The following is a 111,833-nucleotide window of genomic DNA, read 5'->3' as shown; positions in this document are numbered from 1 at the left end:
CGGCATCGGCGTCTTTCTGCCGGTACTGCAGCCAGGTCGCCTGCGGCAGCACCGCGGCCACGCGCGCCAGCAGGCGGTCGGTCTCCGGTTCCTCCGGGGTGATCAGGTACAGACCGCGAGCGGTGCGGACGGACGGCGGCAGGGGTGTCATCGGCGAACTTCCGGTGCGCGGGCGGCGATGGGACAATGGCCGCTCCTCCAAGCCGGCATTATCCCGTGACCGACGCCACCACCACCATCTTCCGCACCTGGATGTGCGTGGTCTGCGGCTTCATCTACCACGAGGCCGACGGCCTGCCAGAAGAAGGCATCGCCCCGGGCACCCGCTGGGAAGACATTCCCGACGACTGGACTTGTCCCGACTGCGGCGTGAGCAAGGAGGATTTCGAAATGGTGGAGTTGGATTGAGCGATTTCCAGCAACTTCTGTAGGAGCGACGTGAGTCGCGACCGGGATACGCGAACGTGCGTGTCGCCATGACGCTGCAGGATGTTCGTGCATAGCAGGGTGTTAGCGATGAGGTACGCCTGCGATGGGATGGCAGGGTGCCACGTCTCGCGGTCGCGACTTACGTCGCTCCTACAAAAGCGCCTGCAAATCGCTCCGCGCTCAATGCATCCGCGACGTGCGCACCGCGTTGAGTTCGATCAGCTGCTCGCGCAGTTCCGCGGCGTCTTTCGCTTCCGGCGACAGGTGCAGGTAGCGGGCGAGGTCGCGTTGCGCGCCGGCGCGGTAATCCATCTTCAGATAGGCCTGGCCGCGGTCGCGCAGGGCGTCGGGCTGGTCGGGCGTGAGCTTGAGCACGCGGTCCGCGCAGCGTGCGGCGCGGTCCCACTCGTCGCGCTCGACGTACACACCGTGCAGGTTGCGCAGCGTGCGCACCAGGATCGCGCGGTGCGAGGCCGGGTTGAGGATGTGCAGCAGCGCGGCGTCGTCGGGGATGTCGCCGCCCAGGTGCGGCTTGGCGCGCTCGCGCAGTTCGTCCACGCCCAGCGGGCGGCCGCCGTTGAACGGGTCCATCACCAGCAGGCCGTCGTCGACCGGCAGGCGCACGAGGAAGTGGCCGGGAAATGACACGCCATCCAGCGGCACGCCCAACCGGCGCGCGACTTCCATCTGCACCATCGCCAGCGATACCGGGTTGCCCAGGCGGCGCTCGAACACCTCGTTGAGGTAGCTGTTGCGCGGGTCGTAATACTCGTCGTGGTTGCCGGTGTAGCCCAATTCGTCGAACAGGTGGCGGTTGATGGCGGCCATCTTCAGTGGCCACGGCTCGATCGTGGCGATCTCGTGGCGCAGGTGTTCGGCGTGGCTCTGGACCAGCGTGTCGTAGAGGTCGGCGTCCAGGTCCGGGTATTCATCGCGCGCGATCAGCAGCGCGGTTTCCAGCAGCGGCACCGTGTCATCGGGCTGGCTGGCCAACGCATTCCATTCCGGCAATGTCAGTCGATCCCCCATGCCGACAGACTGGGGCCAATCCGACCGCGAATCAAGCCTCAGCGGACGGGCGGAATGCCCTTGCCGAGGGTGAGCTCGGCGCCGTCCTGGAGCTTGAGGCGTTCGGCTTCGCCGGCGTTCAGTTCCAGCACGAAGCGCGCCGGCTGGTCGCTGGGGTAGGAGGGGCAGGCGTCGCCGGCGGAACACGGCGGCACGTTGCGCTGCTGGGTGACCAGCTTGCGGCCTGCGTCGAAGTACAGGATGTCCAGCGGGATGCGCGTGTTCTTCATCCAGTAGGCCTGCGGCTCCTCGGCCTCATGGATGAAGAGCATGCCCGTGCCGTCGGCCAGGGTGTCGCGGAACATCAGGCCGCGCGCGCGCTCGGTGTCGTCGTCGGCGATCTCGACGGTGTACCGCTTGCCGCCGATCTCCACCCATTCGCCGCCGCTGGCGCAGCCGCTGAGCAGGAGGGCGGAAACGAGCAGGGCGGGGGACATGCGGCGCATGGCGGCTTCCGACGATCGGGGCCGCCAGTCTACCGGTTCGCACCGCACCGGTGCGTCAGTCGGCGGGCGCCTCGGCCGGCGGCTGCACGCGCACCCAGCTGGCGATGCGGTCCGCGACCCGCACGTTGTCGCGGTAGTACGCGGCGTTGTCGGCCAGCGCATGCCAGCGCTGCTGGTCGCGGCACAGCGTGTGCAGCTGGGTGACGAAGCGCTGCATCAGCGCGCCGTCCGGCATCGCCCCGTGGGCCTGCGCGCCGTGCATCAGGTCGAGCAACAGCAGCAGCCCGTCCTGGCAGTGCTCAGCCTGCATGCGCGCGCCCACGTACAGCAGGTCCAGCTGCGCCGGCGTGAGCAGCGTGATGCCAGGGTCGGCGAGGCTCTGGCCGGGCCCGCCCTGCAAGGCCTGCAGGGCCTGGTCGAGTGCACTCGGCGCATCGTCGACGCCGTGGATGATTGCCTCGGCCGATGCGGCGTCGGCGTCGGGCAGTTCTTCATGTGAGTCGGACATCGTGCGTTCCTTGCGTGGCCGGTGACGGCGACGATGCTGACGAAGGTCGTCGGGCGCGCCGTTCGTCGCCGAATATATGAACACAAAATGTTCGCGTCAATTAACTTTGATAGTGATTCGCGCCCTCGCCACTGCGCGTAAGTTTTCGACATGGCCGACGAACGAGAAAAATTCGCGCAACGCCTTGTGCACGCGATGCAGCAGGCGGGCTATGAGCCACGCCCGATTGTCCTGTTCCATCTTTTCAACGCGAAATACCGCGGTTCTTCTGTCACCTTCCAGACAGTGTCACGCTGGCTCCGCGGACGCGCGCTGCCGGAGCAGGACAAGCTGCAGGTGATGGCCGATCTGCTCGGCGTGGAACCGCATGCGCTGCGGTTCGGCGTGTCGCCGCGCTCGCGCGTGGCGGAGGCGCGTCCGCCATGGCCGGCGGGCGCCGGCAGTCGTGAACGGCAGGTGGTGGAGGCCTTCCTCCAGCTGCCGCCGAAAAAACGCGAGCTGGTGGGCGAACTGGTGAAGGCCTTGTCGGAGAGCGCGTAAGCGCCGCGGATCAGCGCAGCACGATCGGCGGTTCGCCGCCGACGATGACGATGTCCGCCGGACGACGGGCGAACAAGCCGACGCTGACCACGCCGGGAATCTGGTTGATTTCGCGCTCCATCGCCACCGGATCGGTGATCGACAGATTGTGGATGTCCAGGATCAGGTTGCCGTTGTCGGTCACGGTGCCGTCGCGCCAGACCGGCTGGCCGCCGGTGAGCGCCAGGATCTCGCGTGCGACCAGGCTGCGCGCCATCGGGATGACTTCCACCGGCAACGGGAACTTGCCCAGCACCGGCACCTGCTTGCTCGGGTCGACGATGCAGACGAACTGCTTGCTGGCCTCCGCGATGATCTTCTCGCGCGTCAGAGCGGCGCCGCCGCCCTTGATGAGGCGCTTGTGCGGGTCGCACTCGTCGGCGCCGTCCACGTACAGCGACAGCGTGCCGGTGTGGTTGAGGTCCAACACCTCGATGCCGTGCTGCTTCAGTCGTGCGGTGCTCTGTTCCGAGCTGGAGACTGCGCCCTTGATGCGGTCCTTGATGCGCCCGAGCGCATCGATGAAGAAGGCAACGGTGGAGCCGGTGCCCACACCGACGATCATGCCGTCCTCGACGAACTCGATGGCCTTTTCGCCGGCCAGGCGCTTTGCTTCGCTCATGGGGAGTGCAGTATCAGGAGGGAAAAGGGGGTCATTCCAGCGCCAGCAGGAACTTCCACTGTGCGGCGGTGACCGGCAGCACCGACAGGCGGTTGCCGCGCTGGGTCAGCGCGAAGCCGTCGCCGAGATCGTCGGCATGCTGCTTGATCTCGTCCAGGGTAATCGTGCGCTTGAGCTTGCGCTCGAACTTCACGTCCACCAGCGACCATCGCGGATCTTCACGCGTGCTCTTCGGGTCGTAGTAGTCGGACTTGGGGTTGAACTGGGTGTCGTCCGGGTACGCCGCGCTCGCCACGGTGGCGGTGCCGACGATGCCCGGCTCCTTGCAGTTGGAGTGATAGAACAGCACGCCGTCGCCGACCTGCATGCTGCGCATGAAGTTGCGCGCCTGGTAGTTGCGCACGCCGTTCCACGGTTCCGTGCCGACCTTCTTCAGATCGTCGATCGAGAAGGTGTCCGGCTCGGATTTCATCAGCCAGTAGCGCTTGCGTGCGGTCATTGCGGGCGTTCCGGCAAAGCGGGGGAAGGGGTCAGGGTGGTGCGCTCGGTGCAGATCGCGTCCAGCGGCACATCCCAGGCCTGGGCCGCGACCGACGCAACGCGCTGTACTTCGAAGCCGACGCCGACCAGCCACGGCGGCGCCGGCTGCTGCAGGCGCGCGGCCAGCGTGCGGTCGTACCAGCCCCCCCCCATGCCGAGGCGATGGCCAGCGTCGTCGAAGCCCACCAGTGGCACGGCGATCAAGGCCATCTCGCTGGCGCGCAGGCCACTGCGCGGATCGATATCGGGCTCCGGGATGCCATAGCGGTTGGTCACCAGTTCGTCGCCGGGACGCCAGGGAGCGAAACGCAGGGTTTCGTCGTCGGCCAGCACCGGCAGGCAATAGACCAGACTCTTCGGCAGCCGCAGCTGCCAGCTGTGCAGGCCGATCTCGCCGTCCATCGCCCAATACCCGCCCACGTAGCCGCGCTCGGGCGCGAAGGGCAGGGCCAACAGGCGCGTCGCCAGCGCATCGGCCCCGGCGATGCGTTCAGCGGCGGGGATCGCCTTGCGGCGCGTGCGCAGGTCGCGGCGCAGCGCATCGCGCTGTGCCGTCATGGTCGCGGGAACGAGGGGTTGGGCATGCGGGAATTTTACGGCATGCGCCCCGGCGCTGCCGGGGTGGGACCGCGGGAGCGGCGTCAGTCACGGCCCTGGGCGTTGGGTCCCCGGTGCAATCGGCTTCGTTTCGAAGTCATCCCGCTCAAGGGCGGGTGCAACTGGACCGGCCGGGTCGCGGCTGATGCCGCTGCCGCGGGAAAAATACGTCCTCCGCCATCAACGATGCTCACGAAACGACCTTGAACCCGGGGTTCAAGTGGGAAGGCTGGGGAACCATCGGGCTTTCCGCTGCGAGGCAGACCTGCACTCCCGGTACCGTCGCCATCCCGTGGTCGTCATTAAGGGACAAGGCGAATGTTTGCGTGCGCTGTCGAGGACAGCAGAGGACGCGAAGCCAGTATAGCGGCTTGAAAAAACTTGCCTAGCCCGTTCGTCGGCGGATTCAGTGCGCAGTCGGTGTGGTGCGCAGCGCGTTACGACGAACCGAGCGCTGCGTCGAGCTTGCGGTGCAGGTCCTGGAGCGTGCGTTCCACGTCGCGGTTGCGCGCGTGCTGCTCGTCACGCAGCTGCTGCAATTCGTGTGCCAGATTCAACGCGGCCAGCACGGCCACGCGATCCACCGCCGCCATACGGTTGCTGCCGCGCACCTCGCGCATGCGGCTGTCGAGCAGCTTCGCGGCCGCCATCAGGCCGGAGCGTTCGTCGGGCGAGACGCCGACGGTGTACTCGCGGTCGAGGATATGGACGCTGACGGGCTCGGTGGCGCTCACGTGTGCTGCTCCAGGGATTTCAGGCGGCTGATCATCGCTTCGACCCGCGAACGCGCCTGTTCGTTCTTGGCCAGCAGTTGCGAGCGTTCGCCGACCAGCTGTTCCTGCTGCTGGCGCAGGCTGCGGTTCTCGTCGGACAGCCGCTGGCAGCGATCCGCCAGGTCCTGGATGCGCGTGCTGAGCGCGCGTAGCTGGTCGAGCAGGTCGGCGTTGTCCATGGCGGCCACGATAGGCATGCGCTCGGCGGGCGGTCAAGCGATCAGGGTTGTGGGAGCGACGTCAGTCGCGATCCGGAGCCCGGTGTCGCGGCTCACGTCGCTCCCACGCGGGAATCAGGACGCGACGCGGATGCCCGAGCCCGGGTAATACTCGCGGATGAACCGCAGGCACTGGTCGGGGCTCAGCGCCTGCGCGACCCAGTGGCCCTGCACCTCGTCGCAGCCGTGGCTGCGCAGGAACTCGTACTGGTCCCAGGTCTCCACGCCTTCGGCGACCACCTTCAGCGCCAGCGACTGGCCCATGGTGATGATGGTGCTGGTGATGGCTTCGTCGTCGCTGTCGTGGGTCAGGTCGCCGATGAATTCGCGATCGATCTTCAGTGTCGTCAGCGGCAGGCGCTTGAGGTAAGCCAGCGACGAGTAGCCGGTGCCGAAGTCGTCGATCGCCAGCGAGATGCCGAGGCGACGGCACGCGCGCAGCGTGTCCGCGTTCTGCTCGGGGTTGGCCATGATGACGCTTTCGGTGAGCTCCAGTTCCAGCCGGCTGGCCGGGATGCCGGTCTCTTCCAGCGTGCGCGCGACCACGGCTTGCAGGTCGCCGCGCTGGAGCTGGGTGGCCGAGACGTTCACCGCCACCGACAGTTCCTCCAGGCCGGCGTCGTGCCAGCTGCGCAGCGTCAGGCAGGCTTCGCGCAGCGCCCAGGCGCCGAGCTCCAGGATCATCCCGGACTCTTCGGCCAGCGGGATGAACTGCGCCGGCGAGACCATGCCGAACTCGCGACTGTCCCAGCGCAGCAGGGCCTCGGCGCCGGTAATGCGCTGGCGCGAGATGGACAGGCGCGGCTGGAACACCAGCGACAGCTCGTTGCGGTCGATCGCCCGGCGCAGCGCGCTGGCGAGGATGGCGCGATGGCGGTTCTTCTCGTCCATCGATTCCGAATACACCTGGTAGGTGTGCCGACCCATCGCCTTGGCCTGGTACATCGCGGTGTCGGCGTGCTTCAGCAGTTCGGTCGGTACCTGCGCATGTTCGGGGTACAGGCTGATGCCGATGGAGGGCGACACCGCCAGCTCCAGCCGCTCGCCGAAGTTCAATGGCGCGCGGAAGGCCTGGATGATCCGCTGCGCCACGTCCTCGGCGTCGGGCATGCCATTGATGTCTTCCAGCACCACCGTGAACTCGTCGCCGCTCAGCCGCGCGACGGTGTGCTGGGTACCCACGGTCTGCTGTACGCGCGCGGCGGCGGCGCGCAGGATGCGGTCGCCGGTGGCGTGGCCCAGCGAATCGTTGATGTCCTTGAAGCGATCCAGGTCGATGAACAACACCGCCACGTGGCCATGCTCGCGGCGCGCACGCACGATGGCGCGCGACAGCCGCTCGGACAGCAGCGAACGGTTGGGCAGGCTGGTCAGCGTGTCGTAGTTGGCCAGGTAGCGCAGCTCCTGCTCGGCGCGCTTCTGCTCGGTGATGTCGGTGAGCACCTGCACGTACAACGGCCGCTCGCCGCTCACGTCGGGTACCACGTTGGTCTCGATGCGGCAGAGGATCTCTTCGCCGTCCTTGCGTACCTTCCAGACCTCGCCGGACCAGCGCCCGGTCAGGCGCAGTTCGCGGTGCATGCGCTCGAAGAACGCGTCCTCGTGCTGGTCGCTGTCCAGCATGGTCATCGGCTGGCCGATGATCTCGTCCTCCGCATAGCCGGTGATGCGGGTGAAGGCGGGGTTGATGGTGATGAACTGATGGGCCCAATCCAGCACCGCGACGGCCTCGTTCATGCTGCGCATGACCTCGCCGGCGATGCGGTGTTCGTACTCGGCGTTGCGGCTGGCGGTGATGTCGCGCGCGGTGCCGGCGATGCGGACTGGCTGGCCGTCCGCGTCGCGTTCCACCACGCGGCCGCGCGCGCGGACCCATACCCAGGTGCCGTTGCCGAGCATGTCCATGCGGTGCTCGGACGTGAAGATCGGGGCCTTGCCCTGCAGATGCAGGCGCAGGCGCTCCATCACCAGTGGAAGGTCTTCTTCGTGGATCGTCGGCACTTCGCCCTGGCGGGTCAGCACCGTGATGTCGGCGGTCTGCACCGCCGTTTCGTCCGCCCGCATGCGGTACAGCCTGCGCTGCACCAGGTCGTAGTCCCAGAACTGTTCGCCGGAGGCCCACAGGGCCAGCTTCAGGCGTTCGTCGCGGTTGCGCAGTATCTCGCTGCGCGAGGGCTCCGGCTGTACCTGGCGCGCCGCAAACCACGCCTGCCACCAGCGCCGCGTGCCGATCACCACCACGCCCACCAGCACCGCCGCCGCCAACACCATGACGAAAGGCCGGGCCGACAGCGGGGACGCCGTTGCGAGGACTGCAGCGACAGGAAGAGGCAGCATGGGGGTGGACGGACGTCCGGGCCAAGGCGATACCGGAGTGTAGGCATGCGTACACATGCACAACAAGCCGGGATGCGGCTTTTCGTTGGTACAATCGAGGCGTTGTCCGAAACCTGCAGCGGATTGCGTTCTTCTATGCCCGACCTCCCCGATATCGCCGCTGTCGACGCGGCCTCCCGCCAGTTGGGACTGGCGACGGACGCCTCGGAACTGCACGGCGCGCTGTGCGGGTGGCTCGCCGGTGGCGGCGCTGCCGACGGCACCTGGCTGGCCCGCGCGCTGGCCGACGACAGCCTGCCGGCACCCGCAGCCGGCAGCGCACTGGACCAGATGCGCGAAGCCGCGGTCGTCCAGCTCGAGGACCGTGGATTCTCCTTCGAACTTCTGCTGCCCGCGGCCGACCGCTCGCTGGATGAGCGCGCCGAAGCGCTGTTCGGCTGGTGCCGCGGCTTCCTGGGCGCGTTCGGCCTCGCTGCCGGCGCGACCCCGCCGTTGTCGGAGGAAGGCCAGGAAGCGCTGCAGGATCTGGCGCGCCTGGCCAAGGCGTCGGCCGAAAGTAGTGAGGACGAGGAGGACGAGGACGCACTCGCCGAACTGGAAGAGTTCGTCCGCGTTGCCGCCCTGTTGTTGCATGGCGATTGCGTGCTCGGGCCCCGGCATCGCCGGAGCCTGAACTGATGAAGGCGGTGACCGGCATCGCCGCGGCGGAGTTCGCCCGCCGGCGCCGGCAACTGATGCGGATGGCCGGCAACGACGCCATCCTCGTACTGCCGGCCGCCCCGGAGCGCACCCGCAGCCACGACACCCACTATCCGTACCGGCAGGATTCCGATTTCTGGTACCTGTGCGGTTTCCCCGAACCCGAGGCGGTGCTGGTGCTGGTGCCGGGACGCAGGCATGGCGAGGCGATCCTGTTCTGTCGCGAACGCGATCCGGAGCGCGAAGGCTGGGACGGGCCGCGTGCGGGCCAGGAAGGCGCGGTGAACGACTTCGGGATGGACGATGCCTATCCCATCGACGATCTCGACGAGATCCTGCCCGGGCTGCTCGAGGGCCGCTCGCGGGTCTACTACCACTTCGGCCGTGATGCCGATTTCGACCTCAAGCTGATCGGCTGGGTGCGCCACGTGCGCGCGCAGGTACGTCAGGGCGCGCAGCCACCGCACGAGTTCCTCGAGTTGGGCCACCTGCTGCACGAGCTGCGCCTGTTCAAGTCGAAGGACGAGATCAAGCTGATGCAGCGCGCCGCCGACATCAGCGTGCAGGCGCACCGGGCCGCGATGCGCGCCGCGCGCCCCGGCATCCGCGAGTACGAACTGCAAGCGGACCTGGAGCGGGTGTTCCGCGCGAACGACGCCTGGCCGGCTTACAACAGCATCGTCGGCGCCGGCCACAATGCCTGCGTGCTGCACTACCGTGCCAACACCGCGCAGGCGCGCGACGGCGACCTGGTTCTGATCGATGCCGGGGCCGAGTATCGTGGCTATGCGTCGGACATCACGCGCACGTTCCCGGTCAATGGCCGCTTCACGCCGGCGCAGCGTGCGCTGCATGACCTCGTCGGCCAGGCACAGCGCGCCGCGCTGGACTGCGCGCGCGTGGGTGTGCCGTACGAGGCCGGCCACGTGGCCGCGGTCGAAACGCTGACCGAAGGCTTGCTCACGCTGGGCCTGCTGAAGGGCAAGCTGGAAAAACACCTCGCCGAAGGCAGCTATCGCCGCTTCTACCGCCACAAGACCGGCCATTGGCTGGGCCTGGACGTGCACGACGTGGGCGATTACCGCATCGACGGCGAATCGCGCCTGTTGGAACCGGGCATGGTGTTCACCATCGAACCCGGCCTGTACGTCTCCCACGACGACACCACGGTGGATGCGAAGTGGCGCGGCATCGGCATCCGCACTGAGGACGACGTGCTGGTGACCGCCGACGGCCCGGTCGTGCTGACCGATGCGCTGGCGCGCAGCGCCGACGAGATCGAGGCCGCGATGGCCGCCTGAGCGGCTGTCAACCTGATGCCCGGTGGCACGTTGCCGGGAGACCCCGAGCGAGGAGAGGGCGCATGGCGAAAGGAACGGGTCGGCACCGGATCGTACGTCGGCACGCGTACGCGTTGATGCTGGCGCTCGCGGCGACGGTCGCGCACGCCGCCGAGCGCGACGCCGATATCGCGCAAGATCCCCTGGCGGCGCTGCAGCATGGACTGCGACCGAATGTGTTGCCTGTCGATGCGCCGCTGCCGCGATGGTCGCTGGACGCACGCATGCGCCATCACCTCGTCCCTGGCGTCGCGATCGCCATCGTCCGCGATGGTCGCGTCGTGGCCGCGCGCGGTTACGGCGTGCGCAGCGCAGAGGCGAGCGCGCCTGTGGATGCCGACACGGTGTTTTCGGTGGGTTCGATCAGCAAGGTGGTCGCCGCGGCGGCCACGCTGCGCCTGGTCGATGCAGGGCGTGTGTCGCTGGACCGCGATGTCGCCATGGATCTGAAGCGGTGGCAGGTGCCCGATGTCCCCGAGCGCAATGGCGCGATCACCCCGCGCATGCTGATGTCGCACACCTCCGGACTGGGCGTGCACGGCTTCGCCGACTACCTGCCGGATGAGAGAGTGCCGACGCTGACGCAGGTGCTGCAGGGCGTGCCCCCTGCGAAGAACGCGCCGGTAACGCGCCGCTTCGTCCCCGGAGAACGCAACGATTACTCCGGCGGTGCGGTCACGGTCGAGCAGATGCTGCTGGAGGATCTCACCGGCGAACCGTTCGCGCGCATCGCGGAAGCCGAGGTCTTCGATCCGCTGCGGATGGCACGCAGCACGTACGCCAGCCCGCTGCCGGCCGCCTACGGCAACGTCGCGCATGCGCACGATGAGGCAGGCACGCCCACGGCGCTCCCGCGCGGCTACGAAACCTTCCCAGAATCCGCTGCCTCGGGTCTATGGACCAGCGCGAACGACCTGGGCACGTTTGTCGCCGCGATCATCCGCAGCTATCAGGGCCGCGAGGATTTCCTGCGCCGCGGCACCGCCGTGGAGATGCTCACGCCGGTGGCGCGCAGCTGGTTCGGCCTGGGGCCGCGGCTGGATGGCGAAGGCGCTTCCCGCACGTTCCATCACGGCGGGGCCAACGACAGCTACCGCGCCTGGATCGAAGGCTATCCGGAAACCGGCGACGGTTTCGTCATCCTCACCAACGGCGCCAACGGCGACGCCCTCGCACGCGAGATCCGCAATGCGCTGACCGACGCGCTCGGCCACGGCGACAACGCGTTGCTGCGCTCGCTGGCGCATCCCGCCTCGCCTGCCGCGGATCTTGCCGGACGCTATCGACTGGATGCACGGGTACCGATGGAGATCCGCGGCGCAGTCGCCGACCTGCTGGAAGACGACACCTTCGAGATGCAGATCACCGATGGCCAGCTGGCATGGCGTCTGCCGGAAGCCGCGTCGGCCTCCACGCTGCATGCCCTCGCACCGAATCGGTACGCCTCGGCCTCGGGCAGCCTGCGCTTCCAGTTTCACCGCGGCCCGGAGGGTCGCGTGCAGGCGGTCAGCGTGCTGCATCCGGCGTCGGACTCGCGCGCTCTGTATCGGCGGGAGTGAGGTGCATGCGGTCCCGGATGCGATTCGCGCAGCACGATGTCGCGCGTGAGGGATAAACCCACCTCGCTCAATCGACGCCTGTCCGCACATCAGCGATCCACAGCTGCCGCCAACGCGTGGTCTTCTGCTCCGGCGCCAAGGTCTGCGGCGACGCGGTCACGACGGGCGCGAAGGCCTCCCGCGCATGCAGGCAGCGGACATTCACGGCCGCGTACGTGCGATCCTCTTCCTGGAAAACCACGGCCACCAATACACCGCAGTCGCCGCACAGCAGGAACTGCGCCGCCAGTGAGCCCTGCCGGTAGCGGCGCAGCCGATCCGGGCGACGCGTGTGCAGCGTCAGGCGTCCGGCGGCGTCCGAGACCCAGGCCGCGCCATGTGCACGGCAAAAGCTGCAATCGCAGGCCCGTGGCGCCGTGTCCGCGGGGCTCAGAGACGTGGAGAAAGTCAGGCCGATCGCGCCGCAATGGCAGCCGCCTTCCAGCGTGAGGTGCGTCGCCATCATGGTGCGGGGTCAGCCGTCGCGGGAACGCCAGGCCGCGGGCGTCTCATTGGTTACGTCCTCGGCGCGGGCGCGTGCGGCCTCCAGCGGCCGGATTTCCATTTCCAGGCCGAAGGCCAGGCAGGGGTTCTGCGCGGCGATGCGTGCGGCGTCATCCAGCGAATCGGCCACGATGAACCAGTAACCACCCACCAGTTCCTTCGCCTCGGCGAACGGGCCGTCGGTGATGCCGTCGCGGGTGACGCGCTTGCCCCGCGCTTCCAACCGGCTGCCGGGTTTCAGCGTGCCCTCGGCCAAGCCGCGTTCGTACCATGCGTAGAAGCGGTCGATGGCGTCCTGGACGTCCTGCGGCGATGCGTTCTCGTCCCATTGGCCGCGGGAAATCAACAGGTAGTCGGATGTCGTCATGTTGTCCTCTTCTACTGCCCCGCGGGCGGTTCCCACAGTTCGACCTTGTTCCCTTCCGGGTCCAGCACCCAGCCGAACTTGCCCTGCTCCGATACCTGCGGATCGCCGACGACGTTGCAGCCCTCCTCGCGCAATGCCGCGAGCAGCGCGTCCAGGTCGTCCACGCGGAAATTGATCATGAAGCTCGCGGTGCTGGGCGCCATGTAAGTGGTGTCCTGCTTGAACGGGCTCCAGATCGTCATGCCGGCAGGACTGCCTTCGCCGCCCCACGGGAAGATCGCGCCGCCCCAGTCCGAGGTGTCCACGCCGAGGTGGTCGCGGTACCACGCGCTGAGCGCCTTCGGGTCCACCGATTTGAAGAAGATTCCGCCGATGCCGGTGACGCGTTTCATGGTGGATTCCTCCGTGTCGTGAGCAAGCGCCGAGGTGGCCGAAGCTCAGCCGATTTCCGCAAACGCCGGACGCGTCAGATTATCGGCGTCGCCTTCGGTGCACCGCACTTCGTCCTCGATGCGGATACCGCCGTAAGGGCGGAATGCGTCGACGCGCGTCCAGTCGATGCTGGCGGCGTGGCCGTTCTTCTTCACCTCGTCCAGCAGCAGGTCGATGAAGTACAGGCCGGGCTCGATGGTGACGACCATGCCCGGCTCCAGCACGCGGGTCATGCGCAGGTAGGGGTGGCCGGCGGGTCGCTCGATGCGGCCACCGCGGTCGCTGGCGGCGAAGCCGGCCACGTCGTGCACCTGCAGGCCGATAGGATGGCCCAGGCCGTGCGGGAAGAACGCCGCGCTGACGCCGGTGGCGACCGCCGCCTCGGGCGAGACGGTGATGACGCCGAAGTCCTTCAGGATGCCCATCAGGGTCAGGTGCGCATCCACGTGCAACTGCTTGTAGTCCACGCCGCTGCGCACGCCGGCGCACATCGCCTGCTGCGCGGCATCGACGGCGTCGATCATCGCCTGGAACTCGCTGGCGGTGTCGTAGGCGTAAGTGCGGGTGATGTCGCTGGCGTAGCCGTGGAAGCTGGCGCCGGCGTCGATCAGGAAGCTGCGCAGCGGTGCCGGCGCGACGCGCTGCAACTCGGTGTAGTGCAGCACGGCCGCGTGCTCGTTGAGGCCGATGATGTTGCCATAGGGAAGATCGTTGGCGTCCTGGCCGACGGCGGTGCAGTACGCCATGTGGATGCCGAATTCGCTCTCGCCCGCGCGGAACGCCGCCTCGGCCGCGCGATGGCCGCGCACGGCCAGGCGCTGCGCCTGGCGCATCAGGGCGATTTCGTACGGCGTCTTGTAGGAGCGCTGGTATTCCAGGTACTGGATGACCGCTTCGGGATTGTTCGGCACATAGCCGCCGAGCGCACTCTGTGGTTCGCCGAGGATGGCGCTGTTCGCGGCCGGCGGCAGCAGGGCGAGTGCTTCATCGGGCGTGCGGATGATGTGGATGTCGAAGTGGTCCACCCACCAGCCGCTGGGCGCACCCGGCACCACGTGCCAGTAATCGAACGGCTGATAGAAGATCACCTTCGGTCGCTTGCCCGGCGTGTACACCAGCCAGCTGTAAGGAACGCGCGTCAGCGGCAGCCACGCCTTGAACTGCGGATTGACCGCGTACGGATAGTCGCGGTCGTCGAACACCTGCCAGTGCTGCGTGCCGCTGGGCACGACCAGGTGATCGAAGCCGCCCCGCGCCAGCGCTTCGTCGGCGCGGCGCGTCATCATCGCCAGATGGTCGGCGTACAGCGGGACGAGGCGGGCCGCGAGATCGGCGGGGGCGTTCATGGCGGAGGCTCTTGCGGAAGAACCTCCATTTTGCCGCATCCGGCCCGCGCAGGCCGGTGTGCAGGCCTTACTCGGCTTCGGGCCCGGCGTTTACCCACTGGCGCAGCCGCTCCAGCGGCTCGCGGTCGATGGTCAGGAAGCGCAGGCCGGCAAAGGCCTGGCCGGGCGTATTGGCCGGCGCGGACCACAACAGGTGCGCGCCGACGTCGATCGGCGTGTCCTGTCCGCGGTCGTCGCGCAGGTGGAAACGCAGCTGGTAGAGCGCGTCGTCGGTCAGCGGCTCGGTGGCCACCAGCAGCATGCCCGATTCGGACAGGTTGCCCAGGCGGCCGATGACCTGCTCGGTCATCAGGTCGAACACGGCCACCGGCTTCGGTACGTTGCGCCGGCGGGCGCGGCGGAATTCGCGCATCATGCGGCGCCTCCTGCGGGTTCGGCTTCGCCGCGGCGCCCGGTGAGGCTGCGCAGCGCATGGAGCGTGGCGTTCCAGGCCCGGTCGATCAGGCGTCCGCGGTCCTCGGTCACCACCTGCGCCTGGCCCTTGGCCATCAGCAGGGCCAGCGTGTCCAGCGAATGCTCGCCGACGCGCTGGCCGCGCTGGTTGACGAACAGCGCGTTGCCGGTGACCGGGCTGAACCACGACAGTCGCTGCCGCTGCACGTCGCCCTGCTGGTTGCGGGTGAACTCGAACCAGGTACCGAACGGGAGCGTGCGCAGGTAGTCGTAGCACTCCTGTTCCTGTGGCGTCCGTGGCTGGACGGGCTTTTTCTTGACCTCGTTCTGGCCGCCCAGGCGCGCGCGCGCCTTGAGTCGTGCGGTCAGCTCGGTGCGTGACGTCGTCTCGTCTTCCTCGACGCTGGAGAGGCGGCGCGCGATCGCGGCCGCCTCGTCTTCGTGATAGCCCACCTGGATCAGCGACTTCTCCACCTTGCCGGCCAGCTCGGGATTGGCGCCCTGTGCGGTGGTCGTGGCAGCGACGATCTCCAGCGTGGTCTGAAGTTGCTCAGCCCACTCCCCGGAAGACTCGCCGTTGCGCAGCTGGGTGAGCGTGAGCACGTCCGCCCAGGCTTGGCTGAGCAAGGCCTGCACGAACTTCTGCGGCTTGGCGTCGGCCATGGCCGACTCGATCGTCTCGGCGGCGCGCTGCTTGGCGACTTCCAGCCGGTCCTTGCCGCGCGCGGCTTCGATCTGACGACGCTCCGCCAACTCCGCCTTGCGCACCGCGGCCTGAAGGTGCTGCTGCACGTCACGGTGGGCGTCTTCGAAGACGGCTTCATCGCCTTCGTACTTGTCCACCACCTTCTCGACGGCCTGGTGCAGTTTCTGCACCAGTTGCGGGTCCACGTCGTCTTCGCCCAGCCACGTGGCCCCGGATTCGGCCACCGTGTTGAGCAGGTCGCGCGCGGGATGCTGCGCGCGCAGGAAGAAGTTGCGGTCGCGCAGGGCGGCCTGCACGACCGGCACCTGCAGTCGCACCAGCATGTCGGCGGCGGGTGCATCGTGTTGCACCTCGCGCTCGATCTCGTTGTAGAGCAGGTCCAGCAGTTCGAACGTGTCCGAGTCGGCGCTGGCGAGTGTGGCGTTCGGCCCGTGCTGCGCACGCGCGGCGGCCAGCATGGCGCGCTGCAGGTCCTGCACGGTGCGTCGCGGCTGGTCGGGCGCGCGGTCCGGCAACGGCGCGGCCTGCAGGCGCTGCAGCGTGCTCAGCACGTCGGGCGTGGGCAGCAGGCGGGGGGTCGCCGCCTGCGCGCTGCCGCCGGCAGCGCCGCCGTGGCCAGCCGCCGCGTGCGTGCCACCCGTACCGCCGGCGCTGGCCGTGCTCCCCGTTCCCGGTGCCGTGCCCGACTGTCCTTGGGCCAGGCTTCCCGGGCCACCCGAAGCGCCCGTCCCTCCTGCCAAGGCCTGGGCATCGGCCTGCAGGCCGCCTCGGCGGATGGCCAGCAATTTCTGCAGGACTTCGAAGGAACCCGCGGTGTCGTGGGATGTCGTGCTTCCGCCACCGTCGGCAGACGCGGCGTCGCGAGGTGGGAGCGGGGGCGGCGTGCTGCCGCTGCCCGTGGCGGGTACGTTGCTGCCGATCAGCGCGCCGGCGACCGCCTGCAACTGCTCGGGTGTGAGCGTGGCCCAGTGCGAGGCGGTGCCCTGGCCGTTCCAGCCGGTCATCGGCCGCGCCGCGCCGTCGCCTTCATCGCGCGGATGCCTCACGGCGTCCTGCGCGCGCACGCGCCGCGGCGTGTAGACCAGCCCGGGCAGGATGCCTTCGCGCGACAGGAACTGGTTCACCGTGCCGGCCCACTCGCTGTAGTTCAGCATCACCTTCTGGTCGAAGGTGCGGTACAGCACGAGTTGCGCATCCAACGACAGCTCCAGGCAGGCGGCTGCTTCCTTCAGCACGTGGCAGAGGCGGTTCGGACCGAGCGGCAACGTTTCCGCGTCGTAGGCCGGCTGCCCCGCCAGGACGCCGAAGCGCTGGCCCAGCATCAGGATCTGCGCGTTGCCGCGCTGCTCGTGCCGGCGCGCGACTTCGCGCAGCACGATCTCCTGGTCCATCGCCGCATCCTCGACCAGGGTGAGGGTCTGGTAGTCCAGCCGCGCCGCCGCGGGCGCATCGCCGGCCGCGCGCGGTACACGGATCGAAGCCAACTCGGCCTCAAGGCCGAACATGTAATGCGGCGCCAGTTCGGTGCGGTGCTTCTGCAGCGCGCGCAGGTCGACGAAGACCTGCGCCTGCAGGTGGTTGCTGCGCGCCTGGTCGGCGTGCTTGAAAAGCTGTTGTTCGAACTCCACCAGCATCGCGTTGATCGCCGTGATGAAGTCGGTGGAGACGTGGTCGAACAGGTTCTGCAGCACGCGCCGCACGCGCGGAGGCAGCGCGGCCGACGCGATCGTGGTCGGCGTGGCAGCGGGCGAAGGCGGTCGTGGCGCGGTCATCGGTGCGGCGGGCTCCCCTGTGGCGCCATCATTATCACACCCCGTACAGCCTGCCCACCCGTCCATCGCCGGGCAGGTCTGGGACTCACGCGTCGAGGAAGAGTTCGATCACGTCGTTGGTGAAGCGCCGGCCCAGCGCGGTCGGATGGACGTGGGTATCGGACAGGCTCACCCAGCCTTGCCGCATTGCCTGTGCCAGGGCATCGGCGATGGTCGCGCGGCCCAACCCGGTGGTGGCCTCGAACTCGGTCAGCGCGAAGCCTTCCTGCAGCCGCAGCGCGTTGAGCATGAATTCGAAAGGCCGGCGCTCGGGCGTGATGTCGTCGTCTCCGCCGATGGCTGCCGGGGTACCTGCGGCCGTGAGGTAGGCGGTGGGGTGCTTGATCTTCCAGCGGCGCAGGATCTGCTGCGTCGCGCCCACGGTGATCTTGGCGTGGGCGCCGGCACCGATCCCGATGTAATCCCCGTAACGCCAGTAATTGAGGTTGTGCGCGCACCGGCGGCCGGCCCGCGCGTAGGCACTTACTTCGTAGTGCTGGTAACCGGCGTCGGCCAGCAGAGCCTGGCAGTGCTCCTGCATGTCCCAGGCGTGATCGTCGTCGGGCATGCCTTGGGGCGGTTTGGCGAAGAAGACCGTGTTCGGTTCCAGCGTGAGTTGATAGTGCGAGATGTGCGCCGGTTGCAGGGCGAAGGCGCGCTGCAGGTCGTACTCGGCCATGGCCAGGGTCTGGCCGGGCAGGGCGTACATCAGGTCGAGGTTGAGGTTGTCCAGGCCGGCGTCCTGCGCCAGCTTCACCGCATGCTCGGCCTCACGGCTGTCGTGGATGCGGCCCAGCTTCTCCAGGCTCGCGTCGTCGAAGCTCTGGATGCCGAAGCTGATCCGGTTCACGCCGGCGGCACGGTAGTGCTCGAAGCGCCCGTGTTCGGCGGTACCCGGGTTGGTCTCCAAGGTCACTTCCAGCCCCGGCGCGAAGCGCAGCCGGCTGCTCGCGCCCTGCAGGAAGCGGTCGATCGATTCCGGCGGGAACAGGCTGGGCGTGCCGCCGCCGAAGAACACGCTATGCACCGTGCGGCCCCAGACCAGCGGCAGGTCGTGGTCGAGGTCGCGCAGCAGCGCGTCGATGTAGTCCCCGAACGGCAACTCGCCCTTGCCCTGGTGCGAATTGAAATCGCAGTACGGGCATTTGCGCACGCACCACGGCATGTGCACGTAGAGCGCCAGGGGCGGCGGAATCAGCATGGATCAGGCCAGCGCCAGCAACCGCTGCTTCAGCGATGCCAACGCCTTGCCGCGGTGGCTGATGCCGTTCTTCTCGTCCAGCGGCATCTCCGCAGCGGACTCGCCGCGCTGCGGGTCGAAGAACACCGGGTCGTAGCCATGCCCGCCGGTGCCGCGGCGCTCGTGCAGGATGCGGCCGCGCCATTCGCCTTCGACGATCAGCGGCTGCGGATCGTGCGCGTGTCGCAGCAGGACCAGCACACAATAGAAATGCGCGCCGCGCTGGTCGCCGGGGACGTCGCGCAGCGCGTCCAGTAGTTTGTCGATGTTGCGCTGCGCGTCGCCGTGGCCGCCGGCGTACCGCGCCGAGTACAGGCCGGGTGCGCCGTTGAGCGCATCCACGCAGATGCCGGAGTCGTCGGCCAACGCGGGCAGGCCCGTCTGCAGGCTGGCGTGGCGCGCCTTGATCAACGCGTTCTCGACGAAGGTGGTGCCGGTTTCGTCGGCGTCCTCCACGCCCAGGTCGGACTGGGCGACCAGTTCGATCCCGGTATCGGCCAGCAGGCCGCGCAGTTCTTCCAGCTTGCCCGCATTGGAGGAGGCGAGGACGAGTTTCATGCGGTCATCATCCCTTCGGCTGCAGCAGGTCCCAGCGATTGCCGTAGGCATCGCGGAACACGACGACGGTGGCGTAGGACTCCTCTCGCGGCGTTTCCACGAATTCGACGCCGGCGGCCGACATCCGCGCATGGTCGCGCCAGAAGTCGTCCGTCTGCAGGAAGAACCCCACGCGTCCGCCGGTCTGGTCGCCGATGCGAGCACGCTGTTCGTCGGTACTGGCCTGCGCCAGCAGCAGGCAGGTTTCCGTGCTGCCGGCCGGCGCAACGCGGACCCAGCGCTTGCCGCCGCCGAGGTCGGTATCCTCGCGCAACGCGAAACCCAGCGCACCGCAGTAATGCGCGATGGCGCGGTCGTAGTCGTCGACGACGACGGTGATCAGGCTGAGGGTCTGTGGCATCGGTCAACTCCGTCCAATCGGCTTGTTGTGGGAGCGACGTCAGTCGCGATGGTCCATCGGTAAAGCCTCATCGCGACTGACGTCGCTCCCACAAGGAAGATGTCAGCCTTCCAGGGCCGCGCGCTGAGCGGCGAACAGTTCGCCGATACCCTTTTCGCCCAGGGCGAGCAGCGCATCGAGTTCGTCGCGGCGGAAGGCGTGTCCCTCGGCCGTGCCCTGCAGCTCGATGAAGCCGCCGCCGTCGTTCATCACCAGGTTCATATCGGTGTCGCAGTCGCTGTCCTCGGCGTAGTCCAGGTCCAGCACGGGCACGCCACGGTAGATGCCCACCGACACCGCGGCGACCGCGCCATGGATGGCGTCGCGTTTGATCTCGTTGCGCGACTTCAGCCAGTTCACCGCGTCCACCAGGGCCACGTAGGCGCCGGTGATGGCCGCCGTGCGGGTGCCGCCGTCGGCCTGCAGCACGTCGCAATCCAGCGTGATGGTGCGTTCACCCAGCGCCCCGCGGTCCACGCAGGCGCGCAGGGTGCGGCCGATCAGGCGCTGGATCTCCAGGGTGCGCCCGCCCTGCTTGCCGCGTGCGGCCTCGCGGTCGCTGCGGGTGTGGGTCGACCGCGGCAGCATGCCGTACTCGGCGGTCACCCAGCCTTCGCCCTTGCCGCGCAGGAAGCCCGGTACCTTGTTGTCGACGCTGGCGGTGCACAGCACCCGGGTGTGGCCGAAGCTGACCAGCACGGAGCCTTCCGCATGCCGGGTGTAGTTGCGCAGGATGCTGACATCGCGCATCTGGTCGGGCTGGCGGCCGCTGGGGCGGGAGAAGGACATGGAGGCATCCGCGAAGAGGGGGGCGAAGTTTACCAGTCCGCCACCGCCTGGCCGGGACGCCGGCGCCCGGGCTGCTAAGATGCGCCGCTCATTGATCCGATGGGCTCCCGCATGATCCGCAGCATGACCGCGTTCGCCACCGCCGAACGCGCCACCGAGGGCGGCACGCTCACGGCCGAACTGCGCGCGGTCAACCACCGCTTCCTGGAATTGGGCGTGCGCCTGCCGGACGAACTGCGCGTGCTGGAGCCGGCGCTGCGCGAGCGCGTCGCCGCCCGTGTCTCCCGCGGCAAGCTCGACCTCACCCTGCGCCTGCGCGCGCCCGAGGGCAACGGCGCCCTGCAACTGAACCCGCGCGTGGTCGCGCAGCTGTCGGAGCTTGCGCTGGACCTGTCCTCGCGCCTGCCGAACCTGCGCACGGAGCTGACCGATCTGCTGCAGTTCCCCGGTGTGCTGCAGAGCAAGGGCGTGGACATGGACGCGCTGCAGGCCGAGGCGCTGGCGCTGCTGGACGGCGTGCTGGACCAGTTCATCGCCGCACGCGAACGCGAGGGCGGCAAGCTGGTGGCGGCGATCCTGGAACGCGTGGACGGCATCGCGGCGCTGGCCAGCGAGACGCGCACGCTGATCCCGCAGATCCGGGCCGGCCAGCGGCAGAAGCTGGAGACGCGCATGGCTGACCTGGCGCAGACCATGGAGCAGGGCCGGCTGGAGCAGGAACTGGTGCTGTGGCTGCAGAAGCTCGACGTGGACGAGGAACTGGATCGCCTCGACAGTCACGTGAAGGAGATCCGTCGCGTGTTCACCCAGAAGGACCCGGTGGGTCGCCGGCTGGACTTCCTGCTGCAGGAGTTCAACCGCGAGGCCAACACCCTGGGCTCCAAATCCGTGGACATCCGCACCACCAACATCGCGGTCGAGTTGAAGGTGCTCATCGACCAGATCCGCGAACAGGCGCAGAACATCGAATGAAGCGCGGAACCCTCTACATCGTTGCGGCGCCGTCCGGCGCGGGCAAGAGCAGCATCGTCAACGCGGTGCTGGCCCGCGACGACGAGATCGCGCTGTCCATCTCGTTCACGTCGCGCGGCGCGCGGCCGGGCGAACGCCATGCGCAGCACTACCACTTCATCAGCGCCGAGGCGTTCGAGGCGATGATCCGCGCCGGCGACTTCTTCGAGTACGCCCGCGTGCACGGCGACTGGAAGGGCACGGCCCGGCAGTCGGTGGAGCCGCAGCTGGCCGCAGGCAAGGACGTGCTGCTGGAGATCGACTGGCAGGGCGCGCGGCAGGTGCGCGAGAAAGTGCCGGACGCGGTCAGCGTGTTCATCCTGCCGCCATCGCGACAGGCGCTGGAGCAGCGCATGCGAGCCCGCGGCCAGGACAGCGAAGAAGTCATCCAGCGACGCCTGGCGGCCGCCCGCGAGGAGATGTCGCACTACGGCGAGTTCGACTACGTGATCGTCAACGACGTCTTCGACGAAGCCGTGGCGCAGATGCATGCGATCTTCACCGCGAGCCGGCTGCGCCGGGAGGCGCAGGATGTCCGCCACGCGGGCCTGATCGCCGCGCTGCTGGCCGACTGACCGGGCCATTATGTCCTGATTCCGGGGTTAACCGGTTGATTTTCAAGGAAAGGCTTGCAATGGCGGGCCCGGCTGCCTACAATCGCCGCCCCTTTCCGTATTCACTGCGCGACCCGACCGGTCGCCGGGAGCCCGCATGGCCCGCATCACCGTCGAAGATTGCCTGGAAGTCGTCAACAACCGTTTCGAGCTGGTCACCATGGCCGCCAAGCGCGCCCGCCAGCTGGCCAACGGCGTCGATGCGCAGATCGACAACACCGAAGCGCAGGACAAGCCCACCGTGCTGGCGCTGCGCGAGATCGCCGCGCGCAAGATCGACAATGAGTTGATCGACCGCGTCGAGAAGGCCGAGCGCGAGCGCGCCGAGCGCGAAGCGCTGGAGTGGGCCGCCGCCGAAGTGGTCGCCGACGACGACCTGTCCAAGGGCGACGACTGAGATCGACGCCGTCTGACGTTTCCATCGGAACGGACGATGACCCAAGGCCCGCGAAAGCGGGCCTTGTGCGTTTCCGGGCCGTGCCGCGCGTTGCCGATCCGACCGGTCTGGCATAGGCTGGCGACATGAATTCCGGCCGTAACGTGAAGGCACTCCGCACGCCCGCGCCGTCGCACGACGACGCGACGCCGGACTACGTGGCGCAGTTCGAAAGATCCGCGGCCTACCTGCCGAAAGACCAATTGCCGCTGCTGCGGCGCGCATGGGAAGTGGGCGCCGCCGCGCATGCGGGGCAGACCCGCAAGTCGGGCGAACCCTACATCACCCATCCGGTGGCCGTCGCCGGCGTGCTGGCCGAACTGGGCATGGATGCGGAAACGCTGATCGCGGCCATCCTGCACGACACCATCGAGGACACGCCGCTCACCCGCGAGGAGATCGCCGGCGAGTTCGGCGAGAGCGTCGCCGAACTGGTCGACGGCGTCACCAAGCTGGACAAGCTGAAGTTCCGCGATCGCCAGGAAGCGGCCGCCGAAAGCTTCCGCAAGATGCTGCTGGCGATGTCGCGCGACCTGCGCGTGATCATGATCAAGCTGGCCGACCGCCTGCACAACATGCGCACGCTGGGCGCGCAGAGCGCGGAGGCGCGTTCGCGCATCGCCCGCGAGACGCTGGAGATCTACGCGCCCATCGCCCAGCGCCTGGGCATGAACCTGGTGAAGTCCGAACTGCAGGACTTGGGCTTCCGCGCGTTGCACCCGTGGCGCCATGCGGTGATCGACAAACACATCCGCAGCCAGCCGGTGATGCGCCGCGAGTCGATGGCGCAGATCGAGGCCCACCTGTCGCAACGGTTGGCGAAGGAAGGCATCGAGCACCGCCTGGTCAGCCGGATCAAGACGCCGTGGAGCATCTACAACAAGATGCAGGGCGAAGGGAAAAGCTTCGACCAGGTGATGGACGTGTTCGGCTTCCGCGTCGTCGTCGACTCGGTCCCTTCGTGCTACCACGCCCTCGGCGCGGTCCACGCGCAGTACAAGCCGCTGGACGGGCGCTTCCGCGACTTCATCGCGATCCCCAAGGCCAACGGTTACCAGTCGCTGCACACCGTGCTGTTCGGCCCGTACGGCTCGCCGATCGAGGTGCAGATCCGCACGATCGAGATGGACCTGGTGGCCGAACGCGGCATCGCCGCGCACTGGACCTACAAGTACGGCACCGATTCGCCCAATAGCGCGCAGAACCGCGCGCATGCCTGGATCGTCGAGCTCATCGACAACCAGCGGGCCGCCGGTTCCTCGCTGGAATTTCTGGACAACGTGAAGGTCGACCTGTTCCCGGACGAGGTCTACCTGTTCACGCCGAAGGGCAAGATCCTCTCGCTGCCGCGCAACTCCACCGCGCTGGACTTCGCTTACGCCGTGCACACCGACGTGGGCAACCAGGCTGTGGCCTCGCGCGTGGACAAGAAGCTGGTGCCCCTGCGCACCAAGCTCAGCAGCGGCCAGAGCGTGGAGATCATCACCGCCAAGTCCGCCGCGCCGAAGCCGCAGTGGCTCGAGTTCGTGGTGACGAGCAAGGCGCGTACCGCGATCCGCCACCAGCTCAAGCAGCTGGAGCACGAGGACGCCGTGCAACTGGGCCACCGCATGCTCGACCGCGCGCTGGAGGACCTCGACAGCTCGCTGGAGCGGCTGCCGCAGCAACGTCTGGAAGCCTTCCTCACCGAACACAAATACCCGCGCCTGGAAGCCTTCCTGGCCGACGTGGCGCTGGGCAACTGGATGCCGTCGCAGGCGGCGCAGGCGCTCACCGCGTTCGCGGAACTGCGCGGCGGCGGCCACTCCAAGCATTCGCAGGAGAAGATCCTGATCACCGGCGGCGAGCGCGGCGTGGTCAGCTTCGCGCAGTGCTGCCAGCCCATTCCCGGCGATGAGATCATGGGCTACCACACCGCCGGCAAGGGCATCGTGGTGCACCGGCTGGATTGCCCCAACGTGGTCGAGTTCCGCAAGTCGCCCGACCGCTGGGTGCCGATCGCGTGGGACGCCAACGTCACTGGCGACTACGACGCGGCGTTGCTCATCGACGTGGAGAACCGTCCGGGCGTGCTCGCGCAAGTCGCTGCCGCCGTGGCCAAGAGCCAGTCCAACATCGAGCGCGTGGAATATCTGGAGCGCGACATCAACATGGCCGTGCTGCGCTTTTCCATCCAGGTCCGCGACCGCAACCATCTGGCGGAGGTGATGCGCCGGCTGCGCCGCCTCAACGTCGTGCACGGCGTGCGCCGACAATAGCTTTTCTGTAGAGCGGAGCTTGCTTCGCTGCTCTTCTTCCCCGGAGCGAAGGGCAGTCGAGCAAGCTCGACTCTACGGCGACCGGCACACCATTGATTCATCCCCTCGTCGAGGAACCCCGCATGTCCAAGCAGATCATCCACACCGACCGCGCGCCGGCGGCCATCGGTCCCTATTCGCAGGCCGTGCGCGCCGGCAACACCGTCTACTTCTCGGGCCAGATCCCGCTCGATCCGGCCACCGGCAACCTCGTCGACGGCGACATCGCCGTGCAGGCGCGTCGCGCGTTCGACAACCTCAAGGCCGTCGCCGAAGCCGCAGGCGGTTCGCTGGACCGGATCGTCCGCCTGGGCCTGTACCTGACCGACCTGTCGCAGTTCGGTGCCGTGAATGCGGTTATGCAGGAATACTTCGCCGCACCGTATCCCGCGCGCTCGACCATCGAGGTGTCGGGCCTGCCGAAGGGCGCCGCGTTCGAAGTCGACGCGGTGATGGTGCTGGAGTAAGTGCGTCTAGCCGACGGGGCCCGGCAACCGGGCCTCGCTCGGCGTGTGCCCGGTCCAGCGCTTGAAGGCGCGACGGAACTCACGCACGTCGGTGAAGCCGATCTGGCTGCCGACCGCCGCGATGGTCAGGTCCGGGTCCTGCAGCAACTCGAGCGCGCGCTCTGTGCGCACCCGGTCGTGCACCGCGCTGAAGCTCGTGCTCTCTTCGGCCAACTGACGGCGCAGCGTGCGTTCGCTCAGGTGCAGGGCCGCAGCGACATCGGTCATCTGCGGGTTCTCGCGCAGGCGCGGGCGCAGCTGGCGTTCGACGGCCGCCGTGGTCTCGCCGCGCAGCGACATTGCCGCGAGTTGTGCCTGGCACAGCGACAACGCCTGCCGCGAGGTGACCGGGTTGTAGCTGGCGAACGGCAATTCCAGCCAACGGCGATCCACGACCATCGCGTGCTGCGCCTGTTCGAAGCGGATCTCGCAGCCGAACAGGTCGCCATAGCGCGCGGCATAGCGTGGCGCGGGATAGCCGAGCTCCAGGCGCAGCGGGCGGAACTCCGGGCCGGCCAGTTCGCGCGCCAGCATCAGCGTGCTGGCAAACATCTCCTCGCAGAGGAAGGGCAGCAGGTCGGCCGCTTCTTCCGGGGCGGTGGCGACCACCGCGAGTGCGCCGTCGTCGCGATCCTGCAGGTCCAGGTCCATCAGCGGGCCGAGGTTGCGCTGGTACTCCAGCCCGATCTGCACGGCATCGCCGAAGGTGGGTGCGGTCTTCATCGCCAGGCCAAGCAGGCCGAAGTTGCCGCCATTCTGTTTTTCGCCCATGGCCAGGCCCACGCCATCGATGGGCAAGGTGGGCAGGGCGCGACGGATGATCTCGCTGGCCTGCCGGTAGGACACGCGGGCCTGCGGGTCGTGGATCTCCTGCACGTTGAGGCGCATGCCGGAAAACCAGCTTTCGGTATTCACGCCGAATTCGCCGGCCAGCAGCACCAGGCCGCACAGCATGTTGGTGGGCAGGTTGGCGACCGACAGGCGGTGGCCCAGTCCGGTTTTCCAGCGCATCGCAGCCTCTCCAGCTTGTCCGCTTTCCCCCCCTTAGTATGCCGCTCCCGCCCTCCGTGTCACACATGCTGGCGCACCAGACTGGCCGTCACTACGCGAGCGTATGGGAGGAAGACGCATGCAGCGCCACATTTCCTGGGTGATGGTCGGCGCGCTGGCGCTGGGAGCGACCGGTTGCCAGCCCAAGGCGCCCGAGACGGCCGCGGTGCCGGCTGCCGACGCCAGCTTCGCCACCACCCTGCAGGAGCGCCTGCTGGACGCCAAGCCCGGGGATGTCATCGAGATCCCGGCCGGCCGCCACCAGTTCGACCGCAGCCTGACCTTGCGTGCAAGCGGGGTGACGATCCGCGGGGCCGGCATGGACAAGAGCGTGCTGAGCTTCAAGGGGCAGAAGGCCGGCGCCGAGGGTCTGCTGGTCAATGGCGACGACTTCACCATCGAACACTTGACCATCGAGGATTCCAAGGGCGACGGCCTGAAGATCAGTGAGTCATCCAACATCACCGTGCGCGGCGTGAAGGTGCAGTGGACCGGTGGACCCAGCACGAAAAACGGCGCCTACGGCATTTATCCCGTGCTGACGAAGAACGTGCTGATCGAGGACACCGTCTCCATCGGCGCGTCGGACGCGGGCATCTACGTCGGCCAGTCCGACGGCGTGATCGTGCGTCGCAGTCGCGCCGAGCAGAACGTGGCCGGCATCGAAGTGGAGAACACCCTCAACGCGGACGTCTACGAGAACGTGGCCACCGGCAATACCGGCGGCATCCTCGTCTTCAACATGCCGGGACTGTCGCAGCAGGGCGGCAACATCCGCGTCTACAACAACAAGGTCATCGCCAACAACCACGAGAACTTCGGCGCCAAGGGCACGCCAGTGGCCAGCGTGCCGGCCGGGTCGGGCATCGTCATCAACTCCAACGACGACATCGAAGTCTTCGGGAACGAGATCCGCGACAACGCGACCGCGAACATCATCGTCTCCAGCGTGTACTCGACCGGCTACAAGGACAGCAGCGCGTCGCCGAACTTCGATCCGTACCCGGAACGCATCTACATACATGGCAACACGCTGTCCGGCGGTGGCGATTCGCCCGACGGCTTCGACCTGAAGGCATTGAAGGTGGCTACCTACGGCCTGCGCGGAAATTTCCCGGACGTGCTGTGGGACGGCTACTTCAACCAGGATCGCGTCGTCGACGGCAACAAGGTCGGCCCGCAGATCTGTCTTCGCGACGTCAGCGGCGTGGTCAACGCCGACGGCCCCGGCGGCTACAAGAACCCCAGCAAGGATGCGAAGGCCCACGACTGCGCGCTGCCCCCGCTGCCCGCGGTCGACCTGAAGCGTGGGTGAGGCATGCGGAAGCCGTACCGGCATGCCTTCCTGCTTGTGATCGCCCTGGTGGGCCTGGCGTTGGCGGCGTGCCGCCCGTCGGCCAACGTGCACTTTTTCGCCGAAGGCCAACCCAGGACGCTGGGCGAGTGGGGCGTGCTCCGGATTGAAGGCGGCAAGCTGCGCCTCAACGAGGGCGTGGTGCCTTACGACCTCAATACGCCGTTGTTCAGCGACTACGCGCACAAGTTGCGCACGGTGTGGATGCCCGAGGGCACGTCGGCGACGTACCAGCCGGAACGGAGTTTCGATTTCCCGGTGGGCACCATCCTCAGCAAGACCTTCTACTACCCGCTGCCCGCGGGCACGGCATGGGACGGCAAATCCGTCGCCCGCACGTCGCCGTCGCAGTCTTCGCTGGAAGGTGAAGCCCTGGACCTATCCAAGGTGCGCCTGATCGAGACGCGCTTGCTGGTGCATCGCGCGGATGGCTGGGTCGCATTGCCCTACGTGTGGAACGAAGCGCAGACCGAGGCCACGCTCAAGCGCACCGGCGAACTGGTGGCGCTGGACCTCGTCGACGGTGACGGTGCGCGCGAGACCGCCGACTACCAGGTGCCCGACCAGAACCAGTGCGGCGGCTGCCACATCACCGACAACAAGTCGCGCAAGTTGCTGCCCATCGGACCGAAAGCGCGCCACCTCAATCGCGATTTCGCCTATGCCCGCGGTCGCGAGAACCAGCTTGCCCATATGGCGCGCGTGGGCTATCTGACCGGCGTGCCGGCCGATGCGCCGCGACTGGCGGACGCGATGGATGTCGCCGCGCCGCTGGACGCGCGCGCCCGCGCCTACCTGGATGTCAATTGCGGCCACTGCCACAGCGCCACCGGTCCGGCGATCACGTCCGGGCTCTGGCTGGATGCGCACACGCAGGACCGCCTGAAACTGGGCTTCTGCAAGCAGCCGATCGCGGCGGGCAAGGGCACCGGCAATCGTTTGCACGACATCGAGCCGGGCAACGCCGCCGCTTCGATCTTCGAGTTCCGCATGGACAGCGACGACCCGGCGATCATGATGCCGGAGCTGGGTCGTTCGGTGGTGCACCGCGAGGGCGTGCAGCTGATCCGCGACTGGATCAACGCGCAGCCGGGGAGTTGCGACGTCGCGGCAGGGGAATCCGTGAACATGCTGCCGGCGCGGTGAGGCCGGCTTTCGCACAAACGCTTCTTGGGAGGGAGTGATGAACGTGACGCAACGAAATCTGGTGGTCGGGCTGCGGCGCGCGCTGTTCGGCGGCTGCGTGGTGCTGGGGACGGGCGGCACGGCATGGGCACAGTCGACCCCGCAAGGTGAGCAGGACGCCACCAACCTGGACACCATCGTCGTCACCGCGCAGAGCCGCCAGCAGGAACTGCAGGACGTGCCGATCGCGCTGCAGGTCGTGGACCAGCAACTGCTCGACGACGTGGCGGCGGACAACCTGGGCGACATCGACGCCTTCGTGCCCGGCCTCGTGGTCGACGCGGTGCAGCCCACCCAGCCGTCGTTCCGCCTGCGTGGCGTGGAGACCAGCGACTTCGGCATCGGCACCGATCCGGCGGTCGGCGTGTTCGTCGATGGCGTGTACGGCGGTCGCGGCGGCGGCGTGCTGCTGCCGTTCGTCGATGTCGAGCGGATCGAAGTGCTGAAGGGGCCGCAGGGCACGCTCTTCGGCCGCAACACGGCCGCCGGCGCGATCTCGCTGGTGACCCGTCGTCCGCAGGACGAGACCGAAGCGCGCCTGCGCCTGCGCTTGGGCAACTATGGCAAGCAGTACGCCGACGCCATGTGGAACATCCCCACCAGCGACAACTCGGCGCTGCGCTTCAATGCGCTGTTCAACCACAGCGACGGCTGGTTCCAGGACGGCGCCACCGGCAAGGACCTCGGCGGCGAGAATGTCTGGGCCACGCGTGCCGCATGGCAGGTGGGCCTGGGCGAGAACACGACGGCGCTGATCAGCTGGGACCACGAGAGCCTGGACCAGAACGGCCGCGTGACTACGGGAATCGTGCCGCTGCCGGCGTATCCGCAGCGGCCGCCGGTGCCGGTGGACCCGGACGATTACCTCGATCCGCGCGACATCCCGACCTACAGCGACGCGACCAACGCGGAGTGGCGCACCTTCGACGGCGTCACCCTGATCCTGGACCACGCTTTGAATTGGGGTCACCTGACCTCGACCACATCCTGGCGCCAGTACGACTCGTTGAACCAGACCGAGGAGGACGGCACCAACCGCGCCGACCTGTACATCGACTCGGTCAACACCGAGAGCAACGAGACCTTCTACCAGGAGTTCAAGTTCGCCGGCAGCAACGCGCGGCTGGACTGGGTCGCCGGCGCCAGCTTCTTCAAGGAAGACGCCGACCAGACCAGCGAGGTGAACACCAATACCGAGGCCGTGGACAACATCGTCCGCAACCTTGGCATCGCGCCCACGCCGGACGGTAGCCTGTTCGGCTTCACCTCGCTGCTGGCGCAGATGGCCGGCATTCCGGTCTCGCTGGTCGGCGACCGCTGGAACGAGCGCTTCACCAACACGCTGTCGACGACCGCCTACGCGGCCTTCGGCGATGTGATCTGGCGCGCCACCGACCAACTCAATGTCACCTTCGGCTTGCGCTACACCCGCGACGAGAAAGAGTTCACCTGGCTCAACACGCCGCGCAACGCGCCGGAGCTGGAAGCCAAGCTGGCCTTGCTGGAGTCGCTGGGCTTCTTCGATGCACTGGCGCAGATGGGCATTCCGATCACCCGCGAGACGCTGACGTTCGACATGGCGTTCATCGATCCGCCGGCGATGGTCAACAAGGGAGTGCTGGTGCGCGACAAGCGCAGCTGGAGCGACTTCAGCCCGCGCTTCGTCGTCGACTATCACGTCAACGACAAGACGATGGTGTTCGGTTCGCTGGCCAAGGGCTACAAGGCCGGCGGCTTCAACGCGCTGCAGATCGGCCCGGCGTTCGAAAACGAGGATGTGTGGAATGCGGAGGTCGGCATCAAGCAGTCGTTCGGCCGCTTCTCCTACAACGCGTCCCTGTTCCACTACCGCTATGACAACCGCCAGTCGATCCGCCTGATCGATCCGGATCCGAACAACCCGGTGGACATCCCGCGCTTCGTGTTCGATACCGGCGACCTGGAGGCCATGGGCATCGACTTCGACATGCGCTGGAAGGTGACCGATGCCTTCACCCTGGACGCCCAGGCCGAATGGATCGATTCCAAATACAAGGACTACGTGACGCCTGAAGGCGTGGACCTGGACGGTGAACCGACGGGCGAGCCGCGCTTCACCGCGTCGGTCGGCGCGGCCTACAGGATGAGCCTGGGCGACAGCGGCGACCTGCGCTTCTCCGCGCGTCATGCTTACCGCGGGCGCACGCGCTGCAATGCGGGCTCGGACCTGCAGGGCGACTGCGGCGTGAACGCGCTGCTGGACATCGGTGAGCCGCGCGAACGCACCGATGTGCGGGTCGGCTGGACATCGCCGCAGGGCACCTGGAGCTGGGCGGTCTACGGCAACAACGTCTTCGACAATCAGTATGTGAAGGGCCTGAACACCTATGGTCGCGGTCCGCTGGGCGTCGTGGGCGCGACCATCAGCGAGCCGCGCACCTACGGGATGGAAGTGGCCGTGAAGTTCTGATCCGCGCGGCAACGCGTTGGACGTGGGCCCCGGCATCGTGAGATGCCGGGGTTTTTGTTTGCCGCCGATCCCGGCATTCTTGTGCGATGCCCGTGCGTCGCAATGTCCCCGTCGTCGATCTCTCCGCCGAACCCTTGAGCCGCCTGCCCGGCGTCGGCCCGCGCGTGGCCGAGAAGCTCGCCGCGCGCGGCCTGGTGACGATGCAGGACCTATGGCTGCACCTGCCGTTGCGCTACGAAGACCGCACCACGCTGACCCCGATCCGGCTGCTGCAGCCGGGGGTGCCGGCGCAGGTGGAGGGGCGCGTGGAGGCGGTCGAGCGCGGCTTCCGTTACCGCCCCGTGCTGCGCGTCGCGGTCGGCGACGAAGGGCACGGGACGCTGGTCCTGCGGTTCTTCCATTTTCGTGCGGCCCAGGTGGCCCAGTTCACCGTGGGCACGCGGATCCGCTGCTACGGCACGCCGAAACCCGGCCAGCATGGGCTGGAAATCATCCATCCCAGCTACCGCGTGCTGAGCGAGAGCGACGAGGCCGCGCTCGGCGAAGCGTTGGATCCGGTGTATCCCGCCGTCGAGGGCCTGGGGGCGGCGACGATACGCAAGCTCATCGGCCAGGCGCTGGAGCGGCTCCCCGACGCCGATGCGCTGGAGGTGCTGCCGGCGACGCTGCTGGAAGGGCTGGGCCTGCCCTCGTTGCGCGACGCCCTGCTGACCATGCATCGCCCGCCGCGCGATGCGGACGTGGCGGCGCTCGCGCTGGGCACGCATCCGGCCCAGCGCCGGCTGGCGATCGAAGAACTGCTCGCGCATCACCTGAGCCTTCGGCGCCAGCGGTTGGCATTGCAACGGCATCGTGCGCCGGCATTGAAGGGGAAGGGCGCGTTGGCCAAGGCGCTGGCCAAGGCGCTGCCGTTCGCGCTGACCGGCGCGCAGCAGCGCGTGTTCGCGCAGATACGCGAAGACGTCGCCCGGCCTTCGCCGATGCTGCGGCTGGTCCAGGGCGACGTCGGCAGCGGCAAGACCGTGGTGGCGGCGATGGCGGGCATGTTGGCCGTGGAAGCGGGCAAGCAGGTCGCGTTGGCGGCCCCTACGGAGCTTCTGGCCGAGCAGCACCTGGCCAACCTCAGGGCATGGCTTGAGCCGCTGGGCGTGCGCGTGGCGTGGCTGGCCGGCAAGGTGACCGGCAAGGCGCGCGCGCAGGTGCTGGCCGAGGTGGCGTCCGGCGAGGCGCAGGTCGTCGTGGGCACGCATGCGTTGATGCAGGAAGCGGTGGTCTTCCACGATCTCGGGCTGGCCATCGTCGACGAACAGCACCGCTTCGGCGTGCACCAGCGCCTCGCGCTGCGCGACAAGGGCGCCGGCCGCGACCGCGTGCCGCACCAGCTGGTGATGACGGCCACACCGATTCCGCGCACGCTGGCGATGGCGGCCTACGCCGACCTCGATGTCTCGGCCATCGACGAGCTGCCGCCGGGGCGCACGCCGGTGCAGACGGTCGCGCTCAGCGCGGAACGGCGCCCGGAACTGGTGGAGCGCATCCGCGCGGCCTGCGCCGAGGGGCGCCAGGCCTACTGGGTCTGCACGCTGATCGACGACAGCGACGATGTCGTCGCGCAGGCGGCGCAGACCACGTTCGAAGCCCTGTCCGCCTCGTTGCCAGAGCTGCGCGTCGCCCTCGTGCATGGGCGCATGAAGGCGGCCGACAAGCAGGCCACGATGCGCCGCTTCAAGCAGGGCGAGGCCGACCTGCTCGTGGCTACCACCGTCATCGAGGTCGGCGTCGACGTGCCCAACGCCTCGCTGATGATCATCGAGAACGCGGAACGGCTCGGCCTGGCGCAGCTGCACCAGTTGCGCGGGCGGGTGGGGCGCGGTGCGACGGCGTCTTCGTGCGTGCTGATGTACCAGCCCCCGCTGTCGATGATGGCCAAGCACCGGCTGGCGACCATGCGGCAGACCAACGACGGTTTCGTCATCGCCGAGAAGGACCTGGAACTGCGCGGTCCCGGCGAGTTGCTCGGCACACGGCAGACGGGCCTTGCGGCCTTCCGCGTGGCCGACCTCGCGCGCGATGCAGGCCTGCTGCCGCAGGTGCATGCCTTGGCGGAGCGCTTGCTGGCGGAAGATCCGGCCTCCGCGGATCGGGTGATCCATCGCTGGGTCGGTGGTGCGGCGCGCTACGCCTCGGCATGATGCGCCGCGCCTTCCGCTGGTCATCCATCGATGCGAGACTCGACCCCCGATAGAGGAAGCGAAGAACGATGACGGACAAGATTCCCCTGCTGATCGACACCGACCCCGGCGTCGACGACGCACTCGCCCTGCTGATGGCGTTCAACGACGCGCGCCACGAGATCGTTGGCCTCACCATCGCCGCCGGCAACGTGGGCCTGCAGCACACCGTGCGCAATGCGCTAAAGCTGTGCGAAGTCGCGGGCCGCGACGACATTCCCGTGTTCGCGGGCGCGCCGGCGCCGTTGCTGCATCCGTCGCCCGACGCCGGTTATGTGCATGGGCAGGATGGCTTCGGCGACGTCGGCTTCGTGCCGGCAGCCAAGCAGGCCGAGGCCGAACACGCCGCGCTGGCGATCCTGCGCCTGTCGCACGTGCATGCGGGGCGGCTGGTGTTGGTCGCTCTGGGCCCGCTGACCAACATCGCGCTGGCGCTGAAGCTGGACCCGACCCTGCCGCAGCGCGTGGCGCGCTTCGTCGTGATGGGCGGTGCGGTCACCTGCCACGGCAACATCACCCCGGCGGCGGAGTTCAACTTCTACTTCGACCCCGAGGCTGCGCACCTCACCCTGCAGGCGTTCGAACGCTACGACCTGGCCGACTGGGAAGCGACGATCGCGCATGGCCTGCCGCACGACCAGGTCGACGCCTGGCTGGCCGCCGACAGCGAACGGGCCCGGTTCTACGCCCGCATCTCCGAAAAGACGCGGCTGTGGTCGGCCGACCGCCGCGGCGACCACTGGTTCGCCGCCGATGCCCTGGCCATGGCCTTCGTGCTCGCGCCGGAGGGCGCGTTGGAGCTGGCCGAGCGCCCGCTGGCGATCGAACTCCAGGGCCAGCACGCCCGGGGCGCCTCGGTGGTCGACTGGCGCCGGGAGAGCGGCCGGCCGGACCAGGCCAAGATCCTGCTCCGCTACGACCAGGCCCGGTTCCAGGACCTGATCCGGGCCGCACTGGCGGCCGGTTGAGCGCCCGGTTGCGCCGGGTGGGAAGGGCGGGCTACAATGCCGCTCTTCCATTCCCGCTACACGGTGTGCCCGCCATGAAGGCCGACATCCATCCCGATTACCGCGAAGTCGTCTTCCACGACGTGACCTCCGATTTCAAGTTCCTGACGCGCTCCACGCTGGGCACCAAGGAAACGACGAAGTGGGAAGACGGCAACGAATACCCGCTGATCAAGGTCGAAATCTCCTCGGCCTCGCACCCGTTCTACACGGGCAAGCACAAGGTCATCGACACCAGCGGCCGCATCGACAAGTTCCAGAAGCGCTACGCGCGCTGATCGAACGTCGTCCGTCGTACCCGTCCGGCCGCGCCTCGTGCGCGGCCGTTCGCGTTTGTGCGGCGGGGCCGCGTGCCCGGAACAGTCGGTTGCGCCGGCGGCCTCATTCTTTGGTCTGACTTTGGTGCGCTATCGAGCGACGGCTCCAGAGTCGCTGTGCGATAATTCGGTCATCCAAGGTTCACTCCCTGGACTCCCGTCACGCGCCGTCCGGATCTCTGGCCGGCGTTACCCCACGAAGGAGCGCACACTGTGTCCGAACTTGACCAGGTCACGCTGAATGCCGGCGACAAATCCGTCGTCCTGCCCGTCCTCAAGCCCACGCTTGGCAACGACTGCGTCGACATTTCCAAGCTGACCAAGGAAACGGGTCTTTTCACCTACGACTCCGGTTTCACCGCCACCGCGAGCTGCAAGTCGGCCATCACCTACATCGATGGCGACAATGGCGTGCTGTTGTACCGCGGCTATCCCATCGAGCAGCTGGCCAAGCACTCCAGCTTCCTGGAAGTCTCGTACCTGCTGATGAACGGCGAACTGCCGACCCCGCAGGAGTTCGCCAAGTTCGAGCATGAAGTCACGCATCACACGATGATGCACGAGTCGCTGAAGAACTTCCTGCACGGCTTCCATTACGACGCGCACCCGATGGCCATGCTGGCCGGCACGGTCGCCTCGTTGTCGGCGTTCTACCACGACACGCTGGATCTGGAAGACCCCGAACAGCGCCGCCTGGCCGCCATCCGCCTGCTGGCGAAGATGCCGACCCTGGCCGCCGCTGCATACCGCTACTCGATCGGCTGGCCGATCCGCTACCCGCGCAACAACCTCGAGTACGTCGACCGTTTCCTGCACATGATGTTCGAAGTGCCGAGCGAGCCGCTGGAACTCAATCCGGTCGTCGCCAAGGCGCTGGACCTGCTGTTCATCCTGCACGCCGACCACGAGCAGAACGCCTCGACGTCGACGGTGCGCCTGGTCGGTTCGACCGGCGCGAACCCGTACGCTTCGGTCGCCGCGGGCATCACTGCGCTGTGGGGCCCGGCGCACGGCGGCGCCAACGAAGCCGTGCTGAAGATGCTGGAAGAGATCGGCACCCCGGACAAGGTCGAGACTGCCGTGGCCAAGGCCAAGGACAAGGAGTCGGGTTTCCGCCTGATGGGCTTCGGCCACCGCGTCTACAAGAACTTCGACCCGCGCGCCAAGATCATCCGAGAGATGACGCACAAGGTGCTGGGCGAACTGGGCGTGGACGATCCGCTGCTGGAAGTGGCGATGAAGCTGGAAGAGGCCGCGCTGAAGGACGAGTACTTCATCCAGCGCAAGCTCTACCCGAACGTCGACTTCTACAGCGGCATCATCTACAAGGCGCTGAAGATCCCGACCGAAATGTTCACCGTCATGTTCGCCATCGGCCGCACCGCGGGCTGGGTGTCGCACTGGCTGGAACAGCAGGTCGATCCGGAAGCGAAGATCGGCCGTCCGCGCCAGATCTACACGGGTTACGCGCCGCGCGACTACGCGCCGAACGACAAGCGCTGATTGCGCCCCGCGTTCGACAGAAGGCCCCGCAAGGGGCCTTCTGCGTTTGTGCCATCACGCATCCTGGACGATCGCGACGCGGGTCGAGAGTGCGTGCAGCGCGAAGCCGTGGAGGGTCGCGTCCACCGTCGTGGCGCAGTCGGCCAGCACGCTGACCTCATAGCGGGCCGCATCGGGAGACACCGCGGTGAACGCCACGCAGTTCTGCGTCATCATCCCGGCGATCCGCAAGCGGGTGACGCCGGCCTCTTCCAGCAGGCCGCCCAGCGTCGTCCGATGGAAGCTGTCGGCGAACTGCTTCACCACCACAGGCGCCTCGGGCGCGGCGGCCAGGATGCGCGGGTGGATCGCGACGCCGTCGCTGCCGGCCTGGAAGAAGCCTTCGGCGGATGCGGATACGTGCTGGACCAACACGACATGCTCGCCGCGTGTCCGCGCGCGTGAGATGGCGGCCACCGTGGCATCCAAGACCTGTTCCGTGTTCCAGAGCGGATACGCGCCGCCGGGAAAGTAGTCGTTCTGTACGTCGATGATGATCAGGGCGGTGCTCATGATTTACCTTGGTGGGACGGGATGCGGGCATGCTAGGCACGCCTGCGGTCGCGGTGAATTGCAGTCCGCAAGAATCCGTACCGTTCTGCTTGAGGATTGGAAGACATGCCCCTGGACAAGATGAGCCGCAGCATCCTCGCGCATCTGGAACGCGACGCCCGCGCGTCCTGGCAGGCGCTCGGTCGCCAGGTGCACCTGACCGGGCAGGCGGTGGCGACCCGCGTGCAGCAGATGGTCGACGACGGCACCATCCGCCGCTTCTCCGTCGTGCGCGGCGACCTCCGGCGCTACTTCATCACCGTGTTCATGGACACGCCGCGATTCGAAGCGTTCGAAGCCTTTCTTCAGGCCCGCGAGGACGTCGAGAGCGCAAGCAAGATCGCGGGCGAAGGCTGCTACCACGTCGTCCTCGCCTGCGAGGAAGAGGCGGCGCTGGACGCCTTCACCCAGGCGTTGCTGGCGTACGGCCGCTATAAGGTGGCCAGCGAGATGCGCCGCGTGAAGGACTGAGCGACCGCCGAAGGCTGCCTTCGACCGACTGCAGCAACGCCTTGCGACTGTTGCCGGTGTCCTGCAGGCCCGCGTCGGCACGCGCGCCGAACGAGTACTTGGTCGCAAGTACGAGCGCGTCGCGCTCGCTGACCATGAATTCGCCAGCCATCTCTTCGGATTGCCCGAACTGGTCCTGGTCGGCGGTATCGATGAAATTGCCACGCGCCTCACGGTAGCCCGCATAGATGCGATGCGCCTCGTCCCGGTCGGAACCCTAGCCCCATCCTTTGCCGAAGTTGCCCGTGCCCAATGCCAGCGCTGCCACGCGCAGGCCCGGTGTTGCCGCAGACGCGACAGCGCATGCGTGCTCTCCCGGCGGAGCGTCTCAAGGCGCGGCGCGTCGGGATCGCAAGCGTCAGTGGGTGCGTGCGGCCGATAGGGTCTTGCATGGGGGTGCGTTGCGCCCGGCGTGACGCGCGCGGCGCAGGACCTCAGCGCGGGAAGTCGGATTCGTAGCCGGCGATTTCCTCGTCCGCCAGCAGCTGGCGCAGCTGCACGGCCGAGGCGCGCCGCATCGGCTTCTCGTCCACCGAGGACAGCGGCGCCTGGCGCAGGGCGTCATGCGGCAGCACGGTGACATCGAAGCTGAGGTCTTCGGCGCTGAACACCCAGACCGGCACGTCGGCCACGCGCTCGCGGTCCATGCGCAGGCGGCGCGTACGGGCTTCGGCCGGAACGCGATGATCTTCGAGGAAGCGGGTGACCGCATCCGGATCGTCGCTGTGGACGTGCAAGTGCACCGGCGAGTTGCCGTCGGCCGTGCCGTCCAGCACCGCGCCGACCAGGCGCGGCGAGAACGCGGCGAGGAATTCCATGGCTCGCTGCGCGGCCTCGCGCCGGCGCCGCAGGCCCTCGGCATGCGCCTCGCCGACGAACAAGCGTTGATAGGTGCGCAGCGCGTCTTCGATCTCGCGATTCCGCGGGAGCGACGCGTCATCATGGATGCCGAGCCGGCTGGCGGCCTTGAGCTTGGCCTGGTGGAAGTCACGGATGCCGCCTTCCGCCATCAGGCGGGCGGCCTCATGCGCCAGTCGCTGGCGGCGCTCGCGGGTGCGGGTTTCGGCGTGCTGACGGGCGTGGTGCATGGCAGGCCTCCGCGTCGAAACTGGACCCGACTGTACACCATGACCCTCGAATGTCCATGACGGCATCGTGGTGCCGTCATGGCGCCTTCACGTGCGGCAGGATCAGAAGATGTCGAACGCCTCTTCATCCGGCACGGCGTCTTCGGGGCCGTACAGGTCGTAGTCCTGGATGCGCTCCATGTCCTCGACCTTCACCCACTCGGTGACGCCGTTGAGCGTGGCCTGGACCATGCCGTCCGGCGGATCGTTGGATGCGATCGGCTTGTCCTTCAACGCCACCCGCATGTAGTCGATCCAGATCGGCAGCGCGGCCTTGCCGCCGTACTCGCGGTAGCCAAGCGACTGGAAGTTGTCGCGGCCCACCCACACCACCGTCGCATACTGCCCACCGAACCCTCCGAACCAGGCGTCCCGGTGATCGTTGGTGGAGCCGGTCTTGCCGCCCACGTCCTCGCGGCCCAGCACCTTCGCGGCGGTACCCGTGCCGCGCTGGACCACATCGCGCATCATCGACACCAATTGGTAGGCCGTGCGCTCGTCGATCGCGCGCGGAGCCACGACGGTGTTCGGATCGGCCGGCTTCTGCTCGACCTTCGGCGTCTCAGCCGCGGCAGGCGCCGTGGGCTTCGTGCCGGCCGAGGGTCCGAAGTTGAAGCCGTCCACGACCTGACTGGCGGGCGTGCTGCCGCCATGCGGGCCCTGGCCGCAACCGCGGCAAGCCACGGCGGCGTTCTCCTTGAACACCACGTTGCCCTCGCGGTCCTTCACTTCGTCGATGAACCACGGCGTCACCCGCGACCCGCCGTTGGCGAACACGGCATAGGCGCGCGCCATCGACAACGGCGTCAGCGACGCGGTGCCGAGCGACATGGAGAGGTTGGGCGGCAACTCGGCTTCCTCGAAGCCGAACTGGCTGATGTACGTGCGCGCGAACGGCACGCCGATCCCGTCCAGCAGGCGCACCGATACGAGGTTGCGCGACTGCACCAGCGCCTCGCGCAGGCGCATCGGGCCGCGGAAGCCGCCGCCGTCGTTCTGCGGGCGCCACATGTGGCCGCGGCGGTCGCGGAAGACGACGGGTGCGTCGAGCACGATCGACGCCGGGTTGAAGCCTTTTTCGAACGAGGCGGCGTACAGGAACGGCTTGAAGCTGGAGCCCGGCTGCCGCCTCGCCTGGGTGGCGCGGTTGAACTTGTTGCCGGCGAAGCTGTAACCGCCGACCAGCGCCCGCAGTGCGCCGTTGTTGGCATCCAGCGACACCAGCGCCGCCTGCGCGCGCGGAATCTGGTCGATGACATAGCTGCCCTCGTCCTTGCCCGCCTTGATACGGGTCAGGTCACCGCGCTTGAACAGCTTGGCCGGCGTGCGACCGGTCCATTTGCTGGCGGCCGCGGGGAGGGTGAGTTCCTTGCCGTCGGCCGTGACGACCGTGGCGCCGCCATCATCATGCGTGCGCGCGACGACGACCGGCAGCAGGCCATTCTGGGCGGGCACCCCGCGCAGGTGCGTGGCCAGCGCGGCCGCATCCGCATCGGCGGCCACGTCGAAATGGGACTCCACGCCATTCCAGCCATGGCGGTGGTCGTACATGCCCAGACCGTCGCGGACGGCTGCGTTGGCGGCGTCCTGCAGCGGCGCATCCAACGTAGTGGTGACGTGGTAGCCCTTGGTGAGGGCTTCGGGTCCGAAGCGCGCGATCATCTCCTGGCGCACCATTTCCGCCACGTACGGCGCGTAGACCTCGACCGGACGCTCATGCGGTTTGGCGTGCATCGGCTCGGCCTTGGCTGCCGCGGCTTCCGCCGCGGTGATATAGCCGTCCTCGCGCATCCGCTCCACGACGTACGCGCTGCGCTGCTGGTTGCGGCCGGGATTGCTGATGGGGTTGCCGCTGGACGGGAACTTCAGGGCGCTCACCAGGGTGGCGGCTTCGGCCAGGGTCAGCTGGTCCAGGGTCTTGCCGTAGTAGTACTCGGCGGCCGCGGCCACGCCGTAGGAACGGTTCCCGAAGAAGCTCTTGTTGAGGTACAGCTCGAGGATCTCGTCCTTGGTCAGCATCTTCTCGATGCGGATGGCCAGCATCATCTCCACCAGCTTGCGGGTATAGCTGTACTCGGAGCTGAGGAACCACTGCCGGGCGACCTGCTGGGTGATGGTGCTGCCGCCGGCCACGCGGCCTTCCTTGCGGCTGGCGATCTGCCACACCGCGCGGGCGATGCCGGTGGGGTCCACGCCGTTGTGCTCGTAGAACTTGCTGTCCTCGGCGGCGATGAAGGCCTGCTTGACCCGGGCCGGGACCTGATCGATCCGGACGGGATAGCGGCGGATCTCGCCGTACAGGCCCATCAGGCGGCCGTCGCTGGCGTAGATGTAGAGGGGCTCCTGCAGCTCAACGTTGCGCAGGGCCTGGACGTCCGGGACCTTGGCGGAGACCGTGTAATACAGCACCCCCAGGCCGATGACGCCGGCGAGGGCAAGTATCAGGAACGTGATGAGGGTCCAACGGAGAAGACGACGGAACCGGGACATCCAGTGCTTTCCGATTGCAGAATTCGTGGCGGCAGAGTATAGATGACCGCCGGGATCGCCACAGGCGATTCCAAGGGGAACAGGGACTTGGGGAACAACCCTCGTGAAACGTGACAAGCCGCACAGCCACGTCAACGGCGGTTGCCAAGCGTAAAAACTTGGTTATTAATGTGGGCGCGCGTCGTGCGCCTTGTGCCCGTCGGAAGGGGAAAGACCGTGGGGCTACTCCCAAAAAGCCAGTCGCCGCTGATCGGCGTCGACATCAGTTCGACTGCGGTGAAACTGCTGCAGCTCTCCCGCGTGGGCAACCGTTTCCGGGTTGAGCACTACGCCGTCGAGCCGCTGCCGCCCAATGCCGTGGTCGAGAAGAACATCGTCGAGGTCGAGGCCGTCGGCGAGGCCATCCGCCGTGCGGTGAACCGTGCCGGCAGCAAGGCCAAGCACGCGGCCGCCGCCGTCGCCGGTTCGGCGGTGATCACCAAGATCATCCCGATGCCCGCCGACCTGGACGAGAGCGATCTCGAAGCCCAGGTCGAACTCGAGGCCGTCAACTACATTCCGTATCCGATCGAGGAAGTGAACATCGATTTCGAGGTGCTGGGCCCCATGCCCAACAACCCCGAGATGGTGCAGGTTCTTCTGGCGGCGTCGCGCTCGGAGAACGTCGAGCTGCGCCAGTCCGCGCTCGAACTGGGCGGGTTGACGGCCAAGATCATGGACGTGGAGGCCTTCGCGGTCGAGAACGCCTTCGCCCTGATGGCCAACGACCTGCCGGTTCCGCAGGACGGTGTGGTCGCGCTGGTCGACATCGGCGCCACGATGACCACGCTCAACGTACTTCGTCGCGGTCGCAGCCTCTACAGCCGCGAGCAGGTGTTCGGCGGCAAGCAGCTCACCGACGAAGTGATGCGCCGCTACGGCCTGACCTACGAGGAGGCGGGGCTGGCCAAGCGCCAGGGCGGCCTGCCCGAGAGCTACGAAGTGGAAGTGCTGGAGCCGTTCAAGGAAGCGACCGTCCAGCAGATCAGCCGCCTGCTGCAGTTCTTCTACGCGGGCAGCGAGTTCAACCGCGTCGACCAGATCGTCCTTGCCGGTGGCTGCGCCGCGCTCGCCGGCCTGCCGGAAATGGTCGAAGAGCAGTTGGGCGTGCCCACCGTGGTCGCCAATCCCTTGGCCCAGATGACCCTCGGCCCGCGCGTGCAGGCGCATGCGCTGGCCCAGGATGCTCCCGCGCTGATGATCGCCACCGGCCTGGCTTTGAGGAGCTTCGACTGATGGCAAGAATCAACCTACTCCCGTGGCGCGCCGAGCGCCGCGTACAGCGGCAGCGCGAGTTCTACGTGATGCTGGGCGCCGCCGCTGTCGCGGGCCTGCTGCTGTCGTTCCTGCTGTGGTTCCACTACGACCGGCAGGTGTCGGGCCAGACCGAGCGCAACGATTTCCTGAAGGCCGAGATCGCCAAGGTCCAGGCCCAGAACAAGGAAATCGAACGCCTGGACGAGCAGAAGCGCCGCTTGCTGGCGCGTAAGGAAGTCATCGAGAAGCTGCAGGCCAACCGCTCGCAGATGGTGCATCTGTTCGACTCTCTGGTGCGCACCATTCCGGACGGCGTCATGCTGGGCAACATCAAGCAGGATGGCGAAGTGCTGACGCTGGAAGGCCGCGCGCAATCCAACGCACGGGTCAGCGCCTACATGCGCAACCTCGAGACATCGGGCTGGATGACCAAGCCGGAGCTCTCGATCATCGAGTCCAAGCCCGAAGAGGTCAAAACGCTGACCAACACCGGGGCCAGTCGTGCGCTGCCCTACGTGTTCAAGCTGACGGTGCGCCTGGCGAATCCCACCGCCGAACAGGAGGCGGAGACGGCTGCGGCCGGTGCTGCGCCTGCCACGCCGGGAGCGGCGCCCGCCGCGCCGCTTGAAGGCCAGCCGGCCGCACCGGCGACGCCCGCGCCCGCGACGCCCGCACCCGCGACCCCGCCGCCCGCCGCGCCGGCCGGTAACACTCCCCCGGCCACCGGGAGCGCCTCATGAGCAAGAAGAACGGATCGCTCAAGAACCTCGACATCAACAACATCGGCGCTTGGCCGCAGAACGCCAAGATCGGCTTCTGCGTGATTCTCGCGCTGTTCATCCTGGCCTTCGCGTACTTCCTTTTCATCAAGGGCAAGACCGAGACGCTCGACGGGCTGGAACAGGAGGAAGTACGCCTGCGCCAGGATTTCGAGAAGGAACAGGCGAAGGCCGCGAACCTAGAGCCGCTCAAGCAGCAGCTTGCCCAGATGGAACAGGTGTTGCAGCAGATGCTGCGCCAGCTGCCCAGCAAGACGGAGATGCCCGACCTGATCATCGACATCTCGCAGACGGCGCTTTCCAGCGGTCTGGCCAACGAGCTGTTCCAGCCGGAACCGGAGACGCTGAAGGAGTTCTACGCCGAGAAGCCGATCCAGTTGCGCATGGTGGGGAACTACCACCAGTTCGGTGCGTTCGTCAGCGGCGTGGCCTCCCTGCCGCGCGTGGTGATCCTGACCATGCACGACATTTCGCTGCAGCCGAAGGCGGGCAAGGGTGGCGTCAACCGCGGCGCCCTCGAGCTCTCGGGTACGGTGAAGACGTACCGCTACCTGGACGAAACCGAAGTCGCCGAGCAGGAGGCCGCGGCTGCGGCCGCGCAGGGCGACGATGCGAAGAAAAAGCCGGCGCCGAAGAAAGAAGGGGGTGACGCGTGATGCTTCCGAGCACGCTTTTCGCGCGTAGCATGGCGATGCTGATTGGCGTGGCGTCACTGGCAGGATGCGCACGCGGCATTACCAGCACGCCGGGCGATGCGCCCAATCTGGAGAGCTGGGTGGCCGACGTGCGGGCCCGGCCCGCGCCGCCGCTAGATCCGTTGCCGGTTATGCAGCAGTTCGAGACCTTCGAATATGCCGCCCAGACGCTGCGGGATCCGTTCAGCGACGCCTGGAACAACGCGGAAGGGGGCGGACTCCGTCCCGATCCCAACCGCCGCAAGGAAACGTTGGAACAGTATCCGCTGGACAGCCTCGACATGGTCGGCACGATCGGCAAGGGCGCGGCTCTGGTGGCGCTGGTGATGGGGCCCGACAAGGTCACCTACCGGGTACGTCCGGGAAACTACCTGGGGCAAAGCGATGGCCGGGTCACCTCGGTCCGCGAAGATGGGTTGGAACTTGTCGAACTAGTGCCGGATGGCGCAGGCGGCTGGCTGGAACGGCCGGCGTCGATCGCGCTTGAAGATCAATGATTGGGGGATACACGATGACCGCTTCGAACGCCAACCGCCTGCGGCCGTCCCGGCGCCTGGCCACCCTCCGGGCCTGCTCTCTGGGACTGGCCATCGGCCTGCTGGCGGCCGCCAGTGCGGCAAGCGCCGCATCCCAGGGTGGGCAGTCTTCCGCTCCCGCGTCCGCTCAACCCGCGCAAGCCGTCTCGGTGTCCAACATCGACTTCCGCCGCGGCGAGGATGGGGCGGGCCGCCTGATCGTCAAGTTCGATGGTCAAGGCGCGGCGCCCGATCTGCGTAACCAGGGCGACAGTGTCGTAGTCGACATCGGCAATGCGTCGCTGCCTGCATCACTTCAGAAGCCGCTGAACGTCGTGGACTTCGCGACGCCGGTGCAGCGTGTCGAAGCGCAGGCCATGGCGGGTGGCGCCCAGTTCGTTCTGAGCACGCGCGGCGACTTCGAGTCCCTTGCGTACCAGTCGGGTAACGAATACGTCGTTGAGATCGTGCCGCGGGCCGGCCAGAAGGCGACGGGCAATGCGAACACGGCCGCCGGCACGAGTTCCGCCTCCATCGTGGCTGCCGCACAGAAGGTTGCCAGCGATGCGCGCCGTTACAGTGGCCGCCCCGTGACGTTCAACTTCCAGGATGTCCCGGTCCGCACCGTGCTCCAGCTGATCGCCGAGGAATCCAACCTCAACATCGTCGCGTCCGACACGGTGCAGGGGAACGTCACCCTCCGGCTGGTCAACGTGCCCTGGGACCAGGCGCTGGATATCGTCCTGCGCGCGAAGGGCCTGGACAAACGAAAGGAAGGTGCAGTGGTCTGGGTGGCTCCGCAGCCAGAACTGGCCAAGTTCGAACAGGACAAGGAAGACGCCCGCATCGCGATCGAGAACCGCGAGGATCTGCGGACGGACTACATCCAGATCAACTACCACAACGCCGCAGCGATCTTCAAAGCGCTGACCGAGGCCAAAGGCGTCGGCAACAGCGGCGGTGGCGGCAGTGGCGGCTCGAGCAGTCAGAACGACAACGGCTTCCTCTCGCCGCGGGGTCGTATCGTGGCGGATGAGCGCACCAATACGCTGATGATCAGCGACATCCCGAAGAAGATCGCACAGATGCGCGAGCTGATCGCGGTGATCGATCGTCCTGTGGATCAGGTACTTATCGAAGGTCGCATCGTGATCGCGACGGATACCTTTGCGCGTGACCTGGGTGCACGTTTTGGCATCAACGGGCGCCGCTCCGGCGATCGGACTCAGATCATCGGCGGCAACATTACCGACAATGTCAATGTCGGTAACGGCGATGACCGGGTTCTGCCTCGTGATATGAACGTGAATCTGCCTGCTAGTGGCTTCATCGACAATACGGCTGCGAGCATCGCGTACACCTTGCTTGGCCGTAACTTCGATTTGGACATCGAGCTTTCGGCGCTTCAGGAGGAAGGGCGCGGCGAGGTAATCTCTAATCCCCGCCTGGTGACTACCAATCAGCGCGAGGCCGTGATCAAGCAGGGTCGAGAAGTGGGTTACCTGACCGTCACCGGCAGCGGAACCGGCGTTGCGACGCCCACCGTGCAGTTCAAGGAAGCGTTGCTGGAGTTGAAGGTCACCCCGACCATCACCGACGACAATCGCGTCTTCCTGAATCTCAACGTGAAGAAGGATGAGGTCCTCCAATTCATCGATCTGGGCGATTTCGGTTCGGTCCCGGAACTGGCCCGTCGCGAGATCAACACCGCAGTGCTGATCGAAGATGGCCAGACTGTCGTCATCGGTGGCGTGTACGAGTTCAGCGACCGCGCCAGCGTGGCCAAGGTGCCCTTCCTGGGCGACATCCCCTTCCTGGGCAATCTGTTCAAGAAGAAGGGTCGCAGCAAGGAGAAGGCCGAATTGCTGATCTTCGTCACCCCGAAGGTCTTGCGGGTGGCGGAGCGCCGCTGACCGGACCCGCTGCGTCATGCGAGAAAAAGGGCCTGAGGGCCCTTTTTCTTTGTGCGCGCTGCCAGCTGAATCGGGACTTCGTATGCCATGGGTCCTGTGAACCTTCAGGGCGCGGTTGGGTCAAAATCGGCCTCCATACCGACTTCCGGCTCTCCCATGGATTCTTCGTCCGGCACGATCGACCACGGAACCGATACAGGGGTGTCGCTCCACGCCGCCTTCGCGCGCCTGCGCGAAGACCTCTCGCAGACCATCGTCGGCCAGGCCGCGCTCGTCGAGCGCCTGTTGATCGCCCTGCTCGCGGATGGCCACCTGCTCGTCGAGGGCGCACCGGGCCTGGCGAAGACGACCGCCATCCGCGCGCTGGCCTCGCGTCTCCAGGCGGAATTCGCGCGCGTCCAGTTCACGCCTGACCTGCTGCCCGCCGATCTCACCGGCACCGAGGTCTGGCGACCGCAGGAAGGGCGCTTCGAGTTCCAGGCAGGACCGGTGTTCCACCCGCTACTGCTGGCGGATGAGATCAACCGCGCGCCGGCCAAGGTGCAGTCTGCGCTGCTCGAGGCGATGGGCGAGCGGCAGGTGACCGTGGGCCGGCACACGTATCCGCTACCCGCGCTGTTCCTGGTGATGGCCACGCAGAACCCGATCGAGCAGGAGGGCACGTTCCCGCTGCCGGAAGCGCAGCTGGACCGTTTCTTGATGCACGTGAAGATCGGCTATCCCGAGGCGGCGGCGGAAGCCGACATCCTCAGGCTGGCCCGGGATCGTGCGCGCGACGAGATGCAGGCGGTACCCGCCGTCGTCGAACGCATGCCGCTAGAGGACGTGTTCCTAGCCCGCGCGCAGGTGCTGGACCTGCACTTCGCGCCCGCGTTGGAGCGCTATCTGATCGAACTCGTTCTCGCCTCGCGCAACGCCGCGCGATACGACTCGGCCCTGGCGCGACGCATCGCGTGGGGCGCCAGCCCCCGCGGCTCGATCGCGCTGGAGCGTTGCGCGCGCGCGCGCGCCTGGCTGGCAGGCCGTGATTACGTCACGCCGGACGATATCCGCGCGATCGCGCCGGACGTGCTGCGACACCGCGTGCTGCCGAGCTATGAGGCGACCGCCGAAGGCTGGGATGGCGATCGCTTGGTGAAGGCGCTGCTGGATGTGGTGCCCTTGCCCTGATCGCACGGCTGCGCATCCCGACCACATACGCATGAGCGACGGCATTCTCCCCACGCTGCAGGAACTGATCGCCCTGCGCGCCAGCGCGCAGCGGCGTCCGCCCGCACTGCGGGGACGGCACTCCGTCACCGGGCCGTCAGCATCGCCGTTGCGGGGGCGTGGCATGGAGTACGCGGAATCGCGCGAGTACGTGGCCGGAGACGACGTGCGCCACATCGACTGGCGATTGACCGCGCGTAGCGGCCGCACCCATACCAAGCTTTTCCAGGCCGAACGCGAACGGCTGACGCTGATCGTGGCCGACACGTCGCCGCTGCTGTACTTCGGCACGCGTACGCGCTTCAAGTCCGTCCAGGCGGCGCGTGCAGGCGCGGTTGCGGCGTGGCAGGCCGTCCGCGAGGGCGACCGGCTGGCGACCCTGCGCGGCAGCGCGACCGAAGCGCCGGTGCCGCCCGCATCAGGGACGCGCGGTGCGCTGCGCGTGCTGGATGCCCTGGTCCGCTGGTACGCAAAATCTCCCGTGGACGATCTCGGCCTCGCGTTCGCCCTCGATCATGCTGCGCGCTTGCTTCGCCCGGGCTCGCGCCTGCTGGTCCTGGCCGAACCCCACAGCATCGCGGACATCCCGGACACGCGCTGGACCGCCTTGGCCGCCCATCACGATGTCGTGGTGCTTCTGCTGACCGATCCGCTGGAGACGGATCCGCCCTCGCGCTCGCTGCCGTTCGCCACCGGCGATCGGCGGGTCGAGCTGGATCTCGCGAGCCAGGTGCAGCGCGATGCCTGGCGAAGCGAGTTCCAGGCGCCGCTTGAGCGCGCGCTTGATCGCCTGCCTTCGCGCGGCGTGCAGGTGCGCACGCTGTCCACCGAGGCCGCCAGCGATGCCTGGTTGGTGGCGCTCGGCCGCGCGCAACCGCAGGTAGCGTGATCATGGCACCCGACACGCTGGTTCTTCGCGATGTGCATGTGCCGCCGGCGCCCTCATGGTGGCCGCCCGCGCCGGGGTGGTGGCTGGTCGCGGCCGGCATCGTACTGGTGCTGCTCGGCCTCGGCGCGTGGCGGTGGCACCGGCATCGGCGCCGTCGGCGCTGGCAGCGGTGGTTCGACGCCGTGCCGCAGGGAAGGACGTCGGCCGAACAGGTCGCCGCCGCCTCGGAGCTGCTGCGCCGAGCCGCGCGGCGCGTGTCGCCTGCCGCTGACCGTCTTGAGGGCGAGGCGTGGTTGCGGTTCCTGGATGGCGAGCAGGGCCGCACCTTCAGTGCAGGCCCCGGCCGGGTGCTGCTCGACGGCGGCTACCGTCGCGACGTCGCACCGGCCGAGCTGGCGGCAGCGCTCGCGGTCGCGCGGGTGCGTTTCCTCGAACTGATGGCGGCGAAGCGATGAGCGTTTCGCTGCCGACGCTGCAACTGCTGCAGGACGGTTACGCCGGCTTTGCCTGGCCTTGGGCATGGCTGGTTTTTCCGCTGCCCTGGCTGGTGCGTTGGGCATTGCCGCCGCGGCGGGCGCAGTCGGATGCCCTCAAGGTGCCGTATGGCCGTGCCGTGCAGGCGATCGCCGCGCAGGGCGGGCGTGGGTTGCACGGACGCGGCGCGGCGTTGGCGTGGCTGGTGTGGTTCCTGTTGTGCGCGGCCATCGCGCGACCGCAGCAATTCGGCGACGCCGTGACGCCACCGGTGAGCGGACGCGACCTGATGCTCGCGGTCGACCTGTCGGGCAGCATGACCGAGCCCGACATGGAGCTGGGCGGCGCCGTCGTCGATCGCCTCACCGCGGCGAAAGCCGTGCTCGCTGATTTCCTCGACCGCCGCGACGGTGATCGCGTCGGCCTGCTGGTGTTCGGCCAGCGCGCTTATGCGATGACGCCGCTGACACGCGATTTGCAGACGGTGCGCGAACAGCTGCGCGACGCGGTGGCCGGCCTGGCCGGTCGGGAGACTGCGATCGGCGATGCCATCGCACTGGCCGTACGTCGCCTGCGCACGCGGGAGGACGGCCAGCGTGTCCTGATTTTGCTTACCGATGGCGTGAACTCCGCCGGCGTACTGACGCCGCAGAAAGCGGCGGAACTGGCGAAGGAGGAACGCATACGCATCCACACCATCGCCTTCGGAAGCGACGGTGGGATGAGCCTGTTCGGCATTCCCCTGCCGATGCCCGCCAGCTCGCCGGAAGATATCGACGAAGCGACGCTGCGCGATGTCGCCGCGCAGACCGGGGGACGGTTCTACCGTGCGCGCGACACGAACGAACTGGCCGGCATTTACGCCGAGCTCGACCGGTTGGAGCCGGTCCAGCAGGCGGGCAAGGCCGTACGTCCGCGCATCGAGCGCTACTACTGGCCGTTGGCGGCGGCGTTCGGTTTCGCGCTGGTGGCGTTCGCATGGCCGCGGAGACGCACATGAGCGCCTTCTGGAACGCGCTGCATTTCCTGCGTCCGTACTGGCTGTGGGCCTTGCTCGCGCTGCCGCTGCTGGCGTGGTGGTGGCGCCTGCAACGGCACCGCCTGAACGCCTGGCAGGGCCACGTGGACGCGCACCTGTTGCCGCATCTGCTGGTACGGGGCGGCGGTGCGGCGCGCGCGGGCATGATCGTGGCCGCGTTGGCGTACGCGCTCGCCGTGCTCGCGCTTGCCGGGCCGAGCTGGCGACAGGGCGACCAGCCGTTGTGGCAGGCCCAGCGTCCGCTGGTGGTGGTGCTGGATCTTTCCAGCCGTATCACGACGACGGACCTGCCGCCTTCGCGGCTGCTGCAGGCACGGGCGAAGCTCGCACGGCTGCTCGACGCGCGCGCCGGCAGTCCGATCGCGTTGGTCGCCTTCGCGGACGATGCGTTCACGGTCGCGCCGATGACCGACGACACGGCCAACATCCGCCTATATCTCGACGAGTTGTCGCCGGAGATCATGCCGGTGGACGGGCAGCGCGCCGATCGCGGCATCGCCTGGGCGGCGCGCCTGTTGGCCCAGGCCGACTTCCGCAACGGCGACATCCTGGTGCTCACGGATCGCGCAGGTGATGGCGCAGAGAAAGCCGCCTCGGATGCGCGCGCGCAAGGCTACATGGTCTCGGTCCTCGGGTTAGGCACAGCCGCAGGCGCCGCGTATCGCGGCAACGATGGCACGATCGGCCATGCGGGCTTGGACACCGCATCGCTGCGTGCATTGGCTGCGGCGGGTGGAGGACGTTACGAACCGGCGACCACCGACAACGGCGATCTCGCCGCGCTCGGCGTGGCATCGCCGGCGCTGGAGACCGTGGGCACGTCGACGGTGCCCGGAGGTGGCAAGGCATGGCGCGACGAAGGCTATTGGTTGCTGATCCCGCTGATGGCGCTGGCGTTGTTATGGTTCCGTCGCGGCGCCGTGCTGGTGCTGGTGGGCGTCTTGTGGCTACCGTTGGCATTGCCTGCGCAGGCCGCTGGCGTCGACTGGTGGCAGCGTGACGACCAGGCCACGCATGCGCGCCTGAAAAGGGGCGCCGACGCCTATCGCCAGGGCGACTATCCGGCGGCCGAACAGGCGTTCACCGGCATCGACACCGTCGAGGGCCAGTACAACCTGGGCAATGCCTTGGCGAAGCAACAACGCTACGACGATGCGGTCGCCGCCTACGATCGTGCGCTGCGGCTGCAGCCGGGCATGGCCGATGCCGTCGCCAATCGCGCCGCGGTGGATGCGGCCCGCAAGCGACCGCCGTCGCCGGGCGACGGGCAGGGCAAGCCCGGCCAGCAGGGCAGTGGCGATCGAGCGTCATCGGGCGCGAAGAGCGATTCCTCCGACGAGAAGAAGGCGGGCCAGCCGCCGCAAGTGTCCCCGCCTTCGCAAGGCGCGTCGACGCCGTCCTCGGGCAAGCCCGGCCAGGCGCAGGTGGGGAAGGATGCGCCGCCGCCCCGCACGCCGCCGAAGCGATCGCCCGACCCGGCGACGCAAGCCGCCGCCGATGCGGCGCAGCGCGAGCGCATGCGCGCCGCGATAGGCGAGCAGAAGGCGCAGGGTGCCGAACAGGCGTCGAAAGACGCACCGGGGGTGCAGGCCGAAACGGCGGAACAGCGCGAACGCCGCCAGGCCGTCGATGCCTGGCTCAGGCGCGTGCCCGACGAGCCCGGCTCATTGCTCAAGGCGAAGTTCCGGCTCGAACACGAGCGCCGGCAGAAGGAAGGACGATGAAGCCCCGCATCTGGATCCTGTTGGCCCTGCTGCTGACCTGGCCGCTGTCGGCCCTTGCGGCGACGCGTGCGTGGCTGGAGCAGACGCAGGTCGCGCTCGGCCAGGCGGTCACGCTCAACGTGGAGACCGATGCGGTCTCCGCCACGCCCGACCTCACGCCGCTGATGCGCGATTTCGAGGTGGAAGGGCAGTCCGACAGCCGCAGCGTGCAGCTAGTGAACGGGCGGATGAGCAGCACCACCACGTTCTCGCTGACCCTGCGCCCGCGCCGCGCCGGCACGCTGGCGATCCCCGCGCTGCAGGTCGGCAACGCGCGCACGGCGCCGCTGGTGCTCCAGGTCAGCGCGACGGCTACGGCGCAGGCGGCGTCCAATGGCTTGGTGTTCGTCGAAACCGAGCTCGACGATGCCAGCCCTTACGTGCAGCAGTCCGTCGGGGTCACCGTGCGCCTCTACTACGCGACGCCGCTGGTATCGGGCCAGCTCGACCTGGACCCGCCGGACGGCGCGCTGCTGCAGCGCGTAGGCGAGATCGTGCAGTCCAGTCGCGAGATCGACGGGCGTCGTTACAGCACGGCCGAACGCCGGTTCCTGCTGGTGCCCGAGCGCAGCGGCACGCTGACGTTGCCGGGGCCTCGTTTCGAGGGGCGCGGTGCCGGTGGCTGGATGGACGACCTGCTCGGTGGCAACAGCCGCGAGGTGAACATCACCGGCGCACCGCGCACGCTGCAGGTCCGCGCGCAACCGGCAGGCGCACCGCAACCGTGGCTGCCCGTGCGCGATCTGCGCCTACGCTACACCGCCGTTCCGCAGCAACTGCGCACCGGCGAGGCGGCCACGCTCAGCATCGAGACCACCGTCGTCGGCGCGACCCAATCGCAGCTGACGGAATTGCCCACGCCCTCGATTCCCGGCGCACAAGTGTTCGCCGAGCCGCCGCAGTACGACGAGCGTTTCGTCGGCGGCACGCCGCAGGTAACGCTGACCCGCCGCTATTCGATCGTCCCTTCGCAGACTGGCAGCCTGGCGATCCCAGGCACGGCGATGGCGTGGTGGGACGTACGCGCGGGCGCCCCGCGCAGGGCAACGTTGCCCGACCTGAGCCTGCCCGTCGTCGCCGGCGCCGGCGCAACGTCGTCCGCGCCCGCGGCAGGCGCGTCGCCGGCCGCAGCGACGCCTTCCGGTGGTGTCGATGATGACATCCTGCTGGACGGCGAACGACGCGTTCCGGCGCACCTGTGGCCGTGGTTGGCCGCCGGCTTCGCCGTGCTGTGGCTGGCCACGCTGCTCTGGGGGCTGTCACGGCGTGGCAGTGCCACGTCCTCCTCGCGGAGTCGCGCGCATGCCGAGGCCGGGTCCGCAGCCAGCGCATCGCCGGCCACGCACACCCCGGCCGACTTGAAGCGCGCGCTGGAAGCCGGCGATCTGGACGACATCGAAGATGCGCTGCGCGGCATGGCGCGCCCGGCGGCCACCGATCTGGACGACCTGCATCGCCGGCTCGCATCGCCCGCCCAGCGCAGCGCCGTGGACCTGCTGCGTCGCGCCCGTTGGGCCGGCGGTGATGCCGCGCAGGCCCGCGCGGCCCTGCGTGAGGCCTTCCGCGGCGGGCCGCAGTGGTCCTCGCCCGAGGTGCGCGCGGCCGACGAGCCGCTGCCGCCGCTGTATCCGAAGTGAGTCGAACGGGCGCGGGTCGGCCCTGTGGCCCGGTTTGCTAAGCTCCCGACTTTGCCTTCGCAGGACCCGCCGATGACCGACGCCGCGCCCGCCACCCGCGCCAAGCTCCCGCTGCACTGGAAGATGGCCATCGGCTTCGGTGTCGGCCTGATCGTCGGGCTCATCGTGCACGCGACCGGCCAGGGCGATGCGGGCTGGGTGCAGGACGTGACGAAGTATGTCACCACGCCCTTCAGCAAGATCTTCCTCAACCTGATCTTCATGCTGATCGTGCCGCTGCTGTTCTCGGCGCTGGTCTGTGGCATCGCCGAGATGGGCGATATCCGCGCGCTGGGACGGATCGGCTGGAAGACGCTGGCCTACACCGTCGTGCTGTCGGCGGTGGCGGTACTGCTCGGCCTGGTGCTGGTGAACCTGTTAAAGCCCGGCGTCGGCGTCGACCCCGCGCTCGCCCAGCAGCTGATCGCCGAGAACGCTGAGCGCACGAAGGAGATCGTCGCCAGCGTCGGCAGCCAGCCGACCGGCATGGACATGCTGCTGTCGATCGTGCCGGACAACGTGATCGGCGCCGCCTCGAGCAATGCCGCCATCCTGTCGTTGATGTTCTTCGCGGTGATGTTCGGCGTCGGCCTGGTGCTCACGCCGTCCGAAAACACGGGCATCCTCAAGCGCGGCATCGAGGGGGTGTTCGAGATCTCGATGACGCTGATCGGCCTCGTCATTCGCCTGGCGCCGTACGCGGTGGCGTGCTTCATGTTCAACCTCGCCGCGATCTTCGGCTTCGACCTGCTGCTGAGGCTGGGGCAGTACGTATTCGTGGTCGTGCTCGCGTTGGCGCTGCACCTGTTGGTCAGTTATTCCGTCGCCCTGAAGCTGGCCGGCTATTCCCCGCTGAAATTCTTCCGTGGCGCGCAGGAAGCGATGGTGATGGCGTTCTCTACCGCGTCCAGCAATGCGACCCTGCCCACCGCGCTGCGGGTGGCCGACGAGAAGCTCGGCCTGCCGCGCACCGTGTCGCGCTTCGTGCTGACCGTGGGCGCCACTGCCAACCAGAACGGCACCGCGCTGTTCGAGGGCGTCACGGTGATCTTCCTGGCCCAGTTCTTCGGTGTGGACCTGTCGCTGGGCCAGCAGTTCATGGTGATGCTGGTGTGCATCCTGGGCGGCATCGGCACGGCCGGCGTGCCATCCGGTTCGTTGCCGGTGGTGGCGCTGATCTGCGCGATGGTCGGCGTGAACCCCATCGGCATCGGCCTGATCCTGGGCGTGAACCACTTCCTGGACATGTGCCGCACCACGCTGAACGTCACCGGCGATCTGACCCTGGCCTCGCTGGTGGCCAAGGGCGAACGCGCCGACGTGAAATTGCCGGGTCAACCGGGCTAACACCCCGGAAAGCACGCTGCAACCGCGACAGGGCGGGCAGGGGGTGGGACAATGGGCTCGCCCGCAGCCCGCCGGGCGCCGCCCCTGTTCCGACTCCCCATGACGACGCCCACCCGCCGCCAGCTCGCCAACGCCATCCGTTTCCTCGCCGCCGACGCGGTGCAGGCCGCCAACTCCGGCCACCCCGGCATGCCCATGGGCATGGCCGACATCGCCGAAGTGCTGTGGAACGACTACTACCGCCACAGCCCGTCGAACCCGCACTGGTTCAACCGCGACCGCTTCATCCTGTCCAACGGCCACGGTTCGATGCTGCAGTACGCGCTGCTGCACCTGGCCGGCTACGACCTGCCGCTGCAGGAACTGAAGAACTTCCGCCAGCTGCACAGCAAGACCGCCGGCCATCCGGAACGCCACGAAACCCCGGGCGTGGAAACCACCACCGGCCCGCTCGGCCAAGGTTTCGCCAATGCGGTGGGTTTCGCGCTCGCCGAGAAGCTGCTGGCGCAGCGCTTCAATCGCGAAGGCCACGACCTCATCAACCACCGCACCTTCGTCTTCATGGGCGACGGTTGCCTGATGGAAGGCGTGTCGCACGAAGCCGCCTCGCTCGCCGGCACCTGGGGCCTGGGCAAGCTGGTGTGCTTCTGGGACGACAACAAGATCTCCATCGACGGCAATACCGATGGCTGGTTCACCGACGACACGCCGGCACGCTTCGAGGCCTACGGCTGGCAGGTGGTGCGCAACGTCAACGGTCATGACCCGGTCGAAATCAAGACCGCCATCGACACCGCGCTGAAGACCGCCGACAAGCCGACCCTGATCTGCTGCCGCACGACGATCGGCTTCGGTTCGCCGAACAAGGCCGGCAAGGAATCCAGCCACGGCGCCCCGCTGGGCAAGGACGAGCTGGAGGCCACGCGCGCCGCGCTCGAGTGGCCGTACGGTCCGTTCGAAATCCCCGCCGAGATCTACGCCGGGTGGAACAAGGTCGAGGCCGGCAAGGCGCTGGAAGCCGATTGGAACGCGCTGCTCGACGCCTACACCGCGCAGTACCCAGAGCAGGCCGCGGAACTGAAGCGTCGCGCCTCGGGCGAGCTGCCGGCCGACTTCATCGCGCAGGCCGATGCCTACATCGCCAAGGTGCAGGCCGAAGGCCCGGTGATCGCCTCGCGCAAAGCCTCGCAGAACACCATCGAGGCGTTCGCGCCGCTGCTGCCGGAACTGGTGGGCGGTTCGGCCGACCTGGCCCATTCCAACCTCACGCTGTGGAAGGCGAGCAAGTCCGTCTCCACCACAGATCCGAACGCCAATTACGTTTACTACGGCGTGCGCGAGTTCGGCATGACCGCGATCGCGAACGGCCTGGCGCTGCACGGCGGCTTCGTGCCGTTCGACGCCACCTTCCTCGTGTTCAGCGACTACGCGCGCAACGGCGTGCGCATGAGCGCGCTGATCCCGGCGCACGCCATCCACGTGTACACGCACGACTCCATCGGCTTGGGCGAAGACGGTCCCACGCACCAGCCGGTCGAACACCTGGCCTCGCTGCGCTACATCCCGAACAACGACGTGTGGCGTCCGTGCGACGCGGTGGAGTCGGCGGTGGCGTGGAAGCAGGCCATCGTGCGCCAGGACGGCCCCAGCTGCCTGGTGTTCTCGCGCCAGAACCTGCCGCACCAGCCACGCACCGACGCGCAGGTGGGCGACATCGCCCGTGGCGGCTACGTGCTGGCCGATGCCGACGGCACGCCGGACATCATCCTGATCGCCACCGGTTCGGAAGTGGGCCTGGCCACGCAGGCGAAGGCCGCGCTGGACGCGCAGGGGCTGAAGACGCGCGTGGTGTCGATGCCGTCGACCGACGTGTTCGACCGCCAGGACGCCGCTTACCGCGAATCGGTGCTGCCCACGGCCGTGCGCAAGCGCGTGGCTATCGAGGCCGCAATCAGCGACTTCTGGCGCAAGTACGTGGGCCTGGACGGCGCGGTCATCGGCATGACCACGTTCGGCGCCTCCGCGCCGGCCGACGCGCTGTACAAGCACTTCGGCATCACCGCCGAAGCGGTGGTCGAGGCCGCGAAGTCGCTCTGAGCGGCGGCTTCACGATGACGAAAAAGCCGGGCAATGCCCGGCTTTTTCATTGCAGCGTTCAGCGCGTCTCGCGTAAGCCGAGCGCCAGCAGCTTCGCCTCGAGGCGTTCGCCCAGGTTGCCTGGCGCGGCGAGATCCATGCGCGCCATCGCCTCCGCATCGTCCGGTTGCGCGCCCAGCGCACGCAGCAGGGTGCCGATCTTCTTCCACGGCGTGGCGGTGTTCGACTTCAACCAACCGAGTGCCTTGACGATGCGTTGCTCGACCTCGGTGAAGTCGCTGCCCAGCGGATAGTCCGGCAGCGTGCCGTCGCGACGGAAGGCGCGCAGCCGCGCGGACAGATGGACCGGTGTGTTGTCGATCCAGTGGCCCGGTGCGTGGAAGCCGCTGCGTACTTTGCCGGCGTGCTGGGCCTGCGCGACCAGCGTCTGCTGGAAGCGCGCGTCGGTGATGCCGCCCATCGCGATGATGCAGTCCTCGTCGTTCTTCCCGCGCAGGTCGGCGATGCCGTACTCGTTGACGTACAGGTCGCGAAGGTGCCGGGGAATCGTGGTGTACCCGTAGTTCCAGCGCACGTTGGAAGCGGCCTTACCCGCATCGTCACGCACGGCGCGGAACATCAGCGCGCTGCGCGCGTCGTCCAGCGCGTTGGACATGTCGACGAAGTTGTACTGGCCGCCGACACCGGAGACGACGCGGCCGTCCTCCAACCCGTCGGACACCGCGGCACCGAGCGCGGTGACCATCATGCAGGAGTTGAAGAAGCGTGCCTCGTGCCGCTGCAGCCGCGCGAGCGATTCATGGCCGCGCTGGAGTTCGTTGATCAGGCTGATACGGCGCATGCCGATACCGCGGCGCTGGTCGTCCGGCAACTCGCGCAGCCACTGGTAGAACGCAGGCGAGCCCAGGTAGAACGCACCGTGCAGGTACTCGCCGTCGCGTTCCAGTCGCGCGTGGTCGCCCAGGTTGGCAGTACCGTCGGCGATGCGCCGCATCAGCGCTTCATCGTCGACCACCTTGCGCCGGATCACGCCGGTCTCGACCAGCCGCTTGAACCCTTCGTTGACCATCTCGCTGCAGCCGTACAAGCCGACGGCGAACGGGTCGAGGCCGCCGCAGGCGACGACGGCAGGGTGCCGTTCCAGTTCCGGATCCAGCGCCACCAGCACGCGCCGGTAGGTGGCGTTGTCGGTGTGGCGCAGCACCAACGCGTGGCACAGCGCATCGGCCAGCGCCCCGATGCCGATCTGTAGGGTGCCGCCGTCGCGCACCAGCGCGCTGGCGTACAGGCCGATCGCGTATTCGGCATCCGATACCGGCTGGCGCGGCAACCCGAACAGATGCGGATAAGGGCCGGGCGGGGTGATGACGATATCGAAGTAGGCTTCGTCGACCGCGGCCGTGCCGCCGATCCACGGCAGCTGCGGGTCAATTTCGGCGACCAGCAGCGGACGCGGCAGGCCGCGCGCGACGATGGCGTCCACGGTGTCCTGGGTCAGGTCGTTGTTGCACGAGAACGACAGGCGCGTACCGCCGGGCTCCCGCGCGACTTTCTGCACGATGACGTTGAGCGCACGGTCGGCGAGCGCACGAGCGACGTGCGTGTAGTTGAGGCTGGCGTACAGCCGCTGCGCGGTGGTCGAGCGCAGGAGCGCGCCGCCCTGCATGTAGAACTCCTCCACTGCCATGTGCGCGGGCAGCGCGTCGCGCTTCATCGCCTGCACGTAATCCAGGCGCGGGAAATCGTCGCCGAAGTGGCGCGCGGCGAACGGCTTCACGAAGCGGCCCTCCAACCCCTGGCCACCTGCAGGCGGATCCAGCGAAAGCGCGGTGTACAGCGACCACGGCCGCGACGGATCGCGCGCGCCCCGCGTGTACAGCGCGTTGAGCAGCCGGTGCGGCTTGCCGATGCCGAGCGGCGCGCCGATGCGCAGCGGCCCGCTGGTATGGGCCAGGATGAGGTCGACGGCGTCGTCGAGATCGGTGAGGTGGCGTGGGGTCATGGCGTGCAGCGTACCGAGCCGCGCGTTAACCAGCCATGGGTCACTGTTCCAGCATGTCCGGCCGGAACAGTCGTCGTCGCGACACTTCGCGGCCGGACACCATGAAGCGGCCGTCGCCCCGGTAGTGCACGGTACGGGGAATGCGCGGCGAGGGCGCGACATGGGCCGCGACGATGCGCCACACGAACAGCGGGTAGTCGGCGGTGATCCGGGTCTCATGCAACTGGCATTCGAACTGCGCGTGGCATTCGGCGATGCGCGGCGCGTCCACCTCGCGCGCGGGTAAGGCGCTGAGATCGAAGCGCTCGAACTTGTCCTGTTCCGTGCTGCTGCAGTTGCCGATGCGCACGACGGTATCCAGCAGGTCTTCGGTCGGCAGGTTGATCACGCACTGGCGGCTGGCGCGGGCCAGCGCATGGCTCCGGTTGGCCTGCCAGATATAGGTGCCGACCAGGTCGTAGCCCAGCATCATGTGCCAGCCCAGCGTCATGATCGCGCGTTCGCCGCGGTGTGCCGTGCTGAGCAGCACGACCGGCCCGGGCTCCAGATAGCGGCGCGTCTGGTCCACGGGCAGAGATTTCCAGCGCTTGGGATGTGTCATGCGGCTCGCTCTGGTGGCGCCGCCGCAGGATACGGCGACGTCAGTCGAGGGTGTGTGTGGAGTCGGCCACCCGGCGCACTTCGTCCGGATGGTGGCTGACGTAGACGATGGGCAGGCGGATTTCGTCGCGCACGCGCTGCAGGTAGGGGATCAGTTCCTCGCGGCGGGCCTGGTCCAGCGACGACAGCGGCTCGTCGAACAACAGCAACGACGGCTGCGCCAGCAGGGCGCGGCCGATCGCCACGCGCTGCGCTTCGCCTCCGGAGAGGTTGCGCGTGCGGCGGCCGAGCAGCGGCGCGATGCCCAGCAGGTCCACGACCGCGTCGAAGCCGAAGCGGGGCGTGCCACGCCCACCATGGCGCCCGTAGAGCAGGTTGCGGCGCACGTCGAGGTGCGGGAACAGGCGGGCATCCTGGAAAACGTAGCCGACGCGGCGCTGGTGAACCGGCACATCGATGCGACGCGCGCTGTCGAACAGGCAGTGGCCGTCGACGTCGATGCGCCCGGCGACCGGCGTCACCAATCCCGCGATGGCATTGAGCACGGATGTCTTGCCCGCACCCGAGGGTCCCACCAGGGCGATCACGCGTGCGTCGTCGTCGATGCGCACATGGCGATGGAACTGGCCACGCTGCAGTTCGATGTCCAGGTGCAGCATCAGACATCCTCGCTCTGACGCGTGTGGTGCCGGCGCACCAGCCATTCGGAGAACAGCAGCGCGGCCAGCGAGATCGCCACCGCCACCGCCGCCAGGCGCCAGATACCGGCTTCGCCGCCGGGCACCTGCATCAAGCCGTAGATCGCGGACGACAGCGTCTGCGTTTCGCCGGGAATATTCGACACGAACGTGATGGTGGCGCCGAACTCGCCCAGCGCCTTCGCGAACGCGAGTACGCTGCCGGCAACCAGCCCGGGCCAGGCCAGCGGCAGCGTGATGGTGAAGAACACGCGCCACGGTCCTGCGCCGAGTGTGGACGCGGCCTGTTCCAGTCGCCGGTCCGTCGCTTCCAGCGACAGCCGGATGGCGCGCACCATCAACGGGAAGCCCATCACCGCGCAAGCCAATGCGGCGCCGGTCCAGCGGAACGCGAACACGATGCCGAAGTGCGCCTGCAGGAACGCGCCGATCATCCCCTGCGTACCCAACGACACCAGCAGCGCATAGCCCATCACCACCGGCGGCAGCACCAGTGGCAGGTGCACCAACGCATCCAGCAACGCTTTGCCCGGAAAGCGTGTACGGGCCAGCAGCCAGCCCACGAGTATCCCGAACGGCAGGCTGGCGAGCGCCGCCACCACCGCCACCTTCAGGCTGAGGCGGATGGCGGTGAGTTCTTCCGGAGTGAACGCGTCGAGCACGAAGGCGTCAGTCCTTCACCGCGAAGCCGCGGCGGATGAAGAGCGCGTCCGCCGCGGGGGAGGCGAGCCATTGCACGAACTGCGCCGCCTGCGCCGAGCGCGGTCCGCGCAGGGCGGCGACCGGATAGACGATGGGCGGATGACTGTCCTCGGGAAACGTCGCCACCACGCGCACCGAGGGCTCGGCTTTCGTGTCGGAGGCATAGACGATACCCAGCGGCGTTTCGCCGCGCGCCACCAGCATCAGGGCGGCGCGCACGCTCTCGGATTCCGCAAGCCGTGCCTTGACGCCGTTCCACAGCGACAGCGATTCCAGTGAAGCCTTGGCGTATTTCCCCGCGGGCACGGTCTGCGTCTGGCCCACCGCCAGGCGGCCGTTGCCCAGCGCGGCCAGGAACGTCGCAGGATGCTTCAGGTCCACGCGCACCTTGCTGGACTTCGGCGCGACGAGCACCAACTGGTTCCCCAGCAGCGAGCGGCGCGTGGCGGCATCGAGCTTGCCGCGCTGTTGCAGGTAGTCCATCCATTCCAGATCGGCGGAGAAGAACACGTCCGCCGGCGCGCCCTGTTCGATCTGGCGCGCCAGCGCCGAACTGGCGGCATACGACACGCGCACCGGCACGCCGGTCTGCTTCTGGTAGGTCGCAGCGGCCTCATCCAGCGATTCCTTCAGGCTGGCCGCGGCGAAGACGGTGATGCCTGCGTCATTCTGGGCCAGGACAGGCGCGGCAAAGGCCACGAGAGCGATCAACAAACCACGTAGCAGGACCATGGCGAACTCCGGATGGGGGAACTATCCTCGGGACAATGCCGCGTTGAGTACCTTGGCGAGCGCCACGCCGCCGGCTCGCAGTTGTCGCTCCACGACGGGCAGATGCCGGTCGACGTATATCTGGTCCAGCTTGGCGCGGCGCGGATAGAAGCCGGGCTGAATGACGACGCGGCACGACTGCGTTGCCCAGTCCGCCGACGGCGGCGGCAGCACGACGACGCCCAGCGACGGACGCGGCAGCGCCCGCAGCCGGCGCAGGTACTCGGCCTCGCTGCGGCCGGTGGACAGCAGCATGCGGCTGTCCCACAGCGTGTGCAGGTTGGTGCCGCGCCCGTCGAAGTTGATTTGCACCTCGTTGCCGCCCTTGTCGCGGCCATAGCCGGCATGCAGCGGCTGGTGAACGTCGCCGACGAAGTGGACGACGAACTTCAGCGCCTGCAGCCGTTCGGCCTGCGTGCGCTTGGGGTCGGCCAGGATCGCAGCCTGCGTCCTGATGGCTTCCACCACGCAGTTGCCGTCGGGGCAGTCGCGCATCTGTTCGTAGGCGCAGGCGTGTTCGCCGATGTTGACGAAGTGCCAGCGCGACGTCTTCTTGCCGAGCACGGGATCGCTGTCGCGCAGGTCGTCCGCCCAGCTGGCGATGCCGGCGAGGGTGGGGTCCGGCTCGCCTTTCAGCAGCACTTCGGCCTGGCGTCGCGCCGCCGGCGTCAGGTCGTCCCACGCGAGCTGCGCGACCAGGCGATGGCCCATCGGACCCCACGCCCACGCGGGTGCGGACAAGAAGGTGCCGGCGAGCAAGACGACGAGGGTGGCGGCAAGAAGAAGGGGACGGACCATGTCGGTACTTTACCCGACACGGGCCGTCCCCATTGCGCGTCGCGTGCTGAGCGTGGCTCAGAACTTCACGACATAAGCCACGCCATATACCAGCGGGTCGATGTTCGCGGTACCCAGCTTGGCGCCGTCGACCTTGACGTCGGTATCGATGTCGATCCAGCGGGCATCCACGCGCACCGCGCCACGCTCGCTGACCTTGATGTCCATGCCGACGTGCGCGGCCAGGCCCCATGAGTCATCGAGTTCGAGCTTGGTGCCGTCCAGCGCGCCCTTCGTGTCTTCGCTGAAGAACGTGGTGTAGTTCAGGCCGGCGCCGAGGAACGGCGAGACCTTGCCCTTGCGGTTGAAGTGGTACTGCAGCGAGACGGTCGGCGGCAGGTGCTTGGTGCTGCCCACCGTGCCGACGCCGTCGACGGCGATGTCGTGCTGGAACGGCAGCGCGGCCAGGACTTCCAGGCCGAGGTTGTCGCGCAGAAAGTATTCGAAGGTGATGGTCGGCTTCACGTCGCTGTCGATGTCCAGCGGCAGCGTGCCGCCGGCGAGGGCGCCGTTGCCGGATTTCGGGTTCACCTGATGCGCGCCGACGCCCAGCGTCCAGTCGCCCTTGGACTGGGCGAAGGCGGGAGCGATGGCGCCCAAGGCGAGGGCGATGGCAATCGGGATCAGGGTCTTTTTCATGATGGTGACGCTCGTTGGAATGTGGGGCCAGTCTCCGCCCGCCATTCGCACGCCGCCTTGATCCTGATCAATGCCCGCGACGGCGGGCGGGCGGGGCGGCCTGATAGAATGTCGGCCCCCGTCAACCCCGCCGCGCCGGGCGCGGCCGCAGGAGTCCTGAGCAATGTCGATCAAGGTGGGTATCAACGGCTTCGGCCGCATCGGACGCAACGTGCTGCGTTCCGCCGTGCAGAACTTCGGCAACGACATCGAGATCGTCGCCATCAACGATCTGCTGGAACCGGACTACCTGGCGTACATGCTGCAGTACGACTCCGTGCACGGCCGCTTCGACGGCGACGTGAAGGTCGAAGGCGGCGCGCTGTTCGTCAACGGCAAGAAGATCCGCCTCACCCAGGAACGCGACCCGGCCAACCTGAAGTGGGACGAGGTCGGCGCCGAGGTCGTCATCGAATCCACCGGCCTGTTCCTCGACAAGGCCACCGCGCAGAAGCACCTCGATGCCGGCGCGAAGAAGGTCATCCTGTCGGCGCCGTCGAAGGACGACACGCCGATGTTCGTCTACGGCGTGAACGACAAGACCTACAACGGCGAGGCGATCATTTCCAACGCCTCGTGCACCACCAACTGCCTGGCGCCGATCGCCAAGGTCCTGCACGACAAGTGGGGCATCAAGCGCGGCCTGATGACCACCGTGCATGCGGCGACCGCGACGCAGAAGACCGTCGACGGCCCGAGCAACAAGGACTGGCGCGGTGGTCGCGGCATCCTCGAGAACATCATCCCGTCCAGCACCGGTGCGGCCAAGGCTGTCGGCGTGGTGATTCCCTCGCTCAACAAGAAGCTCACCGGCATGTCGTTCCGCGTGCCGACCAGCGACGTGTCCGTGGTCGACCTGACCGCCGAGCTGGAAAACCCGGCCTCCTACGAGGAGATCAAGGCCGAGATGAAGGCACAGAGCCAGGGCGCGCTGAAGGGCATCCTCGGCTACACCGAGGACAAGGTGGTGGCCACCGACTTCCGCGGCGACACCCGCACCTCGATCTTCGACGCCGAGGCCGGCATCGCGCTGGACCCCACGTTCGTCAAGCTGGTGGCCTGGTACGACAACGAGTGGGGCTATTCCAACAAGTGCTTGGAAATGGTCCGCGTCGTCGCCGGCAAGTAAGCCGCAGCGCGGCCCGGGCGGCCGCTGCATGACCCGATACGGGCGCCTCCAGGGCGCCCGTATCGTTTCCGGGTATCGCCAAGTGATACCCGATGCGCCGTCCGAAACCACCGGCGGATCGGAATCTTGCAAATCCCCGGGCCATGCCCGAGGCTGCGGACGCGGCTGCATGGACGGCCGGAGGGCGCGGCATTCCGCGTCCTTGCACCGGAAACACGCACAGGCGAGGTCGGGGAATGGATGACGTGGTCGGGTTGTTGGTCCTGGTGGGGCTGGCCGTACTGGCCATGCCCGTCCTGCTCATCATCGCGTTGGTGTCGGTCAGCGGCCTGAAGCGCCGTGTGACGACGCTGGAAGCGCAGATCGCGCAGTTGCGCGCGGCACGCGCTGCCGAAACCGCCGTGCCGACCGCCAGCGTGGCGACGGCGACACCGGCCGCACCACCGGTCGACGAAGGCCCCACGCTGGCGGATCTGATGCGCGAGGCCGCGCCCACGCCGCCGCCGCGCGTGACGCCTGCCCCCGCCGCGGCCCCCAGCCGCACCGCCGGTCCGCCGCCGATTCCTCCTGCATCGGACGTTCCGCGTCCGTCGCCGCAACCGTTGCCGCCGCGTCCCATGCCGCCAGCGCGTCCCGCGACGCCGGGCCTGCTCGAAGTCGCCCTCCGCGCGGTGCAGCGCTGGTTCACCGTCGGCAACGTGCCGGTGAAGATCGGCGTGCTGGTGCTGTTCGCCGGCGTCGCCGCGCTGCTGAAGTACGGCGCCGACCAGGGCTGGTTCACCCTGCCGCCGGAGCTGCGCCTGGCCGGCGTCGCCGCGGCCGCGCTGGGGGCGCTGGTGTTCGCCTGGCGCAAGCGCGAGAGCAATCGCGCGTTCGCGCTCAGCCTGCAGGGCGGTGCGATCGGCGTACTGCTGCTGGTGGTGTTCGCCGCCTTCAAGATCTTCGGCCTGATGCCGGTCGGCGCGGCCTTCGCGCTGAGCATCGCGCTGGTCGCCGGCGCGGGCATGCTGGCCGTGCTGCAGGATGCGAAGGCGCTGGCGGTCTTCGCGCTGCTGGCCGGTTTCCTCGCCCCGATCTGGCTGTCGACCGGTAGCGGCAATCATGTCGCGCTGTTTTCGTATTACGCAGTGCTCAACGCGGCCATCGTCGGCATCGCCTGGTACAAGTCGTGGCGGCTGCTGAACCTGCTCGGGTTCGCGTTCACGTTCGGCATCGGCACCGCGTGGGGCCTGTTCGATTACGCGCCGGAGAAGTACGGCACCACGCAGCCGTTCCTGGCGCTGTTCTTCGTGTTCTACCTGCTGATCCCGCTGCTGTTCGCGCGTCGCCAGCCGGCCAGCCGGCGCGACTTCATCGATGGCTGCCTGGTGTTCGGCATGCCGTTGGTGGCGTTTTCGCTGCAGGCCGGCCTGATGCAGGGCGGCACGTTCGAAGACAGCCGCCTGCCGCTGGCGTTCTGCGCGCTGGGGCTGGGCGTGCTGTACGCAGGGCTTTCGTGGCTGCTGCGTCGTCGCGAGGACTATGACGTGCTCGCGCAGTCCTACGCGTTGCTCGCCGTAGGCTTCGCCACGCTGGCGGTACCGCTGGCGCTGTCGGCGCAGGCGACGGCGTGCGTGTTCGCGCTCGAAGGTGCGGCGCTGGTGTGGTTGGGCCTGCGCCAGTCGCGACTGTTGCCGCAGTTCACCGGGGCAGGCCTACAGCTGGCCGCCGCGTGCGCGTTCTTCATCGCGCGCGCAGATGCGTGGACGTCGGGCAACGCCTTCGACGTGCCGGTCGCGCCGATGTTCGCGAACGCGCCCTTCATGAGCGCGCTGTTGATCGCGATCGCCGGTTTCGCCAGCGCGTGGAGTTATCGCGGCCGTCAGGACGCGCTTGCGGGCCTGTACTACCTGTGGGGCCTGGCCTGGTGGCTGGGCAACGGCGCGCTGGAGATCAGCCGCTTCCTGGGCCATCGGGACGAGCCCGATGCGATGCTCGCCTTCGCTGCGCTGACGGGGTGGCTGGCGGCCGAAGTGCATCGTCGCCGTCCTTCGAGTGGACTGGCGTGGACAACGCTGGCGGCCTTGGCTTCCGCGGTGCCGCTGGCGCTGTGGCAGGCAGACGTGCACCAGCAGCCTTTCGCAGGCAACGGCGCGTGGGCGTGGCTGGCCTATGCGGTGTTGGGCGTGCGCAGCCTGCTGTGCCTGCGCGACAGCGAGCATCGCCTCGCCGGTGCGGCGCAGTTCGTGTGGTGGCTGGTGTGGCCGCTGGTGGCGAGCCTGCTGTTCGCCTGGTTGCCCGACTGGCTGGAGGGCATGGGCCAGGGATGGACGGCCGGCCTGATCGCGTTGCCGTGGCTGGCGGTCGTCGCCCTCGCGCTGTTCCGCTGGAACTGGCTGGCGGCGCCGCTGGGCGAGCGTTTCGACGGCTGGCGCACGCCGCTGCTCGGCGTGCTGTTCTCCGTGCTTGCGCTGTGGTGGGTGGGTTCGCTGTTCGTCGCCGGCGGTGCCGCGCCGCTGCCGTGGATCCCGGTGGTGAATCCGCTCGAGCTCGCACAGCTCGCGGTGCTCGTCTTGCTGCTGCGCTGGTGGATGCCGGAGGACCGCAGCATGGCGCCCGCGCAGATCGTGCTGCTGTCCGCGGCAGCCTTCGTCTGGGTCACCTCGGTCGTGCTGCATGCGGTGCATCACTGGGGCGGCGTGCCGTGGGATGGCGCGCTGCTGTCGGGCAGCCTGGCGCAGACCAGCCTGACCGTGGTGTGGAGCGTGCTGGGCGTGCTGGGCTGGGTGATCGGGTCGCGTCGCGGCCAGCGCATGTTGTGGCTGGGTGGCGCCGTGCTGATGGGCGTGGTGCTGGTGAAGCTGATGACGGTGGATCGCCAGCACCTGGGCAACCTGCTGGGCATCGGTTCGTTCATCGCCTATGGCCTGTTGTGCACCGTGGTGGGCTACCTGGCGCCGGCGCCGCCGCGTCGCGCCGATACCGAGGAGGCGACCGCATGAGAACGGTGTTGCTTGCTTTTGCGTTGCTGGCGGCCACGCCCGCGTCGCTCGCCCAGTCGCCGACGAATGCCGCGTACGCGAAGCGTTGGCCGCTGGCCCTGTCGGCCGAGCGCGCGGGCGCCTACCGCGTCGAACTCGATCGCACCGTCTACGCCACCACCGCGTGGCCCGACCTGCGCGATGTCGACGTGCTGGATGCGCAAGGCAAGCCGGTCGCCGCCGCCTTGTTCGCCCCCGAGCAACCCACGGCGCTGCCGGCGCGTCGCGTCGTGGTGCCGTGGTTCCCGCTGCCGGATGCGGCTGCCGGCACGGCGGGAGTCTCGCGTGTATCGGCGCAGTTCGGCGACAACGGGCGCATCGTCCGCATCGACGCTGATGGCGGCGCGCCTGCCACTGCAGACCGCGGTGGCAGATCCTTCCTGGTGGACCTGAGCGGTATCCGCGACGACCCCGAGGCCCTCGAGCTCAGCTGGGAACCGGGTGCTTCGCGCGAAGCCGCCTTCCGCATCGAGGGCAGCCAGGACCTGCAGGCCTGGGACGTGCTGCAGGACCGCGTGACCCTGGTGGAACTGCAGCGTGGCGACCAGCGCCTCGTGCGCGCGGAGGCCCCGATCCGAGGTGGCTACCGCTACGTGCGCTTCGTGCCCCTGGACGCCGCCGACGCGCTGCCGATCCGCGAGGTGCGCGTGCGCCTGGACGCCGCGCGCATGCAGGAAGCGGTGGCGTGGTCGGACCTGCGCGGTCGTCGCGTCAGCGAGCAGGGCGTCGACGCTTACGTGTACCAGAGCGACGGGCGTTATCCGGTCGCGCTCGTGGACCTGGCGATGGACGACTTCGCCGTCGGCGAATGGACGCTGGAGAGCCGCGATGCGGACGATGCACCGTGGCGATTGCGCGCCGGCCCGTGGGTGGCTTACCGCGTGGATGGCGATCGTCCCAGTGCCTCGCCCGAGCAGCCGCTGTCGAGCGGACCGGTGCGCGACCGCTACTGGCGGCTGCGCAGTCGGGGCCCGTTGCCCGAACAGTCCCCAACCCTGCGGTTGGGCTACCGGCCGGAGGTGATGGTGTTCCTCGCGCAGGGCACGCCGCCCTACGCGCTCGTGGCGGGCAGCGCGTCGGCGCGACGTGCCGCCGTGCCGATGCCGGCACTGGTGGATGCGCTGCGCCGCGACCGCGGGCAGGACTGGCAGCCGGCACCCGCCTACCTGTCGCCCGCCGCCGCGTTCGCTGGCGACGCCGCGCTGGTGCCGCCACCGCCCCAGCGCGACTGGAAGGCCTGGCTGCTCTGGGGCCTGTTGCTGCTCGGCGCGGCGCTGGTCGTCGCCTTCGCCTTCAGCCTGTTGCGCAAGCGCCCCGCGGCGTAGATCGCCCGCGGGTTTGCGGCGTTGGAGCGCAGCCGGGACAATAGGCGTCTTTCCGGCTGCCCAGGACTCCCCCCGATGCCCATCGTCCGCATGACCGACCTCGACCTGACCGGCAAGCGCGTGCTGATCCGCCAGGATCTCAACGTGCCGATCGACGCAGGCCGCATTACGTCCGAGCAACGCATCACCGCGTCGCTGCCCACGTTGAAGCTGGCGCTGCAGAAGGGCGCCGCCGTGATGGTCACCTCGCACCTGGGCCGGCCGAAGGAAGGCGTGTGGAGCGAGGCCGATTCGCTGGCGCCGGTCGCCGCGCGCCTGTCCGAGCTGCTGGGCGTGGACGTGCCGCTGGTGAAGGACTGGGTGGATGGCGTGGACGTGCAGCCGGGGCAGGTCGTCCTGCTCGAGAACTGCCGCATGAACGTCGGCGAGGGCAAGGATGACGAGGCCCTGTCGAAGAAGTACGCCGCGTTGTGCGATGTATTCGTGATGGATGCTTTCGGCACGGCGCACCGCGCGCAGGCCTCCACGCACGGCGTGATCCGCTTTGCTGCCGTGGCGGCCGGCGGCCCGCTGCTGATGGCGGAACTGGATGCGCTGGACAAGGCGCTAGCCAATCCGGCGCGCCCGCTGCTCGCCATCGTCGCCGGCAGCAAGGTGTCTACCAAGCTTGAATTGCTGACCAGCCTGGTCGGCAAGGTGGATCAGCTGATCGTCGGCGGGGGCATCGCCAACACGTTCATTGCGGCGGAAGGTCACGCCGTCGGCAAATCGCTTTACGAAGCGGATCTGATCGAGACCGCGAAGAAGATCGACGCCGACGCCAAGGCCCGCGGTGCCGAGATTCCGCTGCCGACCGACGTGGTCGTGGCTACCGCGTTCGCGGCCGACGCACCCGCCACCGTGAAGGCCGTCGATGCGGTCGGCGCGGATGACCTGATCCTCGACATCGGTCCTGAGACCGCGCAGCGCTACGCCGCGTTGATCAAGTCCGCCGGCACCGTGGTGTGGAACGGCCCGGTCGGCGTGTTCGAGTTCGACGCCTTCGGCAAGGGCACCGAGACGCTGGCGCGCGCGATCGCGCAGTCTGCGGCGTTCTCCATCGCCGGTGGCGGCGACACGCTGGCGGCGGTCGACAAGTACGGCATCGCCGACGACGTCAGCTACATCTCCACCGGCGGCGGGGCGTTCCTGGAATTCCTGGAAGGCAAGACCCTGCCTGCCGTCGCCGCACTGGAAGCGCGCGGGGCGTGAGCCGCCCCGCGCTGTTCTTCGATCTCGACGGCACGCTGATCGATTCGGCCATCGGCATCACCCGCTGCATCACGCATGCGCTGACCCAGCTGGATCACCCGGTGCCGACGGAGGCCGAACTGCGCGGCTGGATCGGGCCGTCGCTGCGGACCAGCTTCATGCCGCTGTTGGGCGATCAGGCCAAGGTCGAAGCCGCGGTCGAGCACTATCGCGAACGTTTCGAATCGCACGGCTGGCTCGAGCACCAGGTCTACGCCGGCATCGGCGATGCCATCGAGGCCCTGCATGCGGACGGGCACCGGCTTGCCGTGGTCACGGCGAAGAACGAGCCGCACGCGCGCAAGATCCTCGCCCACCTGCCGTTCGGTCACCGCTTCGAGGACATCATCGGCGCGACGGCCGATGGTCGCTTGAGCCACAAGAAAGACCTGATCGGCGAGGCGTTGCGGCGGCTATCGTTGACGCCCGACGCCTGCTGGATGATCGGCGACCGCCGCATGGATATCGAAGGCGCGCGCCACCACGCCATGCGCAACGTGGGCGTGTTGTGGGGCTTTGGCGGCGAGCAGGAATTGCGTGACGCCGGCGCCGATCACCTGGCGGAGACGCCCGCGCAGCTGGCACCGGTGTTCGGCGGATAGCGCCGAGATCAAACGCGCGTTTCATCGGTGGATTTGCGCAGTCGGGTGTGCGCGCGCAGCATCACCGCTCGATGCTCAGACCAAAAAAATACCAGTAACGCGATGCGACGGCATTGCGTGAAAGCGCTCAAAAACAGCGGTTTCGCCTACCTCCGGTAGACATCCGCGAGGCTGTCCCGGGACACCGCGCACGCGTCGGGATCATCGGTCGTTGCGGCGTTCAATCGCTGTGGTAGCGTTTGCGCGATTACAGGGAATCCGCACCATGACCGAACGCCAGCGCCGCACCAAGATCCTCGCCACCCTCGGACCGGCGACGGACCCGCCTGGCGTGCTCGAGGAATTGTTCCGTGCCGGCGTCAACGTGGTGCGCCTGAACTTCTCGCACGGCGATCCCTCGGGGCAGGCCAAGCGCGCCGCTGCCGTGCGCCTCGCCGCGCAGCGCGTGGGCGCCGAAGTCGGCATCCTCGCCGACCTGCCGGGCCCGAAGATCCGCATCGAGCGTTTCGCCGAAGGCAAGATCGTGCTGAAGAAGGGCGACCGCTTCGATCTGGTCGCCAACGCGGACGCGCCGCCCGGCGACATCCACCAGGTCGGCGTCAGCTACCTGGGATTGCCGGGCGACGTGGCGCCCGACGATGTGCTGCTGCTCGACGACGGCCTGATGCAGTTGCAGGTCGTACAGGTCGACGGTGAGCGCATCGTCTGCACGGTGCTCAACGATGGCGTGTTGTCCGACCGCAAGGGCCTGAACAAGCAGGGCGGCGGCCTGTCGCTGGGCGCGCTGACCGAGCGCGACCGCGAGCTGATCGCCTACGTGGCGGAGAACATCGGCGTGGATTTCATCGCCGTGTCGTTCTGCCGCAACGCCGAAGACATGAACGAGGCCCGCCGCATCGCGCGCCAGCATGGTTGCGATGCTGCGCTGGTGTCGAAGATCGAACGCACCGAGGCCATCGAGAACCTGGCCGAGATCGTCGATGCCAGCGACGTGGTGATGGTCGCGCGTGGCGACCTGGGCGTGGAGATCGGCGACGCTGAGCTGCCGGGCCTGCAGAAGAAGATCATCCGCGAGTCACTCGCGCGCAACAAGGTCGTGATCACCGCCACCCAGATGCTGCAGTCGATGGTCGATAGCCCGATCCCCACCCGCGCCGAAGTGCTCGACGTGGCCAACGCCGTGATCGATGGCACCGACGCGGTGATGCTTTCCGCGGAAACCGCGGCCGGCAGCTATCCGGTGCGTGCGGTGGAAGCGATGGCGCGCATCTGCCTCGGCGCCGAGAAGCAGTTCGAGATGGACACCGATTTCGAGAAGGCGCCGCGCAACCTCGAGCGCGCCGACCAGGCGATCGCGATGGCGACGATGTTCCTTTCCGAGCACATCGGCGTGCGCGCGATCGTGGCGATGACCGAATCCGGCGGCACCGCGCGCTTCCTGTCCCGCTTCCGCTCGAATGCGCCGATCTATGCGTTCTCGCGGCACGATGGCGCCCGCCGCAAGATGGCGATGATCCGCGACGTGTTTCCGATCGCGTTCGACAGCCGCGGCTTGGCCCCGCGCGAGGCCGCGCGCGACGCGATGCGCGTGCTGCACGACCGCGCCCTGCTGGCCGAGGGCGACCGCGTGATCTTCACCAGCGGCGACCACATGGAAAAACACGGCGCCACCAACACGCTGCGCCTGCTGCAGATGGGCGAGCGCGGCAAGGCCGAAGGCGTGGGCGAGCTGTAACCGGGCGAGCTGTAACCGGTTTCCCGGGACGCAGCGAGGTTCCGCGGCGCCGGATCCGGGTGCGCCGCAGCGCGTCCGCGTGCGTCGTCACCCGCGGGCAGTCCCAAGCGGGCTACAATTGGTATCTTTCCCGCCGCTCCTCCAGGAACCCCATGAGCATCGAACAGCTTGCCGAAACCGCCCAGGCCATGGTGGCCGCGGGCAAGGGCATCATCGCGATCGACGAGTCCACCACCACCATCGCCAAGCGGTTCCAGGGCGTGGGCATCGAGAACACGGAAGAGAACCGCCGCGCTTACCGCGAGCTGCTGCTCACCACGCCGAAGCTGTCCGACTACATCTCCGGCGCCATCCTGTATGACGAGACCATCCGCCAGTCCACCAAGGACGGCGTGCCGTTCGCCAAGTACATGGCCGAGCACGGCATCATCCCGGGCATCAAGGTGGACAAGGGCACGCACCCGCTGGCCGGCTGCCCCGGCGAGGTAGTCACCGAGGGTCTGGACGGCCTGCGCGACCGCTTGAAGGAGTATTACAAGCTAGGCGCCCGCTTCGCCAAGTGGCGCGCGGTCATCACCATCGGTGAAGACATCCCGTCCGGCACCTGCATCGAAGCCAACGCCCATGCGCTGGCCCGCTATGCCGCGCTGTGCCAGGAGTGCGGTCTGGTGCCGATGGTGGAGCCGGAAGTGCTGATGGACGGCGACCACAACATCGAAGTCTGCTACGAAGTGACCGAAGCCGTGCTGCGTTCGCTATTCGGCGCGCTGTACGAGCAGAACGTGCTGCTGGAAGGCACGATCCTGAAGGCCTCGATGGTCATCCCCGGCAAGGACAGCGACGAGCAGGCCGATGTCGACGAAGTCGCCGAGTCCACCGTGATGTGCCTGAAGAGCACCGTGCCGGCGATCCTGCCGGGCATCGTGTTCCTGTCTGGCGGCCAGACCGACGAGCAGTCCACCGCCCACCTCAACGCGATGAACCAGCTCGGCAACCTGCCGTGGCCGCTCAGCTTCTCCTACGGCCGCGCCATGCAGCAGGCCGCGCTGAAGCTGTGGTCGCAGGACCTGAAGGGCAACTTCGCCAAGGCCCAGGCCGTGGTGTACGAGCGTGCGAAGGAAAACGGCCTGGCCGCACTGGGGAAGTGGGAAGGCTGATCGCCTCCCTCCCCGCATGATTCCGACGCCGGCCTCGTGCCGGCGTCTTTGTTTCCGGGGCTCACACGTCATCCAGTGGGGATCCGATCCTTCGACTTTCGAGCGAGAAGGTCGCGGGGTCCCCGGCCCATCTTCCGTGGACCTGGCAGGGGCGCTTGCTCGCTCGATGAGGTGACGGCAAAGGCGGGCCCATTCCGCGTCACCGATGCCTAAGTCCCTGCTCCGTTGCGAAAGCCTGGCTGAACGGATGTTCCTCGCCTTAAATATAATTGCCTAAGCAGCTATATCATAGGCACCCATGAAGACACCTGCCGGCCAGAGCACCATCGGTTATCTCATCGCGGACCTCAGCCGGCTCTTCGGCCGGGTCTTCGACCGCCGCGCCGCGCATCTGGGCCTGACCCGCGTGCAGTGGCGCGCGCTCAAGCGCATCCACCAGAGCGAAGGCATCACCCAATCCGAACTGGCCGACCTGCTCGATATGGAACCCATCGCGGTCGGTCGGGTCATCGACCGCCTGCAGAAGGCCGGTTTCGTCGAGCGCCGCAGCGATCCGGATGACCGGCGGGTATGGCGCCTGCACCTGCTGCCGCAGTCCGATGCGGTGATGCATGACATCGAAGCCGTCGCCGTGTCGGTCCGCGAGGACTGCCTGGCGGGCATCGAGGCGGACGAACTGGCCACCACGCTGAAGGTGCTCGGCCAGATCCGCGAAAACCTCTCCCAGCTCGACCGCGCCAGCCGCGGCGAGTCCTCCCTCCGCAAGAGCTGACCCCCACCATGACCAGCAAGATCAACGAGGCCGCCGAGAACGCGGCCAAAGCTCCCGCTCCCAAGCGCCGCCGCGTGCCCGTGTGGCTGTGGGTCGCCGGCCCGCTCGCCGTCGCCGGCTTCTTCGGCTGGGAATACGTCGCCTCGCAGCGCGAAGTCAGCACGGACAACGCCTACATCAAGGCCGAGCGCATCCTGATCGCGCCGCAGGTCGGCGGCCGCGTGGTCGAAGTGGCCGTGCAGCAGAACCAGCCGGTGAAGAAGGGCGACCTGCTTTTCCGCATCGACGCCGATCCGCTGACGATTGCCGTCGCGCAAAACGAAGCGCTAGTCGCGCGCATGGCCAACTCGGCCAACGCCAGCCGCGCCAAGGTGGTGGGCACCGGCACCTCGATCCAGGCCGCGCGCGAGACGCTGACCTGGGCGCAACGCGACCTGCAGCGCATGCAGCAGCTCGCCAGCCAGCAGCTGGTGTCGCGCAAGATGCTGGACGATGCGCGCCACGCCGTCGCTGAAGCGCGCACCGACCTGGCCGATGCCATCGCCAGCCAGTCCGAAGCCACTGCGTCGCTGAGCGGCAGCCCGGGCACGCCGACGCAGGACCTGCCCGAGTATCGCGCCGCCGCGGCGATGTTGGCCAAGGCCCGCCTCGACCTGGACCACGCCGAAGTGCGCGCGCCGGTGGATGGCATCGTCGGCCTGCATGACCTGCAGGTGGGCGAGTACATCAACGTCGGCCAGACCGCGATGCCGCTGGTCGCCACGTCGCCGATCTGGGTGGAAGCCAACTTCAAGGAAACCGAGCTGGAGAAGATGAAGGTCGGCCAGTCCGCAACCATCGAAGTCGACAGCTATCCGGGCGTGAAGTGGAAGGCGCACGTGGCCTCCATCGCCCCGGCCTCCGGCGCCGAGTTCAGCGTACTGCCGCCGCAGAACGCGACCGGCAACTGGGTGAAGATCGTCCAGCGCATCCCGGTGCGCCTGGAGATCGACGGCGCCGCCGCCGATGCGCCGCAACTGCGCGCCGGCATGAGCGCCGACGTGCACGTCGAACTGCGCGATGGCGGCACGGCCTCCAGCCGCGCCACCGCCGCACGCTAAATCCCTGTTTCCATGTCATCCCGGGCGTGCGCGGATGCGGGCGAGGGCACTGTGGTGGGGCCCGGCCCCGCTGACGCCGCGCCCCGGGTGACCTCTGGATCGTCGCGCCCCACGCGCGATGGTCTCTTCCGGAATTTCCCATGAGCACAACCGCCGCTCCCGCTGCACCCGCGCAGGACGACACCGGCAAGCGCACGCTGCTGGTCGGCTCGGTGATGCTGGCCACGCTGATGCAGGCGCTGGACACCACCATCGCCAACGTCGCGCTGCCGGACATGCAGGGCTCGCTCTCGGCCACCCAGGACCAGGTGTCGTGGGTACTGACCAGCTATATCGTCGCCGCGGCGATCCTGACGCCGGTCACTGGCTGGCTGGCTGGCCGGCTCGGCCGCCGCCGCTTGCTGATCATCGCGGTGAGCGGATTCACCGTCGCCTCGCTCTTGTGCGGCATCGCCACCGGCATCGGGGAAATGGTGCTGTTCCGCATCCTGCAGGGCGTGTTCGGCGCGTCGCTGGTGCCGATCTCGCAGTCGCTGCTGCTCGACGCCTTCCCGAAGGAGAAGCACGGCGCTGCCATGGCGATGTGGGGCATGGGCATCATGGTTGGCCCGATCCTCGGGCCGCCGCTGGGTGGTTTCCTGACCCAGAACTACAGCTGGCACTGGGTGTTCCTGATCAACCTGCCGATCGGCATCCTGGCGTTGATCGGCATCATGGCCAGCGTGAAGAAGGACGCGGTGCAGGAACGCAAGCTCGACGGCGTCGGGCTGGCGCTGTTGGCGCTGGGCATCGGTGCGCTGCAGCTGTTCCTCGACCGCGGACAGAGCGAAGACTGGTTCGGCAGCCTGGAGATCCAGGTCGAGGCCGCGATCGCCTTCCTTGCGCTGTACACCTATGGCCTGTGGTGGTGGCGCAAGCGCGAGCACGCGCTGCTCGATCTGGGCCTGCTCAAGAATGCCAACTTTGCCGTCGGCTGCGCGTTGATCTTCGTCGTCGGCATCGTGCTGTTCGCGACGCTGGCACTGCTGCCGCCGTACCTGAGCACGCTGATGAACTACCCGGTGCTGACCATCGGCCTGGTGCTGGCGCCGCGCGGCGTGGGCACGATGTTCAGCATGATGGTGGTGGGTCGACTCCTGGGCCGCATCGATGCGCGCTGGCCGATCCTGGTCGGCATGGGCTTGATGGTGTTCTCGCTGCACGGCATGACCCAGTTCGGTCCGAACGCATCGATGCATTCGATCGTCTGGCTCGGCGTCATCCAGGGCATGGGCCTGGGGCTGGTGTTCGTGCCGATTTCGACGGTGGCCTACGCCACCCTGGAACCGCACCAGCGCACCGAAGCCGCCGGCCTCTTCAGCCTGGTGCGCAACATCGGCTCGTCGGTGGGCATCTCGGTGGTGATGACGATGCTGTCGCGCGCGCTGCAGGTGAACCACGCTGAGATCGGTGCGCGCATCCCGGCCTTCGGCGCGGAGACCACGCTGCTGCCGGCGGCGATGAGTCCGTCCACGGCCACGGGCCTGGCGCTGCTCAATGCCGAGGTCAACCGGCAGGCATCGGCTATCGGCTACCTCAACGACTTCAAGCTGATGATGCTGCTCACGCTGGTGTCGATGCCGCTGGTGCTGCTGATGCGCGGCGGCAAGGCGCCATCGGGCGGCAATGCAGGCGCCGATGCGGCGGCGGCTCACTGACATGCGCATCGAAGGCCTGCATCACGTCGCGATCATCGCGTCCGACTACGTGCGATCGAAGCGCTTCTACACCGAGGTGCTGGGGTTGCGTGTCATCGCCGAGCACTACCGGGCCGAGCGCGACTCCTGGAAACTCGACCTGGCGCTGCCGGATGGCACGCAGGTCGAGCTGTTCTCGTTCCCGTCGCCGCCGGCCCGCGTGTCGCGGCCGGAAGCGTGCGGACTTCGCCACCTGGCCCTGCGCGTGGCCGACATCGACGCCGCTATCGCGCATCTGCACGGGCACGGCGTCACCACCGAGCCGGTGCGCGTGGATGAATACACCGGCCGCCGCTTCACCTTCTTCGCCGATCCGGACGATCTTCCGCTCGAGCTCTACGAGACATAGCGTTCGCGCGTGGGAGCGACGTAAGTCGCGATCGCACGCCATCCGCGACAGCGATCCGTGCGGGGTTCCTAAACCGACAGCGATCGGTTTCCAGAAAGTCCCACGGCATCCGGAATTCACGATCGCGACTTACGTCGCTCCCACGCCGACTTCCGCATCGCCTGGTTCGCCCTTGCACCTCCTACGGTCGCGCGACAGATGATCTGCTACGTCGGACTTACGGCAGCGCAGCGTCGCCCAGCGAGGCCAGCCACTCGTCGTCCGACCCTTCGTTGACGCCTTCGAACAGCGGCGTGGAGAAGTAGCGCTCGCCCGTATCCGGCAGCATCGCCAGCAGCACGTCGCCCGGCTTGGCTTTCTGCGCGACCTGCAGCGCCGCGGCGATGGTCGCGCCGCCCGAAATGCCGACGAAGATGCCCTCTTCGGCGGCGAGGCGACGCGCGGTGGCGATGGAGTCCACGTCGGTCACCGGCAGGATCTCGTCGGCGACCTCCCGATTCAGCACCTCCGGCACGAAGTCCGGCGTCCAGCCCTGGATCTTGTGCGGCTGCCATTCCTTGCCCAGCAGCAGCGATGCGCCGGCCGGCTCGGAGGCGGTGATGCGCACTTCCGGACGCGCGACCTTCAGCACCTCGCCCACGCCGGTCAGCGTGCCGCCGGTACCCCAGCCGGTGACGAAGTGGTCCAGCCGCAGGCCGGCGAAGTCGCGCAGGATTTCCGCCGCCGTGGTCTGGCGGTGATAGGCCGGGTTGGCGGGGTTGGCGAACTGGCGGGCAAGGAACCAGCCGTGCTGCTTCGCCAGCTCTTCCGCGCGCCGCACCATGCCGCTGCCGCGCTCGGCGGCCGGCGTGAGGATGACCTTGGCGCCATAGGCGCGCATCAGCTTGCGGCGTTCGATCGAGAAGGTCTCCACCATCACCGCGACGAACTTGTAGCCGCGCGCCGCGGCCACCATCGCCAGCGCCACGCCGGTGTTGCCGGAGGTCGCCTCGATGATGGTGTCGCCGGGCTTCAGCAGGCCCTTGGCCTCCGCATCGAGGACGATCGCCAGCGCGAGGCGATCCTTCACCGACCCGCCCGGATTGAAGGACTCCACCTTGGCGTAGAGGGTGACGTGCGCCGGCGCGATGCGGTGCAGTTTGACGACCGGGGTGCGACCGACGGTGTCCAGGATGCTGTCGTAGATGGCCATGGAATCTCCAGGTGGGAACGGTCAGGCGGCCTGCAGTGTGGGCGCCGGAAGGTTGCGGGAATGTGTGGGTACCGCCGCGCCGATCGGGGGCTGGCCGAACCAGTGCAGCGTGCCCGCCAGCGCCGCCACCTCGCCGAGGATCAGCAGGGCGGGTGAGCGTACGTGGTGTGAACGCGCAGTTTCCGGCAGATCGGCCAGGGTGCCGTTCAGCACGCGTTGCTCGCGGCGGGAGCCGTTCTCCACGATGGCGAACGGCGTGGAAGGCGCGCGCCCATGGGCCAGCAGGCGGTCGCGCAGGCCTTCCAGGCCGGCCACGCCCATGTAGACGGCCAGTGTCTGCCGCTCCTGCGCCAGGGCCGCCCAGTCGAGCGTGTCCAGCGAGTCCTTGCAGTGCGCGGTGACCAGCCGCACCGCCTGCGCATGGTCGCGATGCGTGAGCGGGATGCCCGCGTACGCCGCGCACGCGACGGCGGCGGTGATGCCGGGCACGACCTCGTAGGGAATGCCATGCGCGCGCAGGAACTCCAGTTCTTCGCCGCCGCGCCCGAACACGAACGGGTCGCCGCCCTTCAGCCGCACGACGCGGTGCCCGGCACGCGAATGCTCGAGCATCAACGCGTGGATGTCCTCCTGCCGCGTGCTCTGTCCCGTGGCCGATTTGCCGACTTCGATGTAGGTCGCATCGCGGCGCCCGAGACGCAGGACGTCTTCGCTGACGAGGCGGTCGTGCAGGATCACGTCGGCTTCGTTCATCGCGCGCAGCGCGTTGAGCGTGAGCAGGCCCGCATCGCCGGGACCGGCTCCGACCACGGCGACGGTGCCACTGCGGGATGCCGGCACCGCCTCGTCCAGCGCGGCGAGGAACTGCTGTTCGGCCTGCGTATGCAACTGCTGCCGGAACAGGCGCGGCAGGGGGCCGGCGAGGATCTTCTCGAAGAAGCGACGGCGCTCCGCCGGCTGCGGGAAGCGCTGGCGGATGCGCTGGCGCTGGCGCGTGAACAGCTCGGCGAGCGAGGCCCACGAATCGTCCAGCAGGGTCTCCAGCTGGCGACGCAGGTGCCGGGCCAGCATCGGGGCGCCGCCTCCGCTGGAGATGGCCAGCTGCAGCGGCCCGCGCTCGACGATGGCCGGTACCTGGAAGCTGGACAGCGCGCCGTCGTCCACCACGTTGGCGAGCAGGCGACGTGCGTCCGCCGCGGTGGCGACGGCGCGGTTCACGGTGCGGTCGCCGGTGGCGGCGATCACCAGCCAGGCATCGTCCAGATGCGCGGGTTCGAACTCGCCCTCCAGCCAATCGATCCTTGCTGCGGCGTGCCAGGCGGCCAACGTGCCGGTCAGTGTCGGCGATACCACCCGCGGGCGGGCACCGCTGCGCAGCAGCGCCTCGGTCTTGCGCTCGGCGACGGCGCCGCCGCCCACGACCAACACCCGGCGGCCTTGCAGGTCGGCGAACAGGGGAAACAGCGGAGCGCTCACGGGGGTGCCGGGCAGAAGCGGGCTGATGACCGTACTGCCCGGTCATAGCGGTCGGAAATGACATCCCACCAAAACCATATGCCTTGCGGTTATAAGTGGTGCCGGCTACGGTCCGGGGAAATCCTCTACAGTCCAAGGCCCCCTCCGGTGGGCCGATCCGCGCCCCACGTCGATGACGCTGACCCAACTCCGCTACCTCGTGGCGATCGCCGATGCCGACCTGAACATCACGCTGGCAGCGGCACGCGTGCATGCCACCCAGCCGGGCCTGTCCAAGCAGCTCAAGCAGTTGGAAGACGAACTCGGTTTCCTGCTGTTCGTCCGCAAGGGCCGCAGCCTGGAGAGCATCACCCCGGCCGGCCAGGAAGTGATCGAGCGCTCGCGCCTAGTGCTGGCCGAAGCCAACAACATCCGCACCTACGCCGCCAACCAGCGCCGCGAGAGCCAGGGCCAGCTGGTGCTGGTGACCACGCACACGCAGGCACGCTTCGTGCTGCCGCCGGCCATCGCCCAGATCAAGCGCGACTATCCGCAGGTCAGCGTCCACCTGCAGCAGGCGCCGGAAAGCACCGCGCTCGACCTGCTCACCCAGGGCGACGCCGACATGGCGGTGGTCAGCACTGCGGGTGACCAGCCGCAGGCCGGCATCGCCGTGCCGCTGTACCGCTGGCGCCGCCTCGTCCTGGTGCCGCGCGGGCATGCGCTGGAACAGGCCGGCGGCGTGCCGGGCATGGCCGACTTGGCCGGCCAGCCGCTGATCAGCTACGAATCCTCGACGCGTCCGGGTTCTTCCTTGCAGCGCGCCTTCGCCAAGGTCGGGCTGGAGCCCAACATCGCGCTCACCGCGCTCGATGCCGACCTGATCAAGACCTACGTGCGTGCGGGCCTGGGCGTGGGCCTGCTGGCCGAGATGGCGGTCAGCGCGGCGGATACCGACCTGCGCGCGTGGCCCGCGCCGGTGGAAGTGAAGGAGTGCATCGCCTGGGCGGTGCTGCCACGTGAACGCGTGCTGCGCGATTACGCGCTCGACTTGGTGCGCGCGCTGGCGCCGCAGATCGATCGCCGCGACCTGCGCCGGGTGATCGACGGCAACCAGGATCCGGACTGGCCCGAGCCGCCCAGTTGGCAGGCGCTGACCCAGACCATCACCAGCTGAGCGTCCCCCGTTGGCGTGATTGACGCCGCACCGGCGTCCGGGCGAGGCTGGCAACCTCTCCCGGGCATGTGTCGGCATTCCCATGAACCGCATTTCCAAGATGGTCGTGCGCATGTACGTGCCCGCGGCGGTGATCGCGGCGGGCGGGCTGGCGACCGCCGAAGCCGTGACCCGTACCGGGCGCTCGCTGGGCGAACTCACGCCGCAGCGGCTGGCGTCGCTCGCCTTCCTGCTCGCCATCCTGCTGGGCACCGCCTGGGCGCTGCATGCGACCTGGCGCCTCTATCGCTGGGCACGCGGCCACGAACTGCGCTGCGCTTGCGGCGGCATGATGTCGCGGGTGCGCTACGACCGGCAGCGGCAGAAGTACCGCAAGTGCCTTGCCTGCGGTGGCAAGAGCCTCGAGGGCGCGCATTGCGGCAGCGCGTGAGGTGGCGGTTCGATCCGATCGCGGCCGGAGGCGCGCTGAGCCTGCTCGTCTTGCTCGTCCTGTTGGCGACCGCCGGCGCGGGGCTGGGCTGGATACGCAGTTTCGTCGGCGACGTTGTCGCCGTGGTCTGGGTGCATTGCCTGCTCGCCAGCTTCGTCTGGATGCGCCCACCGTGGCGACCGCTGCTGGCGCTGGCGGTCGGGCTCATCATTGAGGCCATGCAGTACGCCAACCAGCAGATGGATTGGCAGATGGCGTCGCCGATACTGCGCATCGTGCTGGGCAGCACGCCCGACTGGCTCGACGTGGTCGCCTACCTGATCGGTTTCGTGCTGGCGTGCCTGCTGGAGCGGCGCTTGCCGGGGCGCAAGTGATACTGTAGTGTCACTCGCATGCGCACCGAACTCGTCACCACGTTGAAGCGCCAAGCCACCGATCTGCTGGCCGATGTTGAACGTGATCGTGAGCCGATCCTGATCACGCAGCACGGGCTACCCAGCGCGTATCTGGTCGATGTGGAAACCTACGAAACGCTGTTGTCTCGCATGGCCATGCTGGAAGGCATCGCGCGCGGCGAGCAGGCCATCGCCGAGGGGCGTACCGCCACCCATCGCCAAGCCAGGGACCGGCTTGCCAGATGGTTGAAGTAGTCTGGTCAGAGCCGGCCCTGGCCGACCTTGACGCCGTTGCCGACTACATCGCTCTGGACAACCGCGCGGCCGCCGTCGAGCTGGTCCGACGCGTATTCGCGCATGTGGAACTCTTGGCGGATCACCCGGACAACGGCAGCCGACCTCCGGAGCTGAAGCGCGGTCGCTATCGCCAGATCGTCGAACCGCCATGCCGCGTGTTCTACCGATCTGAGCCGGGACGCGTGCTGATCCTGCATGTCATGCGCAGCGAGCGCCTGCTCCGGCCCGGCATGTTGCAAGCCCGCAAGGTCAGCAAACCACGCTGATGCCCCTTAGGCACCGCAGCCCGGGTCTTTGCCGGCATCCTGGGATACGCATTGCCGGAAATCCTGCGGCAGACCGCGGATCTCGTGCGTCTTGCCAGGTGCCAGGCTGAAGTCCTCCAGCGGCGTGCGGGAGCAGGCCGCGGGGTTCTCGCCCGCGGCAGGTGCTGGGCAGCGTTCTGTATACACGCGGTAGTGGCACTGCCCGGTTTCGCTGGCGAAGCATTCGAACGTGGCCACGCCCTCGCGTAGCGTGGTTTTGCTGAAAAGCGTGTCCACGCCGTTCGCGCTGCTGTGGTGGATGGTGGTGACGCTGGGTTTCTCGTTGCATCCTGCCAGGGCCAGCAGGCAGGACATCAGGGACGTGATGATGCGCATGGCGGTTCCTCGGTTTCCATTCGGCAAGGGCATGCCCACCACGGCGCGAAGGCGCCATGCCGGCGATGCCACGTTGGATGCCGCACGGGGCGGCAGGGTTTACGGCGGCGCTACATGTTGCGGAACAGGGTCATGAAAGGCTGGCTTACGGTCAGCGTCTCCGGGCGGTTCTTCAGCTTCAGCCGGCCGCGGCCGGTGTCGTCGCGACTGACCGAGGCCACGGCCTTCATGTTGACGATGGTGGAGCGGTGGATCTGCTTGAAGGTGGTGGCGTCCAGCGAATCCAGCAGTTCGCGCAGCGGCGTGCGCAGCAGCGATTCGCCCTCGGCCGTCATCACCGTGGTGTACTTGTTGTCCGCCTGGAAGTAGGCCACGTCGTCCACCATGATCAGCTTGGTGTCCTTGCCCGCGCTGGCGGTGATCCACACCAGCGGCGGCTTGGACGAGGCGACCTGGCGCGCCGACAGGTGCCGCAGCAGCGCGTCCAGCGTGGCGCCATCCGGATGCCCCGCCGCCACACGCGCCTGGATGCGCTGCACGGTGGCCAGCAACCGCTCGCGCGTGATCGGCTTCAGCAGGTAGTCGATCGCGCCCTGCTCGAACGCGTCGATCGCGTACTGGTCGTAAGCGGTGACGAACACGACCTGCGTGCGCGGGCTGGCCTCCGCCAGGCCGCGCGCCACCTCGATGCCGGTCAGGCCGGGCATGCGGATATCGAGGAAGGCGACATCCGGCTGCAGCTCGGCGATCGACTCCAGCGCGCTGGCGCCGTCCTCGCATTCGGCCACGATCTGCAGCTGCGGCCAGGTGTCCTTCAACAACGAGGACAGCGCCGTACGCAGCAGTTCCTCGTCCTCGGCGATCACGCCCCGGAAGTTCATGCGGCACCCGCCTTGCCGGCCAGCGGCAGCGTCAGCGTGGCAGCGACGCCACTGGGGAAGTTGGACACGATGGCGAACGAAGCCTCGTTGCCGAAGGTCAGGCGCAGGCGTTCGCGCAGGTTCTTCAGGCCGATGCCGGTACCCGTGCTCTGGCCGCCGAAACCCTGGCCATCGTCGGCGACGGTGAGCGTGGCGTGGTCGTCGTGCTTGCGGGCAAGGATCCAGATGGTGCCGCCGCCGGTCTTCGGCTCCAGCCCGTGCTTGATCGCGTTCTCGACCAGTGTCTGCAGCATCATCGACGGCATTGGCACCGGCTTCAGCGCGTCCGGCACCTCGACCTGCACGTTGAGCCGCGTGCCCATGCGGATCTTCAGGATCTCGAGGTAGGCTTGGGTGCGTTCCAGTTCCTCGCCCAGCGTGGAGAGCGCATCGTCGGTGCGCGGCAGCGAGCTGCGCAGGTACTGGATCAGGTGGCCCAGCATGATGTCGGCGCGCGGCGGATCGGTGCGCGTCAGCACCTGCGCGCTGGCCAGCGTGTTGTAGAGGAAGTGTGGCTCCACCTGCGCGTTGAGCAGGTTCAGGCGCGCCACCGTCAGTTCCTTTTCGCTGACGGTCTTCACGACGTCGGCCTGTTCCTGCCTGCGCTGGTCGGCGACGCGGCGGGTGATGGCGCGGGTGACGGCTTCGGCGTTCTCCACGTTGACGCCGTCGTCGAGCACGAACAGGTCCAGCCACGCGCTCGCGTCCGGCCCGACCATCAGGGTGATGCTGCTGGTGCCGTTGCCTGGCGTGACCGTGGCCTGCACCAGGTCGCGCTTCACTGCGAAGCGCGCCATGATGTTGAAGCGCGAAGGCTGGCTGGGGCCGTCGAAGCTGTCCACTCGGCGCACCTTGACGCGCAACTGAAGGCTGTCGGGCGCGCTTTCCGCGTCTTCGGCGCGCGGCAGCTCGCGCAGTACGCCTTCGATCAGGGAAAACGCCGCAGCGGTGTCCAGCGGCACTTCGATCTGCCTGCGCTGGCGACTCGACAGCGCGGCGCTGTCCAGGCGTCCGGTGATCAGCCAGATGCGGCGCAGGTGGCTGATCGTGCCGATCAGCACCGAGATCATGACCAGCGTCGCGGCCAGGTTGAACAACCAGCTGGCGCCGCCGGACAGGAACGTGTGCTCGAACAAGCCGTTCCACACCAGGCCCGCGATGAGTACCGCGCCGAACCAGGCGATAAGGATGCGGATGATCAGGAGCAGGCTGGGGAACACGTCGGGCACCACGGCGTCGGGAGTGCCGTGGAGGATAACGGGGTCGCCCGCGCAGGGAAGGGGGGCCGCGACGGAACCCGCGATCCGGCGACGAAACCGGGTGGACCCGGGGCGAAGCTCAGGGCTGAGGACGCTCGGCCGTCAGACCTCGATGTGGATGCCGCACTCGCGCTTGAGGCCGTTGAAGCGGGTGTCTTCTTCGCGCATGCCGGGCTCCCAGCGGCGCGTGGTGTGGAAGTCGCCGATCGACACGTAGCCCTGTTCCCACAGCGGGTGATAAGGCAGGTCGTGCTGCTTCATGTACTGCCAGACGTCGCGATCGGTCCAGTCGACGATCGGGTTGAGCTTCCAGCGTTCCTCGCGCTGCTGCAGCACCGGTGCGTTCGCACGGCTGGTCGCCTGGGTACGGCGCAGGCCAGTGAACCAGGTGCCCACGCCGAGTTCCTTCAGGGCCCGCTTCATCGGCTCCACCTTGCGCAGGCTGTTGTACTGCTCGATGCCGACCAGGCCTTGTTCCCACAGGCGACCGTGGCGGGCTTCCATCCACGCGCGGCTGACCAGCGGGCGGAACACCTGCAGGTTGAGCTTCAGGCGCTCGACCAATTCGTCGGCGAAGCGGTAGGTCTCGGGGAACAGGTAGCCGGTGTCGATCAGGATCACCGGCACGTCCGGCTTCTGCTGCGAGACCATGTGCAGCAGCACCGCGGCCTGGGCGCCGAAGCTGGATGACATGGCGGCTTCGGCCGGCCCGTGCTTGAGCGCCCAGGCGACGCGCTGCTCGGCCGTCTGCGTTTCCAGCCACGCGTTCTGCTCGGCGATCTGGTCGGTGTCCAGGGAAAGGGCGGGGGCGCTCATGCGTGCAGTTCCAGGGCGATCTGTCGGTGGGTGGGGTAGGCGGGCAGGGTGACCACGCCGCTGCGGTGGAGGAAGTCGCCGAAGCCTTCGCCGTCGTCGCGTTCGCCGGCGTAGCGCGCGAACAGACCGTCGAGCGTGTCGAGGATGGCGGCCTCGTCGATGTTCTCGCGGTACAGCGTGTTGAGGCGTTGTCCGCGTGCGTCGCCGCCGAGCATCAGGTTGTAGCGGCCCGGCGCCTTGCCGACGAGGGCGATCTCGGCGAGATAGGGACGCGAGCAGCCGTTGGGGCAGCCGGAGATGCGCAGCAGGATCGGCGCATCGCGCAGGCCGTGCTTCTGGAGCAGCGGCTGCAGGCGGTCGGTGAAGTCGGGCAGATAGCGTTCGGCTTCCGCCATCGCCAGGCCGCACGTCGGCAGCGCCACGCAGGCCACCGCCGCGCGCTGCAGGGCCGTGCCCAGGCGCTGCCCGTCATCCAGTCCGTGCGCCTTCACCAGCGCGTCGATGCGCTCGCGTTCGCCGGCGGGCACCCCGGCGATCACCAGATTCTGGTTCGCCGTCATGCGGAACTCGCTCCGATGCACGTTGGCGATCTCGCGCAGGCCGGTCAGGTGCGTCGCATGCGCGGTGTCGGCGATGCGCCCGGCGAACAGATGCAGGGTCAGGTGCCAACGCCCGTCTTCGCCTTCCACCCAGCCGTAGCGGTCGCCGTTGTGGTCGAAGCGGAACGCATGCACCGGCTGCAGCGTCACGCCGCTGCGGCGCTCGATCTCGCCGACCACCGTCTCCAGGCCATGGTCGTCGATCGTGTACTTGAAGCGCGCGCGCTTGCGCACGTCGCGGTTACCGAGGTCGCGCTGGGTGGTGACCACCGCCGTGGCGACATCGAGCAGCTGCTCGGGCGTGATGAAGCCGACCACGTTGCCGACGCGCGGGTAGGTGTCCGCATCGCCATGGGTCGCGCCCATGCCGCCGCCGATCACCAGGTTGAAGCCGGCCAGCACGCCGTCATCGAGGACCGCGATGAAGCCGAGGTCGTTGGCGAACACGTCCACGTCGTTGACCGGCGGTACCGCGAAGCCGATCTTGAACTTGCGCGGCAGGTAGGTGGCGCCGTAGATGGGCTCCTCTTCCTCGCCGCTGCCGGCCACGCGCTCCTCGTCCAGCCAGATCTCGTAGTAGGCGCGGGTATTGGGGAGCAGGTGTTCGGACAGCTTTGCCGCCCACGCCTGCACCTCGGCGTGCGCACGCGACACCAGCGGATTGGCCGCGACCAGCACGTTGCGGTTGACGTCGCCGCAGGCGGCCAGCGTGTCGATCAACGCAGCGTTGATGGCCTGCATCGTCGCCTTCAGTTCGCGCTTGATGACGCCGTGGAACTGGAAGGCCTGGCGCGTGGTGATGCGCAGCGAATGGTTGGCATACCGGGTGGCGATCGCGTCCAGCTTCAGCCACTGCTCCGGGGTGACCACGCCGCCCGGCGTGCGCGTGCGGATCATGAACTGGTAGGCCGGCTCCAGCTTCTGCCGGCGGCGCTCGTCGCGCAAGTCGCGGTCGTCCTGCTGGTAGCTGCCGTGGTACTTGATCAGCGTCTGGTCCGCTTCGCGCAGCGCACCGGTGACCGGATCGGCCAGGCTGTCGAGCAGGCTGCCGCGCAGGCGGTGGCTCTCGGATTTGATGTCTTCGACGGAGTGATTGCTCATCGGTGTTCCGCTGTAGGAGCGACGTCAGTACACGTCGCGGCTATAGCGCCCCTCCGTCTGCAGGGTCACCAGGTACTCGCGGGCGGCCTCCGCATCCAGCCCGCCGTGCTCGGCCACGATGGCCTGCAGCGCGGCATGCACGTCCTTGCCCATCGTGATGGCGCCGCAGACGTACAGGTGCGCGCCGTTCTGCAGCCAGTCGTAAACCTCGCGGCCGCGTTCGCGCAGGCGGTCCTGGACGTAGATCTTGCGGGCCTGGTCGCGCGAGAACGCCAGGTCCAGGCGATGGAGCTCTCCGTTGCGCAGCGCGTCCTGCCACTCGCTCTGGTAGAAGAAGCCGTGGTTGAAATGCTGCGCGCCGAAGAAAAGCCAGTTGCGTCCGCGCGCGCCGGTCTCGGCGCGTTCCTGCACGAAACCGCGGAACGGCGCCACGCCGGTGCCCGGGCCGATCATCAGGATGTCGCGGCTGCTGTCGGCCGGCACGCGGAAGCGTTCGTTGGCCTCGATGTAGACCGGCACCTGGTCCCCTTCGTCCAGCGCCGACAGGAAGCCGCTGGCGGCGCCGCCATGGGCGTGGCCAAAGGCCTCGTAGCCGAGCACGTCGACGGTCAGGTGCGCTTCCTCGCCCACGCGCTTGCGGCTGGAGGCGATCGAGTACAGGCGCGGTGCGAGCGGACGCAGGGCGGCGACCAGTTCCTGCGCGCTCCAGCCGGCGGGCCAGCGGCGCAACACGTCGATGATCTGGTGGCTGCCGAACAACTGCCCCAGCGACGGCGCATTGGCCGGGCCGAGCAGGGCGTTGAGGTCGTCGGCCTGGGCGTGCGCGGCGTGCGTGGCGAGGAACGGCCGCGACAGGCGGGTCAGCTCGCGGCGCGCGGCCAGCCACTCGCGCAGCGGCAGGGTGTCGCCGCTGTCGCTGACGGCCGTATCGCCATCGAGTTTCAACGCATCCAGCACGCCATCGACCAGCGCGGCCGGGTTGCGGTGGCGCACGCCGAGCGCGTCGCCGGGTTCGTAATGCAGGCCGCTGCCTTCCAGCGACAGCTCGACATGCCGCACGTCTTTGTCGGCGGTGCCGTGCTGGCCGAAGCGCGGGCCCTTGAAGTCGCGGCCGCTGATGCGCTGGTTGAGCAGCAGCTCGGCGGGGAACGGGTGCTCGTGCGACCACGCGGCGGCGTGACCAGGTCGCAGCGGCGTGACGGTCGCCAGCGGGGCCGAGACCGCTGCCGGTGCTTTCAGCAGGTCGCGGGCATGCGCCACGGCCTGTTCGCGCCACGGCGTGGCGACGGTGTCGATGTCCAGGTCCGCCAGCCCCGCGGCGAACAGGCGGCTGCCGCCCAGTTCGGCCAGTCGTGCGTCCAGCCGCGTCGCGATGCCGCAGAAATCGGCATAGCTGGAATCGCCGAGACCGAGCACGGCGTACTTCAGTTCCGGCAGCTTCGGCGCGCGCTTGCCGCGCAGGAATTCGACCAGGCCGATGCTGTCGTCCGGCGGGTCGCCTTCGCCCTGGGTGCTGATGACGATATAGAGCAGGCGTTCGGCCGCCAGCTCGCGCTGCGGGTAGGCGTCGGCGCGCAACAGGCGGACCGACAGTCCGGCCGCTTCGGCCTGTTGCGCAAGCGCTTCGGCGGCACGGCGGGCGTTGCCGGTCTGGCTGCCGTAGACGATGGTCAGTCGCTGGGCCGTCTGCGGACTGGCGGCAGGCGTGATCGCCTTCGGCAACGCGGCGGGCGAGGCCTGTGGGGCCAACTGGGCCTGCGCCAATCCAGCGGCATAGCCGGAGATCCACCACAGGCTGGCGCCGTCCAGCCCGGCCACCGCCTGCGCCAGCAGCGCCCGCCGTTCCTCCGCGAGGGGGATGGGGGCGGGGACGGGTTGGGTGGCGGACATCGGTAGGGCCCACGGCACGACTGGGAGGGTCGATGTTAGGAACCCGTTCCGGCGAGCAGAAAGGACGCCTGGTTATGGGCTTATGTCCCCCGCTTATTTCGCCGGCATGAGCCCGTGGCCGAATACTGGCCGCCCTCCCGGTCCCATGGCGAAGCCCTGATAGGCTAGCGCGTCCGGATTCCACCCCTGCCGCGCCCCTCGATGACCGCCGTACACCGCCTGTCCCACCTCGACCGCCTGGAAGCGGAAAGCATCCACATCCTGAGGGAGGTCGCCGCCGAATTCCGCAACCCGGTGCTGCTGTACTCGGTGGGCAAGGACAGCTCGGTGCTGCTGCATCTGCTGCTGAAGGCGTTCGCCCCGGCCCGACCGCCGATCCCGCTGCTGCACGTGGACACGCGCTGGAAGTTCCGCGAGATGATCGCCTTCCGCGACCGCCGCGCCGCCGAGACCGGCGTGGACCTGCGCGTGCACATCAACCCGGACGGCATCGCCCGCGACATCGGCCCGATCACCCACGGCGCCACGGTCCACACCGACGTGATGAAGACCCAGGGCCTGAAGCAGGCGCTGGACCACTACAGGTTCGATGCCGCCATCGGCGGTGCCCGCCGCGACGAGGAAAAGTCGCGCGCCAAGGAGCGCGTATTCTCGTTCCGCAACGACAAGCACCGCTGGGACCCGAAGAACCAGCGTCCCGAGCTGTGGAACCTGTACAACGCGCGTATCAACACCGGCGAGAGCGTGCGCGTTTTCCCGTTGTCGAACTGGACCGAGCTGGACATCTGGCTCTACATCTACCGCGAGCACATCCCGGTGGTGCCGCTGTATTTCGCCGCCGAGCGACCGGTGGTCGAGCGCGACGGCGCGCTGATCATGGTCGACGACGAGCGCCTGCCGCTGCACGGGGGCGAAGTGCCGCAGCAGCGCCGCGTGCGTTTCCGCACGCTGGGCTGCTACCCGCTGACCGGCGCGATCGAATCCGAGGCCGATTCGCTGGAGAAGATCATTGCCGAGATGCTGGTGACCACCAGTTCCGAACGCCAGGGCCGGGTGATCGACCACGACCCCGGGGCGTCGATGGAGAAGAAGAAGCTGGAGGGGTATTTCTGATGAACGCCCTTACCCCGTCGTCCCAGCGAAGGCTGGGACCCACTTTGACGTTTGCGCGATGCATGTCTCGCGCAGGGATGCCAAGCAAAATCAAGATGGATCCCAGCGTTCGCTGGGATGACGATACCGAGGCTGATGCACCCGAGGCTGGAAAGATCGAGGTAGCGGCGGCATGAGCAATACGGAAGACATCGCCTCTTACCTCAAGCAGCATGAAGAAAAGCCGTTGCTGCGCTTCATCACCTGCGGCAGCGTGGATGACGGCAAGAGCACGCTGATCGGCCGCCTGCTGTACGACAGCAAGCGCCTGTTCGACGATCAACTGGCCGCGCTGGAGAAGGACAGCCGCAAGCACGGCACCCAGGGCGAGCGCATCGATTACGCGCTGCTGCTGGACGGCCTGGCTGCCGAGCGCGAGCAGGGCATCACCATCGATGTGGCCTACCGCTACTTCGACACCGACCAGCGCAAATTCATCGTCGCCGACTGCCCCGGCCACGAGCAATACACCCGCAACATGGCCACCGGGGCGTCCACCGCGGACCTGGCCGTGGTGCTGGTGGATGCGCGCAAGGGCCTGCTGACGCAGACCCATCGGCACAGTTACATCGTCTCGCTGCTCGGCATCCGCCACGTGGTGCTGGCGGTGAACAAGATGGACCTGGTCGATTTCGACGAGACGGTGTTCACGCGCATCGCCGACGACTACCGCGCGCTGGCGCGGCGCCTGGGCATCGACGAGGTCACCTGCATCCCGTTGTCGGCGCTGGAGGGCGACAACCTGTCCTCGCGTTCGTCGCGCACGCCCTGGTACGACGGTCCCGCCCTGCTCGAACACCTGGAACGCGTGCAGATCGATGCGCAGGCCGACGGCGCCGGCCTGCGCCTGCCGGTGCAGTGGGTGAACCGCCCGCACCAGAACTTCCGCGGCTACGCCGGCACTATCGCGGCGGGCGTGGTGAAGCCGGGCGACGAGGTGGTCGTGCTGCCGTCGTCGCGCCGCACGCGGGTGGCGCGGGTGCTCGATGCCGATGGCGAAGTCGCATCCGCCTCGGCCGGTCAGGCGGTCACGTTGACTCTGACCGAGGAGATCGACGTCAGCCGGGGCGACGTGATCGCCGCGGCGGGCGATCCGCCCGAAGTCGCCGACCAGTTCGCCGCCCACCTGCTGTGGATGTCGGATGCGCCGCTGCTGCCGGGCCGGCCCTACCTGATGAAGATCGGTGCGCGCACCGTGTCGGCCACGGTCACCGAGATCAAACACCGCATCGACGTGAACACCCAGGAGCACCTGGCCGCCAAGCGGCTGGAGCTCAACGAAGTGGGCTATTGCAACCTCAGCCTGGACGAACCGATCGCGTTCGAGGCCTACGCACGCGACCGCGCGCTGGGCGGCTTCATCCTGATTGATCGCTACGACAACAGCACGGCGGGCGCCGGCACGCTGGACTTCGCCCTGCGCCGCGCCGGCAACGTGCATTGGCAGCACGTCGACGTGGACAAGGCCGCCCGCGCGCGCCAGAAGGGCCAGGTGCCGAAGGTGCTGTGGTTCACCGGCCTGTCGGGTGCGGGCAAGTCGACGATCGCCAACCTCGTCGACAAGCGGCTGCACGCGCTCGGCTACCACAGCTTCCTGCTGGACGGCGACAACGTGCGCCATGGCCTGAACCGCGACCTGGGCTTCACCGACGAAGACCGCGTGGAGAACATCCGCCGTGTGTCGGAAGTGGCCAAGCTGATGACCGACGCCGGCCTGATCGTGCTGGTCAGCTTCATCTCGCCGTTCCGCGCCGAGCGCCGGATGGCGCGCGAACGGTTCGACGACGGCGAGTTCGTCGAGGTCTTCGTCGACGTGCCGCTGGCGTTGGCCGAATCGCGCGACGTGAAGGGGCTGTACAGGAAGGCGCGCGCCGGCCTGATCCCCAACTTCACCGGCATCGACTCGCCCTACGAGGCGCCGGAGCATGCGGAACTGCACCTCGACGCCGGCGCGGGCGATCCGGAGGCGCTCGCCCTGCAGGTCCTGGCTCATCTCGGGCTCGACTGACCGGCGTACGCTGCAAGGGTCATTGGTCATGGTCGGGCGTGTCCACCGCACGCCCTTCGGCGCGTTTCCGGCACGAACCGCCGCATCCACGCCAGCGCGGGCCACGTAGGCTCGTTAAACTCCGTGGATAACGAAGATTACGGGATGATCCATGCTCAGCCGAACCGGAACCCGCCGCCTCGCGGCCGTCCTGCCGCTCCTGCTGCTCGCCGCCTGCGGCGGCTCGGAGCCGCAGGCGAAGGCGAACGGCAACGCGGCCGAGCGTCCTATTCCGGTCACCACCGCGGTGGTGCAGCCGTCGGCCTGGAGCGACACCCTGCAAGCGCTTGGCACCGCCAAGGCGCGTGAGTCCGTGACCCTGACCGCGAAGGTCAGCGAGATCGTCCAGGACGTGCACTTCGAAAGCGGCCAGCAGGTCGCCGCCGGACAGAAGCTGGTCACCCTGAAGGGCGATGCCGCGCAAGCCGCGTTGGTCCAGGCCGAGGCCACCTACGCCGAAGCCGAGCGCCTGTACCGCCGGCAGAAGGAACTCGCCGACCAGCAGCTGATCGCGCGCTCGCAGCTGGACACCCAACTGGCGTTGCGCGATGCCGCCGCCGCGCGCGTGCGTCAGGCACGTGCGGACATCGGCGATCGCAGCGTGCGGGCGCCGTTCGCCGGCGTGCTCGGCATCCGCCAGGTCAGCCCCGGCTCGCTGATCACCGCCAACAGCACCATCGCCACGCTCGACGACGTCTCGCGCATGTACGTGGACTTTCAGGTGCCGGAAGCCGCGCTCGCTTCGGTGGAAGACGGCCACGTCGTCACCGCCACCACGACCGCATTCCCGGGCGAAACCTTCGAAGGCAAGGTCGAGACCGTCGATGCGCGCATCGACCCGGCCATCCGCGCGGTCACCGTGCGTGCCGTGTTCCCCAACGACGGCCGCAAGCTGCGCCCGGGCATGCTGCTCGACGTGCGCCTCTTCCGTCCCGAGCGCCAGGCGCTGGTGATCCCGGAGATCGCGGTGGTGCAGGTGGGGCGTGATTCGTTCGTGTACCGGGTGAAGGCCGACGGTAGCGTCGAGCAGGCCGCAGTCACCGCTGGCGTGCGCCGCGATGGCCAGGTCGAGATCGTGAAGGGCGTGGCCGCGGGCGATCGCATCGTCATCGACGGGACCGGCAAGCTGCGCCCCGGCGTGAAGGTCGCCGATGCCGCGCCCGCCGCGCCGGCGAAGCAGGATGCGCCCGCCGCCGACGGCCAGGGCTGAGCGCCATGAAGCTCTCCGACCTGTCGATCAAGCGCCCCGTCTTCGCGGTGGTGGTCAGCCTGCTGCTGGTCGTGCTGGGCGTGATGTCGTTCCTGCGCTTGACCCTGCGCGAGCTGCCCAACATCGATCCGCCGATCGTCTCGGTGGAGGTGAACTACCCGGGCGCCTCCGCCGCCGTGGTCGAGACGCGCATCACCCAGATCCTCGAGGATGGCCTGTCCGGCATCGAGGGCATCAAGACCATTCAGTCCAGCAGCCGAAACGGCCGCTCGGACGTGACCATCGAATTCAACCTCAGCCGCGACATCGAAGCCGCCGCCAACGACGTGCGCGACCGCGTCAGCCGGGTGATGAACCGCCTGCCGGAAGAAGCCGATCCGCCGCAGATCTCCAAGGTCGAGGCGGACGCCGACGTCATCATCTGGTTGAACATGCGTTCCACCGTGATGGACACGATGGAGCTGACGGACTACGCCGACCGCTACGTGCTGGATCGGCTCTCCGCGCTCGACGGCGTGGCGCGCGTGCAGCTCGGCGGCGGCCAGCGCTACGCGATGCGCGTCTGGCTGGACCGCGAGGCGATGGCCGCGCGCGGCGTGACCACCAGCGACGTGGAAACCGCGTTGCGCGCGCAGAACGTCGAGCTGCCGGCCGGCCGGATCGAGTCGCAGACGCGCGATTTCACCCTGCGCGTCGAGCGCGGCTACCAGCGCCCGGAACAGTTCGCCCAGCTGCCGCTGCGCAAGGGCACCGACGGCTACGTGGTACGGCTCGGCGACGTGGCGCAGGTGGAACTCGGCGCGGAAGAGCGCCGTTCCTACCTGCGCAGCAACGCGGTCCCGAACGTCGGCCTGGGCATCGTGCGCACCTCCACTGCGAACGCGCTGGACGTGGCGCGCGCGGCGCGTGCCGAAGCCGAGGTAATCCAGCAGACCCTTCCCGAGGGCACCGAGATCTTCGTCGCCTTCGACAGCACCACCTTCATCGAGGCCTCCATCGAGCGCGTGTACTGGACGCTGGGCGAGGCGATGGTGCTCGTGTTCCTGGTCATCTGGCTGTTCCTCGGCAGCCTGCGCGCGGCGCTGATCCCGGCGGTGACGGTGCCGGTGTGCCTGATCTCCGCGTTCATCGCGCTGTACGCATTCGGCTTCTCGATCAACCTGCTGACCCTGCTCGCGCTCGTGCTCTGCATCGGCCTGGTGGTGGACGACGCCATCGTGGTGCTTGAGAACGTGCAGCGCCGCGCCGACCTTGGCGAGCCGGCCCTGGTCGCGGCGCGCCGCGGGACCACCCAGGTCGCCTTCGCGGTGATCGCGACTACTGCGGTGCTGGTGGCGGTGTTCCTGCCGGTGGGTTTCATGGAAGGCAACACGGGCCGCCTGTTCCGCGAGCTGTCGGTAGCGCTGGCCGCGGCGGTGGCGATCTCGGCGTTCGTCGCCCTGACGCTGACGCCGATGATGTCGTCCAAGCTGGTGCGCCCGCACACCGAACCGCGCGGGCTGAATGCCTGGACCAACCGCACGCTCAACCGCATCAGTACCGGTTACGGCCACCACGTCGAACGGCTGGTGGCGCTGAGCGGCAAACGCATCCTCGGCCTGGTGCTGCTGGCGATGGCACTGTGCGGCATGGCCATCGTCGTGCTCGGCCTGCGCGTGCCCAGCGAGCTGGCACCCGCGGAAGACCGTGGTCGCTTCTTCGTCATGGTCGATGGGCCGGAAGGCGCCGGCTTCGATTACATGGTGAACCAGATGCAGCAGGTGGAGCGCATCGTGATGGGCCAGGTCGGCGGCGACAAGCCGATCGAGCGCGCCAACTCCCGCGTGCCGCGCGGCTTCGGCGGCAGCGAAGACATGCATACCGGCCAAGTCATCGTGTTCCTGCAGGACTGGCACGAGCGCGAGGCCACCACCGACGATGTCGTCAACGGCCTGCGCGCCGAGCTGTCCAAGCTGCCCGGCGTGCAAGCGCGCGCGAACGTCGCCGGTGGCCTGGTCGGCAGCCGCGGGCAGCGCTACCAGCTGGTGCTCGGCGGCCCCGATTACGCTGAACTGGCGCAGTGGCGCGACCGCATCCTGCAGCGGATGGAAGGCAATCCGGGCATCCAGGATCCGGATTCGGACTACAAGGAAACGCGCCCGCAGATGCGGGTGAACATCGACCGCGACCGCGCCGCCGACCTGGGCGTGTCGGTGCAGGAGATCGGTCGCACGCTGGAAACGATGATGGGCTCGCGCCAGGTGACCACGTACGTGGACAACGGCGAGGAATACGACGTCATGCTGCAGGCCGGCCGCGAGAAGCGCGCCAACACCGAAGACCTGGCGAATACCTACGTGCGCGGCAGCGATGGCGCGCTGATCCCGCTGTCGAACCTGGTGACGCTCATCGAGATCGCCGAGCCGGGTACGTTCAACCGCTTCAACCGCCTGCGTGCGATCACCATCAGCGCCGGCCTTGCGCCGGGCTACACGATGGGCGAGGCGCTGGAATGGACGCGGCAGGCAGTGGACGAAGAGCTGCCCGACTACGCGCAGATCGACTGGAAGGGCGAATCGCGCGAATACCAGGAAGCCGGCGGTGCCATCCTCCTGACCTTCACCCTGGCGCTGCTGATCGTGTACCTCGTGCTGGCCGCGCAGTTCGAGAGCTTTGTCCACCCGCTGGTGATCATGCTGACCGTGCCGCTGGCGGTGCTCGGCGCGCTGATCGGCCTGTGGGTGACCGGCGGCACGCTGAACCTCTTCAGTCAGATCGGTATCGTGATGCTGATCGGCTTGGCCGCGAAGAACGGCATCCTGATCGTCGAATTCGCCAACCAGCTGCGCGACGACGGCGCCAGCGTGGCGCAGGCCATCGCCGAATCCGCGCGCGTGCGCCTGCGCCCGATCCTGATGACGTCGGTGGCCACCGTCGTCGGCGCGGTGCCGCTGGTGCTGGCCGGCGGCCCGGGTTCGGCCAGCCGCGCGACCATCGGTATCGTGGTGATCTTCGGTGTGACCTTCTCCACGCTGCTCTCGCTGTACGTGGTGCCGGCGTTCTACGCGCTGCTCGCGCCGTTCACGCGCTCGCCCGAGGCGGTCGCGCACGAGCTGAGCAAGCTCGAAGCCGAAACCCCCTCCGTCGGCGGCCATGGCTGATGCCGGCGCACGCCCGTTCGATGGCGTGCGCGTCGGGGGCGACGGGTTCCTCCTGCGCGCATGGCGGCAGGACGATCTGGAGGCACTGCTGCGGCATGCGGACGATCCGCAGGTGCCGCGCGGCCTGAGCGACCGCTTCCCGCATCCCTACACGCGCGCCGACGGCGAGGCCTTCCTCGCCGGGCGCGTCGTCGACCTCCGCCACCCGGTGTTCGCGATCGAGATCGACGGCGAGGCCTGCGGCGGGATCGGCGCGCGCCCGCACGCGGGCGAGAAAGCGCATAGTGCGGAATTGGGCTATTGGCTCGGCCGATGGCACTGGGGGCTCGGCCACATGACGCGCATCGTCGCGGCCTACCTGGAATGGGTTGTGCCCGCGTTGGGGCTGCTCAGGATCGAGGCGAACGTGCTGGACACCAATCCAGCCTCGGCGCGGGTGCTGGAAAAGAACGGCTTCGCCGAGGAAGGTTGCCGACGGAGCGCGATCCGCAAGCCGGACGGACTGCACGACCTGAGGCTGTTCGGGCGGGTCTGGCCGGGCTGAAACGCCCGCGGGGACTGCGCAGCGGCGCGTGTTGCGGTTATCTTGCAGGGACCCGGCGGCGCCCTGCGCCGCCTTCCCGTATCCCAGCGCACGCACGAACGACGGAGACGCATCCCCGTGGAAGCCCTTTTCAACTGGTTGAACGGCATCATCTGGAGCAACGCGCTGATCGCGCTGTGCCTGGGTGCCGGCCTGTGGTTCACCCTCCGCACCCGCGTGATGCAGGTGCGCGGCTTCGCCGAGATGTGCCGGCTGACCGTCACCGGGCAGAAGTCGGAAGCGGGCGTGTCCTCGTTCCAAGCCCTGGCCATCTCGATGGCCGGGCGCATGGGCATCGGCAACATCGCCGGCGTCGCCACGGCGATCGCCTACGGCGGCCCCGGCGCGGTGTTCTGGATGTGGGTGATGGGCTTCCTGGGCGCGTCGACCTCGTACATCGAGTGCACCCTGGCCCAGATCTACAAGGAAAAGGACGGCGAAGGCCGTTATCGCGGCGGCCCGGCCTACTACATCGAGAAGGCGATGGGTCTGAAGTGGTACGCGATAGCGTTCGCTGTGGCCACCGTCATCGCCACCGGCCTGCTGCTGCCGGGCGTGCAGGCCAATGCCATCGCCGACAGCGCCAGCAACGTGCTGTGCGGCGCCGGTGCCTGCGAGGCCGTGGGTGGTCCCGGCGCACTGAAACTGTGGTTGGGCGTGGGCGTGGCGGCGGTGCTGGCGCTGATCATCTTCGGCGGCATCAAGCGCATCGCCACGTTCGCCGAAGTCGTGGTGCCGTTCATGGCGCTGGGCTTCATCCTGATGGCGGTGATCGTGATGATCGCCAACGCGGGCAAGGTGCCGGCGATGTTCGCGGACATCTTCTCCAGCGCGTTCGGCGCGCACGCGGCGTTCGGCGCCATCATCGGCCAGGCCATCATCTGGGGCGTGAAGCGCGGCATCTACGCCAACGAAGCCGGCCAGGGCACCGGCCCGCACGCCGCCGCGGCCGCCGAGGTTTCGCACCCGGCCAAGCAGGGCTACGTGCAGGCGTTCGCGATCTACTTCGACACCATGCTGGTGTGCACCTCGACGGCGTTCCTGCTGCTGTCCACGGGCATGTACAACACCTTCAAGAGCGTCACCGTGAACGGCAAGGAGACGCTGGTGGAGATCTTCTCCGGCGTGCCGGGCGTGCAGCCTTCGGAAGGCGCGCAGTTCACCCAGGCGGCGGTGGAGTCGGTGCTGCCGGGCTGGGGTGCGGGCTTCGTGGCGCTGGCGCTGTTCTTCTTCGCCTTCACCACCATCATGGCCTACTACTACATGGCCGAAACCAATCTCACCTACCTGGCCGGCGTGAAGAAGACCCACCCGCTGGCGACGCTGCTGCTACGCCTGGGCATCGTGGGCATGGTGATCTTCGGCGCCTATCACAACGCCGCGATGGCCTGGACGCTGGGCGACATCGGCGTGGGCCTGATGGCGTGGTTGAACGTCATCGCCATCCTGATCCTGCAGAAGCCGGCGTTGATCGCGCTGCGCGACTACGAACGCCAGAAGAAGCTCGGCCTGGACCCGACCTTCGACCCGGATGCGCTGGGCATCCGCAATGCCGACTTCTGGAAGACGAAGGCCTGACGTGAGCAATCCCTGGAACACCCGTCCGCCGCGTCCGCCGGGCCACGCGCCCGACCGCCGGCGGCCGCCGCGCGACGCCGAAGAACGCCCCGCACGCGCGCAGGCGCCGCGCGAAGAGCGTCCCGCCGGCAGCGCGCGCGACGAACTTCGCCTGTACGGCCTCAATGCCGTGCAGGCGGTGTTCGCCCGGCGCCCGGAAGCGATCCGCAAGGTGTACCTGACCGAATCGCGGATCCAGGCGCTGAAGCCTTTGCTGGCCTGGTGCGTGAAGCAGCGCGTGGGCTATCGCGTCGTGGAGGAGGGGGATCTGGACCGGCTCGCCGCCAGCACGCACCACGAAGGCGTGGTGGCGGATGTGCGCAAGGTCGAGCCGCTGCCGATGTCCGACTGGCTGCGCGCGTCGCCCGAAAGTCAGCCCGTCGCGGCACTGTGGCTCGATGGGGTAGGCAACCCGCACAACTTCGGCGCGATCCTCCGCTCGGCCGCGCACTTCGGCGTCGCCGGCATCCTGTTGCCGCGTGACTCGACGCTGGCGATCTCCGGCGCGGCCGCACGCGTGGCCGAGGGCGGCGCCGAACAGGTGCCGCTGGTGCGCATGGGGCAGACCGACAATGCGGCCGCCCAGTTGCGAAATGCGGGCTTCTTGCTGGCCGCCACCGTGGTGCGCGGTGGCGACGATCTCTTCGCCGCGAAGCTGCCGCAGCGCCTGGTCTACGTGATGGGCGCCGAAGGCGAGGGGATGGATGCGCGTTTGGCCGCGGCCTGCGATGCGCGCTTGTCGATTCCCGGCACCGGCGCCGTCGAGAGCCTCAATGTCGCGGCAGCGACGGCGGTGTTCCTGGCGCAGTGGAAGCAGCGTCTGTAGAGCGGAGCTTGCTCCGCCGCCTTGTGCCGTTGTAGAGCGGAGCTCGCCCCGCTGCTCCGCTTCGATAGCCTAGCAAGCTCGGCTCTACGTCGTGATTTCGTCTGGCAGCCGAGCAAGCTCGGCTCTACACCATCATTCCTTCAGCTGGCTGCCGAAATCGCCGTCGGCTTCCGCCGCCAAATACGCGAACACGGTATATGCCGCCACGTTCTGCGCCAGCGCGGCGGGGTCGATCTTGTCCAGCGTGTCGTCGGCGTTGTGGTGCAGGTCGAAGTAGTCGCTGCCATCCTGCGCCAGCCACGCCCACGCCATGCCCTTGGCCGCGAAGGGGCTGATGTCCGGGCCCGCGCTGCCCTTGCCGGGCGCGTACTCGATGCCCAGTGGCGCCAGCGCCTGCGCGATCTGCTCGGTGGCCTTGCGCGCGCGCTCAGGTGCGCCGGTGTTGAAGGCGTAGATGCGGCCGGCGCCGAAGTCGCTCTCGGCGGCGATCTGGTGGCGGGTGATGTCGCCCAGGTGCTTGTCCGCGTATGCCTTGCCGCCGTAAAGGCCTTGCTCTTCGTTGGCGAAGGCGATCACCCGGATCGTGCGCTTGGGCGCCTGCTTCAGCTTGCCGATCAGGTGGCCTGCCGCCATGGTGATGGCGATGCCGGCGCCGTCGTCGATCGCGCCTGTGCCGAGATCCCAGGAGTCCAGGTGGCCACCGATCACCACCACATCCTTCGGCAGGCTGCGCCCAGTGATTTCGCCGATCACGTTATGCGAGGTGTACTCGCCGTCCCAGCCGCAATCCAGTGCGAGCGAGACGCGCACGGGGCCGCGCTGCAGCAGGCGCGCCAGTTGGTCGGCATCGGGAATGGTCAGGGAGGCCGATGGCACCGGCGTCAGCCCTTCGTCGAAGCGGGTGATGCCGGTGTGCGCGACACGGTGGTTGTCGGTGCCGGCCGAGCGCATCAGAAACGCGATCGCGCCCTTGCGGATCGCGGCCGACGGGCCCTTCGAACGGATCGCGCCGCCGTTGCGATAGTCGCTGCCGTCGCGCGCGGACGTCATCTGGTAATCGACGAAGGCGATCTTGCCGGCCAGCGAGCCCGCCGGTGCGGCTTCCAGCGCGGCCAGGTCGGCGAAGCGGACGATCTCCGCTTCCACCGTACCTGCGGGGCTGCCGCCCAGCGCGGTGACGGTCAGCGGCTGCGCATGCGCGCCGACGACGGATGCGTGCTCGCTGCGGCGCTCCCACTTCGGGAACGTCACCGGTTCGATCCAGACCTTATCGAAGCCGAGCGCCTTGAACTTCGCCTGCGCCCACGCCACGGCCTTGGCATCGGCCTCGCTGCCGGCCAGGCGCGGGCCCACTTCGGTGGTCAGCGATTCGACGACGTTCCAGCCGGTGCGGTCGGCGAGAGCCTGTTCGCGCAACTGCGCGGCGGTGGCGAGGGAGGAATCGGGGATGCGGGTTTCGCGGGAGGCGGCGAGGGCGGGCGCGGTGACGGCCAGGGCAAGCAGCAACGGAGCAAGACGCATGGAAAGTCCCGGAAAAACGAAGGCCACGAGCTTAGCAGCCCGTGGCCCTGTGTTTCCGTCGACGGCGTTGCCGATCCGGAACGCCGCGTTCGTTATTTCTTCAGCGCGTCGCGGATCTCGCGCAGCAGCAGCACGTCTTCGGGTGGCGCGGCGGGAGCGGCCTCGGGCTTGCGGTGCAGGCGGTTGACCGCCTTGACGAGCAGGAAGATCGCGAAGGCGACGATGACGAACTGGATCACCGTGTTGAGGAATTCGCCGATGCCGATCACGACAGCGGGGACCTCTTTGCCGGCGGCATCGACCGTGGCTTCCTTCAGCGTCCACGCCCACTTCGAAAAGTCGACACCGCCAATCAGATAGCCGATGGGGGGCATGATGATCTTGTCGACCAGCGTGGTGACGATCTTGCCGAAGGCCGCGCCGATCACCACGCCGACGGCGAGGTCGACCACGTTGCCGCGCGCGATGAATTCCTTGAACTCGCTGATCATGCCCATTGCGGAATCTCCTTGAACGGCGCCGACACGCCACTGCGGTGGACTATAACCCCGTGCGTCGACGGCGCAAGGCGGGATCAGCCGGTGACGCGCCCACGCAGTTCCACCACGCCGTCGAGCGAGGCCACGAACGTATCGCCCGGCACCAGCGCGGCGACGCCGGCCGGCGTGCCCATGAAGACCAGGTCGCCGGCCTTCAACGCGTAGAGCTTCGACAGTTCGTGCAGGATGTCGGGCACGTCCCAGATCAGATCGTGCAGCGCGCCGTGCTGGCGGACATCGCCGTTCACGCGCAGGGTCAACGTGCGGGTATCGAGCGCGCCGACCTCGGCGGCGGCGACCAGTTCGCTGATCGGCGCCGAATGGTCGAAGCCCTTGCCGGTGTCCCAGGGCAAGCCCTTCGCCTTGGCGGCTGCCTGCAGATCGCGGCGGGTCAGATCCAGGCCCACGCCGTAGGCGACGACCAGGGCTTCGGCGGCTTCGCGCGACAGCTCACCGGCCGGCGCGTCGACGCCCAGGGCCACGACCAGTTCCACTTCATGATGCAGGTCGTTCGTGCCCGGTGGGTACGGCGCATCCGCATGGCCCGTCACGATCGCATCGGCCGGCTTGTGGAAGAACACCGGGGTGCCGCGCTCGGCTTTCGAGGCGGGCGCGGCCGCGTCCATTTCGCGCGCGTGGTCGGCGAAGTTGCGGCCCACGCAGAAGATGCGGCGTACGGGAAACGTGCCGCCGCCGCGCACGGGAACGCGGGGTACCGGTGGGGTGGGGATGATGTCGGACAAGGCGGCGATCCACTGTGTCGGGAGGCCGCAAAGTGTAGGCGGGAACCGTGTCCCGCGCAGACGCCGTCAGCGCGGGAGAGGCAGCACCGGCTTCCTGACCACCTGGTACTCGCCTTCCATCGCGCGGTCGCGCGCCACCGGCTTGCCGCGCTGGCGCAGCAGCTTGTACAGCAGGCCGCCGGCGATCATGGCCGCGCCGACGAACACACTGAAGAACACCAGCACCGCCAGCACGGCCAAGCCGAGCAGGCCGATACCCACGCGCAGCAGCGGATGACGCGGCTTGCGGGGCGCGAAGGCATTGCGGAAGGCGTTGAACTGGAAGTGGCGTGCGTACATGGCGTTGCGTCGTGACAGAATGCGGCGGGGGCCGGTGCGCGCAGTATCGGATGACCGTTCCATGACCGTGTGAGAACTTCGTTAAGCCGTATGCAACTGACCGCACTTAATGACATCATCCAAGGCGGTTTCGCCGAAGTTGAGGCCGTGATCGGCGGCGATGCCGAGTCGTTGATCCTTCATCGCGATGGCGATGCCGTCCGCGCCTGGCTCAACGTCTGCCCGCACGCGGGCCGCCGGCTGGACTGGGCGCCGGGGCAGTTCCTGAAGAGCAAGGAAGGTCATCTCGTCTGCGCCGCGCATGGCGCTTCGTTCGAACTGCAGCGCGGCGACTGCGTGGCCGGGCCGTGCCGCGGCGACGCGCTGCACGCCATCGCGGTGCAGGTCCGCGATGGCGAGGTGTGGCTCGCCTAAGCGTGTGCCGGCTCAGCCGGTGCCTTGCAGGATCACGCAGTGCCAGCCGGTGCGATAGGTTTCGTATCCGGGCGAGGCCGCCTGGGCGATGCAGTGCGGCCGGCCGTCGAACATGAGCTCGGTGGCGGCCCGCGATTCGGAGAACAGCGTTGCGCGGCCGGGGAAGTCCAGGCGCGGCGCGGCATCGCCCGCCGTGTCGGCCAGTACGCGCCCCTGCCCATCGACGATGCAGACCCGGCTGCGGTTCCATTCGGCATCGGACAATGGCGTGTGCTCGACGATCGTCTGCGCCAGGGCATCCCATCGAAACACGATGCCCAGCACGCCCAGCGGCCTTCCCTGCACGCGCCCGCCCTCACGCACCGTGCAGGAATAGACGAGTACGCGTTCGCCGCCGGCGAGCGGACTCGCGTGCATGGACTGGAAGCCGAAGGCCTCGCCGCTCTGCGTCGCCATCGCCGACTGGAACCACTCCTGCTGCGCGACCGACTGGCCCGCGGAGCGGTACTGCCGCGGGCGTCCGTTGGCGATCACGTGGCCCTGAAGGTCGGCGAGCACTAGGTCGAAGTAGACCGTGTACGAATCGAGGATCTGCCCCAGCCGCTGGCTGGCGTGGGCCAGCGCCGCCGGCTGCGGGTCCTGCGCCGCAGCGACCACGGCGGCGTCGGTGGCCCACCAGCGCACGTCGCAGCTGCGTTCGTACAGATTGCGGTCGATCAGGTCGATGTTGGCCAGCGCCAGATCGGTCAAGCGCGTGCGGCGAACATCGGTCTGCAGCTGCTCAAGCCGTTCGCGCAGGTCGGTGCTGGTGCGGCCGGCCATGCGGTCGATCTCCTGCGCGGTATCGCTGACCCGGCGCGAGAGCGTGTCCATTTCTTCGGCGATCACGCCGAAGCTGCGTCCCGCAGCGCCGATACGCACGGCCTCGATGCGGGCGTTCATCGAAATGATGCGGGTGATGCGGTTGATCTCGTCGATCTTCTGCAGCGATTGCCGCAGTTGCTTGAGCAGCGAGTCCGACAGTCCCGAGACGGACTGGATGTGGTCGTCGATGCCAGCGTCGTCGGTGGGGTCGGCGGCGCGTGCGTTCATGAGGCTCCTTGTGTAGAGAGGGGCCATGCGGATGGCCGTCATTGGAGCGCTATCGGCGGATCCGCCCACCGCTTTAACTGGCACCGCCACGGTGCAGGTTTTCCCCCCGATGGGGCAGACAGTGCCTTCGGTTGGATGTTCGTCCGGTGCTTCCGTAGAATCCGCCGACCACGGACAGGGGACCGAGATGGGCGACGCGAGCACCTGCATCAACTGCGGCCGAGCCGTCTCCGGTGCCGAACAGAAATTCTGTCCCGCCTGCGGACAACCCACGCCGGTGCACCGCATCGACTGGCATTTCCTTGGTCACGAACTCGAGCACAGCGTGCTCCACATGGATCGCGGCATCCTGTATTCCCTCAAGGAACTGATGCTGCGGCCAGGGCACCTGATGCAGGCGTATCTCGAAGGGCGACGGGCGAATCAGGCCAAGCCGTTGCTGCTGATCATGGTGATGGCGGCGGTCGTCGTGTTTCTCAGCAAGTATCTGGTGGGCGAAGGCGTCATGGATGGGATTGCTTCCTCAGTACCGGCTGGCAACGGGGATGTCGCCAAGGGAATGGCAGCTGCGATGAAGGCGGCAGAACGGGTTGCTGCGTGGATGAACCAATATTTCGCGCTGTTCACCTTGCTGCTACTGCCCCTTGAGGCCGCCGCTTTCCGGTTGGCCTTCCACCGTTTCGCCGTATTCAACTATCCAGAATGGCTTGTTGTGACGGCCTTCCTGACGGTGCAGACATTCGTTTTCTGGACCCTCATGGTCGTGCTGCACCGCTGGTTACCCCAGCCGTTGATGTGGGTAACCCTAATCTCGATATTGTTCGGGATCTTCTCGTTGATCCAGCTATTCCGCGAACACGTCTGGTGGAAGACGCTCTTGCGTGCGATGTTGGGATTCGGGCTCTTCTTCATCGTCAGCAGCGTGCTTACACAAGTGCTGATCGTGATGGTCGCGGTGGCGATGATTGCCTGAAGTAGTCGCGTAACGAATACAAAAAAGCCCACCGATCGGTGGGCTTTTTTGCGTCTCGGACGCGACGCCTTACTTCAGCGCCTTGAACCGCAGGCGATGCGGGCGGGCGCCTTCTTCGCCCAAGCGACGCTTCTTGTCTTCCTCGTACTCGCGGTAGTTGCCCTGGAAGAACTCCACGTGCGAGTCGCCCTCGAAGGCGAGAATGTGCGTGGCGATGCGATCCAGGAACCAGCGGTCATGCGAAATGACGAACGTGTTGCCGGGGAACTCCAGCAGCGCGTCTTCCAGCGCACGCAGGGTTTCGATATCCAGGTCGTTCGAGGGCTCGTCGAGCAGCAGCACGTTGCCGCCCTGCAACAGCGTCTTGGCCATGTGCAGGCGGCCGCGTTCACCGCCCGACAGCGAGCCGACCATCTTCTGCTGGTCCTGGCCCTTGAAGTTGAAGCGGCCAATGTACGCGCGCGACTGGATCTCCACACCATTGATGTTGAGGATGTCCAGGCCGCCCGAAATCTCCTGGAAGACGTTGTGGTTGCCCTCCAGCTTGTCGCGGCTCTGGTCGACGTACGCCAGCTTCACCGTGGGGCCGATGGTGATCGTGCCGGAATCCGGTTTTTCCTGGCCCGTAATCATCTTGAACAGCGTCGACTTGCCGGCGCCGTTCGGACCGATGATGCCGACGATGGCGCCGGCGGGCACCAGGAAGCTCAGGTTATCGATCAGCAGGCGGTCGCCGAACTTCTTCGTGACGTTCTTGAACTCGATCACCGAGTTGCCCAGGCGCTCGCCCGGCGGAATGAAGATCTCGTTGGTCTCGTTGCGCTTCTGGTAATCGACGGATTGCAGTTCTTCCAGGCGGGCCAGGCGGGCCTTGCCCTTCGAGCGGCCGCCCTTCGCGTTCTGGCGCGACCATTCCAGTTCTTTCTGGATGGCCTTCTGGCGGGCCTTTTCCTGGTTCTCTTCCTGCTTCAGGCGCTCGTCCTTCTGCACCAGCCACTCGGTGTAGTTGCCTTTCCACGGAATGCCGCGACCGCGGTCGAGTTCGAGGATCCACTCGGCGGCGTTGTCGAGGAAGTAGCGATCGTGGGTCACGGCCACCACGGTGCCGGTGTAGCGGGCGAGGAACTGCTCCAGCCACTCGACGGATTCGGCGTCGAGGTGGTTGGTCGGTTCGTCGAGCAGCAGCATGTCCGGCTTCTGCAGCAGTAGGCGGCACAGCGCCACGCGACGCTTCTCGCCGCCGGACAGCTTGCCGACGATGGCGTCCCACGGCGGCAGGCGGAGCGCGTCGGCCGCGACATCCAGCTGGTTCTCCAGCGTATGTGCGTCGCCGGCGGCCAGGATGGCTTCCAGGCGCTCCTGTTCCTTGGCGAGGGCGTCAAAGTCGGCGCCCTCTTCGGCATACGCGGCGTAGACCGCTTCCAGCGCCGCCTGCGCCTGCAGGACGTCGCCCACGCCTTCCTCGACGGCCTGGCGGACGGTGTGCTCGGGATTCAATTCCGGTTCCTGCGCGAGGTAACCGACCTTGATGCCGGGCTGCGGACGCGCTTCGCCTTCGAAATCCTTGTCCACGCCGGCCATGATCTTCAGCACGGTGGACTTGCCGGCGCCGTTCAGGCCCAGCAGGCCGATCTTCGCGCCCGGGAAGAAGGACAGCGAAATGTCCTTGATGATCTGCCGTTTCGGCGGGACCACCTTGCTGACCCTGTTCATGGTGTAGATGTATTGCGAGGACATGCAGGCTCCGGTACGCAGGACCCGTCACCCGGCCGTGGAGCGGCGGGCGAGGGGGAGATGGGGAAGAACTGCATTATAGCCGTTCAGTCCGCCCGGGCCGTTCGCTGAACAGGATCCGAGCGATTTGGGATTGCGGTCCCGTAACCGCTTTCCAGCGGGAGACGGTTCAGGCGGGAGGCGCATCATGCACTCACGTACCCCTGACCACGGAGATGCCATGAACAGCCGTCGATTCTTCCAAGGCCTGGCCTGCGCCGTGCTGGCCCTCGCCACCACCGCCCCGGCGCTGGCGCGTGATAACGATCGCGGCCATGACCGTGGTCGCCAGCACTACGACCGCGACTGGCGCGACGACCGTCGCGACGATCGCCATGACCGCCGGGACGACCGCCGCGATCAGCGCCACGCCTACCGCGCGGGCTACCATGACGGCCGCCGTTACGACGACCGCTACGACCGTCGTTACGATGATCGCCGCTATTACGCGCCGCCGCGCGTGGTCTACCGTCCGGCCCCGCCGCCGCACCGCTGGGCCAAGGGTCAGCGTTACCGCGACTACTACCGCGGCCCGGTCTACGTGGTGAACGACTACGACTATTACGATCTGCGTCGTCCGCCGCGCGGTTACCACTGGGTGCGGGACGACCGCGGCAACATGCTGATGGTGGCCATCGCCACCGGCATCATCGCCGACCTGATCCTGCACCACTGAGCCGGACCCCTCCGGCCACGGGAAAGCGCGCTCCGGCGCGCTTTTCCTTTTCCGGGGAGGGGCTTGGGAAGGTCGTGGCCGGCCCCCCGGCGGGCTACAATCGGGAACCCCGCCCTTGCCCCGGAGACCCGATGTTCCCGCGCGACGCCCGCATCGAAACCTACGATCCCGAACTGGCCCAGGCCATCGCCCAGGAGGCGCGCCGCCAGGAGGATCACGTCGAGCTGATCGCCAGCGAGAACTACGCCAGCCCCCGCGTCCTGGAAGCGCAGGGCAGCGTGCTGACCAACAAGTACGCCGAGGGCTACCCGCACAAGCGCTACTACGGCGGTTGCGAATACGTCGACATCGCCGAGCAGCTGGCCATCGACCGCGTGAAGCAGCTGTTCGGCGCCGACTACGCCAACGTGCAGCCGCACTCCGGCTCGCAGGCCAACCAGGCGGTCTACTTCGCCCTGCTGAATCCCGGCGACACCATCCTGGGCATGAGCCTGGCCCACGGCGGCCACTTGACCCACGGCGCCAAGGTCAACGCCTCCGGCAAGCTCTTCAACGCCATCCAATACGGCGTGAACGACCAGGGCCTGATCGACTACGACGAAGTCGAGAAGCTGGCGCTGGAGCACAAGCCGAAGATGGTCGTGGCGGGCTTCTCCGCCTATTCGCAGGTGGTGGACTGGGCGCGCTTCCGCGCGATCGCCGATAAGGTCGGCGCCTACCTATTCGTCGACATGGCGCATGTGGCCGGCCTGGTCGCCGCCGGCGTCTATCCGAACCCGCTGCCGCACGCCCACGTGGTCACCTCGACCACCCACAAGACGCTGCGCGGTCCGCGCGGCGGCATCATCGTGGCCAAGGGCGCGGGCGAAGAGATCGAGAAGAAGTTGCAGAGCATCGTCTTTCCGGGCATCCAGGGCGGTCCGCTGATGCACGTCATCGCGGCCAAGGCCGTCGCCTTCAAGGAAGCGCTGGAGCCGGAGTTCAAGGCCTACCAGGCGCAGGTGGTGAAGAACGCGCAGGCGATGGCTAAGACGATCATCGCGCGCGGCTACAAGATCGTCTCCGGTGGCACCGAGAACCACCTGATGCTGGTCGACATGATCGGCAAGGACGTCAGCGGCAAGGACGCGGAAGAGGCGTTGGGCAAGGCGCACATCACCGTCAACAAGAACTCCGTGCCGAACGACCCGCGCAAGCCCTTCGTGACCTCGGGCCTGCGCATCGGCACCCCCGCGGTGACTACGCGCGGCTATGGCGAGCAGGACTGTATCGACCTGGCCAACTGGATCTGCGACGTGCTCGATGCCCCGAGCGATGAGGCCGTGCTGGCCAAGGTGCGTGAGAATGTCACCGCGCAGTGCCGGAAGTATCCGGTGTACGGCTGAAAGCGAGGAACGAGTGAAGAGGAGTGAGGGACAAGTGAACGCAACAGCGCATCAATGGGCGGCGGGCTCCGCTTCCACGCGTTCCTCGTTCCTCTCCACTCGTTTCTGATTCTATGCATTGTCCTTTCTGCCAGCACACCGACACCCGCGTGATCGATTCGCGCGTGTCCGAGGACGGCGCCACGATCCGGCGCCGTCGCGAGTGCGAGGCGTGCGGGGAGCGGTTCTCGACGCTGGAGAACATCGAGATCAAGCTGCCGGCGGTCATCAAGGGCGATGGCCGGCGTGACGCGTTCGATGCGCGCAAGCTGCGCGCCGGCTTCGATCGCGCGTTGCAGAAGCGGCCGGTGTCGGAAGAGCAGATCGAGGCCGCGGTGCGTGCGGTGGTGCACAGCATCCGGATGAGCGGCGAACGCGAGATCGCCTCGCGCAGGATCGGCGAATTCGTGATGAACGAGCTGCGCAAGCTCGACCACGTGGGTTACGTGCGCTTCGCGTCGGTGTACCGCAGCTTTGAAGACGTCGCCGATTTCCGCGAGGAGATCGAGAAGCTGGAACGCGACCTGCCGCCGGGCGCCGGGCAGCTGTCGCTACTGGGTGGCGACGTCGTCCCGTTCGACAAGCACGCGGACAAGAACAAGAAGCGCTGAGCCGTGCGGATCGACGCGATCGGCCGGCATCCGCAGTACGTCCCGAACCTCGCGGCCTGGCACCACGCCGAGTGGGGACCGCTCTACGACGACTGGACGCTGGAGGCGGCGACCGCGGAACTGTCCGACCACGCCACACGCACGTCATTGCCGACCACGCTGCTGTTGATGGAGGGCGAAGCGCTGCTGGGATCGGTCAGCCTGTTGATCGAGGACGCGCCGGCGCTGCAGGACCGCGGCAGCCCATGGCTGGGCAGCCTCTTCATGCGGCCCGAGGCGCGTGGGCGCGGCGGTGGACGCATGCTGGTCGATGCGGCCGTCGCGCATGCAGCCGGCGAGGGGGTTGCGGTGTTGCGGCTGTTCACGCTGTGGCACGAGGACTTTTACGCGGGGCTCGGCTGGCGGGTCGATGAGCGCACGACGCTGCACGGCACGCCCGTGGTGATCATGTCGATCGTGCCCGCCGAGCGCGTGGCGCATACTGGCGCCCCGCCGCACCGCGTGGATGACGCATGACCGAGACGACCTTCACCGCCTTCGACCACCAAGGCATGGCGCGCGCGTTGCGCCTGGCCGAGCGCGGCGCCTTCACCACGCGTCCCAACCCGATGGTGGGGTGCGTGATCGCGCAGGGCACGGAGATCGTCGGCGAAGGGTGGCACCGCAAGGCGGGCGAAGCGCATGCCGAAGTCTTCGCGCTGCAGGCGGCCGGCGAGCGGGCACGCGGCGCGACCGCCTACGTCACCCTGGAACCCTGTGCGCACACCGGCCGAACCGGGCCATGCGCCGATGCGCTGATCGCGGCCGGCGTCGGTCGCGTCGTGGCGGCGATGCGCGACCCGTTCGCGCAGGTCGACGGCGCCGGTTTCGACCGGTTGCGCGCGGCAGGCATCCTGGTGCAGTCGGGCCTGATGGAAGCGCAGGCGCGGCGGTTGAACCGAGGGTTTTTGTCGCGGATCGAGCGTGGGCGTCCGTGGGTGCGGATCAAGCTGGCCACCAGCCTGGACGGACGCACGGCGATGGCCAACGGCGATTCCAAGTGGATCAGCGGCGAAGCTTCGCGCCGCGACGTGATGCGTTGGCGCGCGCGTGCTGGGGCGATCCTGACCGGCGCCGGCACCGTGCTGGCGGACGATCCGTCGCTGACGGTGCGCTTCGGCGACGACACCGCCTTCGAGCCGCCGCTGCGTGTGGTCCTGGATCCTGGGTTGGCGACCGTGGCCCGCGGCAACGTCCGCCAGGGCGATGCGCCGACGCTGTACGTACACACCGCCGATGCCAAGCCGCCGCGCGACACCGATGTGCAGCGCGTCGTGGCGCCGGCGACGGGCAGCAATTTCGACCTGAAGGCCGTGCTGGAACTGCTGGCGCAGCGCGGCGTGAACGAGCTGCATGTGGAGGCCGGCGCGACGCTGGCCGGCGCGCTCCTGGCGGCCGGCCTGGCGGACGAGGTGCTGCTGTACGTGGCGCCCATGCTGCTCGGCGACCAGGCACGACCGCTGTTCGGCGGCCTGGGCATCCAGGCCATGGCGGACCGGCTGCAGCTGGAGATTGTGGACAGCCGCATGATTGGCGAAGATCACCGCCTCCTGCTGCAACCTGCCCGCTGACGCTCGCCATGGTGGCCTTCAAGGACCATTTCTCCGGGGTCGCCGACGTTTACGTCGCCTCGCGCCCCACCTATCCGGATGCGTTGTACGACGTGATCG

Annotated in this window: 108 protein-coding genes and 1 other RNA gene (2 of these 109 cut by a window edge); 62 read left to right on the top strand and 47 right to left on the bottom strand. The window is 68.0% G+C overall.

Annotated elements, in window-relative coordinates; all coding sequences use genetic code 11:
• A protein-coding gene (gene thiE / locus AC23D6_RS16385; protein ID WP_487750270.1) for a thiamine phosphate synthase crosses the window boundary here: on the bottom strand, positions 1-151 show its start. Its footprint begins 488 nt before the window's first position; 151 of the gene's 639 nt are visible here — the first part of the coding sequence; the start codon lies at positions 149-151; its stop codon lies off the left edge, out of view.
• A 35-nt stretch (positions 152-186) separates the two neighbouring features.
• Between thiE and AC23D6_RS16380 the strand changes: the two genes are divergently transcribed.
• The gene (locus AC23D6_RS16380; protein WP_093301341.1) at positions 187-408 is read left to right on the top strand and encodes a rubredoxin; all 222 of its coding nucleotides are present in this window, start codon (positions 187-189) and stop codon (positions 406-408) included.
• A 201-nt stretch (positions 409-609) separates the two neighbouring features.
• Here AC23D6_RS16380 and AC23D6_RS16375 read toward each other — a convergent pair whose 3' ends face one another.
• The 3 genes from AC23D6_RS16375 to AC23D6_RS16365 are packed head-to-tail and all read right to left on the bottom strand — an operon-like array spanning position 610 to position 2,451.
• Positions 610-1,458 carry a SirB1 family protein gene (locus AC23D6_RS16375; RefSeq protein WP_487750269.1) on the bottom strand — a complete coding sequence of 283 codons (849 nt, stop codon included), beginning with the start codon at positions 1,456-1,458 and terminating at the stop codon, positions 610-612.
• A gap of 38 nt (positions 1,459-1,496) precedes the next feature.
• A complete protein-coding gene (locus AC23D6_RS16370) occupies positions 1,497-1,943 on the bottom strand; it encodes a DUF192 domain-containing protein (RefSeq protein ID WP_487750268.1) in 447 nt (148 codons plus the stop codon).
• 55 nt (positions 1,944-1,998) lie between these two features.
• The gene (locus tag AC23D6_RS16365; RefSeq protein ID WP_487750267.1) at positions 1,999-2,451 is read right to left on the bottom strand and encodes a hypothetical protein; all 453 of its coding nucleotides are present in this window, start codon (positions 2,449-2,451) and stop codon (positions 1,999-2,001) included.
• Between the two features lie 150 nt (positions 2,452-2,601).
• Here AC23D6_RS16365 and AC23D6_RS16360 point away from each other — a divergent pair, with 150 nt between their 5' ends.
• Complete coding sequence (locus AC23D6_RS16360) at positions 2,602-2,991, top strand: helix-turn-helix domain-containing protein (RefSeq protein WP_435305077.1); 390 nt, start codon at positions 2,602-2,604, stop codon at positions 2,989-2,991.
• A 10-nt stretch (positions 2,992-3,001) separates the two neighbouring features.
• On the opposite strand, the gene rpiA is transcribed toward AC23D6_RS16360, so the two are convergent.
• The 7 genes from rpiA to AC23D6_RS16325 form a co-directional block, all read right to left on the bottom strand.
• Positions 3,002-3,652, bottom strand: a complete 651-nt coding sequence (rpiA, locus tag AC23D6_RS16355) for a ribose-5-phosphate isomerase RpiA (RefSeq protein WP_487750266.1) — start codon at positions 3,650-3,652, stop codon at positions 3,002-3,004.
• A 31-nt stretch (positions 3,653-3,683) separates the two neighbouring features.
• Positions 3,684-4,151, bottom strand: a complete 468-nt coding sequence (locus tag AC23D6_RS16350; RefSeq protein ID WP_487750265.1) for an EVE domain-containing protein — start codon at positions 4,149-4,151, stop codon at positions 3,684-3,686.
• Positions 4,148-4,750, bottom strand: a complete 603-nt coding sequence (locus AC23D6_RS16345) for a 5-formyltetrahydrofolate cyclo-ligase (RefSeq protein ID WP_487750264.1) — start codon at positions 4,748-4,750, stop codon at positions 4,148-4,150. Before AC23D6_RS16345 ends, AC23D6_RS16350 begins: the two co-directional genes overlap by 4 nt.
• Positions 4,751-4,956: 206 nt before the next feature.
• A non-coding RNA gene (gene ssrS / locus AC23D6_RS16340) (6S RNA) lies at positions 4,957-5,142 on the bottom strand.
• Positions 5,143-5,226: 84 nt separating this feature from the next.
• The gene (locus AC23D6_RS16335; protein ID WP_093301320.1) at positions 5,227-5,523 is read right to left on the bottom strand and encodes a cell division protein ZapA; all 297 of its coding nucleotides are present in this window, start codon (positions 5,521-5,523) and stop codon (positions 5,227-5,229) included.
• A complete protein-coding gene (locus AC23D6_RS16330; RefSeq protein ID WP_487752664.1) occupies positions 5,520-5,741 on the bottom strand; it encodes a TIGR02449 family protein in 222 nt (73 codons plus the stop codon). Before AC23D6_RS16330 ends, AC23D6_RS16335 begins: the two co-directional genes overlap by 4 nt.
• A 114-nt stretch (positions 5,742-5,855) precedes the next feature.
• Positions 5,856-8,117, bottom strand: a complete 2,262-nt coding sequence (locus tag AC23D6_RS16325) for a putative bifunctional diguanylate cyclase/phosphodiesterase (protein ID WP_487750263.1) — start codon at positions 8,115-8,117, stop codon at positions 5,856-5,858.
• Between the two features lie 135 nt (positions 8,118-8,252).
• Here AC23D6_RS16325 and AC23D6_RS16320 point away from each other — a divergent pair, with 135 nt between their 5' ends.
• The 3 genes from AC23D6_RS16320 (at position 8,253) to AC23D6_RS16310 (ending at position 11,715) form a co-directional block, all read left to right on the top strand.
• Complete coding sequence (locus tag AC23D6_RS16320) at positions 8,253-8,795, top strand: UPF0149 family protein (RefSeq protein ID WP_487750262.1); 543 nt, start codon at positions 8,253-8,255, stop codon at positions 8,793-8,795.
• Positions 8,795-10,117, top strand: coding sequence for an aminopeptidase P N-terminal domain-containing protein (locus AC23D6_RS16315; protein ID WP_487750261.1), 1,323 nt, complete (start codon positions 8,795-8,797; stop codon positions 10,115-10,117). Before AC23D6_RS16320 ends, AC23D6_RS16315 begins: the two co-directional genes overlap by 1 nt.
• A 62-nt stretch (positions 10,118-10,179) precedes the next feature.
• Positions 10,180-11,715 carry a serine hydrolase gene (locus AC23D6_RS16310; RefSeq protein ID WP_487750260.1) on the top strand — a complete coding sequence of 512 codons (1,536 nt, stop codon included), beginning with the start codon at positions 10,180-10,182 and terminating at the stop codon, positions 11,713-11,715.
• A gap of 67 nt (positions 11,716-11,782) precedes the next feature.
• On the opposite strand, the gene AC23D6_RS16305 is transcribed toward AC23D6_RS16310, so the two are convergent.
• The 10 genes from AC23D6_RS16305 to rph all read right to left on the bottom strand — a co-directional run bounded on the left by AC23D6_RS16305 (position 11,783) and on the right by rph (position 20,399).
• Positions 11,783-12,220, bottom strand: a complete 438-nt coding sequence (locus AC23D6_RS16305) for a GFA family protein (protein ID WP_487750259.1) — start codon at positions 12,218-12,220, stop codon at positions 11,783-11,785.
• 9 nt (positions 12,221-12,229) lie between these two features.
• Complete coding sequence (locus AC23D6_RS16300; RefSeq protein WP_487750258.1) at positions 12,230-12,625, bottom strand: YciI family protein; 396 nt, start codon at positions 12,623-12,625, stop codon at positions 12,230-12,232.
• An 11-nt stretch (positions 12,626-12,636) separates the two neighbouring features.
• Positions 12,637-13,017: a VOC family protein gene (locus tag AC23D6_RS16295; protein ID WP_487750257.1), complete on the bottom strand. Its 381-nt coding sequence runs from the start codon at positions 13,015-13,017 to the stop codon at positions 12,637-12,639.
• A gap of 45 nt (positions 13,018-13,062) precedes the next feature.
• Complete coding sequence (pepQ, locus tag AC23D6_RS16290; RefSeq protein ID WP_487750256.1) at positions 13,063-14,403, bottom strand: Xaa-Pro dipeptidase; 1,341 nt, start codon at positions 14,401-14,403, stop codon at positions 13,063-13,065.
• A 67-nt stretch (positions 14,404-14,470) separates the two neighbouring features.
• On the bottom strand, positions 14,471-14,818 hold the full coding sequence (locus AC23D6_RS16285) for a PilZ domain-containing protein (protein ID WP_487750255.1): 348 nt from the start codon (positions 14,816-14,818) through the stop codon (positions 14,471-14,473).
• On the bottom strand, positions 14,815-17,334 hold the full coding sequence (locus AC23D6_RS16280; RefSeq protein WP_487750254.1) for a DUF1631 domain-containing protein: 2,520 nt from the start codon (positions 17,332-17,334) through the stop codon (positions 14,815-14,817). Before AC23D6_RS16280 ends, AC23D6_RS16285 begins: the two co-directional genes overlap by 4 nt.
• A gap of 85 nt (positions 17,335-17,419) precedes the next feature.
• The gene (hemW, locus tag AC23D6_RS16275) at positions 17,420-18,574 is read right to left on the bottom strand and encodes a radical SAM family heme chaperone HemW (protein WP_487750253.1); all 1,155 of its coding nucleotides are present in this window, start codon (positions 18,572-18,574) and stop codon (positions 17,420-17,422) included.
• A 3-nt stretch (positions 18,575-18,577) separates the two neighbouring features.
• The gene (gene rdgB, locus AC23D6_RS16270; protein ID WP_487750252.1) at positions 18,578-19,171 is read right to left on the bottom strand and encodes an RdgB/HAM1 family non-canonical purine NTP pyrophosphatase; all 594 of its coding nucleotides are present in this window, start codon (positions 19,169-19,171) and stop codon (positions 18,578-18,580) included.
• A gap of 7 nt (positions 19,172-19,178) precedes the next feature.
• A complete protein-coding gene (locus AC23D6_RS16265; protein WP_487750251.1) occupies positions 19,179-19,571 on the bottom strand; it encodes a VOC family protein in 393 nt (130 codons plus the stop codon).
• Between the two features lie 102 nt (positions 19,572-19,673).
• Entirely contained in the window at positions 19,674-20,399 is a 726-nt protein-coding gene (rph, locus tag AC23D6_RS16260; protein ID WP_487750250.1) for a ribonuclease PH, read from the bottom strand.
• Positions 20,400-20,510: 111 nt separating this feature from the next.
• Between rph and AC23D6_RS16255 the strand changes: the two genes are divergently transcribed.
• The 5 genes from AC23D6_RS16255 to AC23D6_RS16235 all read left to right on the top strand — a co-directional run bounded on the left by AC23D6_RS16255 (position 20,511) and on the right by AC23D6_RS16235 (position 25,224).
• Complete coding sequence (locus tag AC23D6_RS16255) at positions 20,511-21,371, top strand: YicC/YloC family endoribonuclease (RefSeq protein WP_487750249.1); 861 nt, start codon at positions 20,511-20,513, stop codon at positions 21,369-21,371.
• Positions 21,368-21,985 carry a guanylate kinase gene (gene gmk / locus AC23D6_RS16250; RefSeq protein WP_487750248.1) on the top strand — a complete coding sequence of 206 codons (618 nt, stop codon included), beginning with the start codon at positions 21,368-21,370 and terminating at the stop codon, positions 21,983-21,985. The genes AC23D6_RS16255 and gmk overlap by 4 nt, the downstream gene beginning before the upstream one ends.
• 136 nt (positions 21,986-22,121) lie before the next feature.
• Positions 22,122-22,421 (top strand): DNA-directed RNA polymerase subunit omega, encoded by a 300-nt coding sequence (gene rpoZ / locus AC23D6_RS16245; RefSeq protein ID WP_487750247.1) that lies wholly within the window; start codon positions 22,122-22,124, stop codon positions 22,419-22,421.
• A 125-nt stretch (positions 22,422-22,546) separates the two neighbouring features.
• Positions 22,547-24,718 (top strand): RelA/SpoT family protein, encoded by a 2,172-nt coding sequence (locus AC23D6_RS16240; RefSeq protein WP_487750246.1) that lies wholly within the window; start codon positions 22,547-22,549, stop codon positions 24,716-24,718.
• 122 nt (positions 24,719-24,840) lie between these two features.
• The gene (locus AC23D6_RS16235) at positions 24,841-25,224 is read left to right on the top strand and encodes a RidA family protein (protein WP_487750245.1); all 384 of its coding nucleotides are present in this window, start codon (positions 24,841-24,843) and stop codon (positions 25,222-25,224) included.
• A gap of 6 nt (positions 25,225-25,230) precedes the next feature.
• Here the strand turns inward: AC23D6_RS16235 and AC23D6_RS16230 are convergent, their stop codons facing one another.
• Positions 25,231-26,274 carry an AraC family transcriptional regulator gene (locus AC23D6_RS16230; RefSeq protein WP_487750244.1) on the bottom strand — a complete coding sequence of 348 codons (1,044 nt, stop codon included), beginning with the start codon at positions 26,272-26,274 and terminating at the stop codon, positions 25,231-25,233.
• Positions 26,275-26,392: 118 nt separating this feature from the next.
• Between AC23D6_RS16230 and AC23D6_RS16225 the strand changes: the two genes are divergently transcribed.
• The 7 genes from AC23D6_RS16225 (at position 26,393) to AC23D6_RS16195 (ending at position 36,359) form a co-directional block, all read left to right on the top strand.
• Positions 26,393-27,628, top strand: a complete 1,236-nt coding sequence (locus AC23D6_RS16225; protein ID WP_487750243.1) for a parallel beta-helix domain-containing protein — start codon at positions 26,393-26,395, stop codon at positions 27,626-27,628.
• A gap of 3 nt (positions 27,629-27,631) precedes the next feature.
• Positions 27,632-28,813, top strand: a complete 1,182-nt coding sequence (locus AC23D6_RS16220; RefSeq protein WP_487750242.1) for an SO2930 family diheme c-type cytochrome — start codon at positions 27,632-27,634, stop codon at positions 28,811-28,813.
• Between the two features lie 43 nt (positions 28,814-28,856).
• Positions 28,857-31,301: a TonB-dependent receptor gene (locus tag AC23D6_RS16215; protein ID WP_487750241.1), complete on the top strand. Its 2,445-nt coding sequence runs from the start codon at positions 28,857-28,859 to the stop codon at positions 31,299-31,301.
• Between the two features lie 86 nt (positions 31,302-31,387).
• A complete protein-coding gene (recG, locus tag AC23D6_RS16210) occupies positions 31,388-33,493 on the top strand; it encodes an ATP-dependent DNA helicase RecG (protein WP_487750240.1) in 2,106 nt (701 codons plus the stop codon).
• 68 nt (positions 33,494-33,561) lie between these two features.
• Complete coding sequence (locus AC23D6_RS16205; RefSeq protein ID WP_487750239.1) at positions 33,562-34,500, top strand: nucleoside hydrolase; 939 nt, start codon at positions 33,562-33,564, stop codon at positions 34,498-34,500.
• Between the two features lie 74 nt (positions 34,501-34,574).
• Positions 34,575-34,817: a type B 50S ribosomal protein L31 gene (locus tag AC23D6_RS16200; RefSeq protein WP_487750238.1), complete on the top strand. Its 243-nt coding sequence runs from the start codon at positions 34,575-34,577 to the stop codon at positions 34,815-34,817.
• A gap of 252 nt (positions 34,818-35,069) precedes the next feature.
• Positions 35,070-36,359 (top strand): citrate synthase, encoded by a 1,290-nt coding sequence (locus tag AC23D6_RS16195; RefSeq protein WP_487750237.1) that lies wholly within the window; start codon positions 35,070-35,072, stop codon positions 36,357-36,359.
• A gap of 54 nt (positions 36,360-36,413) precedes the next feature.
• On the opposite strand, the gene AC23D6_RS16190 is transcribed toward AC23D6_RS16195, so the two are convergent.
• The gene (locus tag AC23D6_RS16190; RefSeq protein WP_487750236.1) at positions 36,414-36,911 is read right to left on the bottom strand and encodes an isochorismatase family protein; all 498 of its coding nucleotides are present in this window, start codon (positions 36,909-36,911) and stop codon (positions 36,414-36,416) included.
• 105 nt (positions 36,912-37,016) lie between these two features.
• Here AC23D6_RS16190 and AC23D6_RS16185 point away from each other — a divergent pair, with 105 nt between their 5' ends.
• Positions 37,017-37,421 carry an Lrp/AsnC family transcriptional regulator gene (locus AC23D6_RS16185; RefSeq protein ID WP_487750235.1) on the top strand — a complete coding sequence of 135 codons (405 nt, stop codon included), beginning with the start codon at positions 37,017-37,019 and terminating at the stop codon, positions 37,419-37,421.
• Here the strand turns inward: AC23D6_RS16185 and AC23D6_RS16180 are convergent.
• The 3 genes from AC23D6_RS16180 to AC23D6_RS16170 all read right to left on the bottom strand — a co-directional run bounded on the left by AC23D6_RS16180 (position 37,354) and on the right by AC23D6_RS16170 (position 41,077).
• Positions 37,354-37,614, bottom strand: a complete 261-nt coding sequence (locus AC23D6_RS16180) for an aldo/keto reductase (protein WP_487752663.1) — start codon at positions 37,612-37,614, stop codon at positions 37,354-37,356. The two genes, AC23D6_RS16185 and AC23D6_RS16180, sit on opposite strands and share 68 nt — an antisense overlap.
• Before the next feature lie 280 nt (positions 37,615-37,894).
• Positions 37,895-38,548: a hypothetical protein gene (locus AC23D6_RS16175; protein ID WP_487750234.1), complete on the bottom strand. Its 654-nt coding sequence runs from the start codon at positions 38,546-38,548 to the stop codon at positions 37,895-37,897.
• A 102-nt stretch (positions 38,549-38,650) separates the two neighbouring features.
• On the bottom strand, positions 38,651-41,077 hold the full coding sequence (locus AC23D6_RS16170; protein WP_487750233.1) for a penicillin-binding protein 1A: 2,427 nt from the start codon (positions 41,075-41,077) through the stop codon (positions 38,651-38,653).
• A gap of 216 nt (positions 41,078-41,293) precedes the next feature.
• Between AC23D6_RS16170 and AC23D6_RS16165 the strand changes: the two genes are divergently transcribed.
• The 13 genes from AC23D6_RS16165 to tkt all read left to right on the top strand — a co-directional run bounded on the left by AC23D6_RS16165 (position 41,294) and on the right by tkt (position 56,769).
• On the top strand, positions 41,294-42,352 hold the full coding sequence (locus tag AC23D6_RS16165) for a pilus assembly protein PilM (protein ID WP_487750232.1): 1,059 nt from the start codon (positions 41,294-41,296) through the stop codon (positions 42,350-42,352).
• Positions 42,352-43,113, top strand: a complete 762-nt coding sequence (locus AC23D6_RS16160; protein ID WP_487750231.1) for a PilN domain-containing protein — start codon at positions 42,352-42,354, stop codon at positions 43,111-43,113. Before AC23D6_RS16165 ends, AC23D6_RS16160 begins: the two co-directional genes overlap by 1 nt.
• Positions 43,110-43,808 carry a type IV pilus inner membrane component PilO gene (locus AC23D6_RS16155; protein WP_487750230.1) on the top strand — a complete coding sequence of 233 codons (699 nt, stop codon included), beginning with the start codon at positions 43,110-43,112 and terminating at the stop codon, positions 43,806-43,808. The genes AC23D6_RS16160 and AC23D6_RS16155 overlap by 4 nt, the downstream gene beginning before the upstream one ends.
• 29 nt (positions 43,809-43,837) lie before the next feature.
• The gene (locus AC23D6_RS16150) at positions 43,838-44,344 is read left to right on the top strand and encodes a pilus assembly protein PilP (protein WP_487750229.1); all 507 of its coding nucleotides are present in this window, start codon (positions 43,838-43,840) and stop codon (positions 44,342-44,344) included.
• Positions 44,345-44,358: 14 nt separating this feature from the next.
• Positions 44,359-46,275, top strand: coding sequence for a type IV pilus secretin PilQ (locus AC23D6_RS16145; protein ID WP_487750228.1), 1,917 nt, complete (start codon positions 44,359-44,361; stop codon positions 46,273-46,275).
• A gap of 156 nt (positions 46,276-46,431) precedes the next feature.
• Positions 46,432-47,445 carry an AAA family ATPase gene (locus AC23D6_RS16140; RefSeq protein WP_487750227.1) on the top strand — a complete coding sequence of 338 codons (1,014 nt, stop codon included), beginning with the start codon at positions 46,432-46,434 and terminating at the stop codon, positions 47,443-47,445.
• Between the two features lie 31 nt (positions 47,446-47,476).
• On the top strand, positions 47,477-48,373 hold the full coding sequence (locus tag AC23D6_RS16135) for a DUF58 domain-containing protein (RefSeq protein WP_487750226.1): 897 nt from the start codon (positions 47,477-47,479) through the stop codon (positions 48,371-48,373).
• Between the two features lie 2 nt (positions 48,374-48,375).
• Entirely contained in the window at positions 48,376-48,828 is a 453-nt protein-coding gene (locus tag AC23D6_RS16130; protein WP_487750225.1) for a DUF4381 domain-containing protein, read from the top strand.
• Positions 48,825-49,847, top strand: coding sequence for a vWA domain-containing protein (locus AC23D6_RS16125; protein WP_487750224.1), 1,023 nt, complete (start codon positions 48,825-48,827; stop codon positions 49,845-49,847). Before AC23D6_RS16130 ends, AC23D6_RS16125 begins: the two co-directional genes overlap by 4 nt.
• Positions 49,844-51,610, top strand: coding sequence for a VWA domain-containing protein (locus AC23D6_RS16120; RefSeq protein ID WP_487750223.1), 1,767 nt, complete (start codon positions 49,844-49,846; stop codon positions 51,608-51,610). Before AC23D6_RS16125 ends, AC23D6_RS16120 begins: the two co-directional genes overlap by 4 nt.
• Positions 51,607-53,286, top strand: coding sequence for a BatD family protein (locus AC23D6_RS16115; RefSeq protein ID WP_487750222.1), 1,680 nt, complete (start codon positions 51,607-51,609; stop codon positions 53,284-53,286). The genes AC23D6_RS16120 and AC23D6_RS16115 overlap by 4 nt, the downstream gene beginning before the upstream one ends.
• 72 nt (positions 53,287-53,358) lie before the next feature.
• On the top strand, positions 53,359-54,672 hold the full coding sequence (locus tag AC23D6_RS16110; RefSeq protein ID WP_487750221.1) for a dicarboxylate/amino acid:cation symporter: 1,314 nt from the start codon (positions 53,359-53,361) through the stop codon (positions 54,670-54,672).
• A gap of 99 nt (positions 54,673-54,771) precedes the next feature.
• Positions 54,772-56,769 (top strand): transketolase, encoded by a 1,998-nt coding sequence (gene tkt, locus AC23D6_RS16105; protein ID WP_487750220.1) that lies wholly within the window; start codon positions 54,772-54,774, stop codon positions 56,767-56,769.
• A 58-nt stretch (positions 56,770-56,827) separates the two neighbouring features.
• On the opposite strand, the gene AC23D6_RS16100 is transcribed toward tkt, so the two are convergent.
• Genes AC23D6_RS16100 through AC23D6_RS16070 form a run of 7 tightly spaced genes read right to left on the bottom strand, consistent with a single transcriptional unit; the run spans position 56,828 to position 63,018 of the window.
• Entirely contained in the window at positions 56,828-58,771 is a 1,944-nt protein-coding gene (locus tag AC23D6_RS16100; protein WP_487750219.1) for an acetyl-CoA hydrolase/transferase C-terminal domain-containing protein, read from the bottom strand.
• Positions 58,772-58,811: 40 nt separating this feature from the next.
• A complete protein-coding gene (locus AC23D6_RS16095; RefSeq protein WP_487750218.1) occupies positions 58,812-59,372 on the bottom strand; it encodes a flavin reductase family protein in 561 nt (186 codons plus the stop codon).
• 40 nt (positions 59,373-59,412) lie between these two features.
• A complete protein-coding gene (locus tag AC23D6_RS16090; protein WP_487750217.1) occupies positions 59,413-60,030 on the bottom strand; it encodes a molybdenum ABC transporter ATP-binding protein in 618 nt (205 codons plus the stop codon).
• Entirely contained in the window at positions 60,030-60,731 is a 702-nt protein-coding gene (gene modB / locus AC23D6_RS16085; RefSeq protein WP_487750216.1) for a molybdate ABC transporter permease subunit, read from the bottom strand. The genes AC23D6_RS16090 and modB overlap by 1 nt, the downstream gene beginning before the upstream one ends.
• Positions 60,732-60,738: 7 nt before the next feature.
• Entirely contained in the window at positions 60,739-61,503 is a 765-nt protein-coding gene (gene modA / locus AC23D6_RS16080; protein ID WP_487750215.1) for a molybdate ABC transporter substrate-binding protein, read from the bottom strand.
• A gap of 21 nt (positions 61,504-61,524) precedes the next feature.
• On the bottom strand, positions 61,525-62,340 hold the full coding sequence (locus AC23D6_RS16075) for a S1/P1 nuclease (protein WP_487750214.1): 816 nt from the start codon (positions 62,338-62,340) through the stop codon (positions 61,525-61,527).
• Positions 62,341-62,397: 57 nt separating this feature from the next.
• Positions 62,398-63,018 carry an OmpW/AlkL family protein gene (locus tag AC23D6_RS16070; protein ID WP_487750213.1) on the bottom strand — a complete coding sequence of 207 codons (621 nt, stop codon included), beginning with the start codon at positions 63,016-63,018 and terminating at the stop codon, positions 62,398-62,400.
• Positions 63,019-63,181: 163 nt separating this feature from the next.
• On the opposite strand from AC23D6_RS16070, the gene gap reads away from it, so the two are divergent.
• The 11 genes from gap to gloA2 all read left to right on the top strand — a co-directional run bounded on the left by gap (position 63,182) and on the right by gloA2 (position 77,272).
• Positions 63,182-64,186, top strand: a complete 1,005-nt coding sequence (gap, locus tag AC23D6_RS16065) for a type I glyceraldehyde-3-phosphate dehydrogenase (protein ID WP_487750212.1) — start codon at positions 63,182-63,184, stop codon at positions 64,184-64,186.
• 236 nt (positions 64,187-64,422) lie between these two features.
• On the top strand, positions 64,423-67,167 hold the full coding sequence (locus tag AC23D6_RS16060) for a DUF2339 domain-containing protein (RefSeq protein ID WP_487750211.1): 2,745 nt from the start codon (positions 64,423-64,425) through the stop codon (positions 67,165-67,167).
• Complete coding sequence (locus tag AC23D6_RS16055) at positions 67,164-68,531, top strand: DUF3999 family protein (protein ID WP_487750210.1); 1,368 nt, start codon at positions 67,164-67,166, stop codon at positions 68,529-68,531. The genes AC23D6_RS16060 and AC23D6_RS16055 overlap by 4 nt, the downstream gene beginning before the upstream one ends.
• A 75-nt stretch (positions 68,532-68,606) precedes the next feature.
• Positions 68,607-69,782 (top strand): phosphoglycerate kinase, encoded by a 1,176-nt coding sequence (locus AC23D6_RS16050; RefSeq protein WP_487750209.1) that lies wholly within the window; start codon positions 68,607-68,609, stop codon positions 69,780-69,782.
• Positions 69,779-70,423, top strand: a complete 645-nt coding sequence (locus tag AC23D6_RS16045; RefSeq protein WP_487750208.1) for an HAD hydrolase-like protein — start codon at positions 69,779-69,781, stop codon at positions 70,421-70,423. The genes AC23D6_RS16050 and AC23D6_RS16045 overlap by 4 nt, the downstream gene beginning before the upstream one ends.
• A 265-nt stretch (positions 70,424-70,688) precedes the next feature.
• On the top strand, positions 70,689-72,158 hold the full coding sequence (gene pyk, locus AC23D6_RS16040; protein ID WP_487750207.1) for a pyruvate kinase: 1,470 nt from the start codon (positions 70,689-70,691) through the stop codon (positions 72,156-72,158).
• 152 nt (positions 72,159-72,310) lie between these two features.
• The gene (locus AC23D6_RS16035) at positions 72,311-73,315 is read left to right on the top strand and encodes a class I fructose-bisphosphate aldolase (protein WP_487750206.1); all 1,005 of its coding nucleotides are present in this window, start codon (positions 72,311-72,313) and stop codon (positions 73,313-73,315) included.
• 298 nt (positions 73,316-73,613) lie between these two features.
• Positions 73,614-74,087, top strand: coding sequence for a MarR family winged helix-turn-helix transcriptional regulator (locus AC23D6_RS16030; protein WP_487750205.1), 474 nt, complete (start codon positions 73,614-73,616; stop codon positions 74,085-74,087).
• Between the two features lie 8 nt (positions 74,088-74,095).
• Positions 74,096-75,187 (top strand): hypothetical protein, encoded by a 1,092-nt coding sequence (locus AC23D6_RS16025; RefSeq protein WP_487750204.1) that lies wholly within the window; start codon positions 74,096-74,098, stop codon positions 75,185-75,187.
• A gap of 140 nt (positions 75,188-75,327) precedes the next feature.
• Positions 75,328-76,884 carry an MDR family MFS transporter gene (locus AC23D6_RS16020; RefSeq protein WP_487750203.1) on the top strand — a complete coding sequence of 519 codons (1,557 nt, stop codon included), beginning with the start codon at positions 75,328-75,330 and terminating at the stop codon, positions 76,882-76,884.
• 1 nt (position 76,885) lies between these two features.
• Positions 76,886-77,272, top strand: a complete 387-nt coding sequence (gloA2, locus tag AC23D6_RS16015; RefSeq protein WP_487750202.1) for an SMU1112c/YaeR family gloxylase I-like metalloprotein — start codon at positions 76,886-76,888, stop codon at positions 77,270-77,272.
• A gap of 217 nt (positions 77,273-77,489) precedes the next feature.
• Here gloA2 and cysK read toward each other — a convergent pair whose 3' ends face one another.
• Both cysK and cysG read right to left on the bottom strand, forming a co-directional pair.
• Positions 77,490-78,464 carry a cysteine synthase A gene (gene cysK / locus AC23D6_RS16010; RefSeq protein WP_487750201.1) on the bottom strand — a complete coding sequence of 325 codons (975 nt, stop codon included), beginning with the start codon at positions 78,462-78,464 and terminating at the stop codon, positions 77,490-77,492.
• Positions 78,465-78,485: 21 nt separating this feature from the next.
• Entirely contained in the window at positions 78,486-79,940 is a 1,455-nt protein-coding gene (gene cysG, locus AC23D6_RS16005) for a siroheme synthase CysG (RefSeq protein ID WP_487750200.1), read from the bottom strand.
• Between the two features lie 172 nt (positions 79,941-80,112).
• Here cysG and AC23D6_RS16000 point away from each other — a divergent pair, with 172 nt between their 5' ends.
• From AC23D6_RS16000 to AC23D6_RS15980, 5 genes are all read left to right on the top strand, one after another.
• Positions 80,113-81,096, top strand: coding sequence for a LysR family transcriptional regulator (locus tag AC23D6_RS16000; protein ID WP_487750199.1), 984 nt, complete (start codon positions 80,113-80,115; stop codon positions 81,094-81,096).
• An 82-nt stretch (positions 81,097-81,178) separates the two neighbouring features.
• On the top strand, positions 81,179-81,526 hold the full coding sequence (locus tag AC23D6_RS15995; RefSeq protein ID WP_487750198.1) for a hypothetical protein: 348 nt from the start codon (positions 81,179-81,181) through the stop codon (positions 81,524-81,526).
• Positions 81,523-81,900 (top strand): DUF2809 domain-containing protein, encoded by a 378-nt coding sequence (locus AC23D6_RS15990; protein ID WP_487750197.1) that lies wholly within the window; start codon positions 81,523-81,525, stop codon positions 81,898-81,900. Before AC23D6_RS15995 ends, AC23D6_RS15990 begins: the two co-directional genes overlap by 4 nt.
• Positions 81,901-81,918: 18 nt before the next feature.
• Entirely contained in the window at positions 81,919-82,176 is a 258-nt protein-coding gene (locus tag AC23D6_RS15985; RefSeq protein WP_487750196.1) for a type II toxin-antitoxin system Phd/YefM family antitoxin, read from the top strand.
• Positions 82,164-82,484, top strand: a complete 321-nt coding sequence (locus AC23D6_RS15980) for a type II toxin-antitoxin system RelE/ParE family toxin (protein WP_487750195.1) — start codon at positions 82,164-82,166, stop codon at positions 82,482-82,484. Before AC23D6_RS15985 ends, AC23D6_RS15980 begins: the two co-directional genes overlap by 13 nt.
• A 6-nt stretch (positions 82,485-82,490) precedes the next feature.
• Here AC23D6_RS15980 and AC23D6_RS15975 read toward each other — a convergent pair whose 3' ends face one another.
• From AC23D6_RS15975 to AC23D6_RS15950, 6 genes are all read right to left on the bottom strand, one after another.
• Positions 82,491-82,859 carry a hypothetical protein gene (locus AC23D6_RS15975; protein WP_487750194.1) on the bottom strand — a complete coding sequence of 123 codons (369 nt, stop codon included), beginning with the start codon at positions 82,857-82,859 and terminating at the stop codon, positions 82,491-82,493.
• A 110-nt stretch (positions 82,860-82,969) separates the two neighbouring features.
• The gene (locus AC23D6_RS15970) at positions 82,970-83,740 is read right to left on the bottom strand and encodes a LytR/AlgR family response regulator transcription factor (RefSeq protein ID WP_487750193.1); all 771 of its coding nucleotides are present in this window, start codon (positions 83,738-83,740) and stop codon (positions 82,970-82,972) included.
• The gene (locus AC23D6_RS15965; RefSeq protein WP_487752662.1) at positions 83,737-84,999 is read right to left on the bottom strand and encodes a sensor histidine kinase; all 1,263 of its coding nucleotides are present in this window, start codon (positions 84,997-84,999) and stop codon (positions 83,737-83,739) included. The genes AC23D6_RS15970 and AC23D6_RS15965 overlap by 4 nt, the downstream gene beginning before the upstream one ends.
• Positions 85,000-85,140: 141 nt before the next feature.
• Positions 85,141-85,854 (bottom strand): phosphoadenylyl-sulfate reductase, encoded by a 714-nt coding sequence (locus AC23D6_RS15960; RefSeq protein ID WP_487750192.1) that lies wholly within the window; start codon positions 85,852-85,854, stop codon positions 85,141-85,143.
• Complete coding sequence (cysI, locus tag AC23D6_RS15955; RefSeq protein ID WP_487750191.1) at positions 85,851-87,554, bottom strand: assimilatory sulfite reductase (NADPH) hemoprotein subunit; 1,704 nt, start codon at positions 87,552-87,554, stop codon at positions 85,851-85,853. The genes AC23D6_RS15960 and cysI overlap by 4 nt, the downstream gene beginning before the upstream one ends.
• 24 nt (positions 87,555-87,578) lie before the next feature.
• Positions 87,579-89,444 (bottom strand): assimilatory sulfite reductase (NADPH) flavoprotein subunit, encoded by a 1,866-nt coding sequence (locus AC23D6_RS15950; RefSeq protein ID WP_487750190.1) that lies wholly within the window; start codon positions 89,442-89,444, stop codon positions 87,579-87,581.
• A 201-nt stretch (positions 89,445-89,645) separates the two neighbouring features.
• Here AC23D6_RS15950 and cysD point away from each other — a divergent pair, with 201 nt between their 5' ends.
• From cysD to AC23D6_RS15915, 7 genes are all read left to right on the top strand, one after another.
• Positions 89,646-90,557, top strand: coding sequence for a sulfate adenylyltransferase subunit CysD (gene cysD, locus AC23D6_RS15945; protein WP_487750189.1), 912 nt, complete (start codon positions 89,646-89,648; stop codon positions 90,555-90,557).
• Between the two features lie 172 nt (positions 90,558-90,729).
• Positions 90,730-92,604 (top strand): sulfate adenylyltransferase subunit CysN, encoded by a 1,875-nt coding sequence (cysN, locus tag AC23D6_RS15940; protein ID WP_487750188.1) that lies wholly within the window; start codon positions 90,730-90,732, stop codon positions 92,602-92,604.
• Positions 92,605-92,755: 151 nt separating this feature from the next.
• Positions 92,756-93,853 (top strand): efflux RND transporter periplasmic adaptor subunit, encoded by a 1,098-nt coding sequence (locus AC23D6_RS15935; RefSeq protein WP_487750187.1) that lies wholly within the window; start codon positions 92,756-92,758, stop codon positions 93,851-93,853.
• A gap of 5 nt (positions 93,854-93,858) precedes the next feature.
• Entirely contained in the window at positions 93,859-96,993 is a 3,135-nt protein-coding gene (locus AC23D6_RS15930) for an efflux RND transporter permease subunit (RefSeq protein ID WP_487750186.1), read from the top strand.
• Complete coding sequence (locus AC23D6_RS15925; protein WP_487750185.1) at positions 96,986-97,537, top strand: GNAT family N-acetyltransferase; 552 nt, start codon at positions 96,986-96,988, stop codon at positions 97,535-97,537. The genes AC23D6_RS15930 and AC23D6_RS15925 overlap by 8 nt, the downstream gene beginning before the upstream one ends.
• A 117-nt stretch (positions 97,538-97,654) precedes the next feature.
• Positions 97,655-99,154 (top strand): alanine/glycine:cation symporter family protein, encoded by a 1,500-nt coding sequence (locus AC23D6_RS15920; RefSeq protein WP_487750184.1) that lies wholly within the window; start codon positions 97,655-97,657, stop codon positions 99,152-99,154.
• Positions 99,126-100,019 (top strand): TrmH family RNA methyltransferase, encoded by an 894-nt coding sequence (locus AC23D6_RS15915; protein ID WP_487750183.1) that lies wholly within the window; start codon positions 99,126-99,128, stop codon positions 100,017-100,019. Before AC23D6_RS15920 ends, AC23D6_RS15915 begins: the two co-directional genes overlap by 29 nt.
• A gap of 132 nt (positions 100,020-100,151) precedes the next feature.
• On the opposite strand, the gene AC23D6_RS15910 is transcribed toward AC23D6_RS15915, so the two are convergent.
• The 4 genes from AC23D6_RS15910 to AC23D6_RS15895 all read right to left on the bottom strand — a co-directional run bounded on the left by AC23D6_RS15910 (position 100,152) and on the right by AC23D6_RS15895 (position 103,161).
• A complete protein-coding gene (locus AC23D6_RS15910; RefSeq protein ID WP_487750182.1) occupies positions 100,152-101,540 on the bottom strand; it encodes a M28 family peptidase in 1,389 nt (462 codons plus the stop codon).
• A gap of 92 nt (positions 101,541-101,632) precedes the next feature.
• A complete protein-coding gene (gene mscL / locus AC23D6_RS15905; protein ID WP_487750181.1) occupies positions 101,633-102,037 on the bottom strand; it encodes a large-conductance mechanosensitive channel protein MscL in 405 nt (134 codons plus the stop codon).
• Positions 102,038-102,114: 77 nt separating this feature from the next.
• Positions 102,115-102,822 carry a fumarylacetoacetate hydrolase family protein gene (locus AC23D6_RS15900; RefSeq protein WP_487750180.1) on the bottom strand — a complete coding sequence of 236 codons (708 nt, stop codon included), beginning with the start codon at positions 102,820-102,822 and terminating at the stop codon, positions 102,115-102,117.
• A 66-nt stretch (positions 102,823-102,888) separates the two neighbouring features.
• Positions 102,889-103,161, bottom strand: coding sequence for a hypothetical protein (locus tag AC23D6_RS15895; protein ID WP_487750179.1), 273 nt, complete (start codon positions 103,159-103,161; stop codon positions 102,889-102,891).
• Positions 103,162-103,251: 90 nt separating this feature from the next.
• On the opposite strand from AC23D6_RS15895, the gene AC23D6_RS15890 reads away from it, so the two are divergent.
• The gene (locus AC23D6_RS15890; protein WP_487750178.1) at positions 103,252-103,575 is read left to right on the top strand and encodes a Rieske (2Fe-2S) protein; all 324 of its coding nucleotides are present in this window, start codon (positions 103,252-103,254) and stop codon (positions 103,573-103,575) included.
• 12 nt (positions 103,576-103,587) lie between these two features.
• Here the strand turns inward: AC23D6_RS15890 and AC23D6_RS15885 are convergent, their stop codons facing one another.
• On the bottom strand, positions 103,588-104,667 hold the full coding sequence (locus tag AC23D6_RS15885) for a methyl-accepting chemotaxis protein (RefSeq protein WP_487750177.1): 1,080 nt from the start codon (positions 104,665-104,667) through the stop codon (positions 103,588-103,590).
• Between the two features lie 25 nt (positions 104,668-104,692).
• Here AC23D6_RS15885 and AC23D6_RS15880 point away from each other — a divergent pair, with 25 nt between their 5' ends.
• Positions 104,693-105,640: a DUF3667 domain-containing protein gene (locus AC23D6_RS15880; RefSeq protein ID WP_487750176.1), complete on the top strand. Its 948-nt coding sequence runs from the start codon at positions 104,693-104,695 to the stop codon at positions 105,638-105,640.
• A 69-nt stretch (positions 105,641-105,709) separates the two neighbouring features.
• Here AC23D6_RS15880 and ettA read toward each other — a convergent pair whose 3' ends face one another.
• Entirely contained in the window at positions 105,710-107,377 is a 1,668-nt protein-coding gene (gene ettA / locus AC23D6_RS15875) for an energy-dependent translational throttle protein EttA (RefSeq protein WP_487750175.1), read from the bottom strand.
• Positions 107,378-107,594: 217 nt separating this feature from the next.
• Here ettA and AC23D6_RS15870 point away from each other — a divergent pair, with 217 nt between their 5' ends.
• The 6 genes from AC23D6_RS15870 to AC23D6_RS15845 form a co-directional block, all read left to right on the top strand.
• Positions 107,595-108,089, top strand: coding sequence for an RcnB family protein (locus tag AC23D6_RS15870; protein ID WP_487750174.1), 495 nt, complete (start codon positions 107,595-107,597; stop codon positions 108,087-108,089).
• Between the two features lie 131 nt (positions 108,090-108,220).
• Positions 108,221-109,474 carry a serine hydroxymethyltransferase gene (glyA, locus tag AC23D6_RS15865; RefSeq protein ID WP_487750173.1) on the top strand — a complete coding sequence of 418 codons (1,254 nt, stop codon included), beginning with the start codon at positions 108,221-108,223 and terminating at the stop codon, positions 109,472-109,474.
• Positions 109,475-109,587: 113 nt separating this feature from the next.
• A complete protein-coding gene (gene nrdR, locus AC23D6_RS15860; RefSeq protein ID WP_487750172.1) occupies positions 109,588-110,124 on the top strand; it encodes a transcriptional regulator NrdR in 537 nt (178 codons plus the stop codon).
• A 3-nt stretch (positions 110,125-110,127) separates the two neighbouring features.
• On the top strand, positions 110,128-110,640 hold the full coding sequence (locus AC23D6_RS15855) for a GNAT family N-acetyltransferase (RefSeq protein ID WP_487750171.1): 513 nt from the start codon (positions 110,128-110,130) through the stop codon (positions 110,638-110,640).
• On the top strand, positions 110,637-111,734 hold the full coding sequence (ribD, locus tag AC23D6_RS15850; RefSeq protein WP_487750170.1) for a bifunctional diaminohydroxyphosphoribosylaminopyrimidine deaminase/5-amino-6-(5-phosphoribosylamino)uracil reductase RibD: 1,098 nt from the start codon (positions 110,637-110,639) through the stop codon (positions 111,732-111,734). The genes AC23D6_RS15855 and ribD overlap by 4 nt, the downstream gene beginning before the upstream one ends.
• An 8-nt stretch (positions 111,735-111,742) precedes the next feature.
• Positions 111,743-111,833, top strand: partial view of a class I SAM-dependent methyltransferase gene (locus AC23D6_RS15845; protein WP_487750169.1) — the start only. The gene runs 671 nt beyond the window's last position; the window shows 91 of its 762 coding nt (coding positions 1-91); the start codon lies at positions 111,743-111,745; its stop codon lies off the right edge, out of view.

It is taken from the genome of Pseudoxanthomonas sp. G3 (genome assembly GCF_057654715.1).
Note: the sequence above shows the minus strand (reverse complement) of the source record. Positions and strands in the feature narration are given on the sequence as shown.

Excerpts from the sequence above, each read along its gene's own strand:
- gap (WP_487750212.1), top strand. The coding sequence starts at position 63,182 with ATGTCGATCAAGGTGGGTATCAACGGCTTCGGCCGCATCGGACGCAAC.
- AC23D6_RS15890 (WP_487750178.1), top strand. The coding sequence starts at position 103,252 with ATGCAACTGACCGCACTTAATGACATCATCCAAGGCGGTTTCGCCGAA.
- rpoZ (WP_487750247.1), top strand. The coding sequence starts at position 22,122 with ATGGCCCGCATCACCGTCGAAGATTGCCTGGAAGTCGTCAACAACCGT.
- AC23D6_RS16135 (WP_487750226.1), top strand. The coding sequence starts at position 47,477 with ATGAGCGACGGCATTCTCCCCACGCTGCAGGAACTGATCGCCCTGCGC.
- AC23D6_RS16095 (WP_487750218.1), bottom strand. The coding sequence starts at position 59,372 with ATGACACATCCCAAGCGCTGGAAATCTCTGCCCGTGGACCAGACGCGC.
- AC23D6_RS16000 (WP_487750199.1), top strand. The coding sequence starts at position 80,113 with ATGACGCTGACCCAACTCCGCTACCTCGTGGCGATCGCCGATGCCGAC.
- recG (WP_487750240.1), top strand. The coding sequence starts at position 31,388 with ATGCCCGTGCGTCGCAATGTCCCCGTCGTCGATCTCTCCGCCGAACCC.
- AC23D6_RS16060 (WP_487750211.1), top strand. The coding sequence starts at position 64,423 with ATGGATGACGTGGTCGGGTTGTTGGTCCTGGTGGGGCTGGCCGTACTG.
- rdgB (WP_487750252.1), bottom strand. The coding sequence starts at position 19,171 with ATGAAACTCGTCCTCGCCTCCTCCAATGCGGGCAAGCTGGAAGAACTG.
- AC23D6_RS16265 (WP_487750251.1), bottom strand. The coding sequence starts at position 19,571 with ATGCCACAGACCCTCAGCCTGATCACCGTCGTCGTCGACGACTACGAC.
- AC23D6_RS16325 (WP_487750263.1), bottom strand. The coding sequence starts at position 8,117 with ATGCTGCCTCTTCCTGTCGCTGCAGTCCTCGCAACGGCGTCCCCGCTG.
- AC23D6_RS15970 (WP_487750193.1), bottom strand. The coding sequence starts at position 83,740 with ATGAACTTCCGGGGCGTGATCGCCGAGGACGAGGAACTGCTGCGTACG.
- AC23D6_RS16230 (WP_487750244.1), bottom strand. The coding sequence starts at position 26,274 with ATGCGCTGGAAAACCGGACTGGGCCACCGCCTGTCGGTCGCCAACCTG.
- AC23D6_RS16170 (WP_487750233.1), bottom strand. The coding sequence starts at position 41,077 with ATGTCCCGGTTCCGTCGTCTTCTCCGTTGGACCCTCATCACGTTCCTG.
- AC23D6_RS15935 (WP_487750187.1), top strand. The coding sequence starts at position 92,756 with ATGCTCAGCCGAACCGGAACCCGCCGCCTCGCGGCCGTCCTGCCGCTC.
- ettA (WP_487750175.1), bottom strand. The coding sequence starts at position 107,377 with ATGTCCTCGCAATACATCTACACCATGAACAGGGTCAGCAAGGTGGTC.
- pepQ (WP_487750256.1), bottom strand. The coding sequence starts at position 14,403 with ATGAACGCCCCCGCCGATCTCGCGGCCCGCCTCGTCCCGCTGTACGCC.
- AC23D6_RS16035 (WP_487750206.1), top strand. The coding sequence starts at position 72,311 with ATGAGCATCGAACAGCTTGCCGAAACCGCCCAGGCCATGGTGGCCGCG.
- AC23D6_RS16020 (WP_487750203.1), top strand. The coding sequence starts at position 75,328 with ATGAGCACAACCGCCGCTCCCGCTGCACCCGCGCAGGACGACACCGGC.
- AC23D6_RS16220 (WP_487750242.1), top strand. The coding sequence starts at position 27,632 with ATGCGGAAGCCGTACCGGCATGCCTTCCTGCTTGTGATCGCCCTGGTG.
- mscL (WP_487750181.1), bottom strand. The coding sequence starts at position 102,037 with ATGGGCATGATCAGCGAGTTCAAGGAATTCATCGCGCGCGGCAACGTG.
- AC23D6_RS16225 (WP_487750243.1), top strand. The coding sequence starts at position 26,393 with ATGCAGCGCCACATTTCCTGGGTGATGGTCGGCGCGCTGGCGCTGGGA.
- AC23D6_RS15960 (WP_487750192.1), bottom strand. The coding sequence starts at position 85,854 with ATGAGCGCCCCCGCCCTTTCCCTGGACACCGACCAGATCGCCGAGCAG.
- AC23D6_RS16235 (WP_487750245.1), top strand. The coding sequence starts at position 24,841 with ATGTCCAAGCAGATCATCCACACCGACCGCGCGCCGGCGGCCATCGGT.
- AC23D6_RS16155 (WP_487750230.1), top strand. The coding sequence starts at position 43,110 with ATGAGCAAGAAGAACGGATCGCTCAAGAACCTCGACATCAACAACATC.
- AC23D6_RS15915 (WP_487750183.1), top strand. The coding sequence starts at position 99,126 with ATGCCGACTTCTGGAAGACGAAGGCCTGACGTGAGCAATCCCTGGAAC.
- AC23D6_RS16175 (WP_487750234.1), bottom strand. The coding sequence starts at position 38,548 with ATGCACCACGCCCGTCAGCACGCCGAAACCCGCACCCGCGAGCGCCGC.
- AC23D6_RS15985 (WP_487750196.1), top strand. The coding sequence starts at position 81,919 with ATGCGCACCGAACTCGTCACCACGTTGAAGCGCCAAGCCACCGATCTG.
- hemW (WP_487750253.1), bottom strand. The coding sequence starts at position 18,574 with ATGCTGATTCCGCCGCCCCTGGCGCTCTACGTGCACATGCCGTGGTGC.
- AC23D6_RS16130 (WP_487750225.1), top strand. The coding sequence starts at position 48,376 with ATGGCACCCGACACGCTGGTTCTTCGCGATGTGCATGTGCCGCCGGCG.
- AC23D6_RS15995 (WP_487750198.1), top strand. The coding sequence starts at position 81,179 with ATGAACCGCATTTCCAAGATGGTCGTGCGCATGTACGTGCCCGCGGCG.
- AC23D6_RS15975 (WP_487750194.1), bottom strand. The coding sequence starts at position 82,859 with ATGCGCATCATCACGTCCCTGATGTCCTGCCTGCTGGCCCTGGCAGGA.
- AC23D6_RS16280 (WP_487750254.1), bottom strand. The coding sequence starts at position 17,334 with ATGACCGCGCCACGACCGCCTTCGCCCGCTGCCACGCCGACCACGATC.
- AC23D6_RS16125 (WP_487750224.1), top strand. The coding sequence starts at position 48,825 with ATGAGCGTTTCGCTGCCGACGCTGCAACTGCTGCAGGACGGTTACGCC.
- AC23D6_RS16055 (WP_487750210.1), top strand. The coding sequence starts at position 67,164 with ATGAGAACGGTGTTGCTTGCTTTTGCGTTGCTGGCGGCCACGCCCGCG.
- AC23D6_RS15925 (WP_487750185.1), top strand. The coding sequence starts at position 96,986 with ATGGCTGATGCCGGCGCACGCCCGTTCGATGGCGTGCGCGTCGGGGGC.
- AC23D6_RS16115 (WP_487750222.1), top strand. The coding sequence starts at position 51,607 with ATGAAGCCCCGCATCTGGATCCTGTTGGCCCTGCTGCTGACCTGGCCG.
- AC23D6_RS16185 (WP_487750235.1), top strand. The coding sequence starts at position 37,017 with ATGCCCCTGGACAAGATGAGCCGCAGCATCCTCGCGCATCTGGAACGC.
- AC23D6_RS15885 (WP_487750177.1), bottom strand. The coding sequence starts at position 104,667 with ATGAACGCACGCGCCGCCGACCCCACCGACGACGCTGGCATCGACGAC.
- AC23D6_RS15895 (WP_487750179.1), bottom strand. The coding sequence starts at position 103,161 with ATGTACGCACGCCACTTCCAGTTCAACGCCTTCCGCAATGCCTTCGCG.
- AC23D6_RS16110 (WP_487750221.1), top strand. The coding sequence starts at position 53,359 with ATGACCGACGCCGCGCCCGCCACCCGCGCCAAGCTCCCGCTGCACTGG.
- gmk (WP_487750248.1), top strand. The coding sequence starts at position 21,368 with ATGAAGCGCGGAACCCTCTACATCGTTGCGGCGCCGTCCGGCGCGGGC.
- AC23D6_RS16150 (WP_487750229.1), top strand. The coding sequence starts at position 43,838 with ATGGCGATGCTGATTGGCGTGGCGTCACTGGCAGGATGCGCACGCGGC.
- AC23D6_RS16160 (WP_487750231.1), top strand. The coding sequence starts at position 42,352 with ATGGCAAGAATCAACCTACTCCCGTGGCGCGCCGAGCGCCGCGTACAG.
- AC23D6_RS16345 (WP_487750264.1), bottom strand. The coding sequence starts at position 4,750 with ATGACGGCACAGCGCGATGCGCTGCGCCGCGACCTGCGCACGCGCCGC.
- AC23D6_RS16300 (WP_487750258.1), bottom strand. The coding sequence starts at position 12,625 with ATGACGACATCCGACTACCTGTTGATTTCCCGCGGCCAATGGGACGAG.
- AC23D6_RS16320 (WP_487750262.1), top strand. The coding sequence starts at position 8,253 with ATGCCCGACCTCCCCGATATCGCCGCTGTCGACGCGGCCTCCCGCCAG.
- AC23D6_RS16370 (WP_487750268.1), bottom strand. The coding sequence starts at position 1,943 with ATGCGCCGCATGTCCCCCGCCCTGCTCGTTTCCGCCCTCCTGCTCAGC.
- ribD (WP_487750170.1), top strand. The coding sequence starts at position 110,637 with ATGACCGAGACGACCTTCACCGCCTTCGACCACCAAGGCATGGCGCGC.
- cysD (WP_487750189.1), top strand. The coding sequence starts at position 89,646 with ATGACCGCCGTACACCGCCTGTCCCACCTCGACCGCCTGGAAGCGGAA.
- AC23D6_RS16050 (WP_487750209.1), top strand. The coding sequence starts at position 68,607 with ATGCCCATCGTCCGCATGACCGACCTCGACCTGACCGGCAAGCGCGTG.
- AC23D6_RS16375 (WP_487750269.1), bottom strand. The coding sequence starts at position 1,458 with ATGGGGGATCGACTGACATTGCCGGAATGGAATGCGTTGGCCAGCCAG.
- AC23D6_RS15910 (WP_487750182.1), bottom strand. The coding sequence starts at position 101,540 with ATGCGTCTTGCTCCGTTGCTGCTTGCCCTGGCCGTCACCGCGCCCGCC.
- AC23D6_RS16025 (WP_487750204.1), top strand. The coding sequence starts at position 74,096 with ATGACCAGCAAGATCAACGAGGCCGCCGAGAACGCGGCCAAAGCTCCC.
- glyA (WP_487750173.1), top strand. The coding sequence starts at position 108,221 with ATGTTCCCGCGCGACGCCCGCATCGAAACCTACGATCCCGAACTGGCC.
- AC23D6_RS15950 (WP_487750190.1), bottom strand. The coding sequence starts at position 89,444 with ATGTCCGCCACCCAACCCGTCCCCGCCCCCATCCCCCTCGCGGAGGAA.
- AC23D6_RS16075 (WP_487750214.1), bottom strand. The coding sequence starts at position 62,340 with ATGGTCCGTCCCCTTCTTCTTGCCGCCACCCTCGTCGTCTTGCTCGCC.
- rpiA (WP_487750266.1), bottom strand. The coding sequence starts at position 3,652 with ATGAGCGAAGCAAAGCGCCTGGCCGGCGAAAAGGCCATCGAGTTCGTC.
- nrdR (WP_487750172.1), top strand. The coding sequence starts at position 109,588 with ATGCATTGTCCTTTCTGCCAGCACACCGACACCCGCGTGATCGATTCG.
- AC23D6_RS16360 (WP_435305077.1), top strand. The coding sequence starts at position 2,602 with ATGGCCGACGAACGAGAAAAATTCGCGCAACGCCTTGTGCACGCGATG.
- AC23D6_RS16070 (WP_487750213.1), bottom strand. The coding sequence starts at position 63,018 with ATGAAAAAGACCCTGATCCCGATTGCCATCGCCCTCGCCTTGGGCGCC.
- rph (WP_487750250.1), bottom strand. The coding sequence starts at position 20,399 with ATGTCCTTCTCCCGCCCCAGCGGCCGCCAGCCCGACCAGATGCGCGAT.
- AC23D6_RS16090 (WP_487750217.1), bottom strand. The coding sequence starts at position 60,030 with ATGCTGCACCTGGACATCGAACTGCAGCGTGGCCAGTTCCATCGCCAT.
- AC23D6_RS15930 (WP_487750186.1), top strand. The coding sequence starts at position 93,859 with ATGAAGCTCTCCGACCTGTCGATCAAGCGCCCCGTCTTCGCGGTGGTG.
- AC23D6_RS16310 (WP_487750260.1), top strand. The coding sequence starts at position 10,180 with ATGGCGAAAGGAACGGGTCGGCACCGGATCGTACGTCGGCACGCGTAC.
- AC23D6_RS16240 (WP_487750246.1), top strand. The coding sequence starts at position 22,547 with ATGAATTCCGGCCGTAACGTGAAGGCACTCCGCACGCCCGCGCCGTCG.
- cysN (WP_487750188.1), top strand. The coding sequence starts at position 90,730 with ATGAGCAATACGGAAGACATCGCCTCTTACCTCAAGCAGCATGAAGAA.
- cysI (WP_487750191.1), bottom strand. The coding sequence starts at position 87,554 with ATGAGCAATCACTCCGTCGAAGACATCAAATCCGAGAGCCACCGCCTG.
- modA (WP_487750215.1), bottom strand. The coding sequence starts at position 61,503 with ATGGTCCTGCTACGTGGTTTGTTGATCGCTCTCGTGGCCTTTGCCGCG.
- pyk (WP_487750207.1), top strand. The coding sequence starts at position 70,689 with ATGACCGAACGCCAGCGCCGCACCAAGATCCTCGCCACCCTCGGACCG.
- cysK (WP_487750201.1), bottom strand. The coding sequence starts at position 78,464 with ATGGCCATCTACGACAGCATCCTGGACACCGTCGGTCGCACCCCGGTC.
- tkt (WP_487750220.1), top strand. The coding sequence starts at position 54,772 with ATGACGACGCCCACCCGCCGCCAGCTCGCCAACGCCATCCGTTTCCTC.
- AC23D6_RS16120 (WP_487750223.1), top strand. The coding sequence starts at position 49,844 with ATGAGCGCCTTCTGGAACGCGCTGCATTTCCTGCGTCCGTACTGGCTG.
- AC23D6_RS16030 (WP_487750205.1), top strand. The coding sequence starts at position 73,614 with ATGAAGACACCTGCCGGCCAGAGCACCATCGGTTATCTCATCGCGGAC.
- AC23D6_RS15980 (WP_487750195.1), top strand. The coding sequence starts at position 82,164 with ATGGTTGAAGTAGTCTGGTCAGAGCCGGCCCTGGCCGACCTTGACGCC.
- AC23D6_RS16145 (WP_487750228.1), top strand. The coding sequence starts at position 44,359 with ATGACCGCTTCGAACGCCAACCGCCTGCGGCCGTCCCGGCGCCTGGCC.
- AC23D6_RS16200 (WP_487750238.1), top strand. The coding sequence starts at position 34,575 with ATGAAGGCCGACATCCATCCCGATTACCGCGAAGTCGTCTTCCACGAC.
- AC23D6_RS16205 (WP_487750239.1), top strand. The coding sequence starts at position 33,562 with ATGACGGACAAGATTCCCCTGCTGATCGACACCGACCCCGGCGTCGAC.
- AC23D6_RS16190 (WP_487750236.1), bottom strand. The coding sequence starts at position 36,911 with ATGAGCACCGCCCTGATCATCATCGACGTACAGAACGACTACTTTCCC.
- AC23D6_RS16365 (WP_487750267.1), bottom strand. The coding sequence starts at position 2,451 with ATGTCCGACTCACATGAAGAACTGCCCGACGCCGACGCCGCATCGGCC.
- AC23D6_RS16305 (WP_487750259.1), bottom strand. The coding sequence starts at position 12,220 with ATGATGGCGACGCACCTCACGCTGGAAGGCGGCTGCCATTGCGGCGCG.
- AC23D6_RS15870 (WP_487750174.1), top strand. The coding sequence starts at position 107,595 with ATGAACAGCCGTCGATTCTTCCAAGGCCTGGCCTGCGCCGTGCTGGCC.
- AC23D6_RS16295 (WP_487750257.1), bottom strand. The coding sequence starts at position 13,017 with ATGAAACGCGTCACCGGCATCGGCGGAATCTTCTTCAAATCGGTGGAC.
- AC23D6_RS16315 (WP_487750261.1), top strand. The coding sequence starts at position 8,795 with ATGAAGGCGGTGACCGGCATCGCCGCGGCGGAGTTCGCCCGCCGGCGC.
- AC23D6_RS16380 (WP_093301341.1), top strand. The coding sequence starts at position 187 with ATGGCCGCTCCTCCAAGCCGGCATTATCCCGTGACCGACGCCACCACC.
- AC23D6_RS16285 (WP_487750255.1), bottom strand. The coding sequence starts at position 14,818 with ATGATGCGCGAATTCCGCCGCGCCCGCCGGCGCAACGTACCGAAGCCG.
- AC23D6_RS16100 (WP_487750219.1), bottom strand. The coding sequence starts at position 58,771 with ATGACCCCACGCCACCTCACCGATCTCGACGACGCCGTCGACCTCATC.
- AC23D6_RS16330 (WP_487752664.1), bottom strand. The coding sequence starts at position 5,741 with ATGGACAACGCCGACCTGCTCGACCAGCTACGCGCGCTCAGCACGCGC.
- AC23D6_RS15880 (WP_487750176.1), top strand. The coding sequence starts at position 104,693 with ATGCGGATGGCCGTCATTGGAGCGCTATCGGCGGATCCGCCCACCGCT.
- AC23D6_RS16255 (WP_487750249.1), top strand. The coding sequence starts at position 20,511 with ATGATCCGCAGCATGACCGCGTTCGCCACCGCCGAACGCGCCACCGAG.
- AC23D6_RS16140 (WP_487750227.1), top strand. The coding sequence starts at position 46,432 with ATGGATTCTTCGTCCGGCACGATCGACCACGGAACCGATACAGGGGTG.
- gloA2 (WP_487750202.1), top strand. The coding sequence starts at position 76,886 with ATGCGCATCGAAGGCCTGCATCACGTCGCGATCATCGCGTCCGACTAC.
- AC23D6_RS16350 (WP_487750265.1), bottom strand. The coding sequence starts at position 4,151 with ATGACCGCACGCAAGCGCTACTGGCTGATGAAATCCGAGCCGGACACC.